Source organism: Microbacterium capsulatum, from assembly GCF_030865425.1.
GTDB lineage: Bacteria > Actinomycetota > Actinomycetes > Actinomycetales > Microbacteriaceae > Microbacterium > Microbacterium capsulatum.
In genome coordinates this window covers 113,715-229,057 of record NZ_JAVFCB010000004.1, presented here as the reverse complement: position 1 = coordinate 229,057, position 115,343 = coordinate 113,715, and the positions used below count along the sequence as shown (strand labels likewise).

Below are 115,343 nucleotides of genomic sequence, written 5' to 3'. Positions count from 1 at the left end.
GCAGATGTTCCTGCTGTCCGTGGCGTTCTTCGGCGCGATCACCGTGCTGCCGCTGTTCCTGCAGAAGGGACTGTCCCTCGGCACGACCGAGGCGGGTCTCGTGGTGCTGCCGGGTGCGCTCGCGATGGGTCTGCTCGGACCGGTCATCGGGCGGATCTACGATGCCCGCGGCACCCGGATCCTGCTGATCCCCGGGTCGATCCTCGCGACGGCGATGCTGTGGCTGTACACGACGCTCAGCACCGCGACCCCGGTCTGGGTCGTGCTCATCGCGCAGACGCTGCTGTCGATGGGTCTCGCACTGTCGTTCACGCCGCTGTTCACGGCGTCGCTGGCCTCGCTGACGCCGAAGTTCTACTCCTACGGCAGCGCGGTGATCGGCACGGTCCAGCAGGTGGCGGGAGCTGCCGGCATCGCGGTCATGATCGCCGTGTTCACGGTTGTCGTGAACGCGAACGGCGGCACCGAGGTGCCGCACGCCGTGGCCGCCGGTTCGCGGATGACGTTCGTGATCGCTGCGGTGATCGCGACGATCACGATCATCGGCGCCTTCATCATCCGCAAGCCCGAGGACAACTCCGAGCACGCCGACGAGGAGGGCGCCGTCCCGGCGATGCACTGACTCCGAGGCGTCCCGCTGCGGATCCGCTCGGATCCGTCTGCGCGGGCGTCAGTCCTTCGCGCCGGGCAGGCGGCAGAAGCCGTCGACGCAGAGGCCCGCGTCGGCGCCGTCGAGCCCGGGCAGGACCGTCAGACCGAGCGGAGCCCCGGCCCGCGGAGCCGTGCGCTCGGCGTCGGCGGGGGTCTGCTGAGCGTTCTCGGCTGCGGTGGTCATCCCTCGATGCTACGCCCGTCCGCGAGCGCGAGCTCGGCCCAGGCATCCGCCCCTCCGCGGGGCGCATCAGCCGCGCCCTGCCGGCCCTCGCCGTGCCGCTGGACGAGAGGCCGGGGATGGATCCCGAAACGGCCGCCGCGCTGGTGCGGATCGCGCGCTGATCCGCCGACGCGCCCGGCCGCGCCGCCACGTGGGAAGGTCCTCCGAATACCCGCGATCAGGTTGAGACCCGGCGCGCGAGAAGGCATCGTTGCCCGGACATGTCGTGACCGCGACATGTCCGCTACCGGAAGGAGTGCCTCGTGCTCACCTTGACCGACAACGCCACTGCGCTGGTCACCACGCTCGTCCGTCGTCGCACCGACACGGAGGGAGCGGGGCTGCGCATCCACACCGCCGACGCGCCGGGACAGGCGGGGGAACCGCGCCTCGCCGCCGACGTCGTCGTCTCGCCGGAACCCGACGATCAGATCCTGGATCTGCCCGGCGCCCCCGTCTTCCTCGAGGGGGAGGCGGCGATCGTCCTCGACGACAAGGTCCTCGACGCGAACGTGGACGAGGAGGGCTCCGTGTCCTTCTCCCTGCTTCCGCAGACCGCCTGACCCGGTTCGCCCGGGTTCGCAGAGGGCGTCCGCCGCACGGCGGGCGCCCTCTGCGCGTCTGCAGGTCCGACGCGCGGAAGTCCGCGTCGGCCCGGAGTCAGCCCAGCCCGGTGACGAGGTTGATGATCGTGCCGAGGATCAGCGCCCCGAACACGTACGCGATCGTCGTCTGGGCGATGACGATGCGGCGGATCGCGTTGCGGGTCACGTTGGTGTCGGCCACCTGATAGGTCATGCCGAGGCCGACCGAGAAGTATGCGAAGTCGGTGTACTGCGGTTCTTCGTCCTGGTTGAAGATGATCCCGCCGACGCCGTCGTAGTAGATCCGCGCGTAGCGCAGCATGTAGTCGGCCTGGATGAGCCCCCACGACGCGGCGACGCTCAGCACCGCGATCCCGGCGAGCGCGAACTGCGTCCACCCCGTCGCATGCCGTGCCTGCAGCACCACGACGAGCACGGCCGCGATGCTCACGAAGCTCCCGGTCACGGCGATCAGCCGCGCCGTGCGACGACCCGGGTCCTCGGTCGTCGCGTGCAGGCGGGTCTGCACCGCGTCCATGTGCCAGGTGACGAGCAGGATCCACACCGTGCTGACGAGCGCGAGCATGCCCCAGGCGGCGAGGATCCCCGCCGCCACGCCGTAGAACCAGCCGGCGAGCAGTCCCACCAGGACGCCGACGACGATCGACACGAGCGCGCGCACCCGCCAACCGTGGTGCGCAGGCAGTCGGTTCCGGGAGAGGTCGCTCATCCCCGCATGCTAACGCCGGATCAGACCGGAAGATGTGCGCCGTCGAGGGCCTGCCCGAGCAGCGACAGCCAGAGCATGAAGAACAGCAGAGTGGACGCGCAGCCGAGTGCTCCGATGATCATCGCCCACCGCGCGAGGCCCGCACCGCTCTCCCCCGTCGCCCCTCCGCGGAGCTGGCGGATCGCGAGGATCCCGAGCACGAGGCCGGCAACGGGGATCACGAACACGCAGACGAAGCCGACGAGGGCCAGCGTGTTCGTCTTCGGTGGCAGCGGGACGGGAGCGGTCATGGACAACAGATACCAGACCGCGTGGCCTGGGCGGGGAGATCGGGGCGGAACCGGCTCACGCCCCGGAGGATGCTTCGTCGCCCTGGCACGCCGGGCAGAGCTGCGCCGACGCCCCGCCGAAGACGTGGTCGACGATCGTCGTCCCGCACACCGGGCAGGCTTCCCCACCGCGTCCGTGCACGGCCATCGCGGCGACCTTGGCCGCCTTGAGCTGGTCGAGCGGCAGACCCCGACGATCCGCGACCGCGCCGCGGAGGATCTCGGCGGTCGCCGTGTACAGCCGCTCACGGTCGTCGTCCGCAAGCACTGCGGCGTGCACGGTCGGCGAGAGCTTCGCGCGATGCAGGATCTCGTCCGAGTAGGCGTTGCCGATGCCGGCGAGCGAGGTCTGCTCCTGCAGCAGGGCCTTGATCTGCTTGCGCCGCCGTCCCAGTGCCGCGTCCAGATCCTCCCGGGAGAAGTCGGCCGAGATCGGATCCGGTCCGAGCGCGGCGATTCCCGGGACGTCGGCCGGCGCGTCCACGACCCACGCGGCCACGGCGAGGAAGTCCCCCGTCTCGACGATCTCCATCGCGTCGCCGTCATCGAGGGCGATCCGGGCCACGAGCGGCGCGGGAGTCTCGGCGAACGGACCGCCGCTCGGCTGCCAGCGGATCCACCCGTTGCGGCCGAAGCTCACAACGAGACAGCCCGCCCCGGTGTCGAAACCGACGTACTTCCCGTACCGGCGGACGGCGGTCATCCGGGCGCCGGTCAGGCCGGTGAGCGGCCGCCCCCGCGTCTTGACGATCCGGGGATCCACCCCGTCCACGCCCGCGATGACACGACCGCTCACCCGCTCATCGAGGAACTCGACGAGCGCCTGCACCTCCGGCGACTCCGGCATGCGCCCATCCTGGCACGCACCGCCGACATCCGCCCCGCGCGTGCCCTGCGCGGTCCGGCTCAGCTGCCGCGGTACGTGGAGTACGCGAACGGGCTCAGCAGCAGCGGCACGTGGTAGTGCTGCGTGTTGTCCGGCAGGGTGAACTCGATCGTGATCGATGGGTAGAACGTGTCGATCTTCTGCTTGGCGAAGTAGTCGCCGGTCTGGAACGTCAGCCGGTACACGCCGGGGTCGAGTGTCTTCGGGCCGAGGTCGTCGATCCGGCCGTCGGAGTTCGTGACGCCGTCGGCGACCTTCTGCCAGCCGTTGCCGTCGTCGTTGCCCTTCTTCGCCTCGAGTGTGACAGGGACACCTCCGGCGGGCTTGCCCTTGCCGGTGTCCAGGATGTGCGTGCTGATCTGGCTGCGATCGGCCGTCGCCGCGACGGCGGCCGCCGGTACCACCTTCGGAGCCGGCGCGGATGCCGCTCCCGCCATGCCGGAGCAGGCCGCCAGCGCCAGTGCCAGCGGGGCTGCGATGAGGGCGGCGGCGAGGGTTCTGCGTGCGTTTGTCATCGTATGGATCTCCTCTTCTCGTGCGTCGTCGCATCGTGAATGAGCGAGCCTACGGATTTCCTATGGAGAATCTGAACCCCGTGTAATATTTCGGAATGCCGGTTGGCGGAACGCCGCGCCGACATGGCGTCTAAGACGGATGCCGGGTTCCCCCGCGCACCCGTCGCCGCGTGAGCACCGATAGCCATCCCCACCATTTGTTCCCGTAGTAGACCACAGCCCCCACACCCCAGATGACGCAGGCGGACATGACAAAGGGTGCGATCGCCAGAACGAACTCGGTGTGAACGACGGCGTCATCCGGCGGACTTTCGTCAGGTCGGTATACGGCGCGGGCAGTGCCGTCTTCCGCCGGCCACCCATCGAGGTCGGTATTCCGCAATCGGACAGCACCGTCATCGCTTGTCCAATGTCCGACGCTGGAGCACCCACCTTTGCTGCGCGGACGGCAATATTCCTCGACGTAATCGCCCCAGATGTTCTGCCCGTCCGCAAGGGCGGTCCATCGGATCCACAGGACGACCATGAAGATGACGAAGACTGCCCAGAAGGCGATGAGCGCTCCGCGTCCTGCCTGGCCGATCCGACTCCAGATCGAGGCCCGCGATCTCGTCCGCGATCGCTTCGGAGGTACAGGATCCACGGCTACGCCATCCGTATCTGAATCAGGGCGCCCGCCGACCACACCGCGAGCGAGGGCACCGTGACCCCGAGGTCACTGATGGTCAGTCCCAGGCGAGGTAGTCCTCGATGGCGAAGGCGGTGTCGACCGGGTCGCTCACGGGGAACAGGTGACCGCCGCCCTCGATCGTCACGACGCTCGCCCGCTCGGACATCGCATCGCGCAGCTTCTCGCCGTTGGCGGCGGGCATGACCTCGTCCGCGGATCCCTGGATGATCAGGACCGGCACGGACGGAGCGATCGGCGCATCCACGTCCTCGACGCCGAGCAGCAGCACGCCCAGCGCGCGATCGGTGCGCTGCGCGGAGAGCGTGCGCGCGACCGTCCCGCCCACGCCGTGACCGCCGATCCAGGTCGCGCCGATGCCGACATGGTCCATGACGTCGCTGGCGTCCGCCGCCCACTCCTCGACGGAGACGTCCCCGGAGCCCCGGGAGCCGATGCGCAGCACGCGGATCCCCTCACCCGCGAGGATGTGGGCGACCGAGCCGAGCGCGCCGCCTTCGAGACCACGACCGGGGATGAGCACCAGCGCGGGACCGTCGCCCTCCGACATCTCGTCGACGTACGGGATCGCGCGCCCCTCCGGCTCGAAGACGCTGTTCTCGATCTCGGTGCTCTCGGTCACTGTTCGCGGGGTCCTCTCGAAGTCGTCGCCGTCGTGCCCGCGGAGACCCCTGGAGGGCTCGGAAACGCGGGCACCCGACCCCGATATCGTACCGAGTCGCACCTGAGCTCCCGCCGATCAGGAGGGGCGCCGGCCGTGGTCCTCGACGTCGGGTTCGGCTCGGAGCTCGTCCGCGATCTCCTCCTCGGGACGCGGCGCGATCGTCTCGTCCTCTTCGAGTTCGGGGATCGAGGGCTCCCCCGGCGCGGGAATGTGCGGAGGAGGTGACGGCACTTCGGCTGCGGGCATCGCGGTGGCTCCTCTCGTCGGCATCGTCAGCGTACGCCGGTGCCGGGATCCGGCGCCATCGTCCGGTGGATCCGACTCGGGAACCGGTCGCTACCGCGCCGATCCGCTGTCGGCGATGCGGACGTACTGACCGCTGGGGTCGAAGACGCGGAAATCCGTCGATCCCCAGGGCCGCTGCTGGAGCGGATCGGCGATCGGCCAGTCCGCTGCGACGACGCGGGCGTGCTCGCCACGGACGTCGTCGACGCGCAACACGATCTCGCTGCCGGCGGGAGGTCTGCGGGGGATCAGAGGGGCGTCTGCATGGCGGCTGCAGCCGACCCGCAGGCCGTCTCTCACCACGGTGACGTAGTCGGCGCTCGCGTCCTCGTCACGGCGGAACCCGAGCACGGCGACGTAGAAGTCCGCCACGACGTCGACATCAGGATGAAACACCTCGTAGCCGAACTCCATCGCGCTCCTCCCTTGCACCGCTACCGACTGCACAGGAACCGGGGCGACGAGACGTTAAGGCTTCGAGCGTATCCACATCGCTGAGAACGGGATGCCGCATACCGGCCGTGCCCGTGAACCGGCCGGCGTCGGAGGCGCCTCGTACCCTCGATGCATGGCGACCCTCGACGATCTGCGCGCCGTGGCCGCGCGGCTCCCTGGTAGTGAGGAACGTGCGACGACGGGCGGTGCGGCGTGGTTCGTACGAAACAAGCTGTACGCGTGGGAGTGCTACCCGTGGCCGAGCATCCCTGACCAGGTCCGTGCGATCGTCGCATCGGAACTCGTGGTCGGCGTGAAGATCGCCGACGCGGATGACGCGCTCGCCCTCCGCGAGATGGAGCCCAGCGTCTTCCTTCCAGCGACGACCCGCTGGGGCGAGCCCAAGATCGCGTTCCGCATGGCGGCGATCGACCCCGGGCACTTCGCCGAGCTCGTGACCGAAGCATGGCGGGTGCAGGCTCCAAACTACCTGCGCCGCGAGTTTGATGCATCGATGACGCGCAGAAGCAGCAGTTCTGGCAGCGCATGACAGCGCTCGTGGACGAGTTCGACACGGACAGGTCCGGCCCGTCGAAGCGTCACACGTTGAAGCGGAACTCCACCGGGTTACGTCTCCGAGCAACCTCCAAGGAGGCACGGCCGTTGCTTCAGAGCCCACGTTCGGTGTCGAGCCACTCGGCGTCATTCCACACCACGGGCATTGCACCCACCGGTTCGAAGGCCAACCGCGGATCGTTCGACTGCACAAGGCAAATGATCCGATGACCAATCAGCATCGCGGATCGAGCTCGGGTCGCGACGATATCGAGCATGATCTGCGCAGTTCGGCGATCTCGCTCGGCGAAGGCATCGAATGCCCTCAACGCAATCACCAGACCCGTGTCCGTGGCGGCATCCCAGCCGTAGCTTCCCGAAGCGACGTCGCTCATGCAGTCGTTCAGTGCATCAAGGTCCCGCCCGGAATAATCGGGGAAGCCGAACTGGGATGCGACATCCTCACACATCTCGGCATCCGAAGACCACGCACGAGCATCGAATTCGACCACCTGATACGCGCGCGATCGCAGGCCATCAAGGCTGTCGTCGAGCAAAGACGACTGCCAGAACATGGTGACGAAGCCATCCCGCACGAGACGAAAGTCCATTGGGTGCGTTGTCTCTGCATCGGCATCCCATATAGCCATGAAAGGACTCTAACGATTAGCGTGGGCGGGTCGTAACGTCACGTCTGGACAGCACGCCGCGGCCCAGCACAGAGCGTCGATCACACGTTGAAGCGGAACTCCACCGAGTTACGTCACCGATAAGCATCACAGAGCACGATCCGGCCTCGACGCTGGCCCCAGGAGCGGCTGGGCCGTCGGCGGATTGCGATAACCGATGTCCCAGGGGAAGTTGTCGTTAGAGTCCGGCCACACCATCTGAAGTGCTTCGAAGTCGCCAAGCATCCTTCCAGCCGCAGTAAGCCCACTGCGGTCCTCGACTCGGATGAACGCCACCGAACCCGACTCTGTGAGCGCCTCCGTACGATCACCGGCGCGGAAGGCTCCGCTCGAATCCTGCTCGTCGACCGCATTTCTGATGAAGACGTCAGCTACCTCAGCAGGCAGACCGGTTATCAGGAGTTCGTCCCAGCCTTTTGCCGTCAAACCCACGGTGTAGGAGAACGGTGCAGCGGACGAGTTTCCCAGCACGTGCCTGATCGCCCAGCCGTGGGCGTCGACCATCCGTCTCAGCTCTGCGAATGCGCGCTCACCCGGATCCATGCCCCAACCGTAGCGCCGTACGCCACGATCGCGAGCAAGCTGCCGCCGTTCACCTCCCGGGACGAGAGAGGACGGCCGCTAGAAGTCCGCCACGACGTCGACATCAGGATGGAACACCTCGTAGCCGAAGTCCATCGCCGCCTTCCCTTGCACCATTGCCTGCATCGTGGGCCTCGGAGCCGACGACTCGATGAAACAGAACTCCACCACGTCAGGACAGCATCGGGTCGTCGTTCAGCGCAAACGTGCCTGACCGGCCGACGCGATCTATCGCGGTGCTGCGGGCATTCATCTGCGAACATGGCGTCATGTCCCGCACAGCCGCGCTCGGCACGACCCTCGCCGTCCTCTCCATCGCCGCGGTAGCGCTGGCCGGGTGCTCCACCACGACAGCATCGCAGGCTGCCGACTCGACGCAGAAGCCTGCAAGTCAAGCGCCGGAACCGAGCCCAGCACCCACCTCAGCCGCGGCTGCCGCCGACGCCTGCACCAAGCCCGCCTCGATCAACCTCGCCCCCGCAGGCGCACGCGTCACCGGCGACCTCGTGGACCGAGGCGCGCGCGAGTTCGCTGTGGGCACCGTGGGCCGCGACAACAAGGGCCGCATCGTGTCCTACACCGTCGCGCCAAATGATGTGGCCGCCGTGGTCGGCGAGCGGCTCTGCATCGAGAACGGGCAGGCGCTGTCAGTGTTGAACCACACACGCACCATCCATCCCGGCCAGGTATTGCGGCTCAACCCCGACCCGCAGATTCGGTACATCCCGTATTACAACCCCTGGAACGCGCCTGCTGGGTTCAAGCAGATTCCGTATCAAGAGGCCATCGAGGCGATGGGCACAGCGGCCGACGAGGGCGACCTGGAAACCATGCGCCGCATCTGGACCCGCACGCTCTCCGGCATGTTCACCGACCCTGCCGACATCCAGGCGATCCAACAAGCGCTTGACGCTGGTGACCTCGGCGTGCTGAGCCAGATGTTCTCCTGACGCCGGCGGACCGCTACGTGCCTACACGTTGAGGCGGCATCTCCACTCTGTTCCGCCCCGAATCACTGATGGCGGCCTAGAGGTCGATAAGGGAAGCGTCGTGCCACACGTCCTCGTGGCCTGGCGCAATGAGGAATCGAGAGCCAGGCACGCCCTCCAGAAGGCGCGGAAGCGCAGGATCGAGTCCGATCAGATGAGCCAGGTGGCAGGGTTGGAAGAAGTCTTCCTCGTCTGCCAGCTCGCCCGCCCAGACATACCAGCCGCTCGTGCCCGGCGTCGGGGGATGTCGTAGGCCATGGAGCGGCCAGTCCCATGTGCCCAGCAGAATCGACGCGGACACACCCGCCTTCTGATTCAAGTCCATGGCTAAATGCCTACACGTTGAAGCGGAACTCCACGACGTCGCCGTCCTGCATGACGTAGTCCTTGCCCTCCAGGCGGGCCTTGCCCTTGGAGCGGGCCTCGACGACGGATCCGGTCGCGACCAGGTCCTCGAACGAGATGACCTCCGCCTTGATGAAGCCCTTTTCGAAGTCCGTGTGGATCACGCCGGCCGCCTGCGGGGCCTTGTCGCCCTTGTGGATCGTCCAGGCGCGGGCCTCCTTGGGGCCGGCGGTGAGGTAGGTCTGCAGGCCGAGGGTGTCGAAGCCGATGCGCGCGAGCTGGTCGAGGCCCGACTCGTCCTGGCCGGTCGAGGCGAGCAGCTCCGCGGCGTCCTCGGGGTCGAGGTCGATGAGCTCCGACTCGATCTTCGCGTCGAGGAAGATGGCCTTCGCCGGGGCGACCAGCTCGGCGAGCTCGGCCTTGCGGTCGGCGTCGGTGAGGACGCCCTCGTCGACGTTGAAGACGAAGATGACGGGCTTGGAGGTGAGCAGGCCCAGCTCCTTGATCGGGGCGAGGTCGATGCCGCTCGTGGACAGCAGCTGCCCGCGCTCGAGCGCGTCCTGCGCGGCCTTGGCCGTCTCCAGGACGACCGGATCCGCCTTCTTGCCGCGCACCTCCTTCTCGATGCGCACGACCGCCTTCTCGAGCGTCTGCAGGTCGGCGAGCATGAGCTCGGCGTTGATCGTCTCGAGGTCGTTCTTCGGGTCGATCTCGCCGTCGACGTGCACCACGTCGTCGTCGGCGAAGCCGCGGACGACCTGCGCGATCGCGTCGGCCTCGCGGATGTTCGCGAGGAACTGGTTGCCCAGGCCCTCGCCCACGCTCGCACCGCGGACGATGCCGGCGATGTCGACGAACGACACCGTCGCGGGCAGGATCCGCTCGCTGCCGAAGATCTCGGCGAGCTTGTTCAGCCGCACGTCGGGCAGGTTCACCACGCCGACGTTCGGCTCGATCGTCGCGAACGGGTAGTTCGCCGCGAGCACGTCGTTCTTGGTGAGGGCGTTGAAGAGGGTGGACTTGCCGACGTTGGGCAGTCCGACGATTCCGATGGTGAGAGCCACGGACGACGATTCTACCGGGGGCGCCCGGCCCTTCAGGACGCGCGGATCGCCCGGTAGGCCACGGTGAGGTACGGCATCGCCAGCGTCGAGCCTTCGACGAGCCCCAGCTCGTCGAACAGGGCGTCCATGCCCCGCTCGATCCGGGCCTTCTCCTCGTCCGGCGCGGTGATGATGTAGCTCCGGGAGCGGGCCATCGCGTGCAACTCAGCGCGGGTCATCGGCCGGGACCACTCCCAGCGGCGCTCCTCGAGCGGCCCGAACGGCTCGAACACGGCCACGCCGTCCTCGGCGATCATCTGCTCGGCGGGGCTGCCCATCATGATGCCGCTCAGCCGGCGCACCCAGTCGGTCCGCTCGTCGCGGACGTTCCAGATCAACCCCAGCACGCCGCCGGGCCGGACGACGCGGCCGATCTCGCGGGAGGCCGCGACCGGATCCACCCAGTGCCACGCCTGCCCCAGGACCGCCGCGTCGGCGACGCCGTCGGCGAGCGGCAGCTCCTCCGCGGTGCCGACCAGCCCGGGGACGTCCGGCGCGCTCGTGTGCAGTGCGGCGAGCATCTGCGCGTCGGGGTCCACCGCGGTCACGCTCGTGTCGCCGAGTGCGAGCACGCCGCGGGTGAGCTTGCCGGTGCCGGCGCCGATGTCGACGATGCTCCGCGTATCGCCCGCCACCCCCTCGAGCATCCAGGCGACCGCCGCCGCCGGATACTCGGGGCGTCCCTGCTCGTAGCTCGAGGTCTCGGATCCGAAGCTGGTGGCGCGTGCGGTCATGGCTCGACCCTACGCTTCCGGATCGGGTGCTCCGCGGCGCGCCTGGGCACCCGGACGCCCCCGCGGCCGCAGGGTGGATGCGTGGCCCTGGACTTCACCGCGATCGACTTCGAAACGGCGAACTCCTCCCCCGCCTCCGCCTGCTCGGTCGGCCTCGTCCGGGTGCGGGGCGGCGTCGTGGTGGCCCAGACCGGATGGCTGATCCGCCCGCCCGCAGGCCACGACGAGTTCCAGGAGTGGAACGTGCGGATCCACGGGATCGAGCCGCATCAGGTCGCCGACGCCGCGACCTGGAGCGAGCAGCTCGACCGGCTCTGCGCATTCGCCGGCGCCGACGTGCTCGTCGCGCACAACGCCGGCTTCGACCTCAACGTGATCCGCCGTGCCTGCGAGGCGACTGGCGACGACTGCCCGCCCTACCAGTCGCTGTGCAGCCTCGCCGTCGCGCGCAAGGTCTACGACCTCGCCTCCTACAAGCTCCCCGTCGCCGCCGAGGCCGCCGGGTTCGGCGCCTTCCCGCACCACGACGCGCTCGCCGACGCCCGTGCCTGCGCGCAGATCGTCATCGACGCGGCCCGGCGCACCGGGTCCGCCTCGGTCTTCGAGCTCGCCGATGCGGTCGGCGTCCGGCTCGCGGATCCGCTCGTCGCAGCCGCGTCGGCGAAGGTCCGCGCGGCGGCCTGACGCGCTCGACGCGCGCCGTCGTGCCGATGTCGGTGGCCCCTCACATGATGGGGGCATGGAACCGATCGCACTGCTCATCGCCGTCCTCGCCGCCGTGGTCGGGCTGGCGCTCGGCTGGTATCTGGGCCGCACGCGGGGCGCGACCGAGCTCGCCCGCGCCGAGGCCGCGCTCGCTGCGGCGCAGGAGGACCGCGACCGGCAGAACGACCTTTATCGCGACGCCGTCGAGCACTCCCGCCGTGAGCAGCACGAGGCCGCCGAACGCGCCCGGCAGGAGAGCGCCGTGCTGCAGGCCCTCGCGCCGGTGCGGGAGAGCCTGCACCGCATGCAGCAGACGGTGACGGTGCTGGAGCGCGAGCGACAGGAACAGTTCGGTCTGCTCAGCGAGCAGCTGCGCCGCTCCGAGGAGAACGGCGAGGCGCTGCGTTCGACCACCGAGTCGCTCGCCGGCGCCCTGCGCTCCACGTCCGCCCGCGGCGTGTGGGGCGAGACCCAGCTGCGCCGGGTCGTGGAGGCGGCGGGCCTCACCCGGCACGTGGACTTCGACCTGCAGACGACGATCCGTTCCGATGCCGGCCAGGGTCGGCCCGACATGGTGATCCGGCTCGCCGGCGGCGCCTCGATCGCCGTCGACGCGAAGGCCCCGCTGGACGCGTTCCTCGCCGCGGGGGCACTCGGATCCGAGGATCCGCAGCGGCGCACGCTGATGCAGCAGCACGTGAAGGCGGTCCGCGCGCACGTGGACGCCCTGGCGAAGAAGGCGTACTGGTCGGGCCTCGATGTCAGCCCCGAGTTCGTGATCTGCTTCCTGCCGAGCGAGTCGCTGTTGTCGGCCGCGCTGGACGAGGATCCGGCTCTCCTCGACTACGCCTTCGGCAAGCGGGTGGCCCTGGCCACCCCGGTGAACCTGTGGGCGGTGCTGAAGACCGTCGCCTACACGTGGAAGCAGCAGGAGCTGTCGGCGGAGGCGGCCGTACTGCTCGACCTCGGCACGCAGCTCTACGACCGCCTGGGCGTCCTCGCCGGGCACGCCGACGATCTGCGCAAGGCGCTGGAGCGGACCGTCGACAGCTACAACCGCTTCGCGGGGTCGCTGGAGAGTCGTGTCCTGGTCACGGCGCGGCGTTTCCCCGGGGTCGACGCGCACGCGCTGACAGCGCCCGCGACCGTGACGCAGTCGCCCCGGCGGTTCACGGCCGAGGAGCTCGCGCCCGGCACCGCGACAGCGCTGCAGGCGGATCTCGGCGAACTGCGCGAACGCCTCGACGAGGCGGATCAGGAGGCAGGGGTCACGCGCTCCCGGGAACCCCGCTGAGCAGGGCGACGACGATTCCGGAGAAGAGGACGAACGCGCCGATCATCCACCAGGCGCTGATCTCGTGGCTCTCGTCGCGACGGACGCGGAACAGCACGTCGGGTCGGCGGGCGGCATCCATCTCGACGATCTTGACACTTCCCGTGTCGGTGATCGTCTCCTGACGGTAGATGTTCTCGGAAGCCATCCCGCTCGCCCTCCTGCTCCGCGCGCCGGATCGGCGCCCCCTCCATTGTGCCAGGTGACGCCGAACGGTTGCGGAATGCGACCAGGTCGTTATCCGGTCGCGCGGCCGCGCGACCGGAATCAAGGCCGGTCAGTCGAGCACGAAAAGCCCGGTCAGAGCCACTTCGAGACGAGGTGGTCGGAGGCGACCCGGCGCAGCGTCCCCGAGGCGCTGCGCAGCACGACGCTCTCGGTGTACAGGTAGTCGCCGTCGCGGCGCACACCCGCGACGAGCTGGCCGTCGGTGACCCCGGTCGCGACGAAGATCGTGTTGTTGCCCCTCACGAGGTCGTCCGCCTCGTAGACCTTGTCCATGTCGAGGCCGGCGTCGATGCCGCGCTGACGCTCGTCGTCGTCGCGCGGCCACAGCCGGCCCTGGATGTGCCCGCCGAGCGCCTTGATCGCGCAGGCGGTGACGATGCCCTCGGGGCTGCCGCCGACGCCGATGCACATGTCGGTGCGGGCGTCGTGCCGGGCCGCGTTGATGCCGCCGGCGACGTCGCCGTCCGACATCAGGCGGGTGCCGGCGCCCGCGTCGCGGATGTCCTGGATGAGCTGGTCGTGACGCGGACGGTTCAGCACCGAGACGACGATCTCCTCGACGGGCTTGCCGAGCGCGGCCGCGAGGCGGCGGATGTTCTCGCCGACGGGGAGGCGGATGTCGACGACGCCGACGCCGGCGGGGCCGGTGACGAGCTTGTCCATGTAGAAGACGCTGGACGCGTCGAGCATCGTGCCGCGGTCGGATACCGCGATCACGGAGAGCGCGTTCTGACGGCCGGCGGCGGTGAGCGAGGTGCCGTCGATCGGATCGACCGCGATGTCGCACTGCGGGCCCTTGCCCGTGCCCACGTGCTCGCCGTTGAAGAGCATCGGGGCGTTGTCCTTCTCGCCCTCGCCGATGACCACGCGGCCGTCGAAGTCGACCGTGCCGAGGAAGGCGCGCATCGCGTCGACGGCGGCCCCGTCCGCGGCCTCCTTCGCGCCGCGCCCGATGAACGGGACGGCTCGGATCGCCGCCGCCTCCGTGGCGCGGACGAGCTCCAGCGCGAGGTTGCGGTCGGGGCTGAGGGGGCTGAGATCGGCCGTGAGACTCACCATGGCCCCCATGCTAGGGGCCGTGGGCGGGCGGATCCGAACAAAACGGCATCAATATGTCGAAAGATCTCCGCTTCTTGCACAGCCTGAAGATCCGCCCGCTGAAACCTCCCGACGCGCGCTCGAAAACGCGGATCCTACGCGGCTAGAGTGACTGAGAACCCGTCGTCCAGCACAGGAGATGCCATGCCCGTCGCCACCCCGGATCAGTACGCCGAAATGCTCGACCGCGCGAAGGCAGGCGGTTTCGCCTACCCCGCGTTCAACGTCTCCAGCTCGCAGACGATCCACGCCGTGCTGCAGGGCCTGACCGAGGCGGGATCCGACGGCATCATCCAGGTCACCACGGGAGGCGCCGACTACTTCGCCGGCCAGACCGTCAAGGCCCGCGCCACCGGGGCCCTCGCCTTCGCGAAGTTCGCCACCGAGGTCGCCAAGTCGTACCCGATCACCGTGGCGCTGCACACCGACCACTGCCCGAAGGACGCCCTCGACGGCTTCGTCGAGCCGCTCATCGCGGCCAGCGAGGAAGAGGTCCGCGCGGGCCGCAACCCGATCTTCCAGTCGCACATGTGGGACGGCTCGGCCGTGCCGCTCGCGGAGAACATCGAGATCGCGAAGGAGCTCCTCCCCCGGATGAGGAACATCAACGCGATCCTCGAGGTCGAGATCGGCGTCGTCGGCGGCGAGGAGGACGGCGTCGCGCACGAGGGGTCGAATGAGGCGCTCTACACGACCTTCGCGGATGTTGACCAGGCCGTGCAGGCGCTCGGCCTCGGCGACCAGGGCCGCTACATCGCCGCCCTGACCTTCGGCAACGTGCACGGCGTGTACAAGCCGGGCGGCGTGAAGCTGCGCCCGGAGCTGCTCGGCGACATCCAGCAGCAGGTCGCCGCCAAGTACGGCACCGGCCCGAAGCCGCTGGACCTCGTCTTCCACGGCGGATCCGGATCCTCCGACGCCGAGATCGCCCTCGCGGTCGCGAACGGCGTCATCAAGATGAACATCGACACGGACACGCAGTACGCGTTCACGCGCTCGATCGCCGGCTACATGCTTTCGAACTACGACGGCGTGCTCAAGGTCGACGGCGAGGTCGGCAACAAGAAGCAGTACGACCCTCGCGCCTGGGGCAAGGTCGCGGAGTCGGCGATGGCCGCCCGCGTCGTCGAGTCCACCCGCCAGCTCGGCTCGTACGGCCAGTCGCAGAGCTGACCCGCACCGAAAGCACAGGGGCGCCGCCGGGATCCACCCCGACGACGCCCCTGGCGTCTCAGCGCCGTGACCGTCCTGCGGTCGCCCTCAGCGGAGGTCCCGGCTCAGCACCACCGTTCCGCTCGGGTCGCGGATCTCGACGGTCCGGATGTCGGACATGCGCTCGGCCGTGCCCGCCGACAGACGCGCCGTCGCTCCCGGCGTGACGTTCCAGGTGGACAGGGGGATCGTCGTGCCGTCCGCGGCGACCAGGACCAGGGCGTACGCGCCCTTCGCCACCGGAGAGCCGGAGTCGTAGGCGCACTCCATGTCCAGACGTGTCCCCCAGGGCACCGGCGTGAACGACACCGAGGCGGTGGCGTGGACGTACGCCGCGCCCTCCAGTTCCACCGAGACGGCCGGACGCGGCGCGAGCAGCGCGAGACTCAGCGGCACGGCGATCGCCACCGCCGCGGCTGCACCGGCCCCCCACCAGAGCGCGCGCCGCCGGTTGCGCCGGCGCGTCCGGGCCGCCTGCAGCAGCCGGATCGGGGCGTCGCTCGGGGCCTCGTCCACGGGTTCGTCGATCCGCTCGGCGTCTTCGGCGCTCAGCCGCGACAGCAGCGCCACCGCAGGGCCCAGTTCCGCGACGGCGGACCGGCACGCGGCGCAGTGCGCGAGATGCGCTTCGTACTCGGCCCGTTCGGACGTCGGGAGCGCACCGAGCGCGTACGCCGCATCCCAGGTCTCGAATCGTTCGTGCTGCGCGTTCACCGTGTCACTCCTCTCTCCTGCAGGGCGAGCCGGAGGGCCCGCAATCCGTAATGCATCCGCGACTTGACCGTGCCCTCGGGGATCCCGAGCTCCGCGGCCACCTGGCCGACGCTGCGGCCCCGGTAGTACGCGGCCACGATGACGACGCGGTGGGCGGGATCGAGCGCGGCGAGCGCGTCCTCGATGAGCAGCGCGTCGAACAGCCGGTCCGTCTCGTCGTCGCCGCCGCGTTCGGGCAGTTCGGCGACGGTCTGCTCGTGCCTGCGCCGGGCGCTGCGCACCTCGTCGACGACGATGTGCCGCGCGACGGTGATCATCCAGGCCCGGGTCGTCGTCGGATCCTGGGCGAGGATCCGCGGTGTGCGCCAGGCGCGGATGAGCGTCTCCTGGACGACGTCGTCAGCCCCTGCGCTGTCGCCGGTGAGGCGCACGACGTAGCGGCGGATCGGGCCGGCGTGCACGTCGTACAGTGCGGTGAGCCGCTCGTCGTCGTCGTCCACGATCCCTCCTCCCGTCGTCTCCTCAAGAGAGAACGAGGTCCACCCCCGGAAAGTTCACCGAGGACGGTGATCACGCACCGGCGCACCCGCGCGCCGTCCTCTCAGTATGGGCGCCCGCACCGTTCCCATGCCCGTGCGGCGCGATGAAGGACGATCGGAAGATCAGCCCATCGGATCGGCGAGCAATAGCCGATCGGATGATGTGGGCCCCCTGGCCCGATTTCTAACGTTGAAGACATGAACATCACCTCGCTGATCTCCTCCCGCAAGCTCATCGCCGCGTCGACGATCGCGCTCGCCGCGATCGCCGTGGTCCCCACCACCGCCGCTGCCGCTGAGCCCACCGCCGCGGTCTCCTCGTTCTCCGCCGGCACCAAGGCGCTGACCCCGTCCGAGACCCTGGCCTCGACCCCGTGGAAGACCACGAGCGCCCTCGACGCCCACGGCGACCGCGTGGCCCTGGACGACCCGGCCGTGTCGAACTTCGTGGGCTGGGCCTACTTCAAGACCGATGGCACGTTCACGATGTACAACCTGAACAACACCCCGAAGATGCACGGCGACTGGAGCGTCCCGGCCGACGGCTCCTCGCGCTGGATCGCCGCGAAGGACGCGAACGGCAACGTGCTCTTCCAGCGCGTCGTGCCGATCGTGCAGCTGGACAAGAACGTCTTCACCTACCGCGTGTTCCCGAACGCGGCCGACAAGACCGTCTTCTACGACATCGTGCACACCAAGACCAACCACGTCGAGCCCGGCACCGACGGCCGCGGCCCCGGCGCCAACGGCAGCACCGCCCAGGGCAACGGCGACTACCACTTCAACAACGGCAACTCGCACTGACCCGCAGGTCGGAACAGAAGAACCCGGCTCCCGCACTGCGGGGGCCGGGTTCTTTCGTCGTCAGGCGGCCTACGGCTTCTTGGCCAGGCCGTCGATGTACGAGATCACGGCGGGATCGCCGTAGAAGGCGATCAGCATGCAGGCCGACGACAGGGTGACGAAGACGATGCCGCCGACGAGAGGAACCCACCAGGCGACCTTCCCGCGGCGCAGCCGCATCACCGTCCAGGCGGCGGTGAGCACCCAGCCGACGATGAGCAGGATCGATCCGACCATGCCCCAGGTCTTCGCCTCGGCGTAGTGCGAGAAGTCGCCGGAGATGCCGAGCATCTGCATCATCGTCGTGATGAGCGACGCCGGGTCGAGGAACGTGAGGACCGTGGTGATCACGTTCCAGAGACCATACGCGAGCAGCCCGATCGCGACGATCCGGTCGACGGGACGCGCGGGCCGGACCGGCGCGGCCGGGTAAGGGATCGGGACGGGCTCGGGGGCAGGGGGCGGCACGTGCACGACCGGCGGCGGGATCTCCCGCCCGGCGCGTCGGCTCTGCTCCTCGGGGGTCGCGTACTCGCCGTACTGGGGTCTGGGATCGGACACCGCTCCATGCTATCGGCGGGTCCTGGGAGGGCGGCGGCCGCCCGGCTCAGCGGGAGGTGCGCCCGCCCAGCGCCCGCTCGTCGCGCTGGCCGGCGACGTCCTGGCGCAGCTCCTTCGGCAGAGAGAACATCAGGTCCTCCTCCGCGGTGCGCACCTCCTCGACATCGCCGTAGCCGGCCTCGGCGAGCGCCTCGAGCACCTCCTGCACGAGCACCTCGGGCACCGAGGCGCCGCTGGTGACGCCGACGGTGGAGACGCCGTCCAGCCACTCCTGCCGCACCTCGTCCGCGTAGTCCACCCGGTAGGCGGCCTTGGCGCCGTACTCCCGGGCCACCTCGACGAGGCGCACGCTGTTGGACGAGTTCGCCGATCCCACCACGATCACGAGGTCGGCGTCGCGCGCGACCTTCTTGATCGCGACCTGGCGGTTCTGCGTGGCGTAGCAGATGTCGTCGGAGGGCGGATCCTGCAGCTCCGGGAAGCGGGTGCGCAGCCTGTTCACGGTCTCCATCGTCTCGTCGACGGAGAGCGTGGTCTGCGAGAGCCAGACGACCTTGGACGGGTCGCGCACCTCGACGGTGTCGGCCTCGGCCGGGGAGTTCACCACCGTGACGTGGTTCGGGGCCTCGCCCGCGGTGCCCTCGACCTCCTCGTGGCCGTCGTGGCCGATGAGCAGGATCTCGAAGTCGTCGCGCGCGAACCGGACGGCCTCGCGGTGCACCTTGGTCACCAGCGGGCAGGTCGCGTCGATCGCGTGCAGGTGGCGGTCCTCGGCGGCCGAGACCACCATCGGCGAGACGCCGTGCGCGCTGAAGACGACGTGCGAGCCCTCGGGGATCTCGTCGACCTCGTCGACGAAGATCGCACCCTGGGCCTCGAGCTCGGTGACGACGTGGATGTTGTGCACGATCTGCTTGCGCACGTAGACCGGGGCGCCGTAGCGCTGCAGGGCCTTCTCCACGGCGACGACGGCGCGGTCGACGCCGGCGCAGTAGCCGCGCGGGGCGGCCAGCAGCACCCGCTTGTGTCCGTCCACCGGGTTATCCTGAAGGCGCGCCCGGGTCTCGGATCGCCGCGCTCGCGGAATCTGCGGCACGGGCAACGGAACGGCTGTCGAAGTCACACGCCGATTCTACCGGCGCGCACCTGCGCGGAGCCGGTGAGCGGGCACCTGCACAGGGGGCCGAGAAGACCCGGGGGAGATCCGAGAGCATGACCTCGTTCCAGCCCGCGGCCGTCGCCGGCGAGGCGCCCCCCGCGGACTCCGTGTCCCCCCGGGAGTCGACCGCGGACGCGCCCACCTCGATCGCCCGCCTGAACGCGACGATCCGGGACTTCGTCGCGCAGTGGGGCACGGTGTGGGTCGAGGGCGAGATCACGAGCTGGAACGTGCGCGCGGGCAACGTCTTCGCCCGGCTCAAGGACACCCGCTCCGACGCGCAGATCTCCATCCGCATCTGGTCGAGCGTGCGGCCGCGGATCCCCGCGGACCTCGCCGTCGGCGATCACGTCGTCGCCGCGGTCAAGGCCGACTACTTCGTGAAGGCGGGCGACTTCAGCTTCGCCGTCTCGGCGATGAAGCACGTCGGCCTCGGCGACCAGCTCGAGCGGCTCGAACGCCTGCGGGTGCAGCTGCGTCAGGAGGGCCTGTTCGACCCGTCCCGGAAGAAGCCGCTCCCCTTCCTGCCGCATGTGATCGGCCTGATCACGGGAGAGAACTCCGACGCGGAGAAGGATGTCCACCGCAACGCCGAGCTGCGCTGGCCTCAGGTGCGGTTCCGCACCGTGCACGCCGCGGTGCAGGGCGACCGCTGCGTGCCGGAGACGCTCGCCGCGCTGAAGGTCCTGGACGCGGATCCGGACGTGGACGTCATCGTCATCGCGCGCGGCGGCGGGGACCCGCAGACGCTCCTCGGCTTCAGCGACGAACGGCTCGTGCGCGCGGTCGCCGCCGCCACGACGCCGATCGTCAGCGCGATCGGGCACGAGAACGACCACCCGCTGCTCGACGACGTGGCGGACCTCAGGGCCTCCACCCCGACCGACGCCGCCAAGCGCGTCGTGCCGGACGTCGGCGAGCAGCGCGCGCTCATCGCACAGCTGCGCGCCCGGGCGACGACGCGGGTGTCGCAGCGGGTCGCGCACGACATCGCCCAGCTGGAGCAGCTGCGCTCGCGTCCCGTGCTGCGGGATCCGGATCCGCTCATCGAGCGCCGCGCGCAGGAGGTGTGGCTGCTCGCCGCCCGCTCCCGCGACGTGCTCGGCCGCACGGTCGACGCCGCCTCCCGGCGCACGGCGGAGCTGCGCGCCTCGCTCCGCGCACTCTCCCCCGCCGCCACCCTGGCCCGCGGCTACGCCATCGCGCACCGCGACGACGGCGTCATCGTGCGCGAGCCCGCCGACGCGCCCGCCGGCACCGCACTCACCGTCACCGTGGACCGGGGGGCGATCCGGGCCGTGTCCGAGGGCGAGGTCGCGAGCGTCCCCGACGCCTCGCGGGCGGCCGGGGGCGATGGCGCGCGCGGCTAGGATGGAGGGGTGACCGTGTCGAACGAGCAGACCGCGTCCGGGGGCGACTCCGCGCCGGGTGCCGCCGATCCCTCGGACACCGATCTGGAGCAGCTGAGCTTCGAGCAGGCCAGGGACGAGCTCGTCCGCGTGGTCGCCGAGCTCGAGCAGGGAGCGCCGACCCTGGAGCAGTCTCTGACGCTCTGGGAGCGCGGCGAGGCGTTGGCGGCCCGCTGCGAGCAGTGGCTGCTCGGCGCCAAGAGGCGCCTGGACGCCGCACGCTCCGCGGTGGAGGGAGGATCCGAATGAGCCGCACCCCGAAGCATCCCCCGATCGTCGCCGAGCTGGGCCGCCCGGAGACACCGGAGGAGACGGCCGATCGCAAGGCGGCGTCCTCGGCCGCGTACCGTTCCAGCCAGACCTTCCGCGCGCTCATCGCGGCCCTGATCGCCACGGTCGGCGTGGTCCTCATCATCGTGCTGCTCGTGCCGCGCGGCGACTTCACCGGCACCAACGGCGTCGATCTCGCGTCCGCGGCGAAGAACACGCAGACCGCGATGAACCGTCCGGTGCTGCTGCCGGTGCTGCCCTCGAACTGGCGCGTGAACAAGGCGCAGCTGGTCGACGGAAAGCCCGCCGTGTGGGACATCACGGCCGCCCCCGAGTCGGCCGACGCCCGCGGCTACGCGCACATCGCGCAGGCGTTCGACGCCGATGCGAACTGGGCTCTCACGCCGCTCAAAGGCACGGCCCCGAAGGGCACGGTGTCGATCGGCGGACGCACCTGGGACCAGTACACGATGACGAACCCCGACGCGTCGGGGAACATCACCGACGCGCTCGGCGCCCAGGTCGGCAAGGACTACATCCTCGTGTACGGCGCGCTCGGCAAGGCGCAGACGGCGGAGCTGGTCGCCAAGATCAGCCCGCAGATCGATCAGCTCGAAGGCGGACGATGACCCCTCCCCACGCACGATCCCTCACCCCCGATGAGGCCTGGGCCCTGATGAGCGAGGGGAACCGGCGCTTCGTCGCGGGCGAGCCCGAGCACCCCAACCAGGACGTCGGCATGCGCCACCAGCTCGTCGACGGGCAGGCCCCGCTCGCGACGCTGTTCGGCTGCGCCGACTCCCGTCTCGCCGCCGAGATCATCTTCGACAAGGGTCTCGGCGACCTGTTCGTGGTCCGCAACGCCGGTCAGGTCATCGGCGAGTCGATCGTCGCGAGCCTCGAATACGCGGTCGAGATCCTCGGCGTCCCGCTCATCGTCGTGCTCGCGCACGACAACTGCGGCGCGGTGCGGGCGGCGATCGACAGCTCCGCGATCGACGCGCCCCCGCTCCCCCCGCACATCTGGAAGCTGATCGCTCCGATCGTGCCGGCGGCGCGCAAGGTCCTCGCAGCCGGGGGCGGATCCACCGTCGCCGACATCGACGCCGAGCTCGTCGGGCAGGAGCACCTGCGCAACACCGTCAACGACCTGCTGCAGTCCTCCGAGCTGATCGCCGCGGCCGTCGCGGAGGGTCGTCTCGGCGTCGTCGGCGCCAACTACCGTCTGAACGAGGGCACCGCCGTGCCCGTCGTCACCGTGGGCCTCGCCGCCCGCCCCTGAGCATCCCCCTACATCCACGTCACATCTGGAGGAAAAAGCAGTGACCGACATCCACCAGCGCAGCGGCGAAAACGAGCCGGCGTACCGCATCGAACACGACACCATGGGCGAGGTGCGGGTGCCCGCGAACGCGCTCTACGGGGCGCAGACGCAGCGCGCCGTGGAGAACTTCCCGATCTCCGGCAAGGGGCTGGAGTCGACGCAGATCGCCGCCCTGGCCCGGATCAAGAAGGCCGCCGCGCTCGCCAACAAGGACCTCGGCACGCTCGACGGCGCCATCGCCGACGCGATCGCGCAGGCCGCCGACGAGGTCGCCGCGGGCAAGCACGACGGCGAGTTCCCCGTCGACACGTACCAGACCGGATCCGGCACGTCGTCGAACATGAACATGAACGAGGTCCTCGCGACGCTCGCGACGCGGATCCTCGGCGCCACCGTGCACCCCAACGATCACGTCAACGCCTCGCAGTCGTCCAACGACGTGTTCCCGACCTCGGTGCACATCGCCGTGACCCAGGCGCTCATCGACACGCTCATCCCCTCGCTCGACCACCTCGCCGTGGCGCTCGAGGCGAAGGCGGAGCTGTGGAAGGACGCGGTCAAGTCCGGCCGCACCCACCTCATGGACGCCACCCCGGTCACCCTCGGCCAGGAGTTCGGCGGCTACGCCCGCCAGATCCGCCTGGGCATCGAGCGCGTGCAGTCGGCCCTCCCCCGCGTCGCCGAGGTCCCCCTGGGCGGCACCGCGGTCGGCACCGGCATCAACACCCCGCTCGGCTTCCCGCAGAAGGTCATCGCGCTGCTCGCGGCCGAGACCGAGCTGCCTATCACCGAGGCCAAGGACCACTTCGAGGCACAGGCCAACCGCGACGGCCTCGTCGAGGCGTCCGGCGCGCTGCGCACGATCGCGGTGTCGCTGACGAAGATCAACAACGACCTGCGCTGGATGGGCTCCGGCCCGAACACCGGCCTCGGCGAGATCCACATCCCCGACCTGCAGCCGGGCTCCTCGATCATGCCGGGCAAGGTCAACCCGGTCATCCCCGAGGCGACCCTGATGGTGTGCGCGCGCGTGATCGGCAACGACGCGACCGTCGCCTGGGCCGGCGCGTCCGGATCCTTCGAGCTCAACGTCGCGATCCCGGTCATGGGCACCGCGCTGCTCGAGTCGATCCGTCTGCTCTCCAACGCGGTGCGCGTGCTCGCCGACAAGACCGTCGACGGCCTGCAGGCCAACGTCGAGCGCGCCGCGGCGTTCGCCGGCATGAGCCCGTCGATCGTCACCCCGCTGAACAAGGTCATCGGCTACGAGGCCGCTGCCAAGATCGCGAAGCACTCGGTCGCCACGGGCATCACCGTGCGCGACGCCGTGATCGACCTCGGCTACGTCGAGCGCGGCGAGATCACGCTCGAGCAGCTGGACGAGAAGCTCGACCTGCTGTCGATGACGCACGCCGGCTGAGTCCCCGCCTCTCGGATGCCGCGGCCCTCTCGGGGCCGCGGCATCCGTCGTCTCGGCGCTCGCCCGATCCGCCGACCTTGTCACGATCCGCCGAGCGCTTCGCAGGATCCGTCGGCCGGTCGGGACGGGCTCAGCGGATCGGGTCCACCGATCGCCCTCCACAACCGGTGTCGCACGCCAGGGTTGCACCGGTCCTGGAAGGAGTCCGTGGCGGCGAGCCCGGATCGACGATCCTGTCGACATGCTCTCCGCATCGGACACCCTCTCCAGGCTCGGAGGCGTCGCCACGGGCCTGCACCTCCAGCAGCTCGGATTCACCCGCCGGTCCCTCTCGCGCATCGTGCAGATGGGCGAGATCGAGCGGATCCGGCACGGAGTGTTCGCTCTGCCGGATCTCGATGCCGAGACGCGCACGGCCATCGCGCACGGCGGTGCCCTGACCTGCGTGAGCGTGCTGCGGATGCGCGATGTCTGGGTACTCTCCGACTCGACGGCCGTCCATGTCTGGCTGGGGCCGGATCACCACCCGCAGAGGCATCGCGACTGCGCCTGCGTCTCGCACTTCTACAAAGGTCGACCTCCGCTCGGCGTGGCAGATCTGGAGACGGCGCTCGTGCACATACGCCGTTGCGAAGGCGATGAGGCGTTCTTCGCCGCGTACGAATCCGCCTGGCGCAAGGGGCTGCTGTCGCGAGCGGCGCGGGAGCGGATCCGCGCAGCCCTGCCCGCGTCGGCCCGCTGGCTCGTCGACGTCGCACGGGCGGACGCGGGCAGCGGACTCGAATCGCTCTTGCGTCTGCGGCTTCACCTGATCGGGATCCGACTCGACTGCCAGGTCCGGATCCCGGGGGTCGGTGTCGTCGACTTCGTCATCGGAGGCCGGCTCATCATCGAGGCGGACGGCAGGGAGAACCACGACGGCTCGTCGCTACGCCATAAGGATCTGCGGCGGGATGCGGCCGCGTCACGCCTCGGCTATGAGACCCTGCGATTCGACTACGCGCAGATCGTGTATGACTGGCCGGCCGTGCAGGCCGCGATCCTCGCCGCCCTTGCCCGCGCGCGCAGCTGATGCCAGCGCCGCGCACGATCCGCAGAGATTGTCCCGTTTCGCTGAGCCTTTGTGGAGATCTCTCAGCGAAACGGGACAAGGTCAGCCAGACGGGACAGGACCTGAGGGCCTCAGCTCAGCTCGGCGCCCTCCAGGAGCTCGGTGACCAGGGCCGCGATCGCGGAGCGCTCGGAGCGCTGCAGGGTCACGTGGCCGAACAGATCGTGGCCCTTCAGGGTCTCGATCACGCTGGCGATGCCGTCGTGGCGGCCGACGCGGAGGTTGTCGCGCTGGCCGACGTCGTGGGTGAGCACGACGCGGGAGTTCTGCCCCATCCGGCTGAGCACGGTCAGCAGCACGTTGCGCTCGAGCGACTGCGCCTCGTCGACGATCACGAACGCATCGTGCAGCGAGCGGCCGCGGATGTGCGTGAGCGGCAGCACCTCGAGCATGCCCCGCTCGACGACCTCGTCCATGACGTTGCCGGAGACGACGGATCCGAGCGTGTCGAACACCGCCTGCCCCCACGGGCTCATCTTCTCGTCCTTGTCGCCGGGCAGGTAGCCGAGCTCCTGGCCGCCGACCGCGAACAGCGGCCGGAACACGATGATCTTCTTCTGCTGCTGCCGCTCGAGCACGGCCTCCAGGCCTGCGCACAGGGCCAGGGCCGACTTGCCGGTGCCGGCGCGTCCGCCGAGGGACACGATCCCGACCTCCGGGTCGAGCAGCAGGTCGATCGCGATGCGCTGCTCGGCGGAGCGGCCGTGCAGGCCGAACACCTCGCGGTCGCCGCGGACGAGCGCGTACTCGCCGTCCCCGGTGACCCTGCCGAGGGCGGATCCGCGCTCGGAGTGGATGATGAGGCCGGTGTTCACCGGGAGTCCCATCGCCTCCTCGCTCGTGCCGACCTCGCTCTCGTACAGGTCGCTCATCTCGTCGCCGGAGAGCGAGATCGCGGAGATCCCGGTCCAGCCGGACTCGACGGCCTGCTCGGCGAGGTACTCCTCGGCGTTGATGCCGAGCGAGGCCGCCTTGACCCGCATCGGGAGGTCCTTGGAGACGACCGTGACCTCCTGGCCGTCCTGGGCGAGGTGCATCGCGACGGCGAGGATCCGGCTGTCGTTGTCGTTCAGGCGGATCCCGGTGGGGAGCACCCCCTGGTCGGTGTTGGCCAGCTCGACGCGGAGGGTCCCTCCGTCGCCGATCGGCACGGGGAAGTCGAGGCGGCCGTGTTCGACGCGCAGGTCGTCGAGGTGCCGCAGCGCCTGGCGGGCGAAGTAGCCGATCTCGGGGTCGTGCCGTTTGCCCTCGAGCTCGCCGATGACGACGACGGGGAGGACGACCGAATGCTCGGCGAACCGGAAGAGCGCGCGCGGATCGGACAGGAGCACGGACGTGTCGAGCACGTACGTCTTGAGTTCCTGCGCGAGCGGCGAATCGCTCTCCCCCGCCGGTGCGGTGGTGGTGCGGGTGCTGCTGTTCAGTGCTGTCCGTGCGGCCACGACCCTCTCCCGTCCCGGGATGTTTTCCCGGCTGTCAGCGAGTCGACCAGGGCCACGAGTCGCGATCCTGAAGGCCGACCCGATCGGGCGCCATGCCCGATGCCATGACGGTACGACTCCGCGCGATTCCGCCGCAGGATCGACACGCGATCGCGACGGTTAAGAGCGGGCCACGGGACGGTGAACGATCATCCCTCGGCGAGGGCGGCGTCGAGCATCCCGAGCGTCTCGTCCGTCGTCCCGGCGTGCGGAGCGACCCGCACCGCACCGGAGCGCACCGTGACTCGGACGCCGGCGCGCGCGAGCCGCTCACCGAGCCCCTCCGGATCCGCCGGCGCGAGCACGACGATCCCCGCGCGCTCCTCGGGCGCACGCGGCGAGGACACCACCACGCCGTGGCGATCCGCGATCTCCTGCACGGCGTCGACGCGGCGCGCCAGCCTCTCCGCGACGGCGGGCACGCCCGCGGCCCGGATCTCGTCGATCCCGGCGGCGAGACGCCCGGCGGCGAGCGTGTCCGCCCCGCTGACCGCGTAGGCCTGCCCCGTGGCCACGGGCTCGGGCAGCTCGTCGGCAGGGAGCCCCGCCGCGGCGGTCGCCGTGAAGCCGCTGAGCACGGGACGGATCCGCTCCCGCGCCGCGGGGCTGAACCGGGCGAAGCCGGTGCCCCGTCCGGCGCGCAGCCACTTGTAGCCGTGGCCGACGACGACGTCCGCGGCGGCCCAGTCCTCGGCGACCACACCGAAGGACTGCACGGCGTCGAGGATGAGCAGGCGGTCCGGGCCGATGGCCTCGCGGAGCGCGGCGACGTCGGCCCGGTAGCCGGAGCGGTAGTCCACGTGGCTGACGACGAGGGCCGTCACGGACGGGTCGAGCGCGGCCGAGACCGCGTCGGCGGTCACCCGCGTGCCGGCCGGGGCGATCCAGCGCGGCACGAGCCGGCCGCCGGAGGCCGCGGCGGCCCGGTCGAGCGTGATCGTGACGCTCGGGAACTCCGCGGAGGAGGCCACGACCGTACCCTCCAGCCCCGCCAGGGCGTGCTGCAGGCCGTGCGACGACGACGCGTGCAGCGTGACATCGGAGGGGTCGGATCCGAGCAGCTCGGCGACGCCCGCCTGCGCGGCGGAGACGCGGCCGAAGACCTCGGCGATGCCCTCGGGCCGCCCGGTCGAGAGCAGCTCGGCGTCCACCGCCTGCGCCGTGCGCGCGGCCCGCGACATCGGCCCGAACGCCGCCCAGTTCAGGTAGCCCGGATCCTCGCCGAAGGTGGCCGCATAGTCGTCGATGGCGCTCATCCGGCCAGTCTGACACGCCGCCGACCCGGCCGGACGCCGGTCGAACGCCGGCCGCCGAGCGCGTCGAAACGCCCCGGGACCGTCAGCGCCCGAAGCGGCGATCCCGCCCGGCGAAGTCGCGGATCGCGCGCAGGAAGTCGACCTCGCGCAGGTCGGGCCCGAGCGCCTCGACGAAGTAGAACTCGCTGTGCGCGCTCTGCCAGAGCAGGAAGTCGCTGAGCCGCTGCTCGCCGCTCGTGCGGATCACGAGATCCGGATCCGGCTGCCCGCCCGTGTAGAGGTGCTCGCCGATCATCTCGGGCGTGAGATGCGCGGCGAGGTCCTCGAGGGTCCCCCCGGAGGCCTCGTGCTGCGCGATGATCGAGCGCACCGCGTCGACGATCTCGTTGCGCCCGCCGTAGCCGACCGCGAGATTGACGTGCAGTCCGGTGTGGTCGCGGGTGCGCTCCTCGGCCTCGGCGAGCACACGGGAGAGCTCCGCGGGCAGGATGTCGGAGCGGCCCACCTGCTTCACCCGCCAGTCGCCCTCCCGGGACAGCCCATCGGCGAGCTCTCCGATGATCTCGATGAGATCGGCGAGCTCGGCGGAGTCGCGCTTGCGCAGGTTGTCGGCGGAGAGCAGGTACAGCGAGACGACCTTGATCCCGAGCTCGTCGCACCAGCCCAGGAACTCGCGCATCTTCGCGGCCCCGGCCCGGTGGCCGTGCGCGGCGGTCGCGTAGCCGAGCTGGCGCGCCCAGCGCCGATTGCCGTCGATCATCATCGCGACGTGGTGCGGCACGGTCGCCGGGTCGAGGCGCCGGCGCAGGCGCCTGCCGTACAGCCGGTACAGGGGGCCTTGCCCCGGGTGGTCGGACCGTGCACTCACGTCCCTACGCTACCGCGCGGACCCCGGCAAGCGAGCGCGCCGGCGGTCACGATCCGCACAGGATATGTACCGTTTGGGGAATGCCGCGCGACATAGAGTGAGGCCATGCGCAGAGCGTCCCGAACCACTGCCGCCGACGTGCCGCAGTTGCCCCTTCTCGAGGTGGCAGCGGTCGACGCGCATACGGAGATCAAACCGACCTGGCGCGGCTGGATCCACGCCGGCACCTTCCCCGTCGCGATCGCCGCCGGGATCGTGCTGATCGTCCTCGCGCACGGGGTCCCGGCGAAGTGGGCGGCCGCCGTGTTCATGGCCACGTCGCTGCTGCTGTTCGGCAACTCCGCGCTCTACCACCGCTTCAACTGGCGACCGAAGGTCAAGCGGATCCTGAAGCGGATCGACCACGCGAACATCCTGCTGCTCATCGCCGGCACCTACACCCCGATCGCGACCCTCGCCCTGCCGCCCGCCCAGGGCATGCTGCTGCTGGTGCTGGTGTGGGCGGGCGCGCTGCTCGGGATCCTGTTCCGGGTGTTCTGGATCCATGCCCCGCGCTGGCTCTACGTCGCGCTCTACCTGCTGCTGGGCTGGGCCGCGGTGATGTACATCGTCGACCTCGTGCACGCGAACGTCGCCATGATGGTGCTCGTCTGCGTCGGCGGCCTGCTCTACACGGGCGGCGCGATCGTCTACGCGCTGAAGAAGCCGAACCCGTGGCCCGGCACGTTCGGCTTCCACGAGATCTTCCACGTGTGCACCGTGCTGGCGTTCCTCTGCCACTGGACGGCGTGCCTGCTCATCTCGCTGGCGCCGCTGCGGCCCTCGCTCGGGCTGCCCGCCTGACGCCGACCCCGGCGTCAGGCCTTCGGGGCCTCGCCGTCGTCGCCCTCCGCGGCCTGCTCGGCGTCGAGCTCGGCGCGCACCTCCTCGCGGTACCGCACCCGGCGGATCCGGCGCTGCATGTCCCAGATCAGGACCGCCGCGAGCACCACGATCACCGCGACGATCGCGAAGCCGGCCGGTCCGGGGCTGACCAGATTCGGGTCCACCGTCGGGGTCGGCGTGGGGGTCGCCGCCGCTGCCGCCAGGATCGCCTCGATCATCGGTCCGCCTTCCACGAGATAACCTGTAAGTCCAGCCTAACGATCGGATGAACCCCGCCGTGACGACGCCCGCCCAGCTCGATGAGCGCTACGGTCGCGGACCCCGCCGGCGCCTGCCGATGATCATCGCCGGCGCGGTCGCGCTGGCGGTCGTCGGCGTCTTCGGCTGGTGGACGTACCAGGGCTCCGCGGACGCCGTGGACGTGACCGATCGCGGCTTCCAGCTCACCGACGCGCACACCGTCACCGTCTCGTTCCAGATCAGCGCGCCGACCGATCGGCCCGTGCACTGCATCCTCGAGGCGCAGGACGAGCAGTTCGGGATCGTCGGCTGGAAGCTCTTCGAATACCCCGCGTCGACGCAGCGCGCGCGGGCGTTCACGGAGCGGATCCCGGTGGTCGGCACCGCGACGACCGGTTTGGTGAACTCCTGCTGGGTGTCTTAGGCTCATCCTGTTGATACGACGCCCCGGCAGGTGCCGGGGCGTCTTGGCATATCCGGGCGCCCTCGGCCCCGGATCCGATCCGCAAGGAGTTTCGCCGTGTCGAACGACGTTCAGGTCCCCTTCCTCACGCAGGAGGCGTACGACCGTCTTGTCGCCGAGCTGGAGAACCTCTCGACCGTCGGTCGCGAGGAGATCGCGAAGCGCATCGAGGTCGCACGCGAGGAGGGCGACCTCAAGGAGAACGGCGGCTACCACGCCGCGAAGGACGAGCAGGGCAAGATGGAGGCGCGCATCCGCACCCTCCAGGGCCTGCTGAAGACCGCCAAGGTGGGCGAGGCTCCGGCCAGCCGCGGCATCGTCGAGCCCGGCACGGTCGTGACCGCGACGGTCGCGGGCGGCGAGGAGGTCTTCCTCCTCGGCAGCCGCGAGATCGCCGGGGGCACCGACCTCGACGTCTACAGCGAGGCGAGCCCGCTGGGCGCCGCGATCCAGGGCCTCAAGGTCGGCGACAAGACGTCGTACGAGGCGCCGAACGGCCGCTCGATCGAGGTCGAGATCCTCAAGGTGGAGACCTTCGCGGGCTGACCCCCGTACCGCAGAACGCCGAACCCGCCGCGCCATCGAAGGCCGGCGGGTTCGGTGTTTCGTCTGCGGACAGGCCCGCGAGAGCCTCGGGGCGGCTCAGTCCTGGACGACGATCGGCTCGAAGCCGGCCGCTCGGAGCGTGTCCAGGGTGAGCTCGGAGTGCTCCGGGCCGCGGGTCTCGACGCTGAGCTCGAGGATCACGTCGCTGATCTGCAGGCCGTGGCCGTGCCGCGTGTGCATCGCCTCGATGACGTTGGCGCCCGCGTGCGCGATGAGCTCCGACACGCGCGCCAGCTGGCCGGGACGGTCGGGCAGCGGGATCCGCAGCGTGAGGTAGCGGCCGGACGCCGCGAGTCCGTGCGCGACGACGCGCTGCAGCAGCAGCGGGTCGATGTTGCCGCCGGACAGCACCGCCAGGGTGGTGCCGCTCGCGCGCACCTTCCCGGCGAGGATCGCGGCGACGCCGACCGCACCGGCCGGCTCCACGACGACCTTGGCCTGTTCGAGCAGCACGAGCAGCGCGCGGGCGATGTCGTCGTCGCTGACGGTGACGACGTCGTCGACGAGCTCCTGGATCATCGCGAACGGGATCGCGCCGGGCTTGGCCACGAGGATGCCGTCCGCGATGGTCGGGTGGGTGACGATCTCGACGGGCTCCCCCGCGGCGAGCGAGGGCGGCATCGCGGCGGCGTTCTCCGCCTGCACACCGATCACCCGCACGGTGCGGCCCTGCTCGGCGGCGCGCGCCTTGACGGCCGCGGCGACGCCCGCGATGAGACCGCCTCCGCCGATCCCGAGCACGACCGTGTCGACGTCGGGCACGTCCTCGACGAGCTCCAGGCCCAGGGTGGCCTGGCCGGTCACGATGTCGCGGTGGTCGAACGGCGGGATGAGCACGGCGCCGGTGCGCTCGGCGAACTCGGCGGCCAGGCGCAGCGAGGTGGCCACGGTCTCGCCCTCGAGCACGACCTGAGCGCCGTAGCCGCGGGTCGCCATGAGCTTCGGCACCGGGACGCCGATCGGCATGAAGATCGTCGCGGAGATCCCCAGCGCCTGCGCGGCGAGCGCCACGCCCTGCGCGTGGTTGCCGGCCGAGGCCGCGACCACGCCGCGCGCCCGCTCCTCGGCGGTGAGCTTGGAGAGCCGGTGCACGGCGCCGCGGATCTTGAACGACCCGGTGCGCTGCAGGTTCTCCATCTTCAGCAGCACCGGAGAACCCAGCACCTTGCTCAGCGCCACCGAGGGCAGCGTCGGGGTGCGCACGATCACGTCGATGAGGCCGTCGGCGGCCTGTCGGATCTCGGCGAGGGTCGGGATCGTCTCGTTCGTCATCGCATGCTCCTTCTCCGCGCCCGCGGCACGGTCTGCCAGATGTAGTCGCCGTCCGGGTCGGCGCCGGTGCGCCAGGCACCGGAGTTGACGGTCACCACCGCCACGTTCACGAAGGCCGCCAGAGGCACCGCGAACAGCGCGCCGGGGATCCCTGCGATCAGCGCCCCGCCCGCCACGACGAGGACGACGGCCAGCGGGTGCACCTTGACGGCCGATCCCATCAGGATCGGCTGCAGGACGTGCCCCTCGAGCTGCTGCACCGCGAGGACCACGACGAGCATCCACAGGGCGATCCACGGCCCGTTGTATACGAGCGCGAGGAAGACGGCGAGCACGCCGGTGATCACGGCCCCCACGATCGGGACGAAGGATCCGAGGAACACGAGCACCGCGACCGGGACCGCGAGCGGCACGCCCAGGAGGAAGGCCCCCAGGCCGATGCCGACGGCGTCGATGAAGGCGACCAGCATCTGCGTGCGGGCGTAGTCGATCACCGTCGCCCAGCCGTTGCGCGCGGCGACGTCGACCGCCGGGCGGGACGCGCGCGGGAACAGCCGCAGGATCCACCGCCAGATGCCGCCGCCGTCGGCGAGCAGGCAGAGCAGGATGAACAGGGTCAGCACGGCGCCGGTGGCGACGTGGCCGAACGTCGCGCCGACGGCGATCGCACCGGACTTCAGCAGCTCGCCCTGGGCGCCGAGGTAGGCCATCGCCTGATCGACGAAGCCGGCGAGCTCGCGCTCGGTGAGGTGCAGCGGCCCGTCGATGAGGAACCGCTGCAGCTGCGCCATCGCGCCGAGGGTGCGCGCCTGCACCTGATCCCACTGCTGGGTGATCTGCCAGACCGCGAGCCAGAGCAGGCCGCCCACGATCACGAGGGTGCCGAGCAGCGAGAGCACGATCGCCAGCCAGCGCGGGAACCGTGCCCGCAGCATCGCGGCGAACGCGGGCCAGAGCAGCGCGGTGAGCAGGATCGCGATCAGGAGCGGCACGACGAGCATCTTGAAGAGGATGACGAGCCAGACCAGGACGCCGATCGCGGCGGCGATCACGAGCAGCCGCCAGGAGTACGCGGTGGCCACGCGCAGGCCGACGGGGAGGGACCTCTCGACCTCGCCGGTGACGTCGAGCCGGCCGGTGACCGAGCGCTGGCGGATGAGATCGCGCAGGCGCGGGCTGCTCTCATCGCTCATCGGCCCAGTCTACGGGGCGCATATGCGCGCCCCGGAATGTCCGGACCCGCCGCTACGCTGGCCGTCGTGATCGAAACGAGCGGCGGCGGCGAGACGCTGAGCGCGGCCGAGGCCCGGCGGATGGCCCTTGCCGCGCAGGGGTTCTCCCGGCGACGGCCGGCGCTTCCGTCGGCGCGCCACCTGCACGCGGCGATGGCGCGGATGGGCGTGCTGCAGATCGACTCGGTCAACGTGTTCGCCCGCTCGCACTACCTGCCGCTGTTCTCCCGGCTCGGCGGCTACGACCCGGCGCTCCTCGACCGCGCGTTCCTGTCCCGCCCGACGCCGTCGCGCGCCGGGCGCTACACCGAGTACATCGCGCACGAGGCGACGTTCCTCCCGGTCGAGGACTGGCCGCTGTGGGGCTTTCGCCGGCAGGCGTTCCGCGACAAGCGCGGCGCGTTCTGGGGCCAGAGCTCGTCCGCCCGCAGCCTGGACTGGATCCGTGCGGAGCTGCGGGATCGCGGCCCGTCCCGGCCCGCCGAGATCCGCGGGGACGCCCCGCGCGGACGTGGCGGCTGGTGGGAGTGGGACGAGGCCAAGCACGCGCTCGAGTACCTCTGGCGGATCGGCGAGGTCGCGATCGCCGGGCGGGACGGCTTCGAGCGCCGCTATGCCCTCGCCGAGGATGTGGTGCCCGCGGAGCTGCTCGGCCGGGATCGTCCGCCGGCGGAGGCGATCGGCGAGCTGGTGCGGCGGGCCGCCCGCGCGCACGGGGTGGCCACCGCGGCCGACATCGCGGACTACTACCGGATCAAGGACCGCACGGCCGTGCTCGCCGCGATCGGCGACCTCGTCGACGCCGGAGAGCTCACGCCCGTGCGGGTGCGCGGCTGGGAGCGCGGCGGGCGGCCGATCCCCGCGTGGCGGCATGCGGACGCCGCCCTCCCCCGCCGGATCGACGCCGCCGCGATCCTCACCCCGTTCGACCCGGTGGTCTGGTTCCGCGACCGCGCCCTGCGGGCGTTCCAGCTCGACTACCGGATCGAGATCTACACGCCCGCGGCGAAGCGCCGGTACGGCTACTACTCGCTGCCCGTGCTCGTCGGCGACAGGATCTCGGCGCGGCTGGACCTGAAGGCCGACCGCGCCGCGCGCACGCTGCTCGTGCAGTCGGCGTGGTGGGAGCCGCAGGCGCGGCCCGCCGCGGACACCGAGCGGATCGCCGCGGAGCTTCGCGCCGCCGCGGCCTGGCAGGGCCTGGAGAAGGTGTCGGTGTCGGGCTGGGGCGACGCCGCGGACGAGCTGGCGGACGCGATGGCCGGACACCCGGAGCGGGTCGGCCGGCACGACGTCGGGCGGACGGATCGGGTTCCGCCGGGGGTGTGAGGACGCCCGTCACACGACGAAGCGGCCGCCACCCGTGGGTGACGACCGCTTCGGCTGAGCGTCAGAACTGGACGCGCGGCGGTTCGGCGATCGCGGCGCCGTCGGCGACCTCGAAGAACTCGCGCTCGGTGAAGCCGAGGTTGCGCGCGAACATGTTGTTCGGGAACACCTTGACCTTGGTGTTCAGCTCGCGCACACCGCCGTTGTAGAAGCGGCGGGAGGCCTGGATCTTGTCCTCGGTGTCGACCAGTGCGGCCTGCAGCTGGAGGAAGTTCTGGCTGGCCTGCAGCTGCGGGTACGCCTCCGCGACCGCGAACAGGCTCTTCAGCGCCTGCTGCAGGTGGCCCTCCGCGGTTCCCGCCTCACCGGGCGTGGACGCGGAGAGCGTCTCGGCGCGGGCGCGGGTCACGTTCTCGAAGACCGCCTTCTCGTGCGCCGCATAGCCCTTGACCGTGTCGATCAGGTTGGGGATGAGGTCGGCTCTCCGCTTGAGCTGCACGGTGATGTCGCTCCACGCCTCGTCGACGCGGACGCCCAGCTGCACGAGCGAGTTGTAAGTGGACCAGAGATAGATGCCGACAGCGATGATCAGGACGACGATCACGCCGATGACGGCGAGCACTGGAACGAGAACATCCACGGACGACGACCCCCTTTAGACACGCGGTTGGGCCTATCCTATCCCCGCTGTCTGCACGGACACTGGGCCTTCAGGGGCCTGTCAGCTCCCCAGCACGCGCTCGAGGTAGGCGTTCCCGAAGCGTCGATCCGGGTCCAGCCGATCGCGCAGCGCGACGAAGTCGTCGAAGCGCGGGAGGCGCTCCCGCAGCTGCGCGGCGTCGAGCGCGTGCAGCTTCCCCCAGTGCGGGCGACCGCCGTGGTCGAGCATGATCCGCTCGACCGCATCGAAGTACTCGCGCGGGTCGTTCCGCCAGTACCGGTGCACGGCGATGTACGCCGAGTCGCGCCCGTACGCGGTGGACAGCCAGCGGTCGTCGGCGGCGGCGAAGCGCACCTCGACCGGGAACTCGATCCGCCACCCGCGCTTGTGGATGAGCGCCCTGAGCTCGCGGAACGCCGGCACGACGTGCTCCTGCGGCAGCGCGTACTCCATCTCGCGGAAGCGCACGGTGCGGCTCTGCGTGAGCACGCGGTGCGAGATGTCGGTGTATTCGCGGTCGCCGGTGAGCTTCACCGCCAGCCGGCTGAACGGCGGGGTGATCGCGGGGGCGACCGAGCCGGCCGCGCACACCACGCGGTACACGCCGTTGGACAGCAGCGTCTCGTCGATCCACTTCCCGATCGCCGGGAGCGGGCGGCGCACGGCCGATTCGGGCAGGCGCTCGGTGGTCTTCGTCAGCGCCACCTCGGTGTGCGGGAACCAGTAGAACTCGAAGTGGTCGGCGGCGGCGACCCGGTCGTGCACGCTCTCCAGCACCTCGTCGAGCGGCGCGGGCGCGTCGACCGCGTGCATGACGAACGCCGGGACGCACTGCAGCGTGACCTCGACGAGGATGCCGAGCGCGCCGAGGCCGAGCGAGACCGCGGGCAGCAGCTCCGCGTTCTGCTCCTCGTCGACGCGGAGGAACTCCCCCGCGGCCGTGATCAGCGTGGCGCCGACGACCTGCGCGGCGATGCCCCGGAAGCGGGCGCCGGTGCCGTGCGTGCCCGTCGAGATCGCGCCCGAGATGGACTGGCGGTCGATGTCGCCGAGGTTCTCCATCGCGAGCCCGTAGGGCGCGAGCAGCGCCGGGATGCGGTGCAGCCGGGTGCCGGCGAGCAGCGTGACCCGGCCGCGGGCCTCGTCGACCGCCGTGACGCCCTGCAGGTCGTCGAGCTCGAGCAGCACGTCGGGGGCGACGGCGATGCCGGTGAAGCTGTGCCCCGCGCCCACGGCCTTGATCCGCAGATGCTGCGCGGCGGCCGCGATCACGGCGCGCTGCACGCCCTCGGGACTGCGCGGCCGCTCCATGCGCATCGGGCGGACGCTCGCCGACCGCCCCCAGTTCTGCCAGGTCCCGCCCATCCGGGTCACAGGATCACCCTTCGCGTCTCCAGAACGTGGGCCGTCGCAGCGTGTGTCACAGGAACGCCTTCCCCTCACCGCGGTACGTCGGCAGTTCGCCGACGACGCGATCGCCGTCGACGAGGTGGTAGTGCAGGATCCGCTCCGCGGGCTCGCCGCTCTTCGCGTGCCGCAGCCAGACCCGGTCCCCGATCCGCAGGCTCCGCGCGGCGTCGCCGCGCAGCGGGGTCTGCACCTCGCCGGCCGCCTCGCGGGGCATCGTGCGCAGACCCTGCGGCCAGACCGGCAGCGGCTGGCGGGAGGCGACGGCCGGGCCGGACGCGATCCAGCCCCCGCCGAGGATCGTGGCGATGTCGGGTGCGGGTCGCCGCACGACGTCGAACCCGATGGCGCTGGCCGGAGCGGGGTCGAACGCCCGGTAGCCGTCGAAGAGGTGGCCGGCGAGCAGGCCGCTGCCGGCGGTGATCTCGGTGAGCGAGGAGTCGGATCCGGTGAACTCGAGGGACCCGGTCCCGCCGCCGGTGACGAAATCGAGGGGCACGAGCGCTCGCACGGCCGCGACGATCTGCGCCCGCCGGTCGAGCAGCTCGGCCCGGGAGCGGGCCTGCACCGCCCGGATGAGGGCGTCGCCGCTGCCGGTGTCGTCGCCCTGCCCGGCGATCTGCGCCTCGTACATCTGCAGCCCGACGAGGCGGAAGCCGTCGCGCTCGGCCGCACGGCGGGCGAACCGCGCCACCTCCTCCGGCGTGTGCAGCGGGGAGCGGAACACGCCGATGTGCCCGAGCCCCGGGGCGCGCCACGAGGCGTCGGCGTCGATCGCGATGCGCAGCCGGGGGCGCCGGGACGGCGGCGCGACCGCGTCGATGAGGTCCAGCTGGGACTCGTCGTCGACCATGAGCGTGATCCGCGCGGCGGCCTGCTCGTCGGAGAGCAGCCGCTCGAGCGAGGCGCGGTCCGCGGTCGGGTAGGCGAGCACGATGTCGTCGTGGTCCTCGGCGAGCCAGAGCGCCTCGGGCAGGGTGAAGGCGAGCAGGCCCCGGTAGCCGGGCAGGCGGAGCGCGGCGTCGACGATCTCACGGACGCGGACCGACTTCGTCGCGATCCGGATCGGCAGTCCTCCCGCGCGCACGACCATGTCCATCGCGTTGAAGCGCAGCGCGTCGAGGTCGACGACCGCGACCGGAGCCGGCAGGAGCGCGGTGGCCTCGGTCAGTCGCGGCCACCACCGGGCGGGATCCTGCCAGGGGTGCACCCGGGGGCGGGCGGGCGTCGTCGCGCCGCTCTTGTCGGCGATGAGCTCGAGCACTCCCCCACCCTACGGCCTGATCCGGGCCGACGATGGCTAGGCTCGAGGGCAGCGGCCCCCGTAGCCCAACGGCAGAGGCAGGCGACTTAAAATCGCTTCAGTCTGGGTTCGAATCCCAGCGGGGGCACGGGACCCGGTTCCACGGACGGTGAGACCGCGGCTCGCGGCGTCGTGGTCACCGCGTTTCGGGGCCCGGGTCGCCGTCCAGCCAGACGGCGTTCCACTCCAGGATCCGCGGATCCGCGAGGCCCTCGGTGACGAACGGGTCGGCGGCGATGAACCGCTCCGCGGCGTCGTATGAGGAGAAGACGCCCATTGATCCGGCGGCCGGATCGGGCGTGAGGAACGGACCCAGCGCGATCAGCCCGGGGCCCGCTTCGTGGAACGCCCGGTAGTAGGCCTGGTGACGCGGGAACACGTCGAGCACGCGTCCGCGGTCGACGCCCTCGCGCAGGCGGTACAGCACCACGACCGCCATGATCAGTGCCGGAATCCGGGGCCGGTGGACGGGTGCGGCAGCGGCGAGGTGAGCGCGTCGAGGTAGGCGACCTCCTCGCGGATCGTGGCGAGCAGCGATTCGGCGAGATCCTGCGTGACACCGTTGCGGATCACGATCCGCTGCACGGTCACGTCCTCCAGATCGGCGGGCATCGGGTACGCCGGGACGAGCCAGCCGCGCATGCGCAGCCGGTCGGAGAGGTCGAACAGGGTCCAGTTGTCGGTGTGCCCGTCTGCGAGCCGCCAGGCGAACACCGGGATGGTGGATCCGTCGCTGACGAGCTCGAACTGGTCCATCGCGCCGATCCCGTCCGCGAGGTATCGGGCGACGGCGCGGGAGGTGCCCTGCACCTCCGCGTAGCCCTCCCGGCCGAGCCGGAGGAACAGGTAGAACTGCAGCAGCACCTGCGCTCCCGGACGGGAGAAGTTCAGCGCGAGCGTCGGCATGTCGCCGCCGAGATAGCTGACCCGGAACACCATCGACTCGGGCAGCGCCGCCTCGTCACGCCAGACCACCCAGCCGAGCCCCGGGTAGACGAGCCCGTACTTGTGCCCCGACGTGTTGATCGAGGCGACGCGCGGCACCCGGAAGTCCCACGCGAGGTCCGGATCCAGGAAGGGCGCGACCATGCCGCCCGAGGCGGCGTCGACGTGGATCGCGACGTCGTGCCCGCTCTCCGCCGCGATCCGGTCCAGCGCCTCGGCGATCTCGGCGACCGGCTCGTAGGCGCCGGTGTACGTGACCCCGAGGATCGCGACGACGCCGATCGTGTTCTCGTCGACGTACCGGTCCAGGAGCGCCCCGTCCAGGGCCGGATGCTCGGCGCTCACCGGCACGTACCGCGGCTCGACCTCGAAGTAGTTGCAGAACTTCTCCCAGCACACCTGCACGGCGCTGGACATCACGAGGTTCGGCCGCGTCGCGTCCTGTCCGGCCGCGCGGCGCCCCTCCTGCCAGCGCCGTTTGAGGGCGATCCCGGCGAGCATGCACGCCTCGCTGGATCCGATCGTGGACGTCGCCGGGGAGGACGACGGATCCGGCGCGTGCCACAGCCCGGCGATCATCCGCTGGCAGTACGTCTCGATCGCCGCGGTCTGCGGATACTCGTCCTTGTCGATCATGTTCTTGTCGACGGCCTCGGCGTACAGGCGCTGCGCCTCCTCGTCCATCCAGGTGGTGACGAAGGTGGCGAGGTTCAGCCGGGCGTTGCCGTCGAGCATGGTCTCGTCGCTGACGACGTGATAAGCGGTGAGCGGGTCCATCCCCTGATCCGGGATCCGGTGCTTGTCGACGAGCACCTTCGATCCGGCGCGGCGATGCAGCGGGTTGACGTGGATGCGCTCCTGCGACATGGAAGCTCCTCGGTGTGGTCCTCAGGTCCGTGTGCGCGCCACCCTAGCACCGCGCGCGATGGCCCCTCCGGAAAGGGCGGGCGCTCGTCGGCGGCGGCGATCACGGGCCGCGGGACGGCCGTGCGCCCTCCGGTCGCGACGGTCAGAGGGACGCGGCGAGGTCGTTCGCCCAGCCCTTGAGCAGGGCGGCGTACGACGCGGTGACGTAGCGGCTCCCGGCATCGGTCACGAACGTCGCGAGGGCGGACTTCGCCGCGGTCCGGTTGCCCGCGGCGAGCGCGTTCTGCGCGGCGGTGAGGTCGGAGGAGAGCTTCGACGACACCGTCGAAGACGTGATGTATGCGGCGCCGGCGCCGTAGGACACCGCGGTCTGCAGACCCGGGATCGTCGCCCGCACCGTGATCGTGAAGGTCGAGGTCGAGGTGTTGCCGACCGCGTCGGCCGCCGTCACCACGACGGTGTGCACACCGGCGGCGAGGGTCTCGCCGACGAGCGCTGTGCCGTTCGCCCACGCGACGCCGTCGATCGTGGCCCGCACCGACGCCACCCCGGAAGCCGAATCGACCGCCCCGAAGCTGAGCGTGATCCGCTGCGACACGTCGTAGGCGGTGCCGTTCGACGGGGCGGTGATCGTCCAGGACGAGGTCGGCGGGGTGAGGTCGATCACGAAGGACCGCGACACCGTGCCCGTGTTGCCCGCCTGGTCGGTCACCCGGACCGACACCGTGTGCATCCCCTCGGCGGACGGCGCGGTGAGCGTCGCCGTGGACGCGTACGCGACCGGAGCGCTGAACGGCGCGCCGTCGAGCGAGAACGACACCTGCCAGAGCCCGGCCGGTGCGCCGCTGAACGAGAGCGACAGCGAGATCGATCCGGCACCGACGTAGGTCGTGCTGCCTGCCACGGCACCCGCGACCGTGACGGTCCCCGACGGGGGAGAGGTGTCGACGACCAGAGTCGCCGGTGCGGATGCCGTGGCCGACGTGTTTCCCGCGAGGTCGACGCTCACCGCCGTCACGGTGTAGGTGCCCGTCGCGAGGGCCTGGCCGGTGTACGCGACGCCGTTCAGATATACCGTGGTGGCGACGGCGTCGGCCGCCTGCGCCACGACGAAGCGCGGCGTCGCCACGTTCGTCACGTAGTCGGAGCTGGACGGGCCACTGTCGTCGAGCGCGTTGAGCGTCACCGTGGGGGCGCCCGGCGCGGTCGTCTTCTTGACCAGCGTCTGCGTGAAGACGGTCTGGTTGCCGGAGGGCTCGGTCTCGACGACCGTGAAGGTGATCGATCCGTCCTTGAGCTTCGACAGGTACACGTTGTTCACGTTCCACTGGCCGCTGCCGTTCACCGCCTTGCTGCCGCCGACCGTGGTCGTGCCGTCGGTGAAGGCGTACGCGATCACCGCCCCGGTCTGCCCGGTCGTGTAGAAGGAGAAGGACGACGCGTTCGACGCGTTGATGTACGGCGGGTACGCGCTCACGGTGAGCGGCGGCGGGGTCGTGTCGAGGATGGCCGTGACCACGGTCGATGCGCTGACCCCGGCTCCGTTGGTCAGCGTGACGCTGATCGTGAGCAGGCCGTCGATGAGCGCGGAGACGTCGACCGGGATGACGACCGAGCCGCCGGATCCGACCATGTCCATGCCGTTCGCCACCCGCGCGATCGGCGAGGAGCCGTCCGTGATCACGACGTTCGCGATCGACCCGACCTGTCCGGTCACGGTGACCGGGAAGGATCCCTCGGTCGCCAGGTTCGCGTACGCGGCGCTGCCGAGCGTCGCGGCGGGCGGGGCCACGCTGTTCTTGCCCATCAGCGAGCTGAGACGCGTGACCTGCCCGGTCGGACCGGTGAGGGTGACCGTGACGGCGATCGTGCCGTCGGCGAAGCCGGACAGGTCGAGCACGAGGCCGAGGGTGCCGGCCGCCGAGATCGTGCCGGCGCCGCTCACGGTGAGTGAGCCCTGGGTGAACGCGTAGACGACGGCGCCGCCCGGGGTGCCCGCGACGATGAACGGCACCGCGGAGGCGCCCGCCGGGTTGGTCCCGGACGGCAGGTTCACGCCCTGCCCGGACGGCAGCGACAGACGCGCCATCATGGCCGAGGCGACCGGCATGCTGCCGGAGGAGTTGAACGGCCGCACGTTGGCGGTCTTCTGCACGTCGTTCGCGACGCCGCCGAGGTTCTCCGGCATCTGGTTGAACGGGGATCCGGTCTGCTGGTGCCATGCGTCGTCGTGCTGCAGGACGAGGCCGAGCTCGCCGAACGGCTCGCCGTTGCGGGACGCCAGGCCCTGGTAGCGGTCGTCGTACGGCGCGTATCGGGTCATCAGCGTCTGGTCGGCGCCATCGCTCTTGGACAGGGCGTACAGGAACTCGGGCAGGAACGGCTGCAGGGTGCGGCTGACCGCCGGCATGCCGAACTGCGAGAACGGCACGTAGTAGCTGTTGTGGTTGCCGACCCAGTCGATCAGGCGGTCTCCCCCGGTTCCGGCGAAGAAGATGTCCTGCCCTGCGCCGCCGTAGGCGAGGGACTCCCAGGCCGGGGTTCCCCACACGAAGTTCGCGGTGGCGCGGCTGAACGAGCCGTCGGCGCCCCGGACGAGGTTCGGCACCGGGCCGTCGTTGAGCCCGCCGTCGACGTGGGTGTCGGCGCGGAGGTCGATGAGGTCGTTGCCCCAGCCGCCGTAGACCCGCACCCGACCCATGCCGGCGACGATGTCGTCGTTGCCGAGGTCGCCGAAGATCGCCTTGTCGCCCGTGGTCGGCATCTGCGGCTCGCCCGTGCCGGGGTACCAGGTGAGGTCGAGCGGCAGGCCCGCGTCGGTCGGGTCGAAGGTCAGGAAGAACGGCAGGCAGGTCGCGCTGAGCGCCATCGTCTTGCACAGCAGCGGGTTCGGCGAGCCGAGCACGAAGGCGTTCGAGACGACCGAGTTCAGCCACACCTCGCGGCGCGGGTCGGACGGGTCGAAGTAGCTCGACTTTCCGGACATCCCGGCGCGCGCGGCGTTGCCGTTCCCGTCGTCGCCGAGCGGGTGCCAGCCGGCCGGGTTGCCCGGGTTGAACGGGTGGTACCAGTCGGTCTCGTACGGCGTCGTGTTGATCGCGGTGCCGCTCATGTCGAAGTTGTCGGCGTAGCCCAGCTCCGGGGCCTCGGCGCCGGACACCGCGGACTGTCCCGGACCGGCGTGGATGACGCCGTTGCCCCAGCCGCCGTAGATGATGTTGTGGCCGAAGCGCGGCTGGTAGTGGGGGCAGATCGCGTTCTGCTTGCAGCCGGTGGAGAAGCTCGGGCTGCCGTTCGCCGCCGGATCCCAGTTGTACGGGTACAGGACCGCGGTGTAGGTGAGGGCCCCTGCGACGTTGATCACGGCCTGCTGCACGTTGCCCGGCGTCGTGATGAGCTCGGACAGGTTGGCCGCGGGGATCGGCGCGATGCCGTACAGCGGCTCGCCGTAGCTCGAGCTGTTGCGGCTCGCGAAGCAGCGTCCGCCGCCGCCGATGATGCACGTGTCGCCGCGGCCTCCCGAGACCCAGTTGTCCGCGTAACCGGTGATGATCGTGTCGTTCTGACCGCCGCCGTAGATCACGTCGTCCGCCGGTCCGCCGTAGATGAACGCGTCGCCCGACTCGGCGTGGATCTCGCTGCCGCGCATGAGGTGCACGCCGTCGACGACGATCGGGTTGCCGCCGATGTCGCCCCAGCCGTTCGAGGCCGCGGCCCCCGTGACCTGGGGTCCTGCCTGGTTCGCCAGGTCCGGTCCGCCCGGGGTCGCATCGAGGAGGTTCACGGCGCGGGCGATGATGCGCTCGGTCGCGGCCGGGTAGCCGTTCACGTCGTAGTTGAAGTTCAGGTAGCCGACCGACATCGCGACGCCGTTGCCCGCGCCGTAGGTGTGGTTGGTGCCGACGAGGCGAATGATCTGGCCGTTGTTCGCGACGATCACGTTCGCGTCGTGGGCGTGTCCGTTCGGGTTCGTGATGCAGTGGTTCGTGGCGTCGAGCACCCCGTCGCCGCAGTCCTCGCGGCCCGCGTTGAGGCCGGATCCGCCGAAGATGAAGTTCGAGCCGCTCGCGCGCTCGCTCGGCAGAGTCAGGCTGAACAGGTTGCTGTTGCCGCCGATGATGTCGTTCTGGCCGCGGTTCGCGAAGATCGTGTTGTTGCCGCGGCCGCCCTCGACATAGGCCTCGCCGTCCGTGGCCGCGACGGTCGCGATGACAGTGCACGGCAGGGACGTGCACGAGGCGGGAGCGGGCGCTCCGGTGACGGTCAGGGTGCCCTGGCTCACGGCCGTGACCACGCCGACCATCGCGCCGTTGACGGTGAGCGTCTGCCCGACCGCGATGCCGGCGTCGGCCCACCACAGGCCGTCGGTGCGGGCGATCGTGTGGGCGCCGAAGACGAGGCTGCCGGTCAGCCGGTACTGCAGCGCGGCGTCATCGTCGACGGACGGGTTGATCAGCAGGGCGTTGGCGGAGTCGCGGCAGGCGCCGACGCGGTTGCCGAGGAAGGATCCGCGGAACGAGCAGGTCGCCGCGCCCCCGAACACGCTGCCGATCGACGGCGAGCCGTTCGAGCCCGTCGGGTAGCCCGTGAGCGAGGCGGGCGCGGTGAGGTCGATCGAGCCGTGCGCCTGGATGATGTTGTCGTTCGACTCGCCGAAGATCATCGCGGATCCGGATCCGCCGGCGATGTAGTCGGCGCCCTTGTTCGCGGAATCCTGCAGCTGCGTGGGCCGGTTCGCGTCGCCGAGCGGCACGGAGAGCAGGATCCCGCCGGTGCCGGAGAGGAAGTCGCCCCACCACGCGTGTCCGGTCGGGTCGTTCTGCGCGAGCCCGTCGGTGAGGCTCTGCGTGAGCGAGCCCGGCGTGGTGCTGTAGATCTGCGTGCCGGTGAGGTCCTGGAAGCGCGGGTTGCGGTAGTCGAACAGGTGCGGGGCGCGGTTCAGCGCGACGCTGCCGCCGATGATCAGGTTGCGTCCCGGCCCGCCCTGGATGTCGTTCGCGCCGTCCCCGCCCACGATCACATTGTCGCCGCCGGACGCGTAGATCCGGTTGTCGCCGTGGTTCTGCGTCGCATCGGAGTACGCGGCGAGGATGTCGTGCGTCGTCTGGATCTTCTCCACCCGCGCGTCGCCCCACGGCGTGATGCCGCTCGCCGGGCAGTAGACGTTGAGCGCGCTCGCTCCGGTCGGCCGGCAATAGCCCTGCGGCGGGCCGACGGTGAAGGAGGCGCTGCCGACGGATGCGCCGCCGATGGCGTTGCGCGAGAGGGTCGCGGTGGTGAGGTCGGCGCTCACGGCCGTGATGATCGTGCCGGCGGAGAGCAGCGTGCCCGCGGTGTCGGCGATCGCGAGGCCCACGTCCGTGAGGCGGAAGCAGGCGGCCGCGCACGTGACGGTGGCGACGCCGTTGAGGGCGGAGCCCGACGGTGCATGCGAGGTGAGCGAGCCGGTGACGCTGCGGGTGCCGCCGAGCGGGCCTGCGGTGATCACACCGACCGTCGCCTCCTGGGTGTCCTGCACGACGACGCCCATCGCGCCGAAGATGATGTTGTCGTAGTCGCCGTAGCGATCGGTCGCGGTCGCTCCGGGCACGTCGCCGTAGATCAGGTTGTTCCCCGCGACGAGCGGGTCGGCGTCCTCGTAGACGCTGTTGTTCACGGTCGGGAACGAGACCGCGCGGGTGATCACGTTGGTGTTGACGCCGTTCGCGCCGAGGATGATGTTGTCGCCGCGGCCGCCGTGGATCGTGTTGTTCCCGGATCCGCCGGCGATGACGTCGCCCGCCTGGCTGCCGTAGATCGTGTCGTCGCCGGGCCCGCCGTAGATCGTCAGACCGACCGAGGGCACCTGGCCGTTCGGCACGCCCGCGAACAGCGCGCTCGCGTCGATCACGTTGTTGCCGGCGTGGCGGAACGGGTTCGCGACCGGGAACACGAACTGCGGCGTGCCGACGCCGACCTGGTTCGGGAACGGCTTGGATCCGAACACCCGGCTGGTCTGCGTGTGCGGGTCGCCCGAGTACCAGATGCCGTCCTGCGAGGTCGCGCCGTAGACCACGAGCGGCGACGGCGCGTAGCCGACCACGGCGACGCTGACGGCCGGGTTCGTGAACACGGGTCCGCTGAGCGTCAGCACGGTGGCGGTGACGCCGGTGATCGTCCACGCCGGGAGCCCTCCGACCTGCAGCACCATGCCGTAGATGAAGCCGTCGGCGATCCAGGATCCGCTCGCGCGGGTGAGGGTCGGCGACGTGCCGCTCAGTCCGGTCGTGAACGTGCCGCTGGCGGTCGGCGGGGTGGCACCCGGGCCGGGGCCGCCTCCACCGGTGACCGTGAAGACGTTGCCGCCGTAGCGGACCGCGTTGCCGCTCGCCGCGGCCTGGGCGACCGTGACCGTGCACACCGTGCCGCTCGTGCACGGCGGCACGACCGTCGCGCTGAGCTGGAGGATGTCCTGGGTCGGGCCGGTGAAGCCGGTGACCGTTCCGACGACGACGCCGTTCACGGTGACGAGCTGCCCGATCGAGAAGCCTGCCTCGACCCAGCTCCTCATGTCGGTGCGGATCAGCGTGTTGCCGACGACGTTGACGTTCGTGGTGACGTGCACCGCCGGGTCGAACACCGCGACCGTGCCGTGCACCCCGGTACCGGCCGCGGGTCCGCTGCCGACGAACGTGATGACCGCGCCGTTGACCGCCGTGATCATGCCGATCGGCGTGCCGTTCCACATCAGCTGCTGGCCGACCGCGAACTGGTCCGCCGCCCAGGCGGTGCCGTCGTCGCGGGTGATCGTGGTCGGAGTGATGTCGAAGTTCCCGGTGATGCTGAGCACCGCTGCGCCACCACCGTGCAGGGCGGTGAGACCGCCGTGCACGAAGGTCGTGCCGGGGGTGCCGTCGTCGTTCGTGTACGGGCCGCCGACGAGCGTGCCGGTCACGGTCAGGGTGTCGTTGCCCTGGCCCTCGAGGATGTTCAGCGACTGGATCGTGGACAGGCTCGCGTTGGTCTGGATCTGCCCGGTGGTCGGGTCGACCGTGACCGAGCCGAAGCTGATGCCGCTCGGGAACACCGGCGGCTCGCCGAACGTCGGCTTGGCGGGGTTGCCGGGCTCGTAGCCCTTGTGGTGCGTGAAGTCGAGGCCCGGGCCCATGCCGTAGCCGGTGAGGGTCGTCGAGCTGAGCACGCCGGTCTGGTTCTGCTGCGCGCCGTCGTCGAAGATGTTCAGGACGTTGACCTGCTGCGCCTCGGGCGGCTGGATCCCGATGCCGAACGGGAGCGCGTTGCCCTCCTGCGCCATCATCACCGGCAGCTGCAGTGCCGAGTGGTTGCCGGCGGTGGGACCGCCCTCGACCGACAGCGGGCCGCGGATCGCGGAGAGCAGGTGCGGGGTCTTCGGGAAGCTGAGCAGCGACGCGTTGCCCGGCGGGACGGTGAACTTCGGGTCGGCGACGACGCCCATCGCGACCGGCTGGTACCAGTTCGACGACGTGAACGTCACCTGCGCCGCCCACTGGGTCAGCGTGAGCGTCATCGTGCCGGAGGCGCCCAGCACCGCGGCGAGCGCGGCCTTGTCGGTCACGGTCAGGATGTCGACCTTCGTGGACGTGCTGCCGGTGAGCGCCTGGATCTTCAGCATCGTCCCGGAGGCGCCGATCTTGAAGATCTGGCCCTCGAGGAAGCCGTCGTCGAGCCAGCTCGAGCCGTCGGCGCGACGCAGCGTGCCGGCCGCGGAGTCGTAGATCACGGATCCGGTGAAGAGCCCGGCGTTCACGACCCGTCCGATCGTGACCGCGTGCGGACCCGCCGCCGGTGCGGCGCTCAGCGTCATGGTCGTCGCGGTGACGGCCGTGATGGTCGCGGTCAGCGGCGCCCCGGCGCCCGTCAGCTGGATCTGCTGCCCGATCGCGAACCCGTCGGCGACGAAGCTGCCGAGCTCGGTGGCGGCGAGGGTCACCACGAGGCCCGCGATCGTGACGTTCCCGGTGAAGAACGTGACGGTCTTCTGGGCGCCGATCGCGGCGTTCACGACCCGCACGCCGTCGGTCACGATGTCGGTCTGGCCGTCGGTCACGAGGGCGACCGTGACGTCCTTGCTGGGCGGAGCGGCGAGACGGACGCTGATGCTCGATCCGGGTCCGGGCACGGTGCACAGCGCGTCGCCGCACTTGGTCACGACCATGTCGGCGGGCGCCTGCACGATGCCGGCCGGAGTCAGGTCGTTCATGACCAGCACGTCCCACGGCGTCAGGCTGTTGTCGACGCCGGTGTACTCGGGTCCGCCGCTGGTCACGCTCGCGACCAGGTACGAGTTGTGCGGGTCGGCGATGCTGTAGTGCGGGGTCGCGTCCTCCTTGACGATGACCGGCGTCGACCAGTCGGACGTCGAGAAGGTGATCGTGTACACGCCTGCGGTCGTGCCGAACGCGGCGGTGACCACGTGGAACCGCGGGTCGGTGCTGGAGAGCGAGATCCGCGCGTCGTTCGCCGCTGTGATCGTGACGGTCACGGGCGCGCTCGGCTGGGCGGCGAGCACGACCGAGGCGTAGCCGGAGATCGCGGAGGTCGCGTTGCCGCTGCCGCCGAGGATCAGGTTGCTGGCGTTGCGGTCCGGGATCGCGAAGACCAAGCCGGTGGCCGTGGCGGTCGCGGCGACCGAGAGCTGCGCCCAGGTGCCGTCCGCGGCGACCGCGAGGATCGTGGCGCCCGCGGGGATCGCGCTGCCGGTGTCGGCCTCGACGATGCCACGGCCGACGTCGCCGCCGTTGAAGCCCGCGCTCGCGGAGTACAGGATGTTCGAGCCGTTCGTGGTGGCCCCGTCGCGGTACTGCTGGACGGCGGCGAGCCGGCTCGGCAGGGCGAAGTGGATGCCGGTCGCGTTCGCGACCGCGGCGGACAGGACGACGGTGTGCGCGTCGACGACGGAGAGGATGACCGTGTTCGCCGGGATGGCGACACTGCCGTCGATCGAGGAGATCGGCTGCCCGACGTCGCTGAGCGTGAAGTTCGCGGTGGCCGAGGTGAAGGTCGTGCTGCCGGTGCCGACGCCGTCCGTGAAGCGCGAGGCGATCGAGATCCCGGTCGTGTTGGTGTTGCCGAGGTCGGTGACGAGGATCGCCGGGGTGCCCGGGTCGATCTTCGTGACCTCGACGTTGCGCACGGTCGCGTTGGCGTAGAACGGATCGGCGCTGAGCACGCTGTGGCTGATCTCGTAGGTGCGCAGGCCGTCGTCGAGCGCGTCGTTCATCGCGCCCGCCCAGACGAGCTGCGGGATCTGCCAGTTGCCGGGCGTGAAGACCAGCACCAGCGCCCGCTGCGGCAGGTCGGTCGCCAGCGCGTCCACGAGGACGTGCCGGTAGAAGTCGCTGTCCGCGGTGGTCGTGCCGGGGTTCGGGACCGATCCGAGCGGGGTCGTGGCGAGCAGGATCGAGTCGCCCTGGGGGGTGCCCTCGCGGTTCAGCCGGATGTCGGGCTCCGCGGTGACCGCGATGTAGACGGTCGAGGTCGGCGCCTGGGCCAGCCGCACGCTGTACGAGTCGATCGTGCCGATGGGCGGACGGGTGGCCTGGCCGTTCTGCGTCTCCTTGACGACCGTGCCGCCCGCGTGCTCCGTGATGATCACGGCGCCCTGCGAGCCCTGTGCGACGCTCACCGCGACGCCCGGGATCACGATGTCCTTGTAGAGCTGGTCCTGCGTGATCACGGCGAGGTTGATCGTGCCGCTCGTGCCGTTGATGTCGCGCGAGTACACGTTGCCACTCACGTCGCCGGCGACGTTGATCTGGTTGCTGCCGAGGCCGCCGATGACGCGCACGGCCACGCCCGGGGCGGTGGAGAGCACATCGATCACGTCGTCGCCCTCGAGAGCGTCGACCTCGATCACCTGGACGTTGCGGTACGTGACCGACATGCCGGCGCCGAAGATGCCGTGGTCGGTCACGACGATGTGGTCGGCGAACTCGGTGCCCAGGATGATCAGCTTGTTGAAGCCCGTGCCGCCGTCGACGGACACCGGCGCGTTCATGTTGTATTCGACCTGGTTGTTGCCGGCCCCGGTGCGCACGTCGGTCTGCGCGGCGGTGGAGTAGCCGTTGGTCGTGATCGGGATCGGGATGCAGGCGGGCGCCTCGATCGTGGTGCAGCCGCCGGGGAGGATGATGTTGCCGACCGCGTCGGTCTGCGCGAGGGCGAAGCCGCGGACGATGAAGAGGTTGTTCCCGCCGTCGCCCTCGAGGTGCACCACGGCGTGGTTCGAGTAGACGGTGAACGTGTTGTTGCCGGTGCCGCCCTGGGCGACGAGCGGTGCGCTCGTGCCGCGGGAGAGCCAGCCGCGCGTGGTGGCGACGGTCGCGACGTCGAAGACGTTCTCGGCGGCGAGGTTGCCCGATGCTCCGTAGGACGGGGCGGGCGAGGCGACCGCGCCCGCGCTGCGGCGCTCGCCGTAGAGCTGCCCGATCTGGAACTGGTTGTCGCCCGATCCGCCGTCGAGGTAGGTGGCGGCGGCATTGTCGTCGACCGCGAAGTAGTCGTTGCCGCCGAGGGCGTAGACGTGCAGGCCGCCGTTGATGGCCGAGTCGTAGTTGATCCGCTCGACGCCGTAGACGCCGGTGGTGCCGGTGGTCGTCGTGCCGCCGAGGTTCGCCTGCGTGGCCGCGAGGGTCGAGTGCAGCAGGGCGACGAAACCGGATCCGGCCGAGTACGGGTCGGCGGATGCCGGGTGGGCGCCGGTGCCCTGGTAGAGGGCGGGCCGCGCCGCGGTCTCTCCGAGGATGCCGGCCGGGGTGCCGCGCAGCAGGAAGATGTCGTTGGTCGCGTACTCGTGCTGGGTGGACGGATCGATGCCGGTGGAGTCGGGGGATCCGGCCGTGTACGTGTCGTAGCCGTAGATGTTGAGCGTGTCGGTGCCGTCGGCCGGGGCGTGCGAGCCGAGCACGTTGATCTCGTAGTTGTTGCTGGTGAACTGGCTGCCGCTCGTGAAGATCGAGTAAACGTTGCTGCCGGACTGACCGTCGAGGGTCAGGGTCGCGCCACGGCTCACCTGCTGGCCGAGCGTGACCATGGACTGGAGCCGGTTGACGACGAACGTGTCGACGCACATGTTCGGGGGGCCGTTGCACAGCGGCGCGTAGACGCCGGTCTGCGTGGGCGACCCGTCGCCGTAGGCGCGGGTCTGGCCGACGAGGATCGTGCGGTCGAAGACGATCGTGTCGGCCTCGGAATTGCCGAACACCCGGGTGAGGCCGCCGGTGCCGTTCGCGATCTCGCCGGGGAGTCCGCCCGCCGCTGCCTGGCCGCTGCGGAGCACGATCACGGTGCCGTCTCCGATGGTCGGATCGGGTGCGGTGGTGTCGAGCGTCGGCATCGAGCAGGCGCCCGAGGCGGCGTTGTGGCAGTCGCCGTAGATGTCGATGTTGCCGGTCGCGTTCGCCTGCTGGTTCGGGTCGGTCACGATCCCGGCCGTGGTGTTCGCGATCGCCAGGATGATGCTGCTCGGGTCGGTGACGATGTCGTCGGCGGAGCGGAGCACGATGTTGCCGCCATCGGACTCGATGAGGCCCTGCAGCACGGTCTGCGGCGCGTTCTCGACGACGAGCGTGGAGCCGGAGTGCAGCAGCAGGATGTCGTTGCCCTCGACGCCGGTCTCGGTCGTGGTGAGGCGGACGCTGTTCGGGCCGGTGACGTTGCCGGGGTTCTCCCCCGCGTGCGCGAGCAGGACGTTCATGGGGCCGGCGACCTCGGTGAGGAAGATGCTGCCGTCGGCCTGGGCCGCGACGTCGCACGTGGCGGTGACCGCACGCTGCGCATCGGTGGCGTTCTGGTAGTTCGCGCCCTGGTACAGCAGCGTGTAGTGGTTGGTGCAGCCGCTGCCCTTCGCGGAGTCGAGCTTGAGGTCGTTCGTGCCGTCCGCGGCGCCGATGCTGCCGAACTGCGCGAGCAGGTCGATCGTGTTGCCGATCACGTTGGCGGCCGTGCCGCCGGATCCTGCGCCGTGGCCGTCGGTGATCGAGCCGTGGAAGTTCGTCAGCGAGATGTTCGCGCAGGAGGTCGCGCTCGCGCCGTAGCACGTGGTCACGGTGTCGACGTGGAGGTCGCCCGTGATCTGCGAGACCCGGATCACCGCGGGCGCCTGCGCGTTCAGGACGCCGAACCGGTCGATCGAGGAGCGGATCTCGAGGAAGTTGCTGTCGAGGCCGATCGACCCGTTCTGCGCGGTCAGGGTGATGTTCACGCCCACGACCTGCGGCGTCGCCGCGGCCGGCGTGTGGCCGGACGCCGGCGGGTTCGGCGACGGCTGCGGTGCGTCGTAGATGGATCCCGGCGCGGTCAGCGTCACGTCGTCGTCGGTCGAGCGGATGAGGCCCGCCCGCAGGTCCCCGTACTTCTCCGTGAGCGTGATGAAGCCGTTGGTGTCGGCGTTCACGGTGCCGTACGTCGCGGCGGTCACACCGGAGGCGGGCTGCTCGATGAGTACGAGGCCGACGATATTGATCCGGGTCGCCGACGGCGCGTCGTTCGCCGCGAAGACGTCGATCTGGCCGTTGTTTCCGTGGGATCCGGCGTCGAGCAGGCTGAAGTCGTACGTGCTCGCCGTCGCGCTGCCGCCCGTGGCGAAGGCTCCGGGCTCGAGCGTCGGGTGCGGGCTCGTGCAGCCGTCCGGGTAGAAGCAGTAGGCGCTGTCGGGGTGGTAGAAGCTCACGTACTGGCCGCTCGGTCCCGGCGTCGCGGTCACCTGGATGCCGGGCACGGAGCCGACCGAGGTCTGGTACTGGGTGGCCTGCAGGCGGACGAAGATGCTGTCCCCCGCCACGAGGTGGTCGATCGGGATCACGTAGGCGGGCGTCTGCGGGTTCGCGATCGCGGGATCGCGCAGCAGCGTCTGCAGGTCGAGGTACTGGCTCGTGCCGGAGTTCGCCGTGAGGTCCTCGTCGTGACCCGCCCACTGGACGAGGTCGATGTTCAGGTACGTGCCGGAGGCGGCGATCGAGGTGCCGGCGACGAGGTGCAGGATGTTCGTCCGGATGAGGTCGGTGTGCGGGCCGCTGAACGTCGAGCTCGAGCCGCCGCGGACCGTCGAGGAGGAGATCGATCCGGTGCTCGAGATGTCGGTCTCGCCGATCGGGTTCAGGATCGTGCCGTTGACGAGCAGGTCCGGCGAGGAGGTCGGGGCGTCGTTCGTGATCGTCACGAGCGTCGGGTCGACGTGGCGGACGATCGCGAACATCGCGCTGACCGTCGGAGCGGCGAGCGTCACCGTCGGCGTGCCGACGTTCAGCACGGTGATGTCGTCGACGACGAGCCGCAGCGTCGAGTGGTTGAGGATCGTGACGGCCGCCCAGTTGTCGCGGTAGTAGAACGTGCCCCAGTAGTGCGTGGACGGCGCGGCTCCCCCGTTCAGGCTGTTCCGGATCGTGCCGCTCGACGAGCTCATCAGCACGTCGCCGGTGTCGTGGTTCACGAGGTCGTTCACCTCGATGACCCCTCCGCCGCTGAAGTCGGTTCCGGGTGCGGGGTTGCTCACGCCGTTGACGGTGATGTTGACGGCGGTCACCACGTGGCCGTCGGGGCCGATGATCAGCAGCGGGCTCGGGCCCTCGTGGATGATCACGTCCGCGTTCCAGTCGACGTCTCTGGTGCCGGTGTTGTCGACCGGGTCGCCGGCTTTCGTCTCGGCTTGGACGTAGAGGGCGAGATGCGTCTGCCCGGCGGGGTGCGCGAGGTGCCACGGCGACGGGTCGGCCGGGTCGAGGCTCTGATCGTTGGTGTTCACGCCGTACTGGATGCGGGTGCCCGCGACGACCGTGGCTCCGGAGTGCGACGCGGCCGTCTCGGAGAACTCGAGGTTGTCGTAGCCGTCGCTGTAGGACGGGCCGATGCACCAGCACTCGGGGTCGTCGTCGTGCGAACGCGCGTTGCCGCTGTGGAACGCGCGGATGTCCACGCCGCCGTCGCCCTCGACCCAGGTCGGCGTCCCGGTCTGGCTGTCGACCAGGGCGGTGTCGTGGCTCTTCAGCTCGGAGACCGCCTTGGCGGTCGCGAAGCCGGCGAAGGCGATGAAGATCGACTTCGAGTGGCTCGTGATGTTCGATCCGGTCGTCGTGGCGAGCATGTTCACGGATCCGCCGACCACGTGGGCGCCCGCGCCGACGACGGAGGCCGTGTTGTCGGTGAGGTGCACTTCGGCGTGCGACACGGATCCGCCCGCGAGGCCGCCGCTCTCGGTGTCGGCATCGGCGTTCGCGACGAACGTGGCCGTGGAGAACACGCGCACCATGCCGCCGGCCGTGATGCCGACGCCGCCCGCGCTGACCTGCGTCGCCGCTGTGTTGCCGCTGATGCCGTCGGGACCGGTGCCGACGAACGCCGACGTGTTCGCGGTGCCGTCCACGTGCGAGGAGACGCCCGCGCCGGAGATGAGTCCGCCGGATCCGTTGCTCGTGGTCGCGGTCGCGTTCGTGTGCGTCGTCGCGCTGATGCCCACGTTGCCGCCGACGGTGATCGAGGCGGCCGCGTCGTAGGCGCGCACGGTCGGGTCGATCGTGGTCTGCGAGGTCTGCGACGTGAACGAGCCCGCGCCTCCGCCGCCGCCGCTGGCCGCCGCGGTGGTCACGCCGTTGCCGGGAGGCGGCGAGGCGGACCGGAGCGAGGTGCCGTCCGCCGCGAGCAGCTTCTGCGTGCCCGTCAGCGAGCCGGTGAGCTGCAGGATGAGCTCCTGCGCGCCCGATCCGGCGGTGAGGGATGCTCCGGCGAGGAACAGCGTCTGGTCGCCGAACACGTGGCTGGTCGTCAGCGACTGCCCGGTGAGGGTGATCTGGCCGGATCCGTTGCGGCTGCCCACGGTGTAGGTGGAGCCGTCGGTGAGGCCGATGCCGGCGGGGGCGAACGCCTGCACGGCGCGCGACTCGGGCGGCGCGGAGATGTGGATCGGCGTCACGACCGAGCCGCTCGGGCAGGACGCGTCGCCCGCGTGGCCGACGGAGTCGCAGTACGTCGCCGCCAGGCGGATCGTGTACGCGTCGATCCGGATCACGTAGTAGGTGGCGCCGACGGTCAGCTCCGGGATCTTCTGCGACGCGTCGCTGATCCGGTAGATGACGGCCTCGCCCGTCTGCAGGTTGTGGTCGGACAGGGTCACCGCGTGGCTGACCGGGTCCACGTTCACCGTGGGCAGGTACACGTTGTAGGCGCCGCCGTTGTCGCCCGTGACGTGGCCGCTGCCGTCGACGTTCACGTCGACCGCGTGGTTGCAGTAGGCGCAGGCGGGATGCGAGCCGACCGCGGGGATGCCCGCTCCGTGCGTGAACGTGCTCGCGGGTGCCGAACGGTACGTGACCTGCTGGCCGGCGGTGAACGGCGTGCCGCCGATGAGGTCGCCGCTGACGTCGCCGGTGTGGAAGACGGTGGCGGCCTGCAGGGCGTCGGCCTGCGCCGTGTAGAGCGCGATCGTGTTCGCGTCGACCACGCGCACGTAGTACACGCCGCCGTTCGTCAGCCCGATCGACGAGGCGTGCGCCGCGTCGTAGCGGTAGATGAGGGCGTCGCCGTTCTCGAAGTGGTGCGGTCCGCTGAAGCGCAGCAGCCCGCGCGCGGTGTCGGTGCCGGACGTGGCCGAGCCGAGGCTCAGCGCGTCGATCGAGGCCGCCGTCCAGGTGACGCCGAAGCCGACGTGGTCGGGGTCGGCCTCGCCGCTGACCGTGGGCACGATGGCCGAGTAGACGTGGCCGTTGCGCAGACCGCCGATCGGGTTGCTCGAGCTGTACATCACCTGGTCGCCCGTGGACAGCCCGTGCTGCGGGAACAGGACGGTGTCGTCCGGGGCCGCGCCGCCGTCCGCGTTCAGGCCGGTGATGTCGTCCGTGAGCTGCGCGCCCTGCGGGTCGGCGAGGGACTCGGCGTCGAGGGTCACGGTGCCGCCGGCGAGGATCGTGGTGCTCGCCCCGAAGTGCGCGTCCACGGTGGGCGACGAGGTGGCGTCCGCGGCGGGCAGGCCCACGTTGGCGATGCCGCCGCCGACGACCTTCGCCGTGCCGACCGCCTGTGCCCGGTGCGAGATCGCGGTGACGGTGAGACCGTTCGTCGCCCCCGTGCCGAGCACGACGTGCACGCCCGTGCCGAGGTACGCCTGCACGGTCGGGTTCACCGTCGCCGAGCCGATCGCCGCGCCGATCGTGAGCCCGATGGATCCGGCTCCCGCCTTGGCGCCGCCGCCCGCGACCGCCGCGTCGTCGGAGGTGACCGACAGGGATCCCGGCCTGCCGGACACGGTGCCGACGGTCGCGCCGTCGCCGACGGAGGCGGAGACGCTGCCGCCGACCGTCGCGATGGCCTTCATGTCCGTGCCGGATCCGAGGATGCCGCCCGCCCCGCCGGTGACGTTGGTGAGGGCGATCGCGCCCCGGCCCGCGTGCACCGTGATGGCGGTGTCGGGGCTGTGGATGTTCGTCGTCCCGCCCAGGAGCGCCGCGTCGGCGCCGTCGATGTTGCCGGTCGCCGAGACGATCGAGGCGCCCACGCCCAGGGCCACCGAGACGACGAACAGCGCGGTGGTCGCCGAGTCGGTCGCGTCGGTCTTGACGGTCAGCTGACCCGCGGTGACGAGCTCGCCGGCGAAGGACGCGGTGCTGCCGCCGTGGTCCTCCGCCTCGGAGCCGATCGCGCCGACGCTCGCGCCGAGCGACGCGTTGACGCTGCCGGTCGTCGACTTCACGGTGTTGTTCTTCACCGCGCTGACCATGGCCGCGCCGGTGAGGGTGACCGTGCTGTGCGATCCGACCGCAGCGGTGACGAGGGCGGACGACTCGATCGTCGCGTGCGAGTCGTCCGCGCCGACGCCCGCGAGTCCGCCGATGCTCAGCATGTCCGTCGTGGTGGTCGCGTTGTTCGTGCCGTTCGCCGTGACCGACAGCGATGCCGCGCCGACGCCGCTGTCGACCGAGGCCGTGGTCGCGCCGGCGATGTCGGCCGTGGGAACGCTGACGCTGACGCCGAAGAGGCCGCCGCCCGAGCCCATCTGGGTCTTCGTGAAGGCCGTGTTGTGCGATTCGGCGTCGAAGGTGACAGGGCCGCCGCTCGTGATCGTGCGGGCCGCGGTGCCGTGCACGGAGACCGCCTCGACCTTCGCGGCGGAGTGGATCTCGGCGTCGGCGAGGCTGACGGCGATGCCGGCGAGACCGCCGACGCTCACGACGAGCAGCTGCGACTCGGCGCGGTTGACGCCGATGGCGCTGACCGCGACGCTCGCGGAGCTCGTGACGCTTCCGGAGAGCTCTGCGTGCACCGCGCCGCCGAGGATCGCCTGCGCGGCGAACACGGCGCCCGAGCCGACGAAGCCGGCGCTGAGGTTCCTGCCGATCGCGATCGCCTCGTTGCGGGTGTTCGTCCCGTGGATGTCGGCGGTCACGGCGACGGTGCCGCTCGACGTGATCGACGCGTCCGCGGTGACGGTCGCGGCGATGTCGGCGCCGTCCGCCACGGTCGCCTTCGCGACACCGACGTTCAGGCTCAGCCCGGCGATGCCGAGGATGTCGACCTCCGCGTTCGCGTGGTTCTCGCCGCTCGCGTGGACCGTGACGCCCGAGGATCCGCCGATGTTGCCGGTGAGCTTGGCGGTGGTGTGGCCGGAGATCGTGGCGATCGGGATCATCGCGGTGATCGCCGCGGCGCCGATCGCGACGCCCGGCGTCGTGGCGCTCACGACGTTGCTCGCGTTCGTCTCGACGTCCACGCCGCCGCTCGTGGTCACGTCGCCACCCAGCTCGGACTCGGTGTGACGGCCGCTCGAGGCGATGAGCAGCGTGAAGCCGACCGCGGCAGCGCCGGTCGAGATGTTGACGGCGACCGGGGTCATGTCGGTGCGCGTGCCTGTGGCACTCACCGTGACGCCGGTGCCGCCGATGGTGACGGTGCCGTGCGCGGCGGACGCGGCCCGGGTCGTGCCGGTGTAGTTCAGGATCGCGACGATGCCGCTGATGCCCGCGAGGATGCCGCCCTGCGCCGAGACGGCGAGGATGTTCGGCGACACGTGGTCGGTCGCAGTGACGTTGATGCCGCCGATCGCTCCCCCGGATCCGATCGCCACGGTGCCGATCGTCGCCGTCGTGTCGCCGCTGAGGTTGAGCACGGCGACCGCGACGCCGACCGCGCCGGCCGCGAGGGTGATGCCGACGGCGTAGGCGGTGATCGTGCGGGTGGCGAGGGTCGTGACGTCGATGGCGGTGCCGGCCGTCGGAATGCTCGCGCCGGAGTCGATGTGCGCGGCCTGGGAGCTGGTGTCGCTCAGCACGACGATCTGGCCGGTCACGGAGATGCCCGCGACGGATCCCGTCACGGCGATGTCGGTGACGTTCTCGGTGAGGTTGGAGTGGACGCCCACGGTGCCGGCGGCGGAGACGCTCGCGGTGTTCGCGACGCCCGCGTCGGTGTGCAGGCCGATCGTGAGGACCGAGATGCCGGCGCCGAGCGCGCCGAGGCCCACGCTGGCCGCGCCCGCGAGGACGACCACGTCGAGGCGGTCGTCCGCGGAGACCTGCACGTCGGACTGCATCGAGTGGACGGTGCCGTAGATCGTGGCGGACGTGCCGGCGGGCGGCGCCGGGTGCCCCGCCGTCGGGTTGAACGTGTCCGCGGTGGTCGAGCCGCCGGGCGACGCGGCGGCGAGGCCCTGGTTCGCGCGGTCGCCGCCAGAGGAGGCGTAGCTCGCGTACGGGGCGTTGATCGGCGTCCACTTCGTGCCGTCGGCGGCGATCGACACGCCGGACGTGAAGGCGACGTTCGCCTGATAGTAGTGGCCGCTGCCGTCGGTGACGATGACGCCGTTCTTGTACGCGTGGCCGGCCTGGTAGGTCGCGACCTTCTGCGCCGCGGTGCCGCTGAGCGCGCTGCCCCAGCCGTCGCCGCTGCCCGAGGCGGCGCCGTCCGCCTGCCCCTGGGCCGATGTCGCGCCGCTGTCGCCGGTGGCGGCGCTCTTCGGGTCGGACAACTCCCAGTACGCCGTGTCGCTCGGTGCGTGTGCGTTCGTGGGGTCGCTGTTCTGGCGGGCCACGTACGTGTGGCCGGAGCTCGTCACGACGTCACCGGTCGTGTAGCTGTTCGCCGAGGAGTATCCGCCGCGCTGCGGGCCGTTGGCGTCGGAGTTGTACTGGTCCGTCGGCGTCGTGCCGATCGACCAGACCGAGACCGCGCCGGCGAGGCCGACGAATCCGCCGCCGACGCTCACCGCGTAGCTGGACACGTGCTTGATGGCGAGCGCGTTCACGGCGACGCCGCCGTTCGCCCACACGTCGGCCGCGCCGATGTAGGACGTGACGCTGACGTTCGCGACGCCGATGTCGATGCCGCCCGCGGCGCCCACGAAGCCGCCCGCGACACCGCCCGCGAAGGTCAGCGAGTCGAGGCGATCCGTCGCCGTCACGGAGACGCTCTGGTTCGACGCGACCCCGCCGATGATCGTCCCGGATCCCTTGTTCACCGTCGTGCCGTCGTCGATGTAGGCGGCCACGCCCACGGTGAGGATGCTGACGCCCACGTTGCCGCTGACGCCCACGAACCCGGCCGCGAGACCCGCGACGATCCCGAACAGCTTCTCGGTCGACCCCGCCTGCACCGCGAGGCCGTTGACCGTCTGCGTGCCGAAGCGGTCGTTCGCGATCGCGCCGCTGTCGACGCAGCCGTCGCCCTCGGCCGCGCCGCTGCCCGCGCAGCCGTACGCGTTTCCGAGGCCCTTGACGGTGACGGTGTTGTTCGTGCCGAGGTACGCCTGCGTGGACTTCTTCGCGACGACGACGTCGACGCCCACCCCGACCCCGACCCAGCCGACGGCGAGGGAGGCGGTGACGAGGATCAGGGACGTGTCGTCGGAGGCGAGGACGGCGATGTTTCCGTCGGAGCGCAGCGTGACCTTGTCGCCGGTGTAGGCGTTCGTGAAGGTCTTCAGCACTGTCACACCGACCGTGCCGGCGACGCCGACCGTGGCGCCCGCGGCCGCGAGGTTCACCGAGATGACCGCGTCGCTCGTGTGCGAGACGACCTCGATGTTGTGCTTCGCGTTCACGATCGCGTCGTGGTCGATGTACGCGTCGGCGTGGAGCTCGACGACCCGGACCGCGGCGGAGAGTCCGACCGAGGCGGTGCCGCTCACGGCGACGGACGCGGCGATGCCGAGCGTGCGGTAGTTGTTGCCCGCGGCGACCCGCAGGGACTGGCCGGACGCCGCCGAACCGTCGTTCGCGGTGCAGGCCGCGGTCGCGCAATTGATCTTGGCGTGGTCGCCGATCGATGCCGTGGTGTGCACGGTCAGCACCGAGATCGAGCCGGAGAGGTTGACGGCGACGGTGCCCGCAGCTCCCGCCGAGACGCCGACGGAGGCGATGTAGTCGCTGTTCGTCGCGGTGACCGCGACGCCGGAGAACCCGGAGGAGGTGCCGGTCGTGATCGTCTGCGGACCGGTCTGGCCGGCGTCGGCGCCCGGCAGCTGGCCGGAGCGGACGAAGCTGTGCGAGCGGCCGCTGCCCGTGGAGCTGAAGGTGATCGGCGCCTTCGCGCCGGGCACGGCCATGCCGTCGTGCTTGCAGTCGTCGGCGTTCAGTGTCGCCTCGCACTTGGTGCGCGCGATCTGGAAGTGGGTGGGCGTGTGGTCGACGATGTAGTAGGTCGCGCCGTCGACGAGTCCGCCGATGGGGGCGCCGCCGGCGGCGCTGTACACGACCGGGTCGCCGTCCGCGGCCTTCGGGTCGTACGGGAGCACGATGAAGTCGGTGCCCAGGTCGGTGGCCGGGTTGAAGCGCGGCGCGTCGTCGCCGGCGGCGCCGGGGGTGTTCGTCGGGATGAAGCGCTGCGACTCGCTCATCATCCCGGAGGGAAGGGACATGCCGGTGATGATCGGGGAGTCGGCGTTCGGGCCGCGGATCTGGATGCACGTGCCGCACCCGTTCACGAGGTGCACGAAGTAGGTCGCACCGTCGGAGAGTCCGGTGATCGGCTTGCCGCCGCCCGCGTCGTAGACGACCTGCTGGCCCTCGACGAAGTGGTGGGTGTAACCGAGGTTGATGGTGGTGCCGTCGACCATGAGGCCCTGAGGCATCGGGGAGTTCGGCAACGGGCCCCCGGGGTAGCCGCCCTGGTAGCCGCGCGGGTCGAACCGCGTATCGGTGCCGGAGGTGCTGTAGCCCCCCGTGTTGACGGTGCCGTGCGTGGTGGCGCCGCCGAGCGCGGTGACGATCGCGGAGGATCCGATCGTCGCGTTCGTGGTCTTGGTGACGACCGGCACCGCGACGCCGGCGCCGATCGCGGCCGTGCCGCCGGCGCTGATGTTGCCCGCGATGACGAACAGGCTCATGCCCTCGTCGGCAGACACGATGACGTTGCCACCCGCGCGGACGTTCGCACTGGATCCGATCCCGGCCGTGGTCGTCACGCTGATCACGGGCACCGCCGCGTTCACGGTGACCGCGGCCGTGCCTCCGGCCGAGACGCCCGCGGAGACGGACTTGATGTCCTCGCTCGAGGTGGAGGTGACGACGACGTCGCCGTTGGCGTGCACCGTGGACGAGGATCCGATCGTCGCCGAGGTGGTCTTGTGCAGGTCCTCGACGTCGAGGCCGACGCCGACGCCGGCCGTGCCGCCGACGGCCACGGCACCGGCGAGCGCGAGGATCGTGGTCGTGTCGGAGGCGGTGACGGCGACCGCCTGAGAGGCGTTGCCGCTCGAGTTGGTGCAGCTCACGCCGACGCAGTTCACCGTCGTGCTGGAGCCGATGCCGGCCGTGGTGACGTCGGTGAGCACGTCGATCGAGACGGATCCCGCGACTCCCGCGTTGTTGCCGCCGGCACCGGCGACCGCGACGAGGAGGATGTTGCCGACCTGCGTGGCGGAGACGGTGAGCCCGGTGGTGCCGTCGGCCTCGATGTCGGCGCTGTTACCGATCGTCGCGACGACGTCGCCGTTGCGGACGAGGAGGGCGAGGGAGGCGCCGATGCCGGCGCTGCTGGTGGAGATCGCGACGTTGCCGGAGGCGATGCTGAGCTTGTCGGCCGTGTCGGAGGCGGTGACCGCGACGTCGCCGCCGGCGTGCACGACCGCGTTGTCGCCGATCGTGGCCGAGGTGGAGTGGTCGCCCGGGTTGATCACGATGACGGCGAAGGTGCCGGCGACGGCCGCGCTCGAGTCGGAGGCGCTGCCGCCGACGACGATCTCGAGGAGGTTCTCGGTCGAGGTCGCGGTGACCGAGACCCCGCCGCCCGCGGCGACCTTCGCGCCGGCGCCGATCCGCGCCTTCACGTCCTTCGTCATGACGAGGACGATGATGGATCCGGCGACCGAGGCGGATCCGCCGCTCAGGGCGAGCCCTCCGGACACGTCCACGATGTTCGTGTCGTCCTGGGCCGAGACGGTCACGGACTGACCGGAGTCGCCCGTCGCGGTCTGGTTGACCTTCGCGCTGTCGCCGATGTACGCCTCGGTGTCGAACAGGAGCACGTCGACCACGATGGTCGCGCTCACCGCGAGTCCGTCGCCGCCGACCGCGCCACCGAGTGCGAAGGAGGAGATCGCCGGGAGGTGGTTGTCGATCGTGCTGTTGCCGGTGGTGGGCGCGAGCGGCGCGTAGGTCTGGTGGGCGGTGACGCCGATCGCGCCGGACGCCTGCAGCGTCGTCACGGCGGAGGAGCCCGTGCAGTCGGGGTCGGTCGTCGGGTCGGAGCCCGAGCAGACGGAGGCGATCGTGCTCACCGCGGGCAGGATGTTCACGGCGAACGCGCCGCCGATGCCCTTCCCGCTCGTGGACAGCGCCCCGGAGAGCGCGAGGTTCAGCAGCCGCATGTCGGTGAGGGCGTTGACGTCGATGCCGGCGGTCGAGGTGACGGTCGCACCCTGGCCGATCCGCGCCGCGGTGTACAGGTTCAGGACGTTGATGCCCGCCGAGGCCGCGAAGCTCGTGCCGGACTTGCCGCCCGCCGCCGCGAACGCCCAGATGATGAAGTCGTCGTGCTTGCCGGCGGGGGTGATCGCCTCGACGGTGACGCCGGCGCCGGTCACGGTGGCGCCCTGCAGCACGTGCGCCTTGTTCGTCAGGTTCAGGTAGTTGAAGCCGACCGCGGCGCCGATCTCGGTGCTGCCCGAGGTGAGGTCGAACGCGGTGCTGATGGCCTTGGCCGTGTTGCCGGTCAGGTCGGACGCGCTGACCTTCACGGCGCCGCCGGTGGCGGTCACCGTGATGCCGCCGCCGATGCGCGCCTCGTTGGTCGCCTCGATCCAGTTCCAGGCGATGGAGGCCGCGATCCCGGTGCCGCCGCCGCTCTGGCCGGTCTTGCCGCTCGAGCTGCTGTTCGCCGACGTGGTCTGGTCGTTCGACTTCGGGGTCGTCTTCCCGTCGGTGGCGCCCGAGGTGTTCGGGTTGTCCTTGATCTGCTGGTCGGACTTCTTGTCCGAGTCGTTGTCGCTGTCGCTGCTGCCGCGGGCGCTGGCCGTGGCGTTCGCCGCGTCCGCCATCTCGGAGGTCGCCTCGATCGTGACCGCGGTGCCGCTGATCGAGCGGTCGATCGCCGCGAGGGTGTTCCAGTCGAGGACGACGTTGAGGGCGACGATCGCGCCGATCGCGACGTCCTTGCTCGCGGCCTCCGCCTTGCCGGACGTGTCGATCTCGTTCGTGTGCTCGGCCGCGACGGTCACGGTGCCGCTCACGGTGAGGGCGGATCCGGTGCCGAGGCGCGCGGTGACGGTGTCGTGGTTGCTCACCACGAGGGCGACCGCCGGCGTGATCGCCGGGTTGTCGCCGCTGGTCTTGGTGCCGGCCTCGACCTCGGTCGAGATCTGCCGCCAGCCCTTGGCCTCGATGTCGACGTTGCGGCCGCCGGTGACCGTGGCACCGTCCACGACCTCGGAGCGCACCCGGTTGGACGGGAGCAGGGTCACGGCATCCTGGCCGGAGAAGATGTTCAGCGCGACGGACGCGCCGACGCCCACGGAGTCCCCGGTCTCGGCCTTGCTCGTCGCCTTCGCGGCATCGCGCTCCGTGCTGCGGCTCTTCAGGATCAGGTCGGCCGAGCTCAGCGTGAGCGATGCGCCGGCGGGGACGACGGCCTCGCTGCGGTTCTTCACGATGTTGATCGCGACGGATCCGGCGACGCCGATGGTCGTCGAGTCGCCCGCGCCGGACTCGGCCTGCGCCTCGAACTCGTGCTCGTCGAGCTGGAAGATCTGATCGGTCGTCGGCGAGGCCGGCAGATCGATGCCGTGCGAGAAGGTGTTCCCGAGCGAGGTCCACGTGTGCCCGCTGGACGCGAACCGGTACAGGCCCGCGGAGTGCGTGAGACCGTCGTCGGCGGTGAGCTGGTAGTAGTCCTTGTCCTTCGGGCCGTCGGTCGGCAGCTTGTCGCCCGACGCGTCACCCGCGTACTGCCAGGCCGAGCCGTCCCAGCGGTACAGGCTGCCCTGCGGGTGGCCGGCGTTCGGCACGGTGAGGACGCAGAACGCCGGGCTCGAGGAGTGCGTGCAGTCGGAGAGCTTGGCCTGCTCCGGCACATCCCCGGCGAGGACCGCGGTGCCCCAGCTGCCGCTGCCGGATCCGTCGTACTGGTAGACGCCCTTGCCGTTGGATCCGTCGTCCGCGGTGAGGTGGAAGTACTCTCCGGCGTACGGGCCGGGAAGGTCCTTGCCACGGTCGATGATGTCCCACGAGGTGCCGTTCCAGTGCCGCAGCACGTCGTGGTTGGCGGTCCCCGCGATGTCGGTCATCCCGGCCTCGGCGTCGACACCCGTGGCGGTGATGTTCGCGGAGCCGGTCGAGGCGCGGTTCGTGATGTCGACCGAGTTCACCCCGACGCCGGCGCCGACGCCCACCGCCGCCTTCGCGGTGGTGTCGCCCTTGCCGTGTGCGGAGGAGTCCGTGTGCGCAGAGCTCGTCAGCGTGAGCACCCCGGCGGCCGAGATCGTCAGACCGTCGGCGAGGTACGCGGTGCTGACCGTGGTGACGATGTTGATCGCGAGCGCCGCGGCCACGGACAGGGACGGCGAGCTCGAGCTGCTGTTGTCCTTGCCGTCGGCGGTGCCGGTCTTCGGGGTCGAGCTCTTACCCGAGTCCTTGCCGTCGGCGTTGTTGGCCTTCTGCGTCGAGTTCGCGTTGCCGAGGTTGTTGTCGGCCTTGCTGTTGGTGTCCTGGCCGTCGTTCTTCGCGCCGCTCGCCGAGGCCTCCGCCTGGCTCGTGGTCTGCGAGCTGCCGGTCGCGCTGAAGGTGATCGCCCCGCCCGAGTACAGATCGCGCTCGGTGTGCGCGTCCACGGTGTGGTTCACGACGGCGAGGGCGAGGGACAGACCGACGCCGGCGGTGGATCCCACCGTCGTGTCGCCCTTCGCGGTGGTGTCGACGGATCCCGTGAAGGTGGCCGTCGCGGAGATGGCGCCGGACGCGTGCACCGCGGGACCCATGCCGAAGGCGGCTTTCGACGATTCGTTCGCGATCGATACCGCGACGGAGGGGGTGACGGTCACCTTGCCGCCCTGGCCACCCGCATCGGTCTCGTTCGTCAGCGCATCGGCGTTCGAGGAGTTCAGCGTGATCTTGCCTGCGCCGGTGACCGGCGGGCCGTTGGCCGCCGAGCTGTTCAGGTCGAAGCCGGTGAAGACGTCGTTGTTCACGAGGTTGAGCCCGATGGACGCGCCGATCCCGACGGTCGCGCCGCCGGACTGCTCGGCGGCCGCCTTGGTCGTGCTGCTGCCCGAGGATCCGCCGCTCATCGACACGTCGCCGCCGCCGGTGATCGCCACTCCCCCGCCGCCGAGCGGCGACGCGTACACCGCCGCGGTGGTCTTCTCGTTGAGGAGGTTCATCGCGAAGGCGCCGGCCAGGCCCAGCGTGCCGTCGGAGCTCGACGCGCCGGCGGTCGCCTCGGCGTCGATCGTGTGCGTGGCGCCCGTGAGGGCGGGGTTCATCAGGGCCTTGAGGGTCAGGCCCATGGCGTGCACGGTGCTGCCGGCGCCGACCGTCGCCTCGTTCGTGATGTCGACGAGGTTGACCGCGACGGCCGCGCCGATCGTGAGCGAGGATCCGGTGCTCGCCGCTCCCGTGGCGATGGCCTTCGCGTGCGTGGTGTTGGTGGTCCCGAGGGTCACCTGGCCCGCGGTGGCCGTGACGGACTGTCCGTCGGCGAGGCGCGAGGACGAGGTGGAGTCGACGATGTTGAACGCGATCGCGGCGGCGACGGTGATCGAGGTGCCGCCGCTGCCTCCGCTGCCGTCGCCGGACTTCGCCGCCGGCGTCGAGGTGCGACTGCCCGAGCCGCCGTTGGTGCTCGACCGGCCGTTCCCGAAGGAGGCCTGGCTGTCGCCCTTGCCGTTGACGGTGGTCGTGTCGCCGCTCGGGTCGCTCGAGGACTTCTCGCCCTTGGTGCCCGCCGTGCTCGCGCTCGCCTCGGTGTCCGTGTCGCTCGTGCCGTCCGCCTGGAAGCTGACGTCGCCGCTGTCGGACACCGCGTTGCGGCCGAGCGACGAGTCGACGCGGTGCTTGGCCAGGGTCATCGCGAACGAGGCGCCGATGGCGAGGTTCCCGCCGTCGGTCGCGCCGGTCGCGGTGGTCGCCGTCTTCGCGGTCTGGGTCGCGTGCGCGGCGATCGCGCCGGTCGTGTGCAGGTCGGCGCCGTCGGCGATCCCGGCCGTCGTGGTGACGTTGTCGACGTTGAGGGCCACGACTGCGGTGAACGTGAGGCTGCCGCCGCCCTTCGCGCCGCTCTTCGCCGTGGTGCCGCTGTCGCTCGTGCCCGTGGCGTTCACGGTCAGCGCGTGCACACCGGAGAGGGTCGCACCGCTCGTGACCCCGGCGTTGGTGGTGTCGTCGACGACGTCGACCGAGATCGACGCTCCGACGCCGATGGACTTGCCGGTGCCGTCCTTCTTCGAGCTGGCGTCCGTACGGTCCTGCACGTTCGAGCCGCCGGTCAGGGTCAGCGCCGCGTTGACGGTCGGGGCGCCGCGCACCTCGGCGAGGGTCTTCACGACCGCGACGTTGATCGCGAGCGAACCGGCGAGGCCGACCGAGCCGCTGCCCGCGGCTCCCGACTGCGCGGTCGCACCGTACTGGGACTGCCCGGGGGCGACCGCCTCCACGGTGACCCCGCTGCCGTTCAGCGTCGCGCCGCCCTTCAGGTAGGCCTCCGTCGAGAAGGTCGCGACATCGACCGCGATGCCGATCCCGATCCCGCCGGATCCGTCCGCGCTGCCGCCCGACGCGGACGCGGCGTCCACGTTCTTCGAGGCGGCGTGCACGGTCTGCGTGCCGGTCGTGGTGACCGTGACGGAGCCCGTCGCGGGGGCGATGAAGGCGTGCGTGCCGCCGGTGAGCACGACGACGCCGAGGGCACCGGCGATACCGGTGCTGCTCCCGCTCGATCCACCGGCGGGGCCGTCGGCGGTCTGCGCCTGACCGTTCGCGCGGCTCGGGTCGTTCACGCTCTTGTCGTTGCCGGTCGAGCCCTTCGGGCTGGTCTGCGCGGTCGCCGTGGCGCCGGTGTCGCTGTCGGCCGCGACGGTGAGGTCGGCCGCCGTGATCGCCGTCGTCGAGGCCGAATCGATCGAGGCGGTCGTGTTCTGGTTCACCGACACGACGGCGATGCCCGCGCCGCTGGATGCGGGGCTCGCGTCGCCGGTCGCGGCGACGTTGACGTGGTTGATCGCGTGCAGGGCCGCGTCGCCCGTGGCGGCGAGGGTCGCGGTGCCGGTCAGCGTGGTCAGCGCGTTGCTGAAGACGAGGATGGTCGCGACAGCCGCGTCCTGCTGCGCCGTACTGCCGTCGCCCCCGGCGCTGCCCTCGCTCTTGCCGCCGTCGACGAGCGGGTTCGCGGTTCCGTGCACATCGGAGGTCGAGGCGAAGTCGGCGGTCGTCCCGCTGCTCAGCTGCGCGGCCCCGCCGATCGACACGGTCGCTCCGGCGCCGATGATGATGTTGTCGGTGTACTTCTCGCTCGCGGTGAACGTCGGCACGGATGCCGTGGCCGACAGCGCGAGCGCACCGGTGGTGTGGATCGATCCGCCCTGCACGGTCACCGCGGCGTGATCGCTCACGACGATCCCGTAGAACGAGTCCGGCGTGACGGTCGACGTGGCGGTCGCGGAGAGGCTGTTCGCGGTCACGGTCGCGTTCGTGAACGAGATCGCGGTGTTCGCGCAGTGGGTCGCCGGCGTGCCGTTCACGGCACAGGAGACGGCGTTCGACAGCACCCCGCCGGTGACGGTCTGCGAGGCGGTCAGGGAGACGTCGCCCGCAGTGAGGGACATGCCGCTGTCGAACAGGATCTGCCGGAACACGACGTTCAGCTTGGCGGCGGCGAGGTTGAGCGCGCCCGCCAGGTGCAGCACGTCGTTGCCGGTGCCCGTGATCGTCAGCGAGCTCGTCGGGGTCGCGAAGTCGGTGACCTCGGCCGATCCGGGGCAGTTCATGTTCAGGCTGCCGGCCGTCGTGGACGGGGACAGTGTGCAGGTGGCGTCGCCGCTGCCGAAGTCGACGGTGACATCGGAGCTGCCGCTGACGCTCATCGGCGCGATGCGCGAGTAGATCACCGTGGTGGCGTCGAGCACGACCGTGCCCGAGTGCGCGTCCACGGGCCGGGAGGCGGTGTTCGCCGCGGTGCCCGCGAAGTTCAGGGTGTTGTATCCCGTGCCGCCGTCGAAGCGGACGGTGAGCGCCGGGTTCGCGGTGCCGCGGTCGACGACCAGCGTGTCGTCGTGGCCGCCCTGGACGTCGATCTCGGTCAGGCCGGTGTAGGTCCGCGAGACCGTACCCGATGCGGTGGCGAACGTGACGGTGCCGTCGGTGCGGAACGCGAGGGTTCCGGTGCCGACCGGCAGCTGCACGACCCAGGTGGTGGGGGCGGGGTTCGGCGCCGACGGGGCGGTCGGCGAGGACGTGGTCGGGGTCGGCGAGGACGGTGCCGTGGTCGGGGCCGGCGTCGTGGGGGCCGGCGTCGTGGGGGCCGCGGTGGGCGCCGTCACGGTCGGAGTGGCCGTGCTCGAGGGGGCCGTCGAGGGGGCCGGTGCGGTCGGAGCCGTGCTCGCCGCCGGCGCGGATCCGGCGGTTCCGCTCGTCGGGGCCGGGGTCGTGGCCGCGGGGGCCGATGCGGTCGGCGCCGGCGTCGTCGTGGTGGTCGCCGGCGCGGGAGCAGGGGCCGGTGCGGGTGCGGGTGCCGGAGCAGGCGCCGGCAGCAGCGAGGCGTCGACGCCGTAGGACTGACCCGCCGAGAGCGTCGGAGTCATCACGGTGCCGGGCGTGTGCCCGAGGCCGAGCACGTGGCCGAGCTCGTGCCGGACCACCGTGAGCAGGTTCATGTGCGCGGAGGCCGGGTCGTTCGGGAATGTCACGTCCCAGCCCCAGCCGGCGGCGTGCGCGTCGATGACGACGGATCCGGAGTTCTCGCTGCCGAGCCAGCCGGCACCCAGGTCTCCGACCGAGGCGCTGAATCCGGAGAAGTCCGCGTTCGGGTCGACGGCCAGCCACTCGGACTTCGCCTGCGCGACCGCCGCGTCGAGCTGCGCCTGGGTGAGCACCGCCGGGGCGGCGACCGGGGTGGCCGGTGCCGAGGCGGCCATGAGCGGCGACGGCGAGGTCCCCGTGCTGCCGGATCCCGTGCCGGTGGTGCCGGTCGATCCCGTGCCGGTGGTCCCGCTGCCGGTCGATCCCGTACCGGTCGATCCCGTACCGGTCGTCCCGCTGCCGGTCGAACCCGTGCCCGTCGACCCGGTCCCGGTCGATCCCGTGCCCGTCGACCCGGACCCGGTCGATCCCGAGCCCGTCGAACCCGAGCCCGTCGAACCCGAGCCCGTCGTCCCGGTCCCGGTCGATCCCGTCCCGGTCGAACCCGTCCCGGTCGAACCCGTCCCGGTCGAACCAGAGCCCGTCGAACCCGAGCCGGTCGAGCCGCTGCCGGTCGAGGCCGCCGTTCCCGTGGACGGCGTGCCCGAGGAGCACGTGACGGAGTTCCCGTCGGCGCTGCGCACGCAGTGCATCTGCGAGCTCTGGCCCTGCGGCGTCGGGGTCGGATCCGTCGCCGCCGGCGTCGACGTGCCGGGGATCACGGTCACGACCGTTCCGGGGTCCCCCGACGACACCGAGACGGTGCCGGTCGTCGCCGCGGAAGCCGCGGCCGCGGCCTGACTCGCGGCCTCCGCCTGGGCCTGGGCCTGAGCCTGAGCCTGAGCCTGAGCCACCGCGGCGTCGTATGCGGCCTTCTCGGCGAGGTATGCGCTCAACGCGTCCGCGTACGCCGCGAACTCCTGCTGGGCGACCATGCCGTCGAGCCGGGCCCGACCGTTCGCGCGGTACAGGGCCAGGGTCGCGGCCGGCACGGCCGGCGCCGGCGTGGTCACGACGGATGCCGACGCGGTCGGCAGCGGGACCGCCGAGGCGCTCGTGGGGAACGACATGACGAGCGCGGTCACGAACGCTGCGACGACCGCCGCAGCGCGTGTGCGCCAGGGATGCGCGCCGACTCGATCAGGCGCGCACCGCCTCCTGTCATCCGTCTTGGCGATCACCAAGACCTCCCAGCTCCGTAGACGCCCAGCTCCGAAGAACCAGTAGGCGCGCTCCCCCCACGCGGATACCGAGAACAGTCGTACTCGCCCTGGTGCTCCCCCGTCAATACCCAAAATTCCGGAAGATCGGGCCGGCGTCGAAGCACGGTTCCGAGGGCCGACCCACCATATGTCTCCGATGGAATACTGCCTGCTCCGACGGCGTTTCCTGCCCGGTTCTCGCGGATCTGAGCGGGGCGGAGACGCGGAACGCCCCCGACCTCTCCGTGAAGAGGGATCGGGGGCGTTGCGAGCTGTCGGAGGCCTACTTGGCCGCGCCGACCGGCTCCTTGGTCTTCTCGACCTTGGCCGGGACGGCTTCGGCGGCCGGCCGCGGACGCGCCGCGAACTGGTCGAAGACCGCGCGCGGGGCCTGCAGGGCCTCGAGGCCGACGATGTCGCGGCCGAGCCAGAGGTTGTTCCACCAGCCCCAGAGGACGCGCCACTTGCGCTCCCAGGACGGCATCGCCAGACCGTGGTAGCCGCGGTGCGCGACCCAGGCGACGAAGCCCTTGAGGGCGAGTCCGCCCGACTGGAAGACGCCGTTGTAGAGGCCGAGGCCGGCCACCGCGCCGAGGTTCTTGTGGAAGTAGTCCTTCGGGTCCTCGCCGCGGAGCACGGCGACCAGGTTCTTCGCGAGGCGCTTGGCCTGGCGCACGGCGTGCTGCGCGTTCGGGACGCACATGCCGCCGACGCCGCCGCCGGAGAGGTCCGGCACGGCCGAGACGTCGCCGGCCGCCCAGGCGCCCTCGACGATGTGGTCCTCGGTGCCCACGCGCAGGTCGGCACGGGTCTGGATGCGACCGCGCTCCTCGACGGGCAGGTCGCCGCCGCGCACGACGGTCGGGTTGGCCATGACGCCGGCGGTCCACACGATGATGTCGGTCGGGATGACCTCGCCGCTGGAGAGCTCGACGTCGCCGTCGACGGCGCCCTTGACCTGGGTGTCCAGGTGCACGTGCGCGCCGCGCTTGGCGAGGTCCTTGAGGACCCACTCGCTGGTCTTCAGCGAGACCTCGGGCATGATCCGGCCCATCGCCTCGATGAGGTGGAAGTGCGTGTCGTCGAACGACAGCTGCGGGTACTTCGCGATCAGCGAGGAGGCGAAGGAGCGCAGCTCGGCGAACGCCTCGATGCCCGCGAAACCGCCGCCGACCACGACGACCGTGAGCAGGCGGTCGCGCTCGGGGCCGGCCGGGATGGACGCGGCCTTGTCGAAGTTCGACAGCAGCTTGTCGCGCACCGCGACGGCCTCTTCGATGGTCTTCAGGCCGATCGCGTTGTCGGCGATGCCCGGGATCGGGAAGGTGCGCGACACGGCACCGGCGGTCACGACGATCTGGTCGTACGCGAACTCGTACGGCTCGCCCACCGGCGGGGTGATCGTGGCGACCTTGCCGGCGTGGTTGATGCCGGTGACCTTGGCGGTGACGACGTTCGTGCGCTTCAGGTGACGGCGGTGCGAGACCACCGCGTGCCGCGGCTCGATCGAGCCCGCGGCCACCTCGGGCAGGAACGGCTGGTAGGTCATGTAGGGCAGCGGGTCCACCATGGTGACCTCGGCCTCGCCCCTGCGGAGGTGCTTCTCCAGCTTCCACGCCGTGTAGAAACCGGCGTAGCCCCCGCCCACGATCAGGATCCTGGGCACAGAACGATCCTTCGCCACAGTGCTGTCAGCCAAGAGGTGAACTCCTCGGAAATCAGGGATTTGGCGTGCGAGAGGCGCGCGCCGAACGGATGCGCCGGGCAGCAGCGGTGACGCCAAGCCCTATCAGGATACCAGGCACTGTGAGGGCGACGAGCGGGAGGGTACCGTACAACAGCGAATCCGCGCTGGGGATGAGCGGCGATCCGGGTGTCGCGGGCCCCTCCGCGGGCGGCAGGGCCGGGATCGCGACGGGCGCCGTGGTCGGCTGCGGGCCCTGCTCCGCCGGCGCGCGGCGATGCAGGCGGATCCACTCGGACAGGTCGCCGAGCGGGTTCGCGGTGACGTGCGGCAGCGCCGCGGAGACCGCCGCGGACGCGTCGACGAGTCCATAGCCGTAGAGCGGATCCGGATGGGCGGTGGCCTGCGCCGCCGGGCGCGCCGTCTGGATGATCTGGTTGATCACGTCGTCGGCGCTCAGCTCGGGGTGCGCCGCGCGCACGAGTGCGACGATGCCGGCGACGATCGGAGCGGCGCCGCTGGTACCGTTCCACGTCTCGACCGTGCCGTTCGCGTCGACGCCGAGGAGCGCCTCGCTGGGGGCGGATACCGCGATGCTGATGCCCTGGGTGGACGCGGCGCGGCTCGCGACACCGCGCTGGTCCACGCCCGCGACGGTGAGCACGCCCGGGATGGTCGCGGGGGCGCCCACCATGGACGTGCCGCTGCCGCGGTTGCCGGCCGCGACGACCACGACGACGTCGTGCTGGAAGGCGTACAGGAACGCGTCGTCCCAGCTCGGGTCCCAGTCCAGGGTGTTCGTCGTGAAGGACAGGTTGATCACCTTCGCCCCGTGGTCGACCGCCCAGACCATCGCCGTGGCGACCTGCTTGGCGAAGGGCACGGTCGCCGTCGTGCCGAACCCGAGCGAGATCGACAGCAGCGACGCCTCGGGCGCGACCCCGATCATGCCGGTGCCGTCCGCGTTCGGCCGGCCCGCGGCGAGCGAGGCGACTCGGGATCCGTGGTCGCTGTCCAGCGGGCCGAGCGGAGTGCGACCGTCGGAGGATCCGATCCCGGACACGTCGGTCCCGCCGGTGACCGCCCCGTCGAAGGCGTGCGGCCCCTTCCCGATCCCGGTGTCGATGATCGCGATCGTGACGCCCGCGCCCCTGGTCGTCCTCCAGGCGGCATCGACGTGCGCGCCGTCGATCCAGTACTCCGCCGCCCGCACCGGATCCGGGCTCGGAGCCGGGGCGGGGGTCGCGGCGACGAGCGGGACGGCCAGCGCGAGCACGAGCCCCGCGACGACGGTGCGCCATCGCGGGGTGCTGCGCCGCGGCGCCGGCAGAGGGGTCATCGCGCTCGGCTCACTCGGCCCCGGCCGCTCCGGGCTCCAGGCACTCGCAGCGCTTCGGGGACCACCGCGACAGCCGCAGCGCCTCGTCGCCGATCGGGTTGACCCCGGGCCCTGCGGCGAGCGCGTGCCCGGCGAGCGCGTGCAGGCACTTCACGCGGGCGGGCATCCCGCCCGCGGAGACCCCGGCGACCTCCGGCACGTCGCCGAACTGCGCGCGGTCCGCGAGATAGGCCGCGTGCGCGGCGCGGTAGGCGGCCGCCGTGTCCTCGTCCTCGAGCAGCGCGGCGAGCTCGGGCATCGCGTGGCCGGCCTCGAGCGCGGACATCGCGGCGGTCGCGGCCGGGTGGGTGAGGTAGTAGAAGGTCGGGAACGGCGAGCCGTCGGGCAGCCGCGGTACCGTCGCGACCACCGTCGGGTTCCCGCAGACGCATCGGGCCGCGATGCCGACCACGCCGCGGGCCTCGCGGCCGAGCTGCGCGGAGACGACGGCGAGCTCGGCATCGGTGGGCGGGGCGAAGGGAGGTGTGGTCACCCCTCCAGCGTACGGTGTCGCCGTCAGCGCCCGGGCGCGGACGCCGCGGTCTGTGCAAGACCCGCGCCGGTGACGCTGCGCAGCAGCTGAGCCCCCCAGTCGGAGGTGTGCTCCTGCACCTTCTTGCTCACCGGCGCCCGATCCGTCGGCTGCGCGGCCGGATCGATGTCGTTGTCGATGAGGTAGACGACCTCGCCGGGCTTCACGTAGAACAGCCGCTCCCGGGCCTGGGAGGTGATGTACGCGGGATCCTTCCAGCGGTCCCGCTCGGCCTTGAGCTGGTCGATCTTCTGCTGCGTGACCTGCACCGAGTGCTCGAGCGCCGAGATCCGCTGCTTCTGATCGAGGTACGTGCCCAGGGTCGGCACTAGCACCCAGGCGCCGAGCACGACCAGCGACAGCATGATCACCATGAAGCTGCTGAGGCGGATCCCGCCGACCCAGCCGCGCACGTCGACGGCCCCGGCGCGCGGGGACCCGGTTCCGGGCTCGGACGAGGAAGGAGGAGTCCGACCTGATGTCATGACTCCTCCTTCCGTCAGCCGGTGCACCGGCTCGTCAGCAGCGGATCCGCTGATCAGCCCTTGAAACGCGGGAAGGCGGAACGGCCGGCGAAGACCGCGGCGTCGCCCAGCTCCTCCTCGATGCGCAGAAGCTGATTGTACTTGGCGACCCGCTCGGACCGGGCGGGCGCGCCGCTCTTGATCTGGCCCGAGTTGACGGCGACGACGAGGTCGGCGATCGTGGTGTCCTCGGTCTCGCCGGAGCGGTGCGAGAGCATCGTCGTGTAGCCCGAGCGGTGCGCGAGGTTTATCGCGTCGAGGGTCTCGGACAGCGTGCCGATCTGGTTCACCTTCACCAGGAGCGAGTTCGCGACGCCCAGGTCGATGCCCTTCTGCAGGCGCTCCGGGTTGGTCACGAACAGGTCGTCGCCGACGAGCTGGATCTGCGAGCCGAGCTTCTCGGTGAGGCCCTTCCAGCCGTCCCAGTCGTCCTCGGCGAGGGCGTCCTCGATCGTGACGATCGGGAAGTCGTCGACCAGGCCGACGTAGTAGTCGGTGAGCGACGCGGCGTCCCAGTCCTTGTCGTCGAGGCGGTAGATCCCGTTCTCGTAGAACTCGGTGGCGGCGGCGTCCAGGCCGAGCGCGATGTCGGTGCCGGGGGTGAAGCCGGCCTTCTCGATCGCCTTGACGAGGAACTCGAGCCCCTCGCGGTTGCTGGGCAGGTCGGGGGCGAAGCCGCCCTCGTCGCCGAGGCCGGTCGCGAAGCCGGCGGCCTTCAGCTCGCCCTTGAGGACGTGGTAGACCTCGGTGCCCCAGCGCAGGGCGTCGGAGAACGTGTCGGCGCCGATCGGGGCGAGGAAGAACTCCTGCATGTCGATGCCGTTGTCGGCGTGCGAGCCGCCGTTGATGACGTTGAACAGCGGGACGGGCAGCAGGTACGCGTTCGGGCCGCCCAGGTAGCGGAACAGCGGCAGGTCGGCCGAGTCGGCCGCGGCCTTGGCGACCGCGAGGCTGACGCCGAGGATCGCGTTCGCGCCCACGCGGCTCTTGTTCTCGGTGCCGTCGACCTCGATGAGGATCTCGTCGATGACGCGCTGCTCGCTCGCCTCGACGCCCTCGATCGAGGGGCCGAGCTCGTCGATGACGGCCTCGACGGCCTTCCGCACGCCCTTGCCGGCGTAGCGGCTCCTGTCGCCGTCGCGCAGCTCATACGCCTCGAAGGCGCCGGTGGACGCCCCGGACGGGACGGCCGCGCGCTGCACGATGCCGTCGTCGAGCAGCACCTCCACCTCGACGGTCGGGTTGCCCCGGGAATCCAGGATCTCGCGTGCGCCTACAGCCTCGATCAATGCCACGGAAGTGCTCCCTGCGTGTCGGTGGGAATGGGGGTTTGGAGCGGCGTCGGTCCGCGGCCCAGTCTAGCCAGAGCGGCCGCCGGGGCGGACACGGAGAGGGGCCGCGCGGTGCTGTCCGCGCGGCCCCTCCCCCGGGTGCCCGAGGGCTCGTGGATCCTTACTTGCTGTAGGACTTCACGATGTCCAGGAGGTTCGGGACGTTGGCGTAGGCGTCGGCCGCGTTGTCCTTGGTGACGATGACCGGGGCGAGCAGGTACGACGGGACGACCTTGACGCCGTTGTTGTACGACTTGGTGTCGTTGACGTCGACCGTGGAGCCCTTCTGCAGCTCCTGCGCCATCTTGATCGCCTGGGCGACGAGCAGCGTGGTGTCCTTGTTGATCGTGGAGTACTGCACGCCCTCCATGATCGACTTGACCGACTCGACCTCGGAGTCCTGGCCGGTGACGACCGGGACCTTCTTGCCGGCCTGCTGCGCCGAGGTGATGATCGCGCGGGCGAGGGTGTCGTTCGGCGACAGGACGCCGTCGAGGTTCGCCGAGCTGTAGTTCGCGGTCAGGATCGCGTCCATGCGCCGCTGCGCGTTCTCGGCCTTCCAGCCGTCGGTCGCCGTCTGGGTGATCTCGGTCTGACCCGAGACGACCTTCAGCGTGCCGTCCTTGATCTTCGACTGCAGCACGTCCATCGCGCCCTTGAAGAAGACCGCCGAGTTGGCGTCGTCCGCCGAGCCGGAGAACAGCTCGATGTTGTACGGCGCGGCGTGCCCGGCGCGCTTGGCGAGACCGTCGAGCAGGGCCTGGCCCTGCAGCTGACCGACCTTGAAGTTGTCGAACGCGACGTAGTAGCCCACCGCGTCGGTGTTCTCGATCAGACGGTCGTACGCGATGACCGTGGCCCCGGCGTCGTGCGCGGCCTTGACCTGCGTGGACAGCTGCTTGCCGTCTTTCGCGCCGATGATGATGACCTTCGCGCCGCCGGTGACCATCGCCGAGATCTGGTTCTGCTGCTCGGCGACCGTGTTGCTCGCCGGCGCGTACTGCACGTCCGGCTTGAAGCCGGCCTTGGTCAGGCCGTCGGTGAAGAGCTTGCCGGCGAGGACCCAGTTCTCGCTGGTCTTGTCCGGCAGCGCGACGCCGATCTTGGCGTCGGCGGCGAAGCCCTTCGCGGTGCTGCTGCCGCCGGCGCCGGAGTCCCCGCCGCGTGCGGAGGAGGAGCAGCCGGTCAGCGCGAAGGCACCTGCGACGACGATCGCGGTCGCCGAAAGGAGGATCTTCTTCATGTGATCTCTTTCTCTCTTGGTATCTGGGGATCGGATCGCGGGCGTGCGGTCCGACCCCCTACTTGCCGCTCGCGTTGCCGGAAGCGGAAGGGGTGAACGGCTCGTCCTTGGCGGCGAACCGGCGGGTGAGGAACCCTGTGAGCGACGGACGGCCCTGCTGCTTGTTCCAGACGTCGACCGCCACCGCGAGCAGGAGCACGAGGCCCTTGACCATCGCGACGGTGTCGGCGCCGGCGCCGAGCAGCGCCATGCCGTTGTTGAGGAAGGCCATGACGAGACCACCGATGATGGACCCGACCACGGTGCCGATGCCGCCGGAGACCGCGGCGCCGCCGATGAACACCGACGCGATCGCGTCGAGCTCCCAGCCGTTGCCGTCCTGCGGGCCCGAAGCGGTGGCGCGGGCGACGTAGATCATCGCGGCGACCGAGGCGAGCACCGACATGTTCATCATCACGAAGAAGTCGGTCCAGCGGTCCTTGACGCCGGACAGCCGCGCCGCCTGGCGGTTGCCGCCGACCGCGTACAGGTGCCGGCCGAAGACGGTGTTGCGCGTGACGAAGGTGTACACGATCACGAGGACGAGGAGGATGATGCCCGAGATCGGGAAGCTCGTGCCGACGCGGCCTGTCGCGAACTGGTAGCCGGCGACGAGGATCAGCGCGGCGAGGACCACGACCTTGACCGCGCTCACCCACACCGGAGCCGTCTCGGTGCCCGCCCTGCTCTGCGAACGGCGCAGGAAGAACTCGAAGCCGACGACCCAGAGCGCCGCCAGCACGGCCAGCAGCATCGTGAGGAAGTTGAACGGCACCGCGATCGGCAGCTCGGGCAGGTAGCCGGCGCCGATGTACTGGAAGTCGGTCGGCACGGCGACCGAGGTCGACTGCCCGACCCACTGGTTGGCGCCGCGGAAGAAGAGCATGCCGGCCAGCGTCACGATGAACGCCGGCACGCCGACGAACGCGACCCAGAAGCCCTGCCACGCGCCGACGACCACGCCCACCCCGAGACCGAGCAGCACCGCCGCCCACCACGGGAAGTGCCAGTCCGCCATCGACTTCGCGACGACGATGCCGACGAACGCGGCCACCGATCCGACGGAGAGGTCGATGTGGCCCATGATGATGACCATCACCATGCCGATCGCGAGGATCAGGATGTAGGAGTACTGGTTGACGACGTTGATCAGGTTGCCCGGCGAGAGCGTCAGTCCGCCGGTCCAGACCTGGAAGATGAGGATGATGACGACGAGGGATCCGAGGATGCCGAACTGGCGGAGGGTCGACTGACCGCCGCCCATCATCTTCGTGATGTCGCGGAAGTGGAAGCCGTCCTTCTCGGGCGGGGTCTGCGGCCGGGTCTTCGGCGCTTCGGTCATGGTGCTCATGCGGATGCCTTCTGGGTCCGTGAAACCAGCACTGTGGTCATCGAGTACGGTGAATCGCTCATGCGGATGCCTTCTGAGTCAGGGAGGTCATGCTGCGCATGAGCGCCTCCGGGGTGGCGTCGTGGGCGGGGAGGCAGTCGGTGACGCGCCCCTCGAAGACGGTGTAGATGCGGTCGGACATGCCCAGCAGCTCGGGCAGTTCGCTGGAGATGACGATGACGCCCTTGCCCTGGGCGGCGAGCTCGTTGATGATCGCGTAGATCTCGTACTTGGCGCCGACGTCGATGCCGCGGGTGGGTTCGTCGAGGATCAGCAGATCCGGATCCGTGAACATCCATTTCGCCAGCACGACCTTCTGCTGGTTGCCGCCGGAGAGCGTGCCGACGCCCTGGTCGACGGTGGGCGTCTTGATGCGCAGGGACTTCCGGAACCGCTCGGCGACCTGGGTCTCCTCGAGGCCGTTCACGACGCCGCGCCGGGCGATCTTGCCCAGTTTGGCCGACACGATCGAGCGCTTGATCGAGTCGAGCAGGTTCAGGCCCAGCACCTTGCGGTCCTCGCTCACGTAGGCGAGGCCGTGCCGGATCGCGCTGCGCACGTCCGGGATCGCGATCTCGCGGCCGTCCTTGACGATCGTGCCGGAGAGGAACTGCCCGTAGGAGCGGCCGAAGATGCTCATCGCGAACTCGGTGCGGCCGGCGCCCATGAGGCCGGCGATGCCGACCACCTCGCCGCGGCGGACCTCGATGCTCGAGCCCTTCACGACCATGCGCTCGGAGACCGAGGGGTGGCGCACCCACCAGTCCTTCACCTCGAAGAACACGTCGCCGATCTCGGGGGTGCGGTCGGGATACCGGCTCTCCAGGGAGCGGCCGACCATCCCGCGGATGATGCGGTCCTCGTTGATCTCCCCTCGGCCGATGTCGAGCGTCTCGACCGTGCGGCCGTCGCGGATGATGGTGATCTCGTCGGCGATCTGCTCGATCTCGTTGAGCTTGTGGCTGATGATGATCGACGTGATGCCCTTGGCCTTCAGGCCCAGGATCAGGTCGAGCAGGTGCTGCGAGTCGTTCTCGTTGAGCGCGGCGGTCGGCTCGTCGAGGATCAGGAGCTTGACGTCCTTGTTGAGCGCCTTCGCGATCTCGATGAGCTGCTGCTTGCCGACGCCGAGGTGCTTGATCGCGACGTCGGGATCCTCGCGGAGCCCGACCCGGGCGAGGAGCTCGACCGTGCGCTGCTTCTGCGCCGTCCAGTCGATGCGGGCGCCGCGGCGGATCTCGTTGCCGAGGAAGATGTTCTCGGTGATCGACAGCTCGGGGATGAGCGCGAGCTCCTGGTGGATGATCACGATCCCGGCATGCTCGCTCGCGGCGATGTCCTTGAACCGCTGCTCCTGCCCGTAGAGCAGGATCTCCCCGTCGTAGCTGCCGAACGGGTACACCCCGGAGAGCACCTTCATCAGGGTGGACTTGCCTGCGCCGTTCTCGCCGCAGATGGCGTGCACCTCACCGGTGCGCACAGTGATCGAGACGTCGGAGAGGGCCTTGACGCCCGGGAACTCCTTGGTGATCGACCGCATCTCCAGGATGGGGCCTGCCACGGTCGGCAACGTCGTCGTTTCGCTCACGGATCTCCTTCGAGCCAGATTCCGTCCGATGTGACCGTTCACATCGGGTTACATGGTGCATCGGGCGCTCCGGCAGTGTCAAGTGCCGCCGCGGTTTTCGTGTCTCTACCGTGATGCGGCGGACTCGCGCCCGCAGAGCACGGGGACGACCGGCCCGAACACGGGAACGTCCTCTCCGCGGATCTCGGCGAGCAGGATCTGCACCGCGCGCCGGCCCAGCTCCGGGAAGTCCTGGTGCACCGTGGTCAACGGCGGCGCGATGTGCGCGGCCACCGGGATGTCGTCGAAGCCGACCACGCTCACGTCGATCGGGATCCGCAGCCCGGCGTCCCTGAAGCCGTGCATGAGCCCGATCGCCATCAGGTCGTTGCCCGCGAAGACGGCCGTGAAATCCCGCCGCCGGGCGAGCTCCTGCCCGGCGAAGTAGCCGAAGTCCGCCGTCCAGTCGCCGCGGATCGGGGCGAACGTCGGCAGGTCGGCGTCGCGCAGCGCATCGAGGTACCCACGCATCCGCGACTCCGCCTCGATCCAGTCCTGCGGTCCGGCCAGATGCAGGATGTCCTCGTGCCCGAGCCCGATCAGGTACTCGGTGATCATCCGGGCGCCGGCCACCTGATCCGCGGAGAGGCTCACCCCGTCCGATCCGGACGCGGTCTGCAGGCTCACGAACGGCACCGAGACGGCGAGCCCGCGCAGCACGTTGAACACGCGCACCTGCGGGGCGAGCACGACGAGCCCGTCCACGGACTCCCGCACGAGCTGGCGCACCGCCTGGCCGATCGCCTCCGGCGTGGTCTCCGGCAGGTTGAGCGTGCTGATCGAGTACCCCTCCGCCCTGGCCGCGTCCTCGATCGCGGCGATCGAGGAGGTCGGCCCGAACTCCCCCGTCGTCGCCGAGAGCAGCCCGAGCGTGCGCGAGCGGCTGGTCGCGAGTGCGCGCGCGGCGACGTTGGGCCGGTAGTCGAGGACGCGGATCGCGTCGAGCACCCGCTCCTTCGTCTCCGGACGGATGCTGGGATGGTCGTTCAGCACCCGGGAGACGGTCTGGTGCGACACCCCCGCGAGGCGGGCGACGTCACGGATGCTCGGCATCCGGGCGTGCGCGGAGGAGGTCGGCATGCGGAGCCTCCTCGATGTGCACGGTCACATGGACGTTCCCATTATGGGGTCAGCCGCCTCCGCCGCGCACGTGGCGGCACGGGAGGCATGCGGCGCGTCGGCGCTCAGGCGTCCGATTCCACGATGTGCGCGCCGCGCACCGGACCGTACGCCCGCCGCACCGTGCAGTCGCGCGCCCGCATCCGTTCCGCGATCCGGTCCGCGGCGCGCGCGTCCGCGCAGAGCAGGGCGATCGTCGGGCCCGATCCGGAGACGATGCCGGCGAGCGCGCCTGCGGCCACCCCCGCCTCGATCGTGTCCTCGAGCGACGGGCGGAGCCGGAAGGATCCCGCCTCGAGCTGGTTGCGCAGGCAGGGTGCGAACTGCTCGGGGTCGCCGGTGAGCAGCGCCTCGAAGAACGACGGTGGCACCTCGAACGGGTCCAGCGGGTCGTCGGCGAGCCGCGCTCCGCTCTCGGCCCGGACGACGTCGAACGCCCGGTACACGGCCGGCGTGGACAGGCCCTCGTCGTCGGTGATCAGCACCCACTCGTAGCGGCCGCGGGCGAGTGCCGGCGTCAGCACGTCGCCGCGTCCGGTGCCCACGGCGGTGCCGCCGGCCAGGGCGAAGGGCACGTCGGCGCCGAGCCTCGCGCCCAGCTCGTGAAGCCGGTCGTGACTGAGACCCGTGCGCCAGAGCTCGTTGCACGCGACCAGCGCCGCGGCCGCGTCCGCGGATCCGCCGCCCATCCCGCCGGCGACCGGAACGCTCTTGCGGATCTCGAGGTGCACGCCGCCGTCATGCCCGGTGGCGGCGGCGAGGACCTTCGCGGCGCGCAGCGCGAGGTTGCGGTCGTCGAGCGGGACCGTCGACGGATCGTCGACCCCCGACACGGAGAGGGTGAAGTCGTCGGACGGGGTCGCGATGACGTCCTCGTACAGCGAGACCGCCTGGAACACGGTCGACAGCGCGTGGTAGCCGTCCCCGTCGATCGAGCCGACACCGAGGAAGAGATTGATCTTGCCGGGCGCGCGGACGCGCACGCGGGTCACGAGCCGGCCCCCGCGACGATCATCGGATCAGAGCTCCGAGGAGACGGACCACAGGTCGACGTCGATCCCGCCGGCGATCATGTCGATCCGGGCCAGCTGCTCCGCGGTGAGCGCGGGGGCGTCGAGCGCGGCGAGGTTCTCGTCGAGCTGCGCGGGGCGCGAGGCGCCGATGAGGGCCGAGGCCACGACGCCGTCGCGGAGCACCCACTGCAGAGCGAGCTGCGCGAGGCTCTGGCCGCGCTCGCGGGCGACCTCGTTCAGGGCGCGCAGAGTCGCCAGGCCCTCGACGCTGAGCGGCCGGTCGGGCAGGGATCCGCGCTTCTGGGCCCGCTCCGCGACGCCGCCGCCGAGGTACTTGTCGGTGAGCAGCCCCTGCGCGAGCGGCGTGAACGCGATCGCGCCGAGGCCCTCCTCGCGGAGGGTGTCGGTCAGGCCGTCCTCCACCCAGCGGTTCAGCATCGAATAGGACGGCTGGTGGATCACGAGCGGGGTGCCCAGCTCGCGGGCGACGTCGACGGCGGCCTCGGTGCGCTCCGCGGAGTACGAGGAGATGCCGACGTAGCGCGCCTTGCCCTGGCGGACCAGGGTGTCCAGCGCGCCGATCGTCTCCTCCACGGGGGTGATCGGGTCGACCCGGTGCGAGTAGAAGATGTCGACGTGGTCCAGCCCCATCCGGGTCAGGGACTGCTCGGCGCTCGCCAGGATGTACTTGCGGCTGCCCAGGTCGCCGTAGGGGCCCGGCCACATGTCCCACCCGGCCTTCGACGAGATGATCAGCTCGTCGCGGTAGGGCTTGAAGTCCTCCGCGAAGATCCGGCCGAAGTTCTTCTCCGCCGAGCCGTAGGGCGGGCCGTAGTTGTTCGCGAGGTCGAAGTGCGTGATGCCGCGGTCGAACGCGTGCCGCAGGAGGGCCCGCTGGTTGTCCAGCGGGATGTTGTCGCCGAAGTTCCACCACAGCCCCAGCGAGATCGCCGGCAGGTACAGCCCGGAGGTCCCGACCTGGCGGAAGTGCGCGCGCTCGTACCGGTCCGCGGCGGCCGTGTACGGGCGGTGGATGTCGAGGACGTCGGGGCGGAAGCGCTGCTCGGTCACGGTCCCAGGTTAGCGGTGATGGGCGGATCCGGTCCTTGCCGTTCCGCGCGGTTCGGGGCTCGACACGGCGGCCGCTCGCGCCCGTCTCTCTCGCCGTCCTTCCAAGGGTTGGCTAAGATGAGGCGCCAAACGCAGACCGAGCCCGATCCGCGTTCGATCAACGCTCACCCGAGTGCGGATCCAGACCCGTCCTGTGCATTCGCTCGAGCGTATGGCGACAGGACAGTCATGAACTGGCACCCGCGCATTCCGTTCGTCCTTCTTGCGGCGTTCGTGCTCTGTGCGGCCATTCTCGCGGCCGCACTGACGACCGCCGACCCCCGCTGGTGGCTGTCCTGCTTCAGCCGCCTGGGGGCGATGCGCGACGGTTCGAGCGCCCTTTTCAACGTCGGCGCGATCACGGCCGGGGCGATGATCGCCCTCTCCGCGGTGCCTGTGAGCCTGGGCCTGCGAGGTGCTTCTCCCGCGATATTCCGGGCTCGGACGCGTGTTCTCACCCTCGTGCCGCTGCTCATCGCCACCCTCGGCGCGAGCCTCATCATGGTCGGCGTGCTGCCGCTCTCGCTCAGCGTCTTCGCGCACGAGCGGGCGGCGAACGGAGCCCTCGCCTCCTCCGCCGGGCTCCTGCTGGTGCACAGTCTCTACCTGCGCGGACTGTCCCGCGCGCTCGACCGGATCGCCACCGGAGCGGTCGTCGTCCTGGTGCTCGGGATAGCGGGATTGATCACCGGGGTGCTCACCCTCACGGTCTTCGAGGCCATGGCCTTCGGGTCGGTCATCACCTGGCTGCATGTGCTCGAGATGCGGGTGAAGCGGTTCACACGCGCCGTTCCCACCGGATTCTCAGCAAATTCTCAACAAAAACTTTTGTCCCCCATTTGGGGGACACGATATTCCGGTGTTACAGTCTAGTTCTCAGATGAGAACGTCGGTCGGGCCTGGGGACTCGATCGATCTGAAGGCACCTTCAGTCGAAGGAGATGTGCCCTCTCGGGAACCCGGATCCCGAGAGGGCACGACTTTTGTCCGGCCGCGGTTCCACGCCGTCGCCCCGGCGCCTCACGACGCGATCCTCACGCGTCGATCCGTGCGATCCGGTGGTAGTCCTCGACCGTGAGATCCTCGCCCCGGGCGGTCGGCGCGACCCCCGCCGCCTCGAGGGCGGCCGTCGCCTCGGCGGAGCTGCCGAACACGCCGGAGAGGGCTTGGCGCAGCATCTTCCGGCGCTGGTTGAAGGCGGCGTCGACGATCTGGAACGTCCGGATCCGCTCCGCCTCCGAGCCGCGCGGCTCGGGATCGCGGTGGAACCCGACCAGAAGGCTGTCCACGTTCGGCACCGGCCAGAACACCTGGCGCGACACCGTGCCGCTCAGCTTCCACGGGCCGTACCAGGCGGCCTTCACGCTCGGCGCGCCGTAGATCTTCGATCCGGGCTTCGCGGCGAGGCGTTCGGCGACCTCGGCCTGCACCATGACCACGCCCCGGGCGAGGTACGGGAACGTCTCGAGGAAGTGCAGCAGCACCGGCACTGACACGTTGTACGGCAGGTTCGCCACGAGCACGGACGGCTCGCCCGGCAGCTCGGTGACGCGCATCGCGTCCGCATCGACCACGGTCAGCGCGCCGTCGGGGACCCCGCGGTCGAGGGCCGTCTGCGGCAGCCGGGCCGCGAGGCGGTGATCGATCTCGACCGCGGTGACGCGCGCGCCGGTCTCCAGGATCGCGAGGGTGAGGGATCCGAGCCCCGGGCCGATCTCGACGACCCGCTCGGACTCCTGCACCGCCGCGGCCTGCACGATCTTGCGCACCGTGTTGGCGTCGACGACGAAGTTCTGGCCGAGCTTCTTGGTGGGCGTCACATCGAGTTCGGCCGCGAGCCGGCGGATGTCGGCGGCGCCGAGCAGGGAGACGGTCATCCCCCCATTCTCCTGTATCTCCGCCCCACCCCTAGGATCGACGGGTGCCCTCCCTCGGCGAACTCATCGCACCCCGCCGGATGGGCGTCGACTTCCGCTGGCTGATCGCCTCGTTCTGGACGAGCAACGTCGGCGACGGCGTCGCGCTCGCGGCCGCTCCCCTGCTCATCGCCTCGATGTCGGACTCGCCCGCGCTCGTCGCCGCGGGCGCGATGATGCAGTTCCTGCCGTGGCTGCTGTTCGGCCTGCACGCCGGTGCGATCGCGGACCGTTTCGACCGCCGCCGCCTGGTGATGCTCGGCAACGCCCTGCGCGGGCTCGTGGTGCTGACCCTCTGCGTCTTCCTGCTGACCGGGCACGCGACGATCGCGCTGGTCCTCGTCGTCACCTTCCTCTACGGCACGGCCGAGGTGTTCGTGAACTCCGCGAACAACACCCTGCTGCCGATGACGGTGCGGCCGGAGGATCTCGGCCTCGGCAACGCCCGCCTGCAGTTCGGCTACCTCGTCGCGAACCAGCTCGGCGGGCCGCCGCTGGGCGCCTTCCTCTTCGCGATCGGATCCTTCTGGCCGTTCCTCGTCCAGGTGCTCTGCGTGCTGCTCGCGGTCGCGCTCGTCTCGCGCATCGCGAAGACGCCGGTCCCGCTCCGGGATAGCGCCACCCGGGAGAGCGCCGCGAAGCCGCGCACCGCCGTGCACACCGACATCGCCGAGGGGATCCGCTGGCTGTGGCGCAACCCGCCGGTGCGCACGCTCGTGCTGATCATCCTCACGTTCAACATCACCTGGGCCGCCCCGTGGAGCATCCTCGTGCTCTACGCGACGGAGCACCTGCACATGGGGCCGGTCGGCTACGCGGCGCTGACCACGGCGTCCGCGGTGGGCGGGATTCTCGCGACGCTGACCTTCGGCTGGATGCAGCGGCGCCTCTCATTCGCGCTGCTCATGCGGGTCTGCCTGACGCTCGAGGTGCTGACGCACCTGGCGATGGCGGTGACGACGGCGGGCGCCGCGGCGCTCGTGATCCTCGGCGTGTTCGGCGCCTACGCGTTCGTGTGGGCCACGATCTCCACCACGGTCCGCCAGCGGCTCGTCCCCCTCGAACTGCAGGGGCGGATCGGATCCGTGAACATGATCGGCGTGTTCGGCGGAATGGTGATCGGCCAGGCGCTGGGCGGTGCGATCGCCCAGACCTGGGGCCTCACGGCGCCGTGGTGGTTCGCGTTCGTCGGCTCAGGACTCACGCTCGTGCTCGTCTGGCGGTCGGTCTCGCACCTCGCGGCTGCGCCGCCGATGCTCGATGAGGACGCTCGCCGCGAGGTTCAGGCGAACGAGCCGTAGACCTCGAGCGTGTTCGCGGCGACCCGCGCCGCGAGTTCGTCGACGTCGACGCCGAGCTCGGCGGCCATGAAGCGCAGCGTGATCGGGATCAGGTACGGCGCATTCGGGCGGCCGCGCAACGGCGCAGGCGTGAGGAACGGCGCGTCGGTCTCCACGAGGATCCGCTCCCGCGGGGTCACCGCGAGCGCGTCGCGGAGGTTCTGCGCGTTCTTGAACGTGATGTTCCCGGCGAACGACAGGTAGTAGCCGGCGTCGCCGCAGATCCGGGCCATCGCGTCATCGCCGGAGAAGCAGTGGAACACCGTGCGCGCGGGGGCGCCGAGCCGGGCCAGGGTCGCGAGGACGTCGTCGTGCGCGTCGCGGTCGTGGATCTGCAGGGCCAGGCCGTGCTTCTTCGCCAGCGCGATGTGCGCCTCGAACGAGGCCTGCTGGGCCGCGCGGCCGGGCTCCTCGGTGCGGAAGTAGTCGAGCCCGGTCTCGCCGATCGCCCTCGTGCGCGGGTGCGCGGCGAGCTCGTCGATGACGGCGATCGCCTCGTCGAGCGCCCCGGCCCCGGCGTACGCCGGCGCGTCGTTCGGGTGGATCGCGACGGCCGCGAGCACGCGCGGATCCGCCTCGGCCGCGGCGACCGCCCAGCGGGACGACTCGATGTCACCGGACGCCTGCACGACACCGAGGATCCCGACAGCCTCGGCACGGTCGAGCTGCTCGGCGAGGCTCAGGCCGACGTCGCCGTCGGCGATCTCCAGGTGGCAGTGGTTGTCGTAGGCGGGCACCGCGAGCGCTTCGGGCGCGGGCGGATAGCGCAGATCCTTGCGCCCGTCCGTCGCGCGCTCGCGCACGTAGGTCTCGGGAATGCTCGCGTCCGTCATCGCGGTCGGCTCAGGCCGTGGCCTCGATGCGCGGGAACAGCGGCGAGAGCACCTGCACCTGCGTGCCGGCGGGCAGCTGCCCCCAGCGGCCGGCCTCGCGGATCGGCTGCGCGTCGAGCGCGCCGAGCCCGCCGCCGGCACCCAGGGCGCCCCAGAGCTTCGCAGTCGCCTGCGGCATCACCGGGGAGAGCAGCACGGCGAGCGCGCGCAGACCCTCGGCGCAGGTGTAGAGCACGGTGCCGAGGCGATCCTTCTGCTCCTCGTCCTTGGCCAGCGACCACGGCTCGTTCTCGGTGATGTAGTGGTTCAGCGCGTCGACGATCTTCCACACGTCGGCGATCGCCTCGTCGATCCGGAACCGCTCGACCGCCGCGTCCGCGTCCGTCGCAGCCTTCGCGACGAGCTGCTGCACGTGCAGATCCTGCTCCGTGTAGTCGCTCGCGGCCGGCACGACCCCGCCGAAGTAGCGCTCGATCATCGCGATCGTGCGCGAGGCGAGGTTGCCGAAGCCGTTCGCCAGCTCGGCCTGGTAGCGCGCGGACAGGTCTTCCCAGGAGAAGGATCCGTCCTGCCCGAAGGCGATCGCGGAGAGGAAGTAGAAGCGGTAAGCGTCGGATCCGAAGACGTCGGTGATCTCGGTCGGGGCGATGCCGGTGAGCTTCGACTTCGACATCTTCTCGCCGCCGACGAGCAGCCAGCCGTGCGCGAACACGCCCTTGGGCACCTCGATGCCCGCAGCCATCAGCATCGCCGGCCAGATCACCGCGTGGAAGCGGAGGATGTCCTTGCCGACGACGTGGTAGCCCGGCCAGCGCTGGCCGAAGCGGTCCTCGTCCGCGCCGTAGCCGACGGCCGTGACGTAGTTGAGCAGGGCATCCACCCAGACGTAGATGACGTGCGAGGTGTCCCACGGCAGCGGGATGCCCCAGTCGAACGTGGAACGCGAGATGGAGAGGTCCTTCAGGCCCTGCGACACGAACGAGACGACCTCGTTGCGCGCCGAATCCGGGCGCACGAAGTCGTGCTCGGTCTTGTACAGCTCGAGCAGGCGGTCCTGGAACTCGCTGAGCTTGAAGAAGTAGTTCTTCTCCTGCAGCAGCTCGAGCGGCTTGGAGTGGATCGCGCAGACCTTGAGCCCCTCGAAGGGCCCGGTGCCGTCGACGATCTCGGACTCCGGCTTGAACTCCTCGCAGCCGACGCAGTACAGCGCCTCGTACTCGCCCGCGTAGATGTAGCCGGCGTCGTACAGACGCTGGAAGAAGACCTGCACGTTGGTCTCGTGCCGCTCCTGCGTGGTGCGGATGAAGTCGTCGTTCGCGACGTCGAGCGTGTTCAGCAGCGGGAACCAGCTCTCGCTGACGAGCTTGTCCACCCATTCCTGCGGGGTGACGCCGTTCGCGGCCGCGGCCCGCAGCATCTTCTGGCCGTGCTCGTCGGTGCCGGTGAGCATCCAGGTGTCGTCGCCGGCCTGGCGGTGCCAGCGCGCGAGCGTGTCGACGGCGACGCTGGTGTAGCCGTGCCCGATGTGGGGCACGTCCGACGGGTAGTAGATCGGCGTGGTGATGTAGAAGGACTCGCCTGCGGGCATGCGTTCGATTCTAGGCGGACGCGAGGTGCGGGCCGCGCGCCGTGACGGCGCCGCCGATCCGCCTGCGCCCTGGCCGATCCCCGTGCGCGCGGCCCGGTCGATCCCCGGACGCGCGCCCCGGTCGATCCCCGGACGCGCGGCCCGGTCGATCCCCGTGCGCGCGACCCGGTCGATCCCCGTGCGCCTGCCTCGGAGATGTGCGCGTTCTTCGGACCGATCCGCCGGAGGGGTCCGACGAGGGCGTACATCTCCGTGCGAACGGTCGGGCGCGCGGGCCGGACGTCAGCGCCGGGTCGCGATCAGCGCGCCGTGCGGGCGGACACTGCCGACGGGGCCGGGCTCGCGCTCTCGCCGCTCCGCGTGCGTCGCCGTGAATCCCGCGTCGTCGAGAAGCGCGCCGAGCGCCTCGGCCGACCAGAAGTACGCGGGTGCGACCGCGTGCGCGAACTCCTCCCCCGGCGTGCCGTCGAAGAAGCCGATCAGGATCCGGCCGCCAGCCGCCGTCACCCGTGACAGCTCGGCGAGCACAGCGGGCAGGTCCGCCGGCGGCAGATGGATGAGCGAGTACCAGGCGAGGATCCCGCCGAACGATCCATCGGGGAACGGCAGCTCGCGCATCGACGCCGCCTCGAACCGGACTCCGGGGTGGCGTTCGCGGGCGGCAGCGAGGAACTCGGTGGAGAGATCGACGCCGATGACGTCCCGTCCGCCCTCGGAGAGGACGGCGGTCCACTGCCCCGGGCCGCAGCCCGCGTCGAGCAGCACCCCGGGCGTCTCGTCGCGCCAGCGCTCGATGCGATCGACGTCGGCGCGCTCCATCTGCTCGATGCTGCCGATCAGCGCGATGTACTCCGCCGCCCGCGCGTCATAGGCCTCCGCCACCTGTTCGTCACGCATTCCTCGATCCTCGGCTCCAGGATGCCGCTGCACGCGCAGAACCGCGGCGACACGCACAACCTCGGAGAAGTGCGTGATCTTCGGATCGGATCCGGGATGTCGTCCGAGCGAAGCGCACATCTCCGTGCGGGGTGCACAGCCCGGTCGGGGTGCCGGGTCGGGGTGCCGTTCCCGGGCGTTCCGAGCTCAGCGCGCGGCGAGCGCCGCCTGGTACAGGTCGCGGGAGCCGAGGCCGGTGGCGGCGGCGACCTCGGCGCAGGCGTCCTTGAGGCGCACCCCCGAGGCGACGAGGGCCTGCACCTGTGCCAGCGCGTCCTCCGGGGAGACCTCGCGCGGAGCCGCGCCGGTCACGACCACGACGATCTCGCCCTTCACGCCCCCGGCCGCCCACTCCGCGAGCGCGGCGACGCCGCCGCGGCGCACCTCCTCGTAGAGCTTGGTGAGCTCGCGGCAGACCGCGGCCGGCCGGTCCGGGCCGAACGCCCCGGCCATGTCGTCGAGTGTCGCGGCGAGACGCGACGGCGATTCGAAGAACACCATCGTCCGCGGCTCGGCGGCGAGCGCGGCGAGGGCGGAGCGGCGCTCCCCCGTTTTGCGCGGCAGGAAGCCCTCGAACGTGAACCGGTCGGTGGGCAGGCCCGAGACGGCCAGCGCGGTGACGACCGCGCTCGGTCCGGGGATCGCGGTCACCGTGACGCCGCGCGCGGCGGCGGCTGCGACCAGGCCGTATCCGGGATCGCTCACGGTCGGCATGCCGGCGTCGCTGAGCACGACGATGTCCTCGGTCTCGGCGAGCTCGGCGAGCTCCGCCGCCTTCGCCTTCTCGTTGTGGTCGTGCAGCGGGATGAGCCGCGGCCGGTTCGCGATCGCGAGGGCCTGCAGCAGCCGCTGCGTGGTGCGGGTGTCCTCCGCGGCGACGATCCGGGCGTTCTCCAGCACCTCGACGAGACGCCGGGAGGCGTCCCCCAGATTGCCGATGGGAGTTGCCGCGAGGATGATCACCCGCCCAGCATAGGCTGGTTGCCGTGACCGCCCCCCTGCTGCCCGACATGGATGTCGTGCTCGAGCATCGCCCGACCGCGTGGGAGCGCATCCGCGACTGGTGGGAGCTCGATCCGGGTCGCCGGCGGATCCTCTGCTGGCTCGCTCCGACGCTGGTCACCCTGCTCGCGGCACTGCTGCGGATCGTCGGGGTCGGGCACCCGCACACGCTCGTGTTCGACGAGACGTACTACGTCAAGGACGCCTGGTCGCTGTGGGCGCAGGGGTACGAGGGCGCGTGGCGCAGCAACGCCAACGACCTGTTCGCGAAGGGCGACACGAGCGCGCTGGAGACGGCGGCCGCGTTCGTGGTGCACCCGCCGCTGGGCAAATGGCTGATCGGGCTCGGGATCGTCCTCTTCGGCCCCGGGTCCAGCTTCGGCTGGCGGATCGTGACCGCGCTCGTCGGCACGCTGAGCGTGCTCGTCGTCTACGTCATCGCGAAGCAGCTGAGCGGATCGATCGCCGTCGCCACGATCGCGGGGCTGTTCATGGCCGTCGACGGGCTCGGGATCGTGCTGTCCCGGGTCGGGCTGCTGGACGGGATCCTCACCCTCTTCGTGCTGCTCGGCGTCCTGTTCCTGGTCCTGGATCGGAAGCGCTCGATGCCGGCGCTCGAGGATCCGGCGTTCCACGCGCGCGGCGATGCGCCGACGCTGTGGGGGCGCGTGCTGTGGCGGCGCCCGTGGGTCCTCGCCGCCGGGGCCGCCCTGGGCGCGGCGAGCTCGGTGAAATGGTCGGGCGCCTACCTGCTGGCCGCCGCCGGCCTGTACCTCGTCGTGACGGACGCGCTCGCCCGGCGCCGGGCCGGGGTGGCGCTGTGGCCGAGCGATGCGGCGTTCCGCCAGGGGCCGGTGACCTTCCTGTTGCTGGTTCCCGTGGCCGCGGTCGTCTACGTCGCCTCCTGGACGGGCTGGTTCGTCACGGCCGGCGGCTACGACCGCCGCTCCGTCGACGGGAACGCGCTCGCCTCGTGGCTCCACTACCACCAGGACATCCTCGCGTTCCACGTCGGGCTGACCGCGTCGCACCCCTACGCGAGCCCGGCGTGGCAGTGGCCGTTCCTGGTGCGACCGACCTCGATGTGGGTCGGCGGGCAGAATCAGCCGTGCTTCGGCACCACCGGCTGCATCGGCGAGATCACCTCGATCCCGAACCCGCTGATCTGGTACCTGGGCGTGGCCGCCGCGGTCTACCTGCTGGTGCGGTTCGTGCGCGGCCTGGCGCGGCGCAGTCCGATGCCATGGAGTTACGCGATCCCGCTGGTCGGCCTCGCGGGCGCCTACCTGCCGTGGCTGGCGTTCCCGGAGCGGACGATCTTCCAGTTCTACACGGTCGTGATGGCGCCGTTCCTGATCCTCGCGCTCGTTCTCGCGCTGCGCGACATCGCCGGGCGGCCGGCCGACGCCCGCACCCGCCGGCAGTCGGGCCAGCGCACCGTGGTCGTCATCGTCGTGATGATCGTGCTCGTCTCGGCGTTCTACCTGCCGCTGTGGATCGGGCTTCCGGTGCCGTGGTGGTTCTGGAACCTGCACAACTGGTCGCCGAGCTGGATCTGACGGAGAAGACATGCGCATCCTGGACACCATCGACGAGGCCGCGATCTCGCAGCTGCGCGCGCAGAACGAGTTCTTCTGGCTCGATCTGACGGATCCCGGCGCGGACGACGTGCAGCACCTCGGCACGCTTCTCGGCCTGCATCCGCTCGCGATCGAGGACACCACGAAGTTCGGCCAGCGCGCCAAGCTCGACACGTACGGCGAGACCGCGCTGCTCGTGCTCCAAGGCGGGGTCGAGTCGGTGCCGGAGGACGAGAACGACCACCCCCTCGAAGAGGTGCACTGCCACCTCAGCGGCGAGTTCATCGTCACCGTGCACGGCGCGCGGTTCACCGACCTGCAGCATGTGAAGACGCTGCTCGAGCGCTCGACGGCCCCGAAGACCGAGCGCTACTACGTCTACAAGATCATCGACGTGGTCGTGGACAGCTTCTTCCCGATCCTCAGCGACCTCGATGAGGAGATCAACGAGCTCGAGGACGCGATCATCTCCGGGGCCGGCCGGCGCGAGCTGCAGGAGACGTTCCGGCTGAAGCGGCTGCTGCTCAAGCTGCGCCGCGCCGTCGTGCCGATGCGCGACCTGTTCGCCCGGCAGGCCGAGGAGATCACGGATCTGGCGGGGCTGGAGAGCGACAGCCACGACTACTTCCGGGACATCTACGACCACCTGATCCGGATCTCCGACGAGATCGACGGCTACCACGACATGGTCTCGGGGTGCACCGACCTGTACGTGTCGATGATCGCGAACCGTCAGGGCGAGACGTCGAAGCAGCTCGCGATCATCGCCTCGATCTTCCTGCCGTTGAGCTTCCTCACGGGGTTCTTCGGGATGAACTTCGACTGGTCGATCGCGCACGTGCTCACCGGCCCGTGGTCGTTCTTCCTGCTCGGGATCGGATCGATGGCCGTCTCGGGCGGGATCATGTGGTGGTGGTTCCACCACAAGGGCTGGACCGGCAACGACGAGTAGCCCGGATCAGGATCCCCTCTGGAGCAGGATCCGTCGCGGATCAGGATCCGGCGGCGTGCTCGACGAGCGGCAGGACGCGGCCGGAGAAGTGCGTGCGCAGCGCGATCGCACTCGCCGTGCGGGCCACGCCCGGAACGAGCGCGATCCGATCCAGCACGCTCTGCAGCTGGTCGGCGTCGTGCGCGACCAGGCGCAGCTGCATGTCGCTCGCCCCGGTCACGGTGTACATGTCCACGATCTCCGGGATCGCGCCGCCCAGCGCCTCCGCGACCCGGTCGTGACCGACCTTCTGGTCGATCTCGACCTGGCAGAACGCGGTCAGCGCGTAGCCGAGCCCGCGCGGGTCGATCCGCGGGACGACGCCCTCGATCACGCCGTGCTCGTGCAGCCGGGCGAGCCGGCTCGTCACGGTGCCCCGGGCCACGCCGAGCCGCCGCGCGCATTCCAGCACGGGCAGCTGCGGCGTGTCGGTGAGCAGCCGGATAAGGGCCGCGTCGAGGGCGTCGATCCGCATCATCGCCTCGTCAGGACGTCGTCCTCGAACGCGGCGTCCTTGAGCACGCCAGGGCGGGACAGGCCACGGGTGAGCCGCGCGCCGATCACGAGCACGGCGGTGAGGCCGATCGTGAGCAGCAGCTGGGTGCGGGCGGCCTCGTCGAGCATCGCGAGCACGATGACGGCGCCGAGCAGCACGAGCGTCAGGATCGACAGCCCGGGGAACGCCCACATCCGCATCGGCAGCGTCACGCCCGCGGCGTCCGCCCGGCGGCGCAGGATCAGCTGCGAGACGGCGGTCGCGGTCCAGATCACGAGCAGTGTCGAGCCGACGACGTTGAGCAGCGCGGGCAGCACCTGCTCCGGCCAGAACCAGTTCAGGATCACGGTCACGAACCCGAACGCGACGGACGCGAGCACGGCCACCTGCGGCACACCGGCCGGGCTCGTACGGGTCAGCCCGAGCGGGGCGAGACCGCGCTCGCCGAGCGAGAACGCCATCCGCGAGGCGCCGTAGATGTTCGCGTTCATCGCCGACAGCAGCGCGATGATGACGATGAGGTCCATCACCAGGCTCACGCCCGGGATCCTCAGAGTGTCCAGCACCGCCGAGAACGGCCCGGCCTTCACCGCGGCGGAGTTCCACGGCAGCACCGCGACGATCACGAAGATCGACCCGACGTAGAAGATCAGGATCCGGACCATGACCTCGCGCACGATCCGGCGGATGTTGCGCGACGGGTCGTCGGACTCGGCGGCCGCGATCGCGACGACCTCGGTGCCGCCGAACGCGAACACGACGATGAGCAGGGCACCCGCGATGCCCGCGATCCCGGTGGGCGCGAAGCCGCCGTGCGCGACGAGGGCGCCCACGCCCGCGGCGGGGGCGCCGGGGATCAGGCCGACGATCGCGAGCACGCCGACGACGAGGAAGAGGATGATCGCGGCCACCTTGATCGCCGCGAACCAGAACTCGAAGCGACCGTAGTTGCGCACCCCGAGCAGGTTCACGACGGTGAGGGCGGCGACGAAGACGAGCACCCACGCCCCCTCCGGCAGGCCCGGGAAGCGGTGGGCGACGATCCCGGCGGCGCCGGTCGCCTCCGCGGCGATGACGACGACGAGCTGGATCCAGTACAGCCAGCCGACGGCGCTGCCCGCGCTGCGGCCCATCGCCTTCTGCGCGTAGGAGCTGAACGCGCCCGAGCTGGGATTCGCGGCGACCATCTCGGCGAGCATGGTCATGATCAGCACGACGATCGTGCCGGCGACGAGGTACGACACGATCACGGCGGGACCGGCGAGACCGATCGCCTGCCCGGATCCGACGAACAGGCCCGCGCCTATCGCGCCGCCCAGGCCCATCATCGAGATCTGCCGGCGGGTGAGGCCCGGGTGCAGGCCCTTGGTCGTGGTGGTGGTCAGCGGCACCTCGGTCATGCGGAGACCTCCTCGCGGACGGCGGCGGCGGGCGTGTCGACCCCGAGGGCGGCGGCCACCCGGGCGATGTCCTCGGCGGATCCGGACGAGATGCGCACGCCCTCGCCCGGGAAGGTGCGGGCCACGACACCGCCCGCGTGCAGGAGCTCGTCGAGCTCGATGGAGCGCTCCCCTGCCGGCACCCAGACGAAGTTGGCCTCGGAGGGCACGGCCGGCCAGCCCGCGACGTGCAGGACCGCGATCAGGTGCTCGCGCTGGGCGACGACCTCGGCGATGCGCACGGCGAGCTCGTCCTCGGCGTCGAGCGACGCGACGGCCGCGGCCTGGGCGAGGTCGGTGACGCCGAACGGCACGGCCACCTTGCGCTGGTTGGCGGCGACCTCGGCCGGAGCGATCGCGTAGCCGATCCGGAGCCCGGCGAGCCCGTACGCCTTGGAGAAGGTGTGCAGCACGGCCACGTGCGGGTAGCGGCGGAACAGCTCGAGACCGGCGCCGCGGTCGCCCTGCTGCTGGGACGACGCCGCGTCGAAGTAGTCGGACTGGTCGAAGTGCACGTAGGCCTCGTCGATCACCACGAGCACGTCGCGCGGCACCGCGGCCACGAAGCGCTCGAGCTCCTCCGGCCCGACGACGGTTCCGGTCGGGTTGTTCGGGTTGCACACGAAGATGAGCCGGGTGCGCGGGGTGATCGCGGCGAGCATCGCCTCGAGGTCGTGCCGGTGCTCGGCGTCGAGCGGCACCATGACCGGGGTCGCGCCGGCGATGCGGACGAGCGACGGGTAGGCCTCGAAGGAGCGCCAGGCGAAGATCACCTCGTCGCCCTCGGCCGCGACGGCGTGGATGAGCTGGCCGGCGAGCTCGACGGATCCGGCGCCGACGGTGACCTGCTCCGGGTCGACCCGGTAGCGCTCGGCGAGGCGGCCGATGATCTCCGGCGCGCTCATCTGCGGATAGCGGTGGATGGATCCGAGACGGTCCTGGATCGCGGCGACGACGGACGGCAGCGGCGGGTGCGGGGACTCGTTCGAGGAGAGCTTCGAGGCCCCGGCCGGGGCGGAGCGCCCCTGCTTATACGCCGGGACGGCGTCCAGTCGCGCGGGGGACGGCAGGGGCTGCCGGGAGGGAGGGGTCATCGTCTGTGCGTCCTTGCGTAGGCGGCGGCGTCGCCGGCGGTCACGACACTCTAGGCACGCCCCGCTCCGATGGACAAACGGCCCATCGTCGACTGCGCACGGCGCACCGTCCGGGGGCGGATCCCGAACGGTCGCTGAGCAATCTGCCCAGTGCGACCGGGGGCGGAGAGCTGTCAGCGGGCGACCGGGACGGCGTCCGGCTCCGAGACCGGCAGACGGCAGACGAAGCCGCGGCAGTCGTACACGACGCCGTCGACGCCGTCGCGGTCGTCGAAGAGCATGAATCCGGCGGCGGACCAGGCGCGCGCCTGCGCGGGGCTCACCACGGCGATCACGTCGGCGTCGGCGCGGCGCGCGGCGTCCGCGAGCGCTCCGGACGGTTCCGAGGTCACGGCGACCACTTGCCGCGGCGGCCGGGCGAGGCCGTGGGCGACCCGCAGAAGGGCGCCGTAGCCGAACGGGTGCTCCAGGGCTCTCCCGGTGCGCGCCGCGATCAGCGCCTCCGCCTGTTCGCGGTGCTCCTGCGCCACACCGAGCCGCCACGCGGTCAGCGAGGCCGCGGCGCGCGCGGCGGCGCCCGAGGGCAGGTCGCCGTCGCCGTCGTCACCGGCGATCGGGATCGGATGCGCCGCGAGGACCGGATCCGGGGCGGGCTCGGCGGCGAGCACCTCGAGCGCCCGTGTCGCCCAGGCGGATTCGCCGGTCGCGAGGGCGAGGGCGAACAGCCCGTCCGCGAGCAGGGAGAGGTCGGCCGTCGTCGCCACGGCGGCGGAGGCGGATCCGTCGAGCGAGGCGCGGACCAGGGCGCCGGCGTCGTCGCGGTTCACGGCCAGCACCGCGTCGGCCGCCCGCGCCGCCGAATCGATCCACTCCTGCTGCCCGAGTGCCGCGCCGGCCCGGGCGAGGGCGCCGATCGCGAGACCGTTCCAGCCCGTGATGACCTTGCCGTCCACGGCGGGCGGCTCGAGCCCTTCGCGCTCGGCCACCGGCCGCTGGTAGAAGCCGCCCTCGCTGCGCGCGCCGTCGATCCACGACTCCGAGTCCTGCGCCGCGCCGAAGCCGCCCCCGGGCCGGCGCAGCACGTCGACGAGGAAGCGCGCGACGCCGCGGACGACGTCGTTCCTGCCGGCGTCGAGCGCGACCTCGAGCAGCTGGGCGTTGTCGGTCAGCATCCGCTCGTAGTGCGGCACGGTCCAGTTCCGCTGCGTCGCGTACCGGAAGAAGCCGCCGTCCTCGTCGCGCAGCTCGGAGGCGGCCATCGCGTCCAGCGCGCGGTCGACCACGTCGGTGCGACCGCTCGCCTGCAGGAATCGCAGGGTGGTGGCGACGGGGAACTTCGGGGCGCCGCCGAAGCCGCCGAACGTGCGATCCTCGCGCGCGGCGATCCGCTCGGCCGCGTCGGCGAGCACGTCCTCCGACGGCAGGGCGGATCCGCCGGTCCCGGAGGCCGCGGTGAGCGCATCGGCCACGTCCGCGGCCTGCGCGTCCACCTGGTCGCGGCGCTCGGTCCACGCCTCCTGGACGGCGTCGAGCACCGTGCGGAACGAGGGCATGCCGCCGCGGGCGAACGGCGGGAAGTAGGTGCCGGCATGGAAGGCCAGGCCCTCCGGTGTCGCGAACACGGTGAGCGGCCAGCCCAGATCGCGGCTGAACGCGGAGGCGGCCGCCATGTACGCGGCATCGACGTCAGGATGCTCCTCGCGGTCGACCTTGACCGCCACGAATCCGGCGTTCAGCGCCTCGGCGGTCACCGGATCCGAGAACGACTCCCTGGCCATCACGTGGCACCAGTGGCAGGTCGAATAGCCGATCGAGATGAGCATCGGCACGTCGCGCCGCCGCGCCTCGGCGAACGCCTCCGGCCCCCACGGATACCAGTCCACGGGGTTGTCGGCATGCGCGCGCAGGTACGGACTCCCGGTCCCGGCGAGGCGATTGCTCATGCGTTCACGCTACGCCGGGGCACGCCCCTCGGCGTCAGTTCACCTCGTCCGGGTGGGCGCTCACGCGGCCGGATCCGTCGCCCGGGTCGATCGCGGAGATCGCAGCGAACTCGACGTCGCTCAGTGCGAAGTCGAACAGGTCGAGGTTCTCCCGCAGACGCTCGGCGCGCACCGACTTCGGGAAGACGATGTTCCCGTGCTGCAGGTGCCAGCGCAGCACGACCTGCGCCGGGGTCCTGCCGTGCGCGGCGGCGGCATCGGCGACCGCGGGCAGCGAGAACAGGTCGTACTTGCCCTGGCCGAGCGGGCCCCAGGCCTCGATCTTCACGCCATGATCGCGCGCCCAGGACACGACCTCGCGCTGCTGGTGGGCGGGGTGCAGCTCGATCTGGTTCACCGCGGGGAGCACGCCGGTCTCCGCCGCGATGCGCTCGAGGTGCGGGACGAGGAAGTTGGAGACGCCGGCCGAGCGGGCAAGGCCCCGGTCGCGGATCGCGACGACCTTCTCCCAGGCGTGCACGTAGTTGTCGCGGGCGGGGGTCGGCCAGTGCACGAGGTAGAGGTCGACGTGGTCGAGGCCGAGCCGGTCCAGGCTCTCCGCGATCGCGGCGTCGGGCTCGTCGCCGTCGTGGCGGTCGTTCCACAGCTTGGTCGTGATGAACAGCTCGTCGCGCGGGATGCCGCTGGACGCGATCGCCGCACCCACGCCCGCCTCGTTGCCGTAGATCGCGGCGGTGTCGATGTGGCGGTAGCCGATCTCGAGCGCCTCGCTCACCGCGCGCTCGGTGTCGGCCGGATCGACCTTGAACACCCCGTATCCGAGCTGCGGGATCGTGGTGCCGTCGTTGAGCGTGATGTCGGGGATCGTCATGGATCCCAGCCTAGGAGGGACTACGAGCGGGGTGCGAGCGCCGCGAAGACGCGCACGGCGACGTCCGCCGGGGATCCCTTGCCGCTCAGACCCGCGTCGGACTCGGCCCATTCCTCCAGCCCGATCCGGATCGCCTCGGTCGCGGCCGCGGCGAGCACCCGGGCGCCGAACCGGTCGCGGTCGCCGCGCTCCTGGATGAGGGCGACGAGCGTCTCCTCGGACTCGTGGTTGACCCGATGCCACACGGCCCGCAGATCGCGATCCTCGGCGAGCGCGCGCAGCAGCGGACGGATCCGGGTGATGCTCGCCTCCTCCTCGGCCGTCGTCGGCGTGAGCATCGTGCGGATCACCCCGGGGACGGCCGCCGCGAGGTCGCCGTCGACCTCGCGCAGGGCGGCCTGCCAGCGGGCCGCGCCCACCTCGAGCTCGGGGGCGACCGCGTCCTCCTTGGTCGGGAAATACCGGTAGAACGTGCGCAGCGAGACGCCTGCGGCCTCGGCGATCTCCGCCGCCGTCACCTGAGCGACGCCTCGATCGGCGAACAGCCGGGACGCCTCGGCGGCGATCTCGCGCGCCGTCTCCGCCTTGCGGCGGGACATCAATCCGAGCGGGGTCTGCATGGATCCGAGAATACGGGAATAGCTTTCCTTTTCACGCGTTGAGTGACAATATGGCATGCCGTGCCATTCTGACACGACACCGACATCTGGAAGGATTCCACATGAACCGCTACGAAGGACGCCGCGCGCTGGTCACCGGAGGCGGATCGGGCATCGGTCAGGCCACGGTTCTGCGCATGCTCGCCGAGGGCGGCCGCGTCGTCGCCGCCGACGTGAGCGCCGCGGGCCTCGCGGACACCGTCGCCAAGGCCGGCGACGCCGCCGAACGCCTCACCACGGTCGAGGTCAACATCGGCGACGAGGCGTCGGTCCGCTCCGGCGTCGCCGCCGCGGTCGAAGCCCTGGGCGGGCTCGACGTGCTGGTCAACGCCGCCGGCATCCTGCGCTCCTCGCACACCCACCAGACCACGCTCGAGCAGTTCCAGCAGGTCATCCAGGTCAACCTGGTCGGCACCTTCCTCATGATCCGCGAGGCGATCCCCGCGCTCCTCGAGGGCACCGACTCCGCCGTCGTGAACTTCAGCTCGACGTCGGCGATGTTCGCGCACCCGTACATGGCCGCGTACGCCGCGAGCAAGGGCGGCGTGCAGTCGATGACCCACGCGCTGGCGGCCGAGTACGCCAAGCAGGGCATCCGCTTCACCTCCGTGCAGCCGGGCTCGATCTCGTCGGGCATGACCGACGGATCCGGCCAGAGCAAGCAGAGCCAGGGCCCGGGCCTTCCCGAGGACGCCGACATGAGCCTGTTCATGAAGCTCGCCCCGGCCATCGGCCAGGGCTTCGCCGGCCCCGAGTCGGTCGCCGGCGTGGTGGCGATGCTCGCGAGCGCCGACGGGAAGTTCATCACCGGCACCGAGGTGCGCATCGACGGCGGCACGCACTTCTGAGCCGACGCCCTTCGGGGGTCGTCGAGCGAGCGGAGCGAGCGGAACGCGGTCCGTTCTCGGTCGTTGAGCGAGCGGAGCGAGACGAAACGCGGTCCGTTCTCGGTCGTTGAGCGAGCGGAGCGAGACGAAACGCGGTTTCCTGCGGGGAACCGCGTTTCGTCTCGTCGCTGCGCTCCTCGCTCAACGACCCCGATCGCTCCTCGCTCAACGACCCCGATGAGGTGGCTGCCTGCGGCGCGTTAGGCTGGAGGGCTATGTCTGCGCCCCTGATCTCCTATCCGCCGGAGCTGCCGGTCAGCGCGGCGCGCGAGGAGATCGCCGCCGCGATCCGCGACCACCAGGTCGTCGTCGTCGCGGGCGCCACCGGCTCCGGCAAGACCACCCAGCTGCCGAAGATCTGCCTCGAGCTGGGCCGGGAGCGGATCGCGCACACCCAGCCGCGGCGTCTGGCCGCGCGCACGATCGCCGAGCGCGTGGCCGAGGAGCTGCGGGTCCCCCTCGGCGGGCTCGTCGGGTACAAGGTCCGTTTCACCGACCAGGTCTCCGACGAGACCCGGATCGCGCTGATGACCGACGGGATCCTGCTCAACGAGATCCACCGCGACCGGCTGCTGCGCCGTTACGACACGATCATCATCGACGAGGCGCACGAGCGCTCGCTCAACGTCGACTTCCTGCTCGGCTACCTGCACCGGATCCTGCCCGAGCGGCCGGATCTGAAGGTGATCATCACCTCCGCGACCATCGATCCGGAGAGCTTCGCGAAGCACTTCGCGGATCGCGACGGCGAGCCCGCGCCCGTGATCGAGGTCTCGGGGCGGACGTATCCCGTCGAGATCCGGTACCGGCCGCTCGTGGATCCGGACGAAACTCAGTCGGTTGACGCCGATTCCGCCGCTCCGCACCCGAAGGCGGCGGATCGACTGAGTTCGGCCCGCGGATCCGCCGACCCCGAGGACGAGGTCTCCGCGATCGTCCGGGCGCTGCGCGAGCTCGACCGCGAGGAGCGCGGCGACGTGCTCGTGTTCCTCCCCGGCGAGGCCGAGATCCGCGACGCCGCCGACGCCGTGCGCGGCGCCTTCCGATCGCAGACCTCTCCCGTCGAGGTCCTTCCTCTGTACGGGCGGCTGTCCGCCGCGGAGCAGCACCGGGTGTTCGAGCCGTCCGCCGTCGCGGGGGTGCGGCGCCGGGTGATCCTCGCCACGAACGTCGCCGAGACCAGCCTCACCGTGCCCGGCATCAAGTACGTGATCGACACCGGCACGGCCCGCATCTCCCGGTACAGCAACCGCTCCAAGGTCCAGCAGCTGCCGATCGAGGCGGTGTCGCAGGCGTCCGCGAACCAGCGCTCCGGCCGCGCCGGCCGTACGAGCGCCGGCATCGCGATCCGGCTCTACGCCGAGGACGACTACGACAAGCGGCCCGAGTTCACCGAGCCCGAGATCCTGCGCACCTCGCTCGCCGCGGTCGTGCTGCAGATGCTCAGCCTGGGCTTCGGCGACATCGCCGAGTTCCCGTTCCTCACTCCCCCGGGCTCGCGGGACGTGAAGTCCGCGATCGATCTGCTCACCGAGCTCGGGGCGGTGCAGGCCGGCCGCACCGCGGCCGAGGCCCCGCGGCTCACCCGGATCGGCCGGGACATCTCGCGCATGCCGATCGACCCGCGCTTCGCCCGCATGCTCGTCGAGTCGGTCAAGGCCGGTGTGCCAGGGCCCGTGCTGGCGATCGTCGCCGGGCTGTCGATCCAGGACGTCCGCGAGCGTCCCTCCGCCGACGCGCCGCAGGGCGTGCGGGACGAGGCCGAGCGGATGCACGCCCGGTTCGCGGACCCGACGAGCGACTTCCTCTCGATCCTGAACCTCTGGATCCACCTGCGTGAGCAGCAGCGCGAGCTCGGCTCGAGCGCGTTCCGCCGGCTCTGCCGCGCCGAGCACCTGAACTACGTGCGGGTGCGCGAATGGTTCGACGTGCACCGCCAGCTGCGCACGCTGGTGAAGACGGGGAAGGCGGAGACCGAGACCGCCGCCGACCCCGCCGCCATCCACCGCGCCCTGCTCGCCGGGCTCCTCTCCCAGATCGGCGTGCTCGACGAGCGCAACGCGACCAAGGGCCCGCCGGCCAAGGGGAGGGATCCGAAGCGCAGGATCGCCGAGTACCGCGGAGCCCGCGGGATCCGGTTCTCCCTCTTCCCCGGATCCGCGCTGCGGAAGAAGACTCCTCAGGCGGTCATGGCCGCCGAGATCGTGGAGACCTCGCGCACCTTCGCACGCACGGCCGCGGCGATCGATCCGGCCTGGGCCGAGGCGCTCGCCGGCGACCTCGCGAAGCGCCAGGTGTCGGAGCCGCACTGGTCCAAGGAGGCCGGAGCGGCCGTCGCGTTCGAGAAGGTGACGCTCTTCGGCGTCGAGATCGTGCCGCGCCGGCGCGTGCAGTTCGCCCGGATCGACCGCCCGTCCGCACGAGAGCTGTTCCTGCGGCATGCGCTCGTCGAGGGCGAGTGGGATCCGTCCCGGATCGACAAGCGGGTGTCGGCGTTCTGGCGCAGCAACGCCGAGCTGCGCAAGCGCCTGGAGAAGCTGGAGGAGCGCGAGCGCCGCCGCGACATCCTCGTCGGCGACGAGGCCGTGTTCCGCTTCTACGACCAGCGGATCCCCGCCGACGTCTTCGACGTGCGGTCGTTCGAGGCATGGTGGCGCGACGCGCTCGCGAAGACGCCGAAGCTGCTCGTGATGCGCGAGGGCGACCTGCTCGACGACGCCGACCGCGCGGACCAGCAGGACTTCCCGACGCGGTGGGCCCAGGCCGACCAGGTGCTCGGCCTCGCCTACCGGTTCGAACCGGGCGCGGCCGACGACGGCGTGAGCGCGGTGATCCCGCTCGCGCTGCTGCAGCAGGTGCGCGACACGGGCTTCGACTGGCAGGTGCCGGGCCTGCGCGCCGAACTCGTCACGGCGCTGCTGCGCGCACTGCCGAAGGCGATCCGCCGGCACGTCGTGCCCGCCGCGGACTGGGCCGACAAATTCGGCGCCGAGCTCGCCGCGGACGGTCCGGAGGCGCACGGCGGCCTGCCGTCGCGGAGCCTGCGCGAGGCCCTCGCCCGGCTCATCCAGCCCCTCGCGAACCAGAAGGTGACGGAGGCGGACTTCGACATGGAGCGCGTCCCCGCGCACCTGCGGATGAACTTCCGCGCCGTCGACGAGCGCGGACGGGTCGTCGGATCCGGACGGGATCTCGGCGTGCTGCAGACGGAGCTGGCGGATCGGTCGCGGGCGAGCGTGGCGCGATCGATCGGTCGGGCGCCCGTGGGGTCGTTGAGCGAGGATGCGCGCAGCGCGACTGAGACGAAACGCCGGCGGCTCGCGGACATCCGCGTTTCGTCTCGGTCGGCTTCGCCGGCCTCGCTCAACGACCGACAGCCGACCGAGCGCGACGGCCTCACCACGTGGGATGTCGGCGACCTGCCCGAGGTGCTCGACACCCGGGTCGCCGGCGGCGTCGTGCGCGGCTATCCCGCCCTGGTGGATCAGGGCAAGACCGTCTCCTTGCGCGTCGAGGCGACGGCCGAGACCGCCCTCGCGGCGACCCGCGACGGCGTGCTCCGCCTCGTGCTGCTGGGGATCCCCTCCCCCGCCTCCTACGTGCAGGAGCACCTGACCAGCCCCGAGAAGCTGGCGCTCGCCGCCTCGCCGTATCCGACGGTCGCGGCGCTCATCGAGGACGCCCGGGCCGCCGTGGCGCGCGCGGCGATCGACCGGCTGACCGCGGGATCCGGCATCGTCCGCTCCGAGGCGGAGTTCGCGCGGGTTCGCGACGGCGTCTCCGCGGTCGTCGTGGACGAGCTGTTCGCGCTCGTGTCGCTGGTGTCGAAGGTCCTCGCGAAGTCGCGCGACGTGGAGCGGGCGATGAAGGGGCAGAACTCGCTCGCGCTGCTCGGCCCGCTGAACGACATCCGCGGCCAGCTCGCCGGCCTGCTGCCGGCCGGGTTCATCTCCCACGCCGGGGCGGACCGGCTCGCGCACTACCCGCGCTACCTCGAGGGGATCCTGGATCGCCTGCGCACGCTCGCGGACGCGCCCGGCAAGGACCGCACCCGGATGACCGAGTTCGAGCGGATGGCGCAGGCCTACGGCGACGCCGGCGGGACGATCCCCATCGACCGCGGCGCCCCGGCGAAGCTCGTCGAGGTGCGCTGGCTGCTCGAGGAGTACCGGGTCAGCCTGTTCGCGCAGCGCCTCGGCACCGCCCAGCCCGTCTCCCCGCAGCGCATCGTGAAGGCGCTCGCCGAGAAGTAGCGGCCGCTCCCGACCGTGTCCCACTTCTCGTCGGCGCGTGTCCCGTTCTCTGCTGCCGGATCGGCCATTCCGCAGCAGATAGTGGGACACGGTCCGGCGCCGCGCCCGGTCACCGCGCCCCGACGGCCTCGGGACCCCGCGCGCGCCCGTAGCCTGAGAGCATGGCTCAGGCGATCGTGCAGACCGAGATCGGCGGACCCGAGGTCCTCACCCTGGTGGAGGTGCCGGATCCGGTCCCCGGGCCGGACGAGGTCGTCGTGCGGATCGAGGCCGTCGGCGTCAACCCGATCGACGTGAAGCAGCGCAGCGGGAAACGCCCGCTGCCCCCGATCGTCGCCCCGCGGCACGTCGGCTTCGACGGCGCGGGCGTCGTCACGGCGCTCGGATCCGGCGTGCGGAGCGTCGCAGCGGGCGATCGCGTCGCGATCCGGGACACCCGCGGCACCTACGCGACCGCGCTCGCCGTGCCCGCCGCGCACCTCGCCGCACTGCCGGAGAACGTCTCCTCCGCGGAGGGCGCCGCGCTCGCGATCCCGGCCGGCACCGCGTACCAGTCGTTGCGCTCGCTCGGCGTGGGCGCGGGCGACCTGCTGCTCCTGCACGCCGGATCCGGCGCCGTCGGGCAGGCCGCGATCCAGTTCGCCGTCGCCTGGGGCGCCGCGGTCATCGCGACCGGCCGCCCCGCGACGCATGATCGGCTGCGCGCTCTCGGCGCGATCCCGGTCGCGTACGGCGAGGGCCTGGAGGAGCGGATCCGCACGGCCGCGGGCGGCAGGGAGATCACGGTCGCCCTCGACAACGCGGGCACCGATGAGGCGATCGCGGCGTCGCTCGCGCTCGTCGCCGACCGCGACCGGATCGCCACGATCGTGCGCGGCCCGGATGCCGCGGCCCTCGGCATCCGCGCGTTCAGCGGCGGCAACCCGGTCCCGCTCACCCCGCAGGAGCTGGCCTGGCGCGCGGAGGCCCTTCCGGCCACCATCGCGCTCATCGCCGAGGGGCGCTTCTCCGTCGAGTTCGGCCCCGAGCTGCCGCTCGCCGAGGCCGCCGAGGCGCACCGCCTGATCGAGGCGCACGCGACGCGCGGCAAGATCATCCTGCGCCCCTGACCGGCTCCCCCGCCGGATCCGCACACGCCCGCTGCGAACCCTGCCGGAAAACGGAGAGGGACGGGTCCCGCCGCGGCGTGTCGACGGCGCGCCCGGTCCCGACACGCCGTGCGCCGCGTCCCGCCTCTCCGTTTTCCGATGTGCGGACGGCTTTCCGATGTGCGGACGGATCCCGCAGCCGCCGCAACAGTGGGAAACATGCGCACGCATCGACGGGTCCGGACCGGAAGATTGACCCGTGACCGATGCCGCTACCCTGATCGCCGCCGCCGACACCCGTTTCGCCACGAAGCAGGTGCAGGCGTCGTATGTCGCCGGGCGGCCGCAGAACACCGCGGTCCCGCCGATCTACCAGTCCGCGGCCTACGAGTTCGCGAACCTCGCCGAGGCCCGCGATCTGTTCGCGCTGCGCAAGGCCGGCAACATCTACAGCCGCAACGCGAGCCCGACCCAGCAGCTGCTCGAGGAGCGGGTCGCGCAGCTCGAGGGCGGCGTCTCCGCGGTCGCCGTCGCGAGCGGCCAGGCCGCGGTCGCGGTCACGATCCTCGCCCTCGCCGGACGCGGCGGGCACGTCGTCGCCGCCGACCGCCTCTACGGCGGCACGGTCGACCTGCTCCAGGACACCCTCGACGACTTCGGCATCACCGTCACCTTCGTCGACCAGGACGACCCCGAGGCCTGGCGTGCGGCGGCCACCGACCGCACCCGCCTGTTCTTCGCGGAGTCGGTCGCGAACCCGGTGGCGCAGGTGCTCGACGTGCGCACGGTCGCCGACATCGCGCACGCGGCCGGGGTTCCGCTCGTGATCGACAGCACCGTGACGACCCCGTACCTGCAGCGCCCCGGCGAGCACGGCGCCGACTTCGTCGTGCACTCGGCGACCAAGTACCTCAGCGGCCACGGCGGCTCCCTCGGCGGCGTCGTCGTCGACCTCGGATCCTTCGACTTCGGCGCCGACCCGGAGCGCTGGCCGCAGTTCACGAAGCAGGCCGACCGCTTCGGCCCGCAGCCGCTCTGGGAGCGGTTCGGGCAGGGCTTCGCCTTCGCGACCCTGGTCAAGGCGAAGTACGTGCACGACCTCGGCCCCTCGCTCTCGCCGTTCAACGCGCACCAGATCCTGCAGGGCATCGAAACGCTCGACCTGCGCGTGTCGCGGCAGAGCGCCTCCGCGCAGAAGGTCGCCGAGGCCCTCGTCGCGCACCCCGCCGTCGCCGCCGTGCACCACCCCGGCCTCGCCGGCAACCCGTGGCACGATCTCGCCGAGCGCTACCTGCCGCTGGGGATCCCCGCCGTGTTCTCGATCGACCTCGTCTCGACGGGCGACGAGGCGCAGGATCAGGATCGCGTCGAGCGCTTCGTCGACGGACTGAACGTCGTGCGCCTGGTCGCCAACATCGGCGACGCCCGGTCGCTCGTCGCGCACCCCGCCTCGATGACCCATTCGCACCTGAACGCGGAGCAGCGCGCCGCCGCCGGCATCGGCGCGACGACGGTGCGCCTCTCGATCGGCATCGAGGACCCGGCGGACATCCTCGCCGACCTGGAGCAGTCGCTCAGCGCGATCTGAGCGGCGCGCCCTCTCCCTCTCGGGTCCGTCGAGCAGCCCCTTCTCCCGGGGTCGTCGAGCAGCCCCTTCTCCCGGGTCCGTCGAGCAGCCCCTTCTCCCGGGGTCGTCGAGCAGCCCCTTCTCCCGGGGTCGTTGAGCGAGCACCGACGCAGTCGGAGCGAGACGAAACGCAGCGATGCCGCGGTCGCGTTTCGTCTCGGTCGCTGCGCGCCCTCGCTCACCGACCCCGGGGACGGGGCATCGGTACGCTGAACCTGTGCCGATCCTGAACAAAGACATGACGCTGTGCATCTCGCTGTCCGCTCGCCCGAGCAACAACGGCACGCGGTTCCACAACCACCTCTATGAGGCGCTCGGTCTGAACTGGATCTACAAGGCGTTCGCCCCCACCGACCTCGCCCAGGCGATCGCCGGGGTGCGCGGGCTCGGGATCCGCGGCTGCGCGATCTCGATGCCCTACAAGGAGGACGTCATCGCGCTCGTGGACCGGATGGATCCGTCCGCGACGGCGATCGACTCCGTGAACACGATCGTCAACGACGAGGGCGTGCTCACGGCGTACAACACCGACTACTCCGCGATCGCGCAGCTCATCGCCCGCAACGCACTCGACCCCGCGTCGTCCGTGCTGCTGCGCGGATCCGGCGGCATGGCGAAGGCGACCGCGGCGGCGTTCCGCGACGCGGGCTTCGCGGATGTCACGATCGTCGCCCGCAACGAGGCGGCGGGCCGCGGCCTCGCCGACCTGTACGGGTTCGCCTGGGCCGCGGACGTCGCCGACCGCACGGCGGACATCATCGTCAACGTCACCCCGATCGGCATGGCCGGGGGCGCCGAGGCCGAAGCGCTGTCCTTCCCCGAGGCGGCGATCGACGCCGCCACCGCGGTCTTCGACGTCGTGGCGCTCCCCTCCGAGACCCCGCTCGTGAAGGCCGGGCTCGCCGCCGGCAAGACCGTCATCAACGGCGCCTCGGTCGCCACGCTGCAGGCGCTCGAGCAGTTCGTGCTGTACACCGGCGTGCGCCCGAGCGACGAGCAGGTCCGCGCCGCCGAGGAGTTCATGCGGGCGCAGTAGTCGCGCTCGCCCACCGACCGTGTCCCACTTTCGGTTGCGGATCGGCCCCGGAAGCAGCCGAAATCGGGACATGGACCAACCAGAAGTGGGACACGGGTCGGATCCTCCCGGAGAGACCGCCCGGTAGACTCGGACGGTCATGCCCTCCGCCTCGCAGTACCCCGCCCCGCGCCTGGATTCGCGCCCCGCCGAGACCTTCACCGCGACGCTCGGCGACCTCGCCGCGCGTCTGGAGGTCGCCGCCCCCGCCGCGACCGGCACCGTGTTCACGGGCGTCGCGCTCGCCACGGACCACGTGCGCGCGGGCGACCTGTTCCTCGGGATCAAGGGCGCGCATGCGCACGGCGCCCGGTTCGCCGCGAAGGCCGTCGAGGCCGGCGCGACGGCGGTGCTCACCGACGCGGACGGCGCCGCACTCGTCCCGGACGGCGTGCCCACGCTCGTCGTCGACGATCCGCGCCTCGCCGCCGGGCCCGCATCGGCGTTCCTCTACCGCGACCCGGTGGCGTCGATGACGAGCATCGGCATCACCGGCACGCAGGGCAAGACGACGACCGCGTTCTACGTCGCGGCCGCGGCCGGCATGGCGGCCTCCGGCACGATCGGATCCATCGGCACCACCGTCGGCGACGACTTCTTCCCGCCCGTGCTGACCACCCCGGAGGCCCCCGAACTGCAGGCCCTGTTCGCGGTCATGCGCGAGCAGGGGATCGGCACGGTGGCGGTCGAGGCGTCCAGTCACGCGCTCGTGCTCGGCCGGGTCGACGGCTTCGCGTTCGACGCGGGCGTCTTCCTGAACCTCGGTCACGACCACCGCGATTACCACCCCACCCAGGCCGACTACTTCGCCGCGAAGGCGTTGCTGCTCACGCCCCCGCACGCGAAGGTCGGCATCGTCGACATCGACTCGCACTGGGGCCGGGTGCTCGCGGAGCAGGCGACCGTACCGGTGCGAACGACGTCGGCGAGCGGATCCGAGGCCGCCGACTGGCGTGCCGAGGACGTCACGCTGCGCGCGCACGGATCCGAGTTCACGATCCGCTCCCCCCGCGGCGAGCGCGTGCGGTTCTCCACGCAGCTCACCGGCGCGTTCAACGTGAACAACATCCTCGCCGCGGTCGCGGCCCTCGCCGAGTCCGGCCGCGAGCTCGCCGACCTCGCCCCGGGCATCGCCGCGCTGCCCAGCGTCGAGGGCCGGCTGCAGCGCTTCGACTTCGGCCAGTCGTTCACCGCGATCGTCGACTCCGCGCACAAGCCCGAGGCGATCAACGCCGCCCTGCGCGCGATCCGCACCACCACGCCCGAGGGGCGCCTCATCGCGGTGCTCGGCGCGAACGGCAACCGCGACGTGGCCAAGCGCCGCATGATGGGCCGGTTCGCGGCGATGTTCGCCGACGTGCTCATCATCACCGACGACAACCCGTACGACGACGATCCGGCCGAGATCCGCGCCTCCCTCATCGACGGTGCGCGCTCGTCCGTGGTGGAGATCACCGAGATCGCGGACCGCCGCGAGGCGATGGCCGCCGCGGTCCGGCTGGCCCGCCCGGAGGACACCGTGGTGATCCTCGGCAAGGGCCACGAGCGCTACCACGCCCTCGCGGGCGGGGAGATCGGATGGTACGACCCCGACGTGCTCCGAGAGGTCATCGAAGCGCTCTGACGGATCGCCCCCGCGTGGCGCAGGCGAACGACGCGCGGAATCAGGCGAACACGCCGCAACAGGCGACGACACGAGGAATCCGCCTGTGCTCGCGCGTCCGCCTGCACGGCCTGACCAGAGACGCGGATCGCGCCATCGCGGGTGCCACCAGATCCGCGCCCGGATCTTGTATCACGCGGCCTCTATCGCGCTCCTCCCCGTTGTGGAGACAATGGGCGCCATGACGGCCACCGACGACCGTGCGCAGCCGCATGAGCGGCGCGACCGGATGCTCGACGCCGCCCCGGCACAGGGCTGGGCGGCGTCCGCGGACCCGGTCGTGACGCGCGCAGCGACGGAGCCGGACCCGCCCCGCTGGGAGCGGGCGGCGGCGCTGTTCCTGCGCTGGCGGGACGGGGAGCCCCGGGCGATGGACGAGCTCGTGCGCCTGATGACGCCGGTGCTGTGGCACGTCGCCCGCGCCTACGGGCTCGACCGCGCGCTGGCCGAGGACGTGGTGCAGTCGACGTGGATGACGCTGATGCGCCGGCACGCCTCGATCGCCGAGCCGCTCGCGATCTCGGGGTGGCTCACGACGTGCGCCCGGCGGGAGGCCTGGCGCGTGGGCCGGCTGCAGCGACGGGCGGATCCGACGGAGACCGAGTCCCTCGAATCGCATCTGCCCGCGGGCGAGTCCGCGGAGCGGCAGGCGCAGCGCGGCACCGAGGCCTGGCTGCTCTGGCAGGCGGTGGGCGAGCTGAACGTCCGCTGCCAGCGGCTCCTGCGCATCGTCGCGTTCGAGGAACGGCCCGACTACGCGCGTATCGCGCAGGACCTGGCGATGCCGATCGGCTCGATCGGGCCGACCCGGCAGCGCTGCCTGGGCAAGCTCCGCGCGCTTCTGGAGAAGGACGGATGGGAGGTGGACGACGATGACCGTTGAGGACTCCACGGCCGATGCGGTGCTCTTCGCACGGCTGCGCACGGCCTGGCAGGAGCACGACCCCGTGCCGTCCGGACTCGCCGACCGCATGGTCGCGGCCGTCGCCGCGGAGGATCTCGGCCGCGAGTACGCGCTGCTCACGCTCGTCGAGCAGGAGGGCCTGGCGGCCGTGCGCGGCGAGGCCGACACGGCGACGCTGCAGTTCAGCGACGGGCGGACCGGGGTCGTGGTGCACGTGACGGCGACGGAATCGGATCAGCGCCGGATCGACGGCTGGGTCGACGGGACGGCCCTCGCGATCCGCCTCGCTCAGGGCGACAGGGAATGGGCCGCCGAGATCACCGGCCCGGGACGGTTCGCGTTCGACGCGGTGCCGGCGGGCCTGTCCGCCCTGCGGCTGATCATCCGCGGCGCGGACGGGGAGCCGACGGAGTTCCGCACCCCGCAGTTCGAAGTGTGACACAGGACGACGGATCGATCGGGAGGCCGGTATGGCACGGGATGGCGACGAGGGACAGGACGGAAGAGACGAACGGCCGCCTCGCCCCCGCCTGACCTGGCAGGAGCGGGAGCGGGCGACCCGGAGGCGCGGGATCGTCCTCGACACCTCCCTGCAGCCGCCCGGCGGTGAGGCGCACGCCACGGTCTACGAGCAGGACGTGCTGCTCGCCCACTTCGACCCCTCGGGTCCCAAGAACGCCCGTGCCGACGCGGTCCGGCGGCTGGAGGCGCTGGCCCGCGGCCTCGGCTGGACCGTCGCCCTCGAGCCGCTCGAGGACGACGGACCGGAGCCCGTGCGCGCCCGCCCTCCGCGCAACCGGTCCGAGGCCCGCCGGGCACCGGGTTCCGGGCGCGTGCGGCGCAACCCGGGCGTCGCGCGTTCGATGCGGATCCGGATCGCAGTCGCCGAGGAGGCCGCGCGCGACGAGCCCACCCGGCGCCCCGACGCCTGGCGCCTGCTCGTGGCGGCGCGCGGCGGCGGCATCACCGGCTTCTCCCTCAACCACGTGCTCGGCGTCCACCCGTTCACGGGGAACCCGTTCACGGGGAATCCGTTCACCGGGAACCCCTTCACGGGCAACCCCTTCACCGGCAATCCGGCGGGCATCGCCAGCTATGCCGTCCCCGGCTTCGGCGGGCGCCAGCCCGTCGCCTACACGGGCCCGGCGCCGGAGCGCGCTCCGCTCGCCGAGGGGGCGCGCCGGCCGGTCGTCGCGATCCTGGACACCGGATGCGGGGCGCATCCGTGGTTCGAGAACCTTCCCGGCGCGGCCCCGGCCGCCGATCCGGTGCTGCTCGTGCAGACCGGGCCGCACGGCGAACCGCTCGGGCTGAGCGACCCGGCGACCGATCCCGAGGCGCATCCGTCACTGGGCGGTCCGCTCGACGGGAACATCGATCCGGTCGCCGGCCACGGCACCTTCATCGCCGGCCTCGTGCGGCAGGCCTGCCCCGAGGCGCAGATCCTGCCGATCCGGGTGTCGGACGGATCGGGCGTCATCCTGGAGAGCGACCTGCTCGGCGCCCTCGGCCGCGTCGTCGCCCTCCTGGAGAAGGAAGCACTGCACCTCGACGTGATGAACCTGTCGTTCGGGTTCTACCACGAGTCCCCCGGCGCGGCGGCGACCGAGACCGAACTGTACGACCTGCTGCGACGGGTGCGTGCGTGCGGCTGCGTGGTCGTCTGCTCCGCGGGGAACGACGCGACGGAGCGGCCCGCCGCCCCCGCCGCACTCTACGACTGGGGCCCGGACTCGGGCATCGCCCCTGGCAGCGAGGCCGGGCTGGCGCCGCAGATCGTCGTCGGCGCCCTGAACCCGTCGGGCCGGTCGGTGGCGCTGTTCTCGAACATCGGCGAATGGGTGCAGACGTACGTGATCGGGGTCTCCGTGCTGTCGACGCTGCCCGTCTCGTTCGACGGCGGCGTGCAGGCCGGCATGCGCGACGACGCGGACGACCGGCGCCGCGAGACGCTCGACCCGGACGACTTCGCCGGCGGGTTCGCGGTGTGGAGCGGCACGTCCTTCGCGGCCCCGGTCGTGGCGGGACGGATCGCGCACGCGCTCGGCTCCGCAGGCCCGTCCGTCCGCGGCCCCGAGGGCGTCCCGGACGCGGTTCAGGGCGTGCTCGACCGGTGCGCGCACGAGGACGGATCGCACATCTAGGAAGCACCCCCGCGGCCGGTGCGGACGCGTCATGCTATGAGGGTGACGCTTTCGGCGGAGGAGCTGTACCGGCGCGGCCGCGCGCAGCTGAACGCCGGGCGCAACGCCGCCGCCCGACGTGAGCTGCTGCGCGCCCGCGCGCGCACGGAGGACCCCAATCTCCTCGCCCGGATCGCGGGCTCGTTGGCCGCGATCACGATCCGCCAGGGCGAGCGAGCCTCCGCCGAGGCGGTCTGCCTCGAGGCGCTGCGCCTGCCGGGTCTGTCCGAGGCGACCGCGGCGATGCTCTACGGGCAGCTCGGCCTCGTCGCGCTCGAGCGCGGAGACCTGCCGCAGGCCGTCCTGCTGCTGGACCGCGGCATCGCGGGGATCGGCGAGGAGGTGGAGCACCGCGGCCCGATGCTGCTCAATCGCAGCGTCGCGCACATGCAGGCCGGGCGGCTCGGGCCGGCGATCGCCGACCTGGACCGGGCGGTGCCCGACTACGCCGCCACGGGCGACGACATCTCCCGGGCGATGGCCGTGCACAACCGGGGCTATGCCGCGCTGCTCGCCGGCGAGCTCGTGCCCGCGCTCGAGAAGATGGGCGAGGCCTACGCCGTGCTGAGCGCGGAGTCGGCCGTGAACGCCGCGATCTGCGACCGCGACCGCGCCGAGGTGCTCCGCGACGCGGGTCTCACCCGCGACGCCGAGCGCACCCTGGAGCGGGTGATCCGGGTGTTCGGCGCGCACCGGATGCGACAGGCGCGGGCCGAGGCCGAATTCCATCTCGCCCGCTCCCTGCTCGGCCACGAGCCCGAACGCGCGGCCGTCATCTCCGCCGCGGCCGCACGACGGTTCCGCGCGGTCGGCAGCGAGTCCTGGGCGGTGCGGGCCGAGGCGGTCCGGCTGCGGGCCCTGCTCACGGTCGAGGCGGACGGGCGGACCACCGACCAGCGCGCCCCGGGCGACGCCGCCGTCGACCGGGTCGAGGCGCAGCTGCGGCAGCACCGGCTCCGCGCCGAGGCCGCGTCGCTCCGGCTGACCTGGCAGCGCCACCATGCGCAGACCGGCGTCGCCGTGCCCGGCCCGCGCGCCCGGATCCAGGTGCCTCCCGGCGCCCCGCTGCAGGTGCGGCTGCTCGCGCAGGAGGTGCGCGCGGCCCGGGCCGCCGCCGCGGGCGACGATGCGGGCGCGCGGCGGATCGCTGCCGCCGGGCTCGACGAACTCGCCGCCTGGCAGGCCGCGTTCGGCAGCCTCGACCTCGCCACCGCCCTCGTCATGCACGGCACGGGGCTCCTCTACGCCGGACTCGAGGCGGCGGTCCGCTCGCGTCGGCCCGGCATCGTGTTCGAGTGGTCGGAGCGCGCCCGGCACCTCAGCCAGCAGACCGTGCCGCTGCGGCCGCCGCCCGACGAGGGGCTCGCCGCCGATCTCGCCGAGCTGCGGATGCTGCGCTCCGAGGCGGTGTCCGGCGACTGGCTCGCGCTCCCGCGCGCCGCCGAGCTCAGCGAGCGCGTCCGGCAGCGGGAATGGTCGTCGATGGGCCGCGCCGGCGGCCGGGAGCGCATCGCGCTCGCGGAGCTCCAGGCCGCGCTCGACGCCGACTCCGCGTTCGTGGCCTATGCCTACCAGCGGGACGGCCTGGTCGCGGTCGCCGTGACGGCCGACGGCGCCCGGGTCGTCGACATCCCCCGCTGGCCGGAGACGCACCGCGCCATGGCCGGCCTGCGCGCCGACCTGGACGTCGCCGCCACGGTCCGCGCAGGTCCGATGGCCGAGGTCGTGCGG

Annotated in this window: 87 protein-coding genes and 1 tRNA gene (2 of these 88 cut by a window edge); 34 read left to right on the top strand and 54 right to left on the bottom strand. The window is 71.2% G+C overall.

What is annotated here, in order from left to right; genetic code table 11:
• Positions 1–622, top strand: partial view of an MDR family MFS transporter gene (locus RBR11_RS08600; protein WP_308488913.1) — the final stretch only. The gene continues 890 nt to the left of window position 1, outside the view; 622 of the gene's 1,512 nt are visible here — the last part of the coding sequence; its start codon lies off the left edge, out of view; it ends in the stop codon at positions 620–622.
• A 48-nt stretch (positions 623–670) separates the two neighbouring features.
• On the opposite strand, the gene RBR11_RS08595 is transcribed toward RBR11_RS08600, so the two are convergent.
• Entirely contained in the window at positions 671–835 is a 165-nt protein-coding gene (locus RBR11_RS08595) for a hypothetical protein (protein WP_308488912.1), read from the bottom strand.
• Positions 836–1,137: 302 nt separating this feature from the next.
• Between RBR11_RS08595 and RBR11_RS08590 the strand changes: the two genes are divergently transcribed.
• Entirely contained in the window at positions 1,138–1,437 is a 300-nt protein-coding gene (locus tag RBR11_RS08590; protein ID WP_308488911.1) for a Fe-S cluster assembly protein HesB, read from the top strand.
• Positions 1,438–1,534: 97 nt separating this feature from the next.
• Here the strand turns inward: RBR11_RS08590 and RBR11_RS08585 are convergent, their stop codons facing one another.
• The 7 genes from RBR11_RS08585 to RBR11_RS08555 form a co-directional block, all read right to left on the bottom strand.
• Positions 1,535–2,188 (bottom strand): DUF1345 domain-containing protein, encoded by a 654-nt coding sequence (locus tag RBR11_RS08585; RefSeq protein WP_308488910.1) that lies wholly within the window; start codon positions 2,186–2,188, stop codon positions 1,535–1,537.
• Between the two features lie 20 nt (positions 2,189–2,208).
• Positions 2,209–2,478, bottom strand: coding sequence for a DUF4190 domain-containing protein (locus RBR11_RS08580; RefSeq protein ID WP_308488909.1), 270 nt, complete (start codon positions 2,476–2,478; stop codon positions 2,209–2,211).
• 55 nt (positions 2,479–2,533) lie between these two features.
• Positions 2,534–3,364, bottom strand: coding sequence for a DNA-formamidopyrimidine glycosylase family protein (locus RBR11_RS08575; RefSeq protein WP_308488908.1), 831 nt, complete (start codon positions 3,362–3,364; stop codon positions 2,534–2,536).
• 59 nt (positions 3,365–3,423) lie between these two features.
• A complete protein-coding gene (gene uraH, locus RBR11_RS08570; protein ID WP_308489096.1) occupies positions 3,424–3,840 on the bottom strand; it encodes a hydroxyisourate hydrolase in 417 nt (138 codons plus the stop codon).
• Between the two features lie 803 nt (positions 3,841–4,643).
• Positions 4,644–5,228 (bottom strand): alpha/beta fold hydrolase, encoded by a 585-nt coding sequence (locus RBR11_RS08565; protein WP_308488907.1) that lies wholly within the window; start codon positions 5,226–5,228, stop codon positions 4,644–4,646.
• A 117-nt stretch (positions 5,229–5,345) separates the two neighbouring features.
• Complete coding sequence (locus RBR11_RS08560) at positions 5,346–5,516, bottom strand: hypothetical protein (RefSeq protein ID WP_308488906.1); 171 nt, start codon at positions 5,514–5,516, stop codon at positions 5,346–5,348.
• A 90-nt stretch (positions 5,517–5,606) separates the two neighbouring features.
• Positions 5,607–5,969 (bottom strand): VOC family protein, encoded by a 363-nt coding sequence (locus RBR11_RS08555; RefSeq protein WP_308488905.1) that lies wholly within the window; start codon positions 5,967–5,969, stop codon positions 5,607–5,609.
• A gap of 154 nt (positions 5,970–6,123) precedes the next feature.
• On the opposite strand from RBR11_RS08555, the gene RBR11_RS08550 reads away from it, so the two are divergent.
• Complete coding sequence (locus RBR11_RS08550) at positions 6,124–6,540, top strand: MmcQ/YjbR family DNA-binding protein (protein ID WP_308488904.1); 417 nt, start codon at positions 6,124–6,126, stop codon at positions 6,538–6,540.
• A 118-nt stretch (positions 6,541–6,658) separates the two neighbouring features.
• On the opposite strand, the gene RBR11_RS08545 is transcribed toward RBR11_RS08550, so the two are convergent.
• From RBR11_RS08545 to RBR11_RS08535, 3 genes are all read right to left on the bottom strand, one after another.
• The gene (locus RBR11_RS08545) at positions 6,659–7,195 is read right to left on the bottom strand and encodes a barstar family protein (RefSeq protein WP_308488903.1); all 537 of its coding nucleotides are present in this window, start codon (positions 7,193–7,195) and stop codon (positions 6,659–6,661) included.
• Positions 7,196–7,321: 126 nt separating this feature from the next.
• Positions 7,322–7,777, bottom strand: coding sequence for a DUF4262 domain-containing protein (locus tag RBR11_RS08540; RefSeq protein ID WP_308488902.1), 456 nt, complete (start codon positions 7,775–7,777; stop codon positions 7,322–7,324).
• Between the two features lie 78 nt (positions 7,778–7,855).
• On the bottom strand, positions 7,856–7,987 hold the full coding sequence (locus RBR11_RS08535) for a hypothetical protein (RefSeq protein ID WP_308488901.1): 132 nt from the start codon (positions 7,985–7,987) through the stop codon (positions 7,856–7,858).
• A 98-nt stretch (positions 7,988–8,085) separates the two neighbouring features.
• On the opposite strand from RBR11_RS08535, the gene RBR11_RS08530 reads away from it, so the two are divergent.
• Positions 8,086–8,766 (top strand): hypothetical protein, encoded by a 681-nt coding sequence (locus RBR11_RS08530; RefSeq protein WP_308488900.1) that lies wholly within the window; start codon positions 8,086–8,088, stop codon positions 8,764–8,766.
• 76 nt (positions 8,767–8,842) lie between these two features.
• Here RBR11_RS08530 and RBR11_RS08525 read toward each other — a convergent pair whose 3' ends face one another.
• The 3 genes from RBR11_RS08525 to RBR11_RS08515 are packed head-to-tail and all read right to left on the bottom strand — an operon-like array spanning position 8,843 to position 10,987.
• Positions 8,843–9,130 (bottom strand): immunity protein Imm33 domain-containing protein, encoded by a 288-nt coding sequence (locus tag RBR11_RS08525; RefSeq protein ID WP_308488899.1) that lies wholly within the window; start codon positions 9,128–9,130, stop codon positions 8,843–8,845.
• A 10-nt stretch (positions 9,131–9,140) separates the two neighbouring features.
• Positions 9,141–10,214, bottom strand: a complete 1,074-nt coding sequence (gene ychF, locus RBR11_RS08520) for a redox-regulated ATPase YchF (protein ID WP_308488898.1) — start codon at positions 10,212–10,214, stop codon at positions 9,141–9,143.
• A 32-nt stretch (positions 10,215–10,246) separates the two neighbouring features.
• Positions 10,247–10,987, bottom strand: a complete 741-nt coding sequence (locus RBR11_RS08515; protein WP_308488897.1) for a class I SAM-dependent methyltransferase — start codon at positions 10,985–10,987, stop codon at positions 10,247–10,249.
• An 81-nt stretch (positions 10,988–11,068) separates the two neighbouring features.
• Here RBR11_RS08515 and RBR11_RS08510 point away from each other — a divergent pair, with 81 nt between their 5' ends.
• Positions 11,069–11,671, top strand: a complete 603-nt coding sequence (locus tag RBR11_RS08510) for an exonuclease domain-containing protein (protein ID WP_308488896.1) — start codon at positions 11,069–11,071, stop codon at positions 11,669–11,671.
• 55 nt (positions 11,672–11,726) lie between these two features.
• On the top strand, positions 11,727–12,986 hold the full coding sequence (locus RBR11_RS08505) for a DNA recombination protein RmuC (protein ID WP_308488895.1): 1,260 nt from the start codon (positions 11,727–11,729) through the stop codon (positions 12,984–12,986).
• Here RBR11_RS08505 and RBR11_RS08500 read toward each other — a convergent pair.
• Together RBR11_RS08500 and glpX are read right to left on the bottom strand one after the other, a co-directional pair.
• The gene (locus RBR11_RS08500; RefSeq protein ID WP_308488894.1) at positions 12,961–13,173 is read right to left on the bottom strand and encodes a UDP-N-acetylmuramyl pentapeptide phosphotransferase; all 213 of its coding nucleotides are present in this window, start codon (positions 13,171–13,173) and stop codon (positions 12,961–12,963) included. The genes RBR11_RS08505 and RBR11_RS08500 overlap by 26 nt on opposite strands.
• 152 nt (positions 13,174–13,325) lie before the next feature.
• Positions 13,326–14,312 carry a class II fructose-bisphosphatase gene (gene glpX, locus RBR11_RS08495; protein WP_308488893.1) on the bottom strand — a complete coding sequence of 329 codons (987 nt, stop codon included), beginning with the start codon at positions 14,310–14,312 and terminating at the stop codon, positions 13,326–13,328.
• Between the two features lie 183 nt (positions 14,313–14,495).
• On the opposite strand from glpX, the gene fbaA reads away from it, so the two are divergent.
• Positions 14,496–15,524, top strand: coding sequence for a class II fructose-bisphosphate aldolase (gene fbaA / locus RBR11_RS08490; protein WP_308488892.1), 1,029 nt, complete (start codon positions 14,496–14,498; stop codon positions 15,522–15,524).
• Positions 15,525–15,611: 87 nt separating this feature from the next.
• Here the strand turns inward: fbaA and RBR11_RS08485 are convergent, their stop codons facing one another.
• Positions 15,612–16,277 carry an anti-sigma factor family protein gene (locus RBR11_RS08485; RefSeq protein ID WP_308488891.1) on the bottom strand — a complete coding sequence of 222 codons (666 nt, stop codon included), beginning with the start codon at positions 16,275–16,277 and terminating at the stop codon, positions 15,612–15,614.
• Positions 16,274–16,777 carry a sigma-70 family RNA polymerase sigma factor gene (locus RBR11_RS08480; protein WP_308488890.1) on the bottom strand — a complete coding sequence of 168 codons (504 nt, stop codon included), beginning with the start codon at positions 16,775–16,777 and terminating at the stop codon, positions 16,274–16,276. The genes RBR11_RS08485 and RBR11_RS08480 overlap by 4 nt, the downstream gene beginning before the upstream one ends.
• 237 nt (positions 16,778–17,014) lie before the next feature.
• Between RBR11_RS08480 and RBR11_RS08475 the strand changes: the two genes are divergently transcribed.
• Positions 17,015–17,620 carry a DUF4822 domain-containing protein gene (locus RBR11_RS08475; protein WP_308488889.1) on the top strand — a complete coding sequence of 202 codons (606 nt, stop codon included), beginning with the start codon at positions 17,015–17,017 and terminating at the stop codon, positions 17,618–17,620.
• A 69-nt stretch (positions 17,621–17,689) separates the two neighbouring features.
• On the opposite strand, the gene RBR11_RS08470 is transcribed toward RBR11_RS08475, so the two are convergent.
• Both RBR11_RS08470 and RBR11_RS08465 read right to left on the bottom strand, forming a co-directional pair.
• Positions 17,690–18,220: a DUF6264 family protein gene (locus RBR11_RS08470; RefSeq protein ID WP_308488888.1), complete on the bottom strand. Its 531-nt coding sequence runs from the start codon at positions 18,218–18,220 to the stop codon at positions 17,690–17,692.
• Between the two features lie 46 nt (positions 18,221–18,266).
• Positions 18,267–19,316: a 4-hydroxy-3-methylbut-2-enyl diphosphate reductase gene (locus RBR11_RS08465; protein ID WP_308489095.1), complete on the bottom strand. Its 1,050-nt coding sequence runs from the start codon at positions 19,314–19,316 to the stop codon at positions 18,267–18,269.
• Between the two features lie 116 nt (positions 19,317–19,432).
• On the opposite strand from RBR11_RS08465, the gene xseA reads away from it, so the two are divergent.
• From xseA to RBR11_RS08435, 6 genes are all read left to right on the top strand, one after another.
• Positions 19,433–20,749 carry an exodeoxyribonuclease VII large subunit gene (gene xseA, locus RBR11_RS08460; RefSeq protein ID WP_308488887.1) on the top strand — a complete coding sequence of 439 codons (1,317 nt, stop codon included), beginning with the start codon at positions 19,433–19,435 and terminating at the stop codon, positions 20,747–20,749.
• Between the two features lie 84 nt (positions 20,750–20,833).
• Entirely contained in the window at positions 20,834–21,037 is a 204-nt protein-coding gene (locus RBR11_RS08455; RefSeq protein ID WP_308489094.1) for an exodeoxyribonuclease VII small subunit, read from the top strand.
• On the top strand, positions 21,034–21,687 hold the full coding sequence (locus RBR11_RS08450; protein ID WP_308488886.1) for a DUF4245 family protein: 654 nt from the start codon (positions 21,034–21,036) through the stop codon (positions 21,685–21,687). The genes RBR11_RS08455 and RBR11_RS08450 overlap by 4 nt, the downstream gene beginning before the upstream one ends.
• Entirely contained in the window at positions 21,684–22,340 is a 657-nt protein-coding gene (locus tag RBR11_RS08445; protein ID WP_308488885.1) for a carbonic anhydrase, read from the top strand. The genes RBR11_RS08450 and RBR11_RS08445 overlap by 4 nt, the downstream gene beginning before the upstream one ends.
• 49 nt (positions 22,341–22,389) lie before the next feature.
• Positions 22,390–23,802 carry a class II fumarate hydratase gene (locus tag RBR11_RS08440; protein ID WP_308489093.1) on the top strand — a complete coding sequence of 471 codons (1,413 nt, stop codon included), beginning with the start codon at positions 22,390–22,392 and terminating at the stop codon, positions 23,800–23,802.
• Positions 23,803–24,148: 346 nt separating this feature from the next.
• Positions 24,149–24,874 carry an endonuclease domain-containing protein gene (locus tag RBR11_RS08435; protein ID WP_308488884.1) on the top strand — a complete coding sequence of 242 codons (726 nt, stop codon included), beginning with the start codon at positions 24,149–24,151 and terminating at the stop codon, positions 24,872–24,874.
• Positions 24,875–24,984: 110 nt separating this feature from the next.
• On the opposite strand, the gene RBR11_RS08430 is transcribed toward RBR11_RS08435, so the two are convergent.
• The 3 genes from RBR11_RS08430 to RBR11_RS08420 all read right to left on the bottom strand — a co-directional run bounded on the left by RBR11_RS08430 (position 24,985) and on the right by RBR11_RS08420 (position 28,518).
• Positions 24,985–26,337, bottom strand: a complete 1,353-nt coding sequence (locus RBR11_RS08430) for a PhoH family protein (RefSeq protein ID WP_373889787.1) — start codon at positions 26,335–26,337, stop codon at positions 24,985–24,987.
• Positions 26,338–26,543: 206 nt separating this feature from the next.
• Complete coding sequence (locus RBR11_RS08425; protein WP_308488883.1) at positions 26,544–27,650, bottom strand: aminotransferase class V-fold PLP-dependent enzyme; 1,107 nt, start codon at positions 27,648–27,650, stop codon at positions 26,544–26,546.
• An 82-nt stretch (positions 27,651–27,732) separates the two neighbouring features.
• Positions 27,733–28,518, bottom strand: a complete 786-nt coding sequence (locus RBR11_RS08420; protein ID WP_308488882.1) for an isoprenyl transferase — start codon at positions 28,516–28,518, stop codon at positions 27,733–27,735.
• 105 nt (positions 28,519–28,623) lie between these two features.
• Here RBR11_RS08420 and trhA point away from each other — a divergent pair, with 105 nt between their 5' ends.
• On the top strand, positions 28,624–29,361 hold the full coding sequence (gene trhA, locus RBR11_RS08415; RefSeq protein ID WP_308488881.1) for a PAQR family membrane homeostasis protein TrhA: 738 nt from the start codon (positions 28,624–28,626) through the stop codon (positions 29,359–29,361).
• A 14-nt stretch (positions 29,362–29,375) separates the two neighbouring features.
• Here the strand turns inward: trhA and RBR11_RS08410 are convergent, their stop codons facing one another.
• Positions 29,376–29,621: a hypothetical protein gene (locus RBR11_RS08410; protein ID WP_308488880.1), complete on the bottom strand. Its 246-nt coding sequence runs from the start codon at positions 29,619–29,621 to the stop codon at positions 29,376–29,378.
• 47 nt (positions 29,622–29,668) lie between these two features.
• Between RBR11_RS08410 and RBR11_RS08405 the strand changes: the two genes are divergently transcribed.
• On the top strand, positions 29,669–30,067 hold the full coding sequence (locus RBR11_RS08405; RefSeq protein WP_308488879.1) for a DUF4307 domain-containing protein: 399 nt from the start codon (positions 29,669–29,671) through the stop codon (positions 30,065–30,067).
• 96 nt (positions 30,068–30,163) lie between these two features.
• Positions 30,164–30,652 (top strand): transcription elongation factor GreA, encoded by a 489-nt coding sequence (gene greA / locus RBR11_RS08400; protein ID WP_308488878.1) that lies wholly within the window; start codon positions 30,164–30,166, stop codon positions 30,650–30,652.
• A 96-nt stretch (positions 30,653–30,748) separates the two neighbouring features.
• On the opposite strand, the gene ilvA is transcribed toward greA, so the two are convergent.
• Both ilvA and RBR11_RS08390 read right to left on the bottom strand, forming a co-directional pair.
• On the bottom strand, positions 30,749–31,984 hold the full coding sequence (gene ilvA, locus RBR11_RS08395; RefSeq protein WP_308488877.1) for a threonine ammonia-lyase: 1,236 nt from the start codon (positions 31,982–31,984) through the stop codon (positions 30,749–30,751).
• Positions 31,981–33,177 (bottom strand): AI-2E family transporter, encoded by a 1,197-nt coding sequence (locus RBR11_RS08390; protein WP_308488876.1) that lies wholly within the window; start codon positions 33,175–33,177, stop codon positions 31,981–31,983. Before RBR11_RS08390 ends, ilvA begins: the two co-directional genes overlap by 4 nt.
• A 66-nt stretch (positions 33,178–33,243) precedes the next feature.
• On the opposite strand from RBR11_RS08390, the gene RBR11_RS08385 reads away from it, so the two are divergent.
• Positions 33,244–34,545 (top strand): winged helix-turn-helix domain-containing protein, encoded by a 1,302-nt coding sequence (locus RBR11_RS08385; protein WP_308488875.1) that lies wholly within the window; start codon positions 33,244–33,246, stop codon positions 34,543–34,545.
• 61 nt (positions 34,546–34,606) lie between these two features.
• Here the strand turns inward: RBR11_RS08385 and RBR11_RS08380 are convergent, their stop codons facing one another.
• The 3 genes from RBR11_RS08380 to RBR11_RS08370 all read right to left on the bottom strand — a co-directional run bounded on the left by RBR11_RS08380 (position 34,607) and on the right by RBR11_RS08370 (position 37,877).
• Positions 34,607–35,185 (bottom strand): LemA family protein, encoded by a 579-nt coding sequence (locus RBR11_RS08380; RefSeq protein ID WP_308488874.1) that lies wholly within the window; start codon positions 35,183–35,185, stop codon positions 34,607–34,609.
• A gap of 81 nt (positions 35,186–35,266) precedes the next feature.
• On the bottom strand, positions 35,267–36,580 hold the full coding sequence (locus tag RBR11_RS08375) for a D-arabinono-1,4-lactone oxidase (protein WP_308488873.1): 1,314 nt from the start codon (positions 36,578–36,580) through the stop codon (positions 35,267–35,269).
• A gap of 46 nt (positions 36,581–36,626) precedes the next feature.
• A complete protein-coding gene (locus tag RBR11_RS08370) occupies positions 36,627–37,877 on the bottom strand; it encodes an alanine racemase (protein WP_373889783.1) in 1,251 nt (416 codons plus the stop codon).
• 54 nt (positions 37,878–37,931) lie between these two features.
• Here RBR11_RS08370 and RBR11_RS08365 point away from each other — a divergent pair.
• Positions 37,932–38,004: transfer RNA gene (locus tag RBR11_RS08365), tRNA-Leu, on the top strand.
• 48 nt (positions 38,005–38,052) lie between these two features.
• Here RBR11_RS08365 and RBR11_RS08360 read toward each other — a convergent pair.
• The 3 genes from RBR11_RS08360 to RBR11_RS08350 all read right to left on the bottom strand — a co-directional run bounded on the left by RBR11_RS08360 (position 38,053) and on the right by RBR11_RS08350 (position 69,288).
• The gene (locus RBR11_RS08360; RefSeq protein ID WP_308488872.1) at positions 38,053–38,355 is read right to left on the bottom strand and encodes a YciI family protein; all 303 of its coding nucleotides are present in this window, start codon (positions 38,353–38,355) and stop codon (positions 38,053–38,055) included.
• A gap of 2 nt (positions 38,356–38,357) precedes the next feature.
• Entirely contained in the window at positions 38,358–39,728 is a 1,371-nt protein-coding gene (gene gad, locus RBR11_RS08355; RefSeq protein ID WP_308488871.1) for a glutamate decarboxylase, read from the bottom strand.
• A 142-nt stretch (positions 39,729–39,870) separates the two neighbouring features.
• Positions 39,871–69,288 carry an Ig-like domain-containing protein gene (locus RBR11_RS08350; RefSeq protein ID WP_308488870.1) on the bottom strand — a complete coding sequence of 9,806 codons (29,418 nt, stop codon included), beginning with the start codon at positions 69,286–69,288 and terminating at the stop codon, positions 39,871–39,873.
• Between RBR11_RS08350 and RBR11_RS08345 the strand changes: the two genes are divergently transcribed.
• Positions 69,239–69,853 (top strand): hypothetical protein, encoded by a 615-nt coding sequence (locus RBR11_RS08345; protein WP_308488869.1) that lies wholly within the window; start codon positions 69,239–69,241, stop codon positions 69,851–69,853. The two genes, RBR11_RS08350 and RBR11_RS08345, sit on opposite strands and share 50 nt — an antisense overlap.
• A gap of 684 nt (positions 69,854–70,537) precedes the next feature.
• Here RBR11_RS08345 and RBR11_RS08340 read toward each other — a convergent pair.
• From RBR11_RS08340 to mgrA, 11 genes are all read right to left on the bottom strand, one after another.
• Positions 70,538–71,920, bottom strand: coding sequence for an NAD(P)/FAD-dependent oxidoreductase (locus RBR11_RS08340; protein ID WP_308488868.1), 1,383 nt, complete (start codon positions 71,918–71,920; stop codon positions 70,538–70,540).
• Positions 71,921–71,972: 52 nt separating this feature from the next.
• Positions 71,973–73,277 (bottom strand): S8 family peptidase, encoded by a 1,305-nt coding sequence (locus tag RBR11_RS08335; protein ID WP_308488867.1) that lies wholly within the window; start codon positions 73,275–73,277, stop codon positions 71,973–71,975.
• A gap of 10 nt (positions 73,278–73,287) precedes the next feature.
• Positions 73,288–73,809, bottom strand: coding sequence for a DUF501 domain-containing protein (locus RBR11_RS08330; protein ID WP_308488866.1), 522 nt, complete (start codon positions 73,807–73,809; stop codon positions 73,288–73,290).
• Positions 73,810–73,832: 23 nt separating this feature from the next.
• The gene (locus RBR11_RS08325) at positions 73,833–74,333 is read right to left on the bottom strand and encodes an FtsB family cell division protein (RefSeq protein ID WP_308488865.1); all 501 of its coding nucleotides are present in this window, start codon (positions 74,331–74,333) and stop codon (positions 73,833–73,835) included.
• Between the two features lie 53 nt (positions 74,334–74,386).
• A complete protein-coding gene (gene eno, locus RBR11_RS08320; protein ID WP_308488864.1) occupies positions 74,387–75,667 on the bottom strand; it encodes a phosphopyruvate hydratase in 1,281 nt (426 codons plus the stop codon).
• Positions 75,668–75,824: 157 nt separating this feature from the next.
• Complete coding sequence (locus tag RBR11_RS08315; RefSeq protein WP_308488863.1) at positions 75,825–76,946, bottom strand: substrate-binding domain-containing protein; 1,122 nt, start codon at positions 76,944–76,946, stop codon at positions 75,825–75,827.
• A 58-nt stretch (positions 76,947–77,004) separates the two neighbouring features.
• Entirely contained in the window at positions 77,005–78,336 is a 1,332-nt protein-coding gene (gene mmsB, locus RBR11_RS08310; protein WP_373889782.1) for a multiple monosaccharide ABC transporter permease, read from the bottom strand.
• A 58-nt stretch (positions 78,337–78,394) separates the two neighbouring features.
• Positions 78,395–79,915: a multiple monosaccharide ABC transporter ATP-binding protein gene (gene mmsA / locus RBR11_RS08305; protein ID WP_308489089.1), complete on the bottom strand. Its 1,521-nt coding sequence runs from the start codon at positions 79,913–79,915 to the stop codon at positions 78,395–78,397.
• 153 nt (positions 79,916–80,068) lie between these two features.
• Positions 80,069–81,082 (bottom strand): LacI family DNA-binding transcriptional regulator, encoded by a 1,014-nt coding sequence (locus RBR11_RS08300; RefSeq protein ID WP_308488862.1) that lies wholly within the window; start codon positions 81,080–81,082, stop codon positions 80,069–80,071.
• A 104-nt stretch (positions 81,083–81,186) separates the two neighbouring features.
• Entirely contained in the window at positions 81,187–82,113 is a 927-nt protein-coding gene (locus RBR11_RS08295; RefSeq protein ID WP_308488861.1) for a 4-(cytidine 5'-diphospho)-2-C-methyl-D-erythritol kinase, read from the bottom strand.
• A 27-nt stretch (positions 82,114–82,140) separates the two neighbouring features.
• The gene (mgrA, locus tag RBR11_RS08290; protein WP_308488860.1) at positions 82,141–83,205 is read right to left on the bottom strand and encodes an L-glyceraldehyde 3-phosphate reductase; all 1,065 of its coding nucleotides are present in this window, start codon (positions 83,203–83,205) and stop codon (positions 82,141–82,143) included.
• A 228-nt stretch (positions 83,206–83,433) separates the two neighbouring features.
• Here mgrA and RBR11_RS08285 point away from each other — a divergent pair, with 228 nt between their 5' ends.
• On the top strand, positions 83,434–84,117 hold the full coding sequence (locus tag RBR11_RS08285) for a DUF998 domain-containing protein (protein ID WP_308488859.1): 684 nt from the start codon (positions 83,434–83,436) through the stop codon (positions 84,115–84,117).
• 161 nt (positions 84,118–84,278) lie between these two features.
• Here the strand turns inward: RBR11_RS08285 and rsmA are convergent, their stop codons facing one another.
• Positions 84,279–85,121, bottom strand: a complete 843-nt coding sequence (gene rsmA, locus RBR11_RS08280) for a 16S rRNA (adenine(1518)-N(6)/adenine(1519)-N(6))-dimethyltransferase RsmA (RefSeq protein WP_308488858.1) — start codon at positions 85,119–85,121, stop codon at positions 84,279–84,281.
• Positions 85,122–85,165: 44 nt separating this feature from the next.
• Here rsmA and RBR11_RS08275 point away from each other — a divergent pair, with 44 nt between their 5' ends.
• Positions 85,166–86,461: an MFS transporter gene (locus RBR11_RS08275; protein ID WP_308488857.1), complete on the top strand. Its 1,296-nt coding sequence runs from the start codon at positions 85,166–85,168 to the stop codon at positions 86,459–86,461.
• Here RBR11_RS08275 and RBR11_RS08270 read toward each other — a convergent pair.
• The 4 genes from RBR11_RS08270 to rsmI all read right to left on the bottom strand — a co-directional run bounded on the left by RBR11_RS08270 (position 86,443) and on the right by rsmI (position 90,820).
• Positions 86,443–87,333, bottom strand: a complete 891-nt coding sequence (locus RBR11_RS08270; RefSeq protein WP_308488856.1) for a TatD family hydrolase — start codon at positions 87,331–87,333, stop codon at positions 86,443–86,445. The two genes, RBR11_RS08275 and RBR11_RS08270, sit on opposite strands and share 19 nt — an antisense overlap.
• Positions 87,334–87,343: 10 nt before the next feature.
• Entirely contained in the window at positions 87,344–88,921 is a 1,578-nt protein-coding gene (gene metG, locus RBR11_RS08265) for a methionine--tRNA ligase (RefSeq protein ID WP_308488855.1), read from the bottom strand.
• Positions 88,922–89,203: 282 nt separating this feature from the next.
• Complete coding sequence (locus RBR11_RS08260) at positions 89,204–89,818, bottom strand: class I SAM-dependent methyltransferase (protein ID WP_308488854.1); 615 nt, start codon at positions 89,816–89,818, stop codon at positions 89,204–89,206.
• A 186-nt stretch (positions 89,819–90,004) separates the two neighbouring features.
• A complete protein-coding gene (rsmI, locus tag RBR11_RS08255; protein WP_308488853.1) occupies positions 90,005–90,820 on the bottom strand; it encodes a 16S rRNA (cytidine(1402)-2'-O)-methyltransferase in 816 nt (271 codons plus the stop codon).
• 23 nt (positions 90,821–90,843) lie between these two features.
• Between rsmI and RBR11_RS08250 the strand changes: the two genes are divergently transcribed.
• Both RBR11_RS08250 and RBR11_RS08245 read left to right on the top strand, forming a co-directional pair.
• The gene (locus RBR11_RS08250; RefSeq protein ID WP_308488852.1) at positions 90,844–92,418 is read left to right on the top strand and encodes a dolichyl-phosphate-mannose--protein mannosyltransferase; all 1,575 of its coding nucleotides are present in this window, start codon (positions 90,844–90,846) and stop codon (positions 92,416–92,418) included.
• Positions 92,419–92,428: 10 nt separating this feature from the next.
• Positions 92,429–93,391, top strand: coding sequence for a magnesium transporter CorA family protein (locus tag RBR11_RS08245; protein WP_308488851.1), 963 nt, complete (start codon positions 92,429–92,431; stop codon positions 93,389–93,391).
• Positions 93,392–93,431: 40 nt separating this feature from the next.
• On the opposite strand, the gene RBR11_RS08240 is transcribed toward RBR11_RS08245, so the two are convergent.
• The 6 genes from RBR11_RS08240 to RBR11_RS08215 form a co-directional block, all read right to left on the bottom strand.
• Complete coding sequence (locus RBR11_RS08240; protein ID WP_308488850.1) at positions 93,432–93,908, bottom strand: Lrp/AsnC family transcriptional regulator; 477 nt, start codon at positions 93,906–93,908, stop codon at positions 93,432–93,434.
• On the bottom strand, positions 93,905–95,326 hold the full coding sequence (locus tag RBR11_RS08235) for an amino acid permease (RefSeq protein ID WP_308488849.1): 1,422 nt from the start codon (positions 95,324–95,326) through the stop codon (positions 93,905–93,907). Before RBR11_RS08235 ends, RBR11_RS08240 begins: the two co-directional genes overlap by 4 nt.
• On the bottom strand, positions 95,323–96,459 hold the full coding sequence (locus tag RBR11_RS08230) for a histidinol-phosphate transaminase (RefSeq protein ID WP_308488848.1): 1,137 nt from the start codon (positions 96,457–96,459) through the stop codon (positions 95,323–95,325). Before RBR11_RS08230 ends, RBR11_RS08235 begins: the two co-directional genes overlap by 4 nt.
• Positions 96,460–96,632: 173 nt before the next feature.
• The gene (locus RBR11_RS08225) at positions 96,633–98,402 is read right to left on the bottom strand and encodes a thioredoxin domain-containing protein (RefSeq protein ID WP_308488847.1); all 1,770 of its coding nucleotides are present in this window, start codon (positions 98,400–98,402) and stop codon (positions 96,633–96,635) included.
• A 34-nt stretch (positions 98,403–98,436) separates the two neighbouring features.
• The gene (locus RBR11_RS08220) at positions 98,437–99,273 is read right to left on the bottom strand and encodes an aldo/keto reductase (protein ID WP_308488846.1); all 837 of its coding nucleotides are present in this window, start codon (positions 99,271–99,273) and stop codon (positions 98,437–98,439) included.
• Between the two features lie 20 nt (positions 99,274–99,293).
• Positions 99,294–99,893 carry a TetR/AcrR family transcriptional regulator gene (locus RBR11_RS08215; protein WP_308488845.1) on the bottom strand — a complete coding sequence of 200 codons (600 nt, stop codon included), beginning with the start codon at positions 99,891–99,893 and terminating at the stop codon, positions 99,294–99,296.
• 101 nt (positions 99,894–99,994) lie between these two features.
• On the opposite strand from RBR11_RS08215, the gene RBR11_RS08210 reads away from it, so the two are divergent.
• The 10 genes from RBR11_RS08210 to RBR11_RS08165 all read left to right on the top strand — a co-directional run.
• Complete coding sequence (locus RBR11_RS08210) at positions 99,995–100,780, top strand: SDR family NAD(P)-dependent oxidoreductase (RefSeq protein WP_308488844.1); 786 nt, start codon at positions 99,995–99,997, stop codon at positions 100,778–100,780.
• A 254-nt stretch (positions 100,781–101,034) separates the two neighbouring features.
• Positions 101,035–105,072, top strand: a complete 4,038-nt coding sequence (hrpA, locus tag RBR11_RS08205; RefSeq protein ID WP_308488843.1) for an ATP-dependent RNA helicase HrpA — start codon at positions 101,035–101,037, stop codon at positions 105,070–105,072.
• Between the two features lie 161 nt (positions 105,073–105,233).
• Positions 105,234–106,181 (top strand): quinone oxidoreductase family protein, encoded by a 948-nt coding sequence (locus tag RBR11_RS08200; protein ID WP_308488842.1) that lies wholly within the window; start codon positions 105,234–105,236, stop codon positions 106,179–106,181.
• A gap of 238 nt (positions 106,182–106,419) precedes the next feature.
• Positions 106,420–107,748 carry an O-acetylhomoserine aminocarboxypropyltransferase/cysteine synthase family protein gene (locus tag RBR11_RS08195; RefSeq protein ID WP_308488841.1) on the top strand — a complete coding sequence of 443 codons (1,329 nt, stop codon included), beginning with the start codon at positions 106,420–106,422 and terminating at the stop codon, positions 107,746–107,748.
• Between the two features lie 256 nt (positions 107,749–108,004).
• Positions 108,005–108,823, top strand: a complete 819-nt coding sequence (locus RBR11_RS08190; protein ID WP_308488840.1) for a shikimate 5-dehydrogenase — start codon at positions 108,005–108,007, stop codon at positions 108,821–108,823.
• Between the two features lie 139 nt (positions 108,824–108,962).
• Positions 108,963–110,486 (top strand): Mur ligase family protein, encoded by a 1,524-nt coding sequence (locus RBR11_RS08185; RefSeq protein WP_308488839.1) that lies wholly within the window; start codon positions 108,963–108,965, stop codon positions 110,484–110,486.
• 220 nt (positions 110,487–110,706) lie between these two features.
• Positions 110,707–111,408 (top strand): RNA polymerase sigma factor, encoded by a 702-nt coding sequence (locus RBR11_RS08180; RefSeq protein ID WP_308488838.1) that lies wholly within the window; start codon positions 110,707–110,709, stop codon positions 111,406–111,408.
• Positions 111,398–111,868, top strand: a complete 471-nt coding sequence (locus RBR11_RS08175) for a hypothetical protein (protein ID WP_308488837.1) — start codon at positions 111,398–111,400, stop codon at positions 111,866–111,868. The genes RBR11_RS08180 and RBR11_RS08175 overlap by 11 nt, the downstream gene beginning before the upstream one ends.
• A gap of 31 nt (positions 111,869–111,899) precedes the next feature.
• The gene (locus RBR11_RS08170; protein WP_308488836.1) at positions 111,900–113,573 is read left to right on the top strand and encodes a S8 family serine peptidase; all 1,674 of its coding nucleotides are present in this window, start codon (positions 111,900–111,902) and stop codon (positions 113,571–113,573) included.
• Positions 113,574–113,615: 42 nt separating this feature from the next.
• A protein-coding gene (locus RBR11_RS08165; protein WP_308488835.1) for a CHAT domain-containing protein crosses the window boundary here: on the top strand, positions 113,616–115,343 show its 5' portion. The gene runs 741 nt beyond the window's last position; 1,728 of the gene's 2,469 nt are visible here — the first part of the coding sequence; it begins with the start codon at positions 113,616–113,618; its stop codon lies off the right edge, out of view.

Excerpts from the sequence above, each read along its gene's own strand:
- rsmA (WP_308488858.1), bottom strand. The coding sequence starts at position 85,121 with ATGACCGTCTCCCTGCTCGGCGCCGCCGACATCCGCCGGCTCGCGGCC.
- RBR11_RS08425 (WP_308488883.1), bottom strand. The coding sequence starts at position 27,650 with ATGAGCGCCATCGACGACTATGCGGCCACCTTCGGCGAGGATCCGGGC.
- RBR11_RS08525 (WP_308488899.1), bottom strand. The coding sequence starts at position 9,130 with ATGGACTTGAATCAGAAGGCGGGTGTGTCCGCGTCGATTCTGCTGGGC.
- RBR11_RS08220 (WP_308488846.1), bottom strand. The coding sequence starts at position 99,273 with ATGACGATCCCCGACATCACGCTCAACGACGGCACCACGATCCCGCAG.
- RBR11_RS08545 (WP_308488903.1), bottom strand. The coding sequence starts at position 7,195 with ATGGCTATATGGGATGCCGATGCAGAGACAACGCACCCAATGGACTTT.
- RBR11_RS08585 (WP_308488910.1), bottom strand. The coding sequence starts at position 2,188 with ATGAGCGACCTCTCCCGGAACCGACTGCCTGCGCACCACGGTTGGCGG.
- RBR11_RS08175 (WP_308488837.1), top strand. The coding sequence starts at position 111,398 with ATGACCGTTGAGGACTCCACGGCCGATGCGGTGCTCTTCGCACGGCTG.
- RBR11_RS08245 (WP_308488851.1), top strand. The coding sequence starts at position 92,429 with ATGCGCATCCTGGACACCATCGACGAGGCCGCGATCTCGCAGCTGCGC.
- RBR11_RS08225 (WP_308488847.1), bottom strand. The coding sequence starts at position 98,402 with ATGAGCAATCGCCTCGCCGGGACCGGGAGTCCGTACCTGCGCGCGCAT.
- RBR11_RS08315 (WP_308488863.1), bottom strand. The coding sequence starts at position 76,946 with ATGAAGAAGATCCTCCTTTCGGCGACCGCGATCGTCGTCGCAGGTGCC.
- RBR11_RS08475 (WP_308488889.1), top strand. The coding sequence starts at position 17,015 with ATGAACATCACCTCGCTGATCTCCTCCCGCAAGCTCATCGCCGCGTCG.
- RBR11_RS08200 (WP_308488842.1), top strand. The coding sequence starts at position 105,234 with ATGGCTCAGGCGATCGTGCAGACCGAGATCGGCGGACCCGAGGTCCTC.
- RBR11_RS08270 (WP_308488856.1), bottom strand. The coding sequence starts at position 87,333 with ATGACGGACGCGAGCATTCCCGAGACCTACGTGCGCGAGCGCGCGACG.
- RBR11_RS08170 (WP_308488836.1), top strand. The coding sequence starts at position 111,900 with ATGGCACGGGATGGCGACGAGGGACAGGACGGAAGAGACGAACGGCCG.
- RBR11_RS08260 (WP_308488854.1), bottom strand. The coding sequence starts at position 89,818 with ATGCGTGACGAACAGGTGGCGGAGGCCTATGACGCGCGGGCGGCGGAG.
- RBR11_RS08515 (WP_308488897.1), bottom strand. The coding sequence starts at position 10,987 with ATGACCGCACGCGCCACCAGCTTCGGATCCGAGACCTCGAGCTACGAG.
- uraH (WP_308489096.1), bottom strand. The coding sequence starts at position 3,840 with ATGGCGGGAGCGGCATCCGCGCCGGCTCCGAAGGTGGTACCGGCGGCC.
- RBR11_RS08550 (WP_308488904.1), top strand. The coding sequence starts at position 6,124 with ATGGCGACCCTCGACGATCTGCGCGCCGTGGCCGCGCGGCTCCCTGGT.
- RBR11_RS08235 (WP_308488849.1), bottom strand. The coding sequence starts at position 95,326 with ATGACCGAGGTGCCGCTGACCACCACCACGACCAAGGGCCTGCACCCG.
- RBR11_RS08240 (WP_308488850.1), bottom strand. The coding sequence starts at position 93,908 with ATGATGCGGATCGACGCCCTCGACGCGGCCCTTATCCGGCTGCTCACC.
- RBR11_RS08360 (WP_308488872.1), bottom strand. The coding sequence starts at position 38,355 with ATGGCGGTCGTGGTGCTGTACCGCCTGCGCGAGGGCGTCGACCGCGGA.
- hrpA (WP_308488843.1), top strand. The coding sequence starts at position 101,035 with ATGTCTGCGCCCCTGATCTCCTATCCGCCGGAGCTGCCGGTCAGCGCG.
- RBR11_RS08450 (WP_308488886.1), top strand. The coding sequence starts at position 21,034 with ATGAGCCGCACCCCGAAGCATCCCCCGATCGTCGCCGAGCTGGGCCGC.
- RBR11_RS08230 (WP_308488848.1), bottom strand. The coding sequence starts at position 96,459 with ATGACCCCTCCCTCCCGGCAGCCCCTGCCGTCCCCCGCGCGACTGGAC.
- RBR11_RS08215 (WP_308488845.1), bottom strand. The coding sequence starts at position 99,893 with ATGCAGACCCCGCTCGGATTGATGTCCCGCCGCAAGGCGGAGACGGCG.
- fbaA (WP_308488892.1), top strand. The coding sequence starts at position 14,496 with ATGCCCGTCGCCACCCCGGATCAGTACGCCGAAATGCTCGACCGCGCG.
- RBR11_RS08335 (WP_308488867.1), bottom strand. The coding sequence starts at position 73,277 with ATGACCCCTCTGCCGGCGCCGCGGCGCAGCACCCCGCGATGGCGCACC.
- RBR11_RS08405 (WP_308488879.1), top strand. The coding sequence starts at position 29,669 with ATGAACCCCGCCGTGACGACGCCCGCCCAGCTCGATGAGCGCTACGGT.
- RBR11_RS08435 (WP_308488884.1), top strand. The coding sequence starts at position 24,149 with ATGGGCGAGATCGAGCGGATCCGGCACGGAGTGTTCGCTCTGCCGGAT.
- trhA (WP_308488881.1), top strand. The coding sequence starts at position 28,624 with ATGCGCAGAGCGTCCCGAACCACTGCCGCCGACGTGCCGCAGTTGCCC.
- gad (WP_308488871.1), bottom strand. The coding sequence starts at position 39,728 with ATGTCGCAGGAGCGCATCCACGTCAACCCGCTGCATCGCCGCGCCGGA.
- RBR11_RS08325 (WP_308488865.1), bottom strand. The coding sequence starts at position 74,333 with ATGACATCAGGTCGGACTCCTCCTTCCTCGTCCGAGCCCGGAACCGGG.
- mmsA (WP_308489089.1), bottom strand. The coding sequence starts at position 79,915 with ATGCGGTCGATCACCAAGGAGTTCCCGGGCGTCAAGGCCCTCTCCGAC.
- ilvA (WP_308488877.1), bottom strand. The coding sequence starts at position 31,984 with ATGACGAACGAGACGATCCCGACCCTCGCCGAGATCCGACAGGCCGCC.
- xseA (WP_308488887.1), top strand. The coding sequence starts at position 19,433 with ATGACCTCGTTCCAGCCCGCGGCCGTCGCCGGCGAGGCGCCCCCCGCG.
- RBR11_RS08180 (WP_308488838.1), top strand. The coding sequence starts at position 110,707 with ATGACGGCCACCGACGACCGTGCGCAGCCGCATGAGCGGCGCGACCGG.
- RBR11_RS08555 (WP_308488905.1), bottom strand. The coding sequence starts at position 5,969 with ATGGAGTTCGGCTACGAGGTGTTTCATCCTGATGTCGACGTCGTGGCG.
- mmsB (WP_373889782.1), bottom strand. The coding sequence starts at position 78,336 with ATGAGCACCATGACCGAAGCGCCGAAGACCCGGCCGCAGACCCCGCCC.
- glpX (WP_308488893.1), bottom strand. The coding sequence starts at position 14,312 with ATGGTGAGTCTCACGGCCGATCTCAGCCCCCTCAGCCCCGACCGCAAC.
- RBR11_RS08410 (WP_308488880.1), bottom strand. The coding sequence starts at position 29,621 with ATGATCGAGGCGATCCTGGCGGCAGCGGCGGCGACCCCCACGCCGACC.
- RBR11_RS08445 (WP_308488885.1), top strand. The coding sequence starts at position 21,684 with ATGACCCCTCCCCACGCACGATCCCTCACCCCCGATGAGGCCTGGGCC.
- RBR11_RS08285 (WP_308488859.1), top strand. The coding sequence starts at position 83,434 with ATGAACTGGCACCCGCGCATTCCGTTCGTCCTTCTTGCGGCGTTCGTG.
- RBR11_RS08350 (WP_308488870.1), bottom strand. The coding sequence starts at position 69,288 with ATGGCCGCCTCGGCACCGGCCACCCCGGTCGCCGCCCCGGCGGTGCTC.
- RBR11_RS08595 (WP_308488912.1), bottom strand. The coding sequence starts at position 835 with ATGACCACCGCAGCCGAGAACGCTCAGCAGACCCCCGCCGACGCCGAG.
- RBR11_RS08575 (WP_308488908.1), bottom strand. The coding sequence starts at position 3,364 with ATGCCGGAGTCGCCGGAGGTGCAGGCGCTCGTCGAGTTCCTCGATGAG.
- RBR11_RS08300 (WP_308488862.1), bottom strand. The coding sequence starts at position 81,082 with ATGCCGACCTCCTCCGCGCACGCCCGGATGCCGAGCATCCGTGACGTC.
- metG (WP_308488855.1), bottom strand. The coding sequence starts at position 88,921 with ATGCCCGCAGGCGAGTCCTTCTACATCACCACGCCGATCTACTACCCG.
- RBR11_RS08185 (WP_308488839.1), top strand. The coding sequence starts at position 108,963 with ATGCCCTCCGCCTCGCAGTACCCCGCCCCGCGCCTGGATTCGCGCCCC.
- RBR11_RS08505 (WP_308488895.1), top strand. The coding sequence starts at position 11,727 with ATGGAACCGATCGCACTGCTCATCGCCGTCCTCGCCGCCGTGGTCGGG.
- RBR11_RS08580 (WP_308488909.1), bottom strand. The coding sequence starts at position 2,478 with ATGACCGCTCCCGTCCCGCTGCCACCGAAGACGAACACGCTGGCCCTC.
- RBR11_RS08210 (WP_308488844.1), top strand. The coding sequence starts at position 99,995 with ATGAACCGCTACGAAGGACGCCGCGCGCTGGTCACCGGAGGCGGATCG.
- RBR11_RS08540 (WP_308488902.1), bottom strand. The coding sequence starts at position 7,777 with ATGGATCCGGGTGAGCGCGCATTCGCAGAGCTGAGACGGATGGTCGAC.
- RBR11_RS08560 (WP_308488906.1), bottom strand. The coding sequence starts at position 5,516 with ATGCCCGCAGCCGAAGTGCCGTCACCTCCTCCGCACATTCCCGCGCCG.
- RBR11_RS08390 (WP_308488876.1), bottom strand. The coding sequence starts at position 33,177 with ATGAGCGATGAGAGCAGCCCGCGCCTGCGCGATCTCATCCGCCAGCGC.
- RBR11_RS08530 (WP_308488900.1), top strand. The coding sequence starts at position 8,086 with ATGTCCCGCACAGCCGCGCTCGGCACGACCCTCGCCGTCCTCTCCATC.
- RBR11_RS08500 (WP_308488894.1), bottom strand. The coding sequence starts at position 13,173 with ATGGCTTCCGAGAACATCTACCGTCAGGAGACGATCACCGACACGGGA.